98 protein-coding genes, 2 tRNA genes and 6 pseudogenes (2 of these 106 running past the window's edge) are annotated in these 114,067 nt (G+C 67.2%); 56 read left to right on the plus strand and 50 right to left on the minus strand.

The features are described 5' to 3' along the window. Both WT26_RS38440 and WT26_RS39065 read left to right on the plus strand, forming a co-directional pair. Positions 1-4,506: pseudogene (locus tag WT26_RS38440) on the plus strand (DNA translocase FtsK); its annotated part reaches 13 nt to the left of the window's first position; the annotation flags it as partial. A gap of 98 nt (positions 4,507-4,604) precedes the next feature. Next, the gene (locus WT26_RS39065; protein ID WP_420480941.1) at positions 4,605-4,766 is read left to right on the plus strand and encodes a DNA translocase FtsK; all 162 of its coding nucleotides are present in this window, start codon (positions 4,605-4,607) and stop codon (positions 4,764-4,766) included. A 78-nt stretch (positions 4,767-4,844) separates the two neighbouring features. Here WT26_RS39065 and WT26_RS16085 read toward each other — a convergent pair whose 3' ends face one another. Continuing rightward, positions 4,845-6,092 (minus strand): lactonase family protein, encoded by a 1,248-nt coding sequence (locus WT26_RS16085; protein ID WP_155774661.1) that lies wholly within the window; start codon positions 6,090-6,092, stop codon positions 4,845-4,847. A gap of 162 nt (positions 6,093-6,254) precedes the next feature. On the opposite strand from WT26_RS16085, the gene WT26_RS16090 reads away from it, so the two are divergent. Next, complete coding sequence (locus WT26_RS16090) at positions 6,255-8,084, plus strand: glycoside hydrolase family 15 protein (RefSeq protein WP_059732958.1); 1,830 nt, start codon at positions 6,255-6,257, stop codon at positions 8,082-8,084. A 211-nt stretch (positions 8,085-8,295) separates the two neighbouring features. Continuing rightward, positions 8,296-9,756 (plus strand): polyhydroxyalkanoate depolymerase, encoded by a 1,461-nt coding sequence (locus WT26_RS16095; protein WP_069273259.1) that lies wholly within the window; start codon positions 8,296-8,298, stop codon positions 9,754-9,756. 78 nt (positions 9,757-9,834) lie between these two features. On the opposite strand, the gene WT26_RS16100 is transcribed toward WT26_RS16095, so the two are convergent. Then, positions 9,835-10,467, minus strand: coding sequence for a TetR family transcriptional regulator (locus WT26_RS16100; RefSeq protein ID WP_059531008.1), 633 nt, complete (start codon positions 10,465-10,467; stop codon positions 9,835-9,837). A 156-nt stretch (positions 10,468-10,623) separates the two neighbouring features. On the opposite strand from WT26_RS16100, the gene rsxB reads away from it, so the two are divergent. Together rsxB and nth are read left to right on the plus strand one after the other, a co-directional pair. Next, a complete protein-coding gene (rsxB, locus tag WT26_RS16105; protein WP_069273260.1) occupies positions 10,624-11,616 on the plus strand; it encodes an electron transport complex subunit RsxB in 993 nt (330 codons plus the stop codon). Next, positions 11,613-12,257, plus strand: a complete 645-nt coding sequence (gene nth / locus WT26_RS16110; protein ID WP_069273261.1) for an endonuclease III — start codon at positions 11,613-11,615, stop codon at positions 12,255-12,257. Before rsxB ends, nth begins: the two co-directional genes overlap by 4 nt. Positions 12,258-12,303: 46 nt before the next feature. Here the strand turns inward: nth and WT26_RS16115 are convergent, their stop codons facing one another. Next, positions 12,304-13,230, minus strand: a complete 927-nt coding sequence (locus WT26_RS16115) for a DMT family transporter (RefSeq protein ID WP_069273262.1) — start codon at positions 13,228-13,230, stop codon at positions 12,304-12,306. Between the two features lie 198 nt (positions 13,231-13,428). Between WT26_RS16115 and WT26_RS16120 the strand changes: the two genes are divergently transcribed. Further along, positions 13,429-13,863 (plus strand): DUF1841 family protein, encoded by a 435-nt coding sequence (locus tag WT26_RS16120; protein ID WP_059530997.1) that lies wholly within the window; start codon positions 13,429-13,431, stop codon positions 13,861-13,863. A 91-nt stretch (positions 13,864-13,954) separates the two neighbouring features. Here the strand turns inward: WT26_RS16120 and WT26_RS16125 are convergent, their stop codons facing one another. Both WT26_RS16125 and WT26_RS16130 read right to left on the minus strand, forming a co-directional pair. Continuing rightward, positions 13,955-14,314: a c-type cytochrome gene (locus WT26_RS16125; RefSeq protein WP_027786804.1), complete on the minus strand. Its 360-nt coding sequence runs from the start codon at positions 14,312-14,314 to the stop codon at positions 13,955-13,957. Positions 14,315-14,353: 39 nt separating this feature from the next. Beyond that, positions 14,354-14,713 carry a c-type cytochrome gene (locus tag WT26_RS16130; RefSeq protein WP_021158557.1) on the minus strand — a complete coding sequence of 120 codons (360 nt, stop codon included), beginning with the start codon at positions 14,711-14,713 and terminating at the stop codon, positions 14,354-14,356. Positions 14,714-14,959: 246 nt separating this feature from the next. Here WT26_RS16130 and WT26_RS16135 point away from each other — a divergent pair. From WT26_RS16135 to WT26_RS16155, 5 genes and pseudogenes are all read left to right on the plus strand, one after another. Next, a pseudogene (locus WT26_RS16135) lies at positions 14,960-15,801 on the plus strand (AAA family ATPase). 27 nt (positions 15,802-15,828) lie between these two features. Next, positions 15,829-17,004, plus strand: coding sequence for a vWA domain-containing protein (locus WT26_RS16140; RefSeq protein WP_059530991.1), 1,176 nt, complete (start codon positions 15,829-15,831; stop codon positions 17,002-17,004). A gap of 39 nt (positions 17,005-17,043) precedes the next feature. Beyond that, positions 17,044-18,252: a benzoate/H(+) symporter BenE family transporter gene (locus tag WT26_RS16145; RefSeq protein WP_069273263.1), complete on the plus strand. Its 1,209-nt coding sequence runs from the start codon at positions 17,044-17,046 to the stop codon at positions 18,250-18,252. 156 nt (positions 18,253-18,408) lie between these two features. Further along, positions 18,409-19,362 carry a transaldolase gene (tal, locus tag WT26_RS16150; RefSeq protein ID WP_059664674.1) on the plus strand — a complete coding sequence of 318 codons (954 nt, stop codon included), beginning with the start codon at positions 18,409-18,411 and terminating at the stop codon, positions 19,360-19,362. Between the two features lie 185 nt (positions 19,363-19,547). Then, a complete protein-coding gene (locus WT26_RS16155; protein ID WP_069273264.1) occupies positions 19,548-20,003 on the plus strand; it encodes a VOC family protein in 456 nt (151 codons plus the stop codon). A gap of 64 nt (positions 20,004-20,067) precedes the next feature. On the opposite strand, the gene mctP is transcribed toward WT26_RS16155, so the two are convergent. The 3 genes from mctP to WT26_RS16170 all read right to left on the minus strand — a co-directional run bounded on the left by mctP (position 20,068) and on the right by WT26_RS16170 (position 22,971). After that, the gene (gene mctP, locus WT26_RS16160; protein ID WP_069273265.1) at positions 20,068-21,618 is read right to left on the minus strand and encodes a monocarboxylate uptake permease MctP; all 1,551 of its coding nucleotides are present in this window, start codon (positions 21,616-21,618) and stop codon (positions 20,068-20,070) included. Beyond that, positions 21,615-21,857: a DUF3311 domain-containing protein gene (locus WT26_RS16165; protein WP_069273266.1), complete on the minus strand. Its 243-nt coding sequence runs from the start codon at positions 21,855-21,857 to the stop codon at positions 21,615-21,617. The genes mctP and WT26_RS16165 overlap by 4 nt, the downstream gene beginning before the upstream one ends. A 196-nt stretch (positions 21,858-22,053) precedes the next feature. Next, a complete protein-coding gene (locus tag WT26_RS16170; protein ID WP_069273267.1) occupies positions 22,054-22,971 on the minus strand; it encodes a spermidine synthase in 918 nt (305 codons plus the stop codon). A gap of 157 nt (positions 22,972-23,128) precedes the next feature. Here WT26_RS16170 and WT26_RS16175 point away from each other — a divergent pair, with 157 nt between their 5' ends. Then, positions 23,129-23,383, plus strand: coding sequence for a hypothetical protein (locus WT26_RS16175; protein ID WP_060156224.1), 255 nt, complete (start codon positions 23,129-23,131; stop codon positions 23,381-23,383). A gap of 91 nt (positions 23,384-23,474) precedes the next feature. Further along, positions 23,475-23,600, plus strand: a pseudogene (locus WT26_RS16180) (transposase); the annotation flags it as partial. Here WT26_RS16180 and WT26_RS38445 read toward each other — a convergent pair. Next, positions 23,595-23,845: pseudogene (locus tag WT26_RS38445) on the minus strand (DNA-deoxyinosine glycosylase); the annotation flags it as partial. The pseudogenes WT26_RS16180 and WT26_RS38445 sit on opposite strands and share 6 nt — an antisense overlap. 217 nt (positions 23,846-24,062) lie before the next feature. On the opposite strand from WT26_RS38445, the gene WT26_RS16185 reads away from it, so the two are divergent. Continuing rightward, positions 24,063-25,220, plus strand: a complete 1,158-nt coding sequence (locus WT26_RS16185) for a PDDEXK nuclease domain-containing protein (RefSeq protein WP_059593133.1) — start codon at positions 24,063-24,065, stop codon at positions 25,218-25,220. 8 nt (positions 25,221-25,228) lie between these two features. On the opposite strand, the gene WT26_RS16190 is transcribed toward WT26_RS16185, so the two are convergent. From WT26_RS16190 to htpG, 3 genes are read right to left on the minus strand one after another with little or no spacing between them, the layout of a single operon-like run. Beyond that, positions 25,229-25,705 carry a DNA-deoxyinosine glycosylase gene (locus WT26_RS16190; protein WP_069273268.1) on the minus strand — a complete coding sequence of 159 codons (477 nt, stop codon included), beginning with the start codon at positions 25,703-25,705 and terminating at the stop codon, positions 25,229-25,231. Beyond that, a complete protein-coding gene (locus WT26_RS16195; protein ID WP_069273782.1) occupies positions 25,705-26,295 on the minus strand; it encodes a chorismate--pyruvate lyase family protein in 591 nt (196 codons plus the stop codon). Before WT26_RS16195 ends, WT26_RS16190 begins: the two co-directional genes overlap by 1 nt. An 8-nt stretch (positions 26,296-26,303) precedes the next feature. Continuing rightward, the gene (htpG, locus tag WT26_RS16200) at positions 26,304-28,202 is read right to left on the minus strand and encodes a molecular chaperone HtpG (protein ID WP_059530961.1); all 1,899 of its coding nucleotides are present in this window, start codon (positions 28,200-28,202) and stop codon (positions 26,304-26,306) included. A 128-nt stretch (positions 28,203-28,330) separates the two neighbouring features. On the opposite strand from htpG, the gene WT26_RS37355 reads away from it, so the two are divergent. The 3 genes from WT26_RS37355 (at position 28,331) to WT26_RS16210 (ending at position 29,955) form a co-directional block, all read left to right on the plus strand. Beyond that, positions 28,331-28,702, plus strand: a complete 372-nt coding sequence (locus tag WT26_RS37355) for a hypothetical protein (protein WP_143135471.1) — start codon at positions 28,331-28,333, stop codon at positions 28,700-28,702. A gap of 126 nt (positions 28,703-28,828) precedes the next feature. Then, positions 28,829-29,569, plus strand: coding sequence for a LysM peptidoglycan-binding domain-containing protein (locus WT26_RS16205; RefSeq protein WP_059768910.1), 741 nt, complete (start codon positions 28,829-28,831; stop codon positions 29,567-29,569). Then, positions 29,557-29,955, plus strand: a complete 399-nt coding sequence (locus WT26_RS16210; protein WP_141715710.1) for a hypothetical protein — start codon at positions 29,557-29,559, stop codon at positions 29,953-29,955. Before WT26_RS16205 ends, WT26_RS16210 begins: the two co-directional genes overlap by 13 nt. 116 nt (positions 29,956-30,071) lie before the next feature. Here WT26_RS16210 and WT26_RS16215 read toward each other — a convergent pair whose 3' ends face one another. After that, positions 30,072-31,535 carry a PLP-dependent aminotransferase family protein gene (locus tag WT26_RS16215; protein WP_069273269.1) on the minus strand — a complete coding sequence of 488 codons (1,464 nt, stop codon included), beginning with the start codon at positions 31,533-31,535 and terminating at the stop codon, positions 30,072-30,074. Positions 31,536-31,768: 233 nt separating this feature from the next. On the opposite strand from WT26_RS16215, the gene WT26_RS16220 reads away from it, so the two are divergent. From WT26_RS16220 to WT26_RS16250, 7 genes are all read left to right on the plus strand, one after another. Continuing rightward, positions 31,769-32,461 carry a VOC family protein gene (locus WT26_RS16220; protein ID WP_069273270.1) on the plus strand — a complete coding sequence of 231 codons (693 nt, stop codon included), beginning with the start codon at positions 31,769-31,771 and terminating at the stop codon, positions 32,459-32,461. Between the two features lie 55 nt (positions 32,462-32,516). Further along, entirely contained in the window at positions 32,517-33,425 is a 909-nt protein-coding gene (locus tag WT26_RS16225; protein ID WP_059530956.1) for a DMT family transporter, read from the plus strand. A gap of 152 nt (positions 33,426-33,577) precedes the next feature. Then, complete coding sequence (locus tag WT26_RS16230) at positions 33,578-34,759, plus strand: PLP-dependent aminotransferase family protein (protein WP_059530953.1); 1,182 nt, start codon at positions 33,578-33,580, stop codon at positions 34,757-34,759. A gap of 42 nt (positions 34,760-34,801) precedes the next feature. After that, positions 34,802-35,260, plus strand: a complete 459-nt coding sequence (locus WT26_RS16235) for a RidA family protein (protein ID WP_059530950.1) — start codon at positions 34,802-34,804, stop codon at positions 35,258-35,260. Between the two features lie 13 nt (positions 35,261-35,273). Further along, positions 35,274-36,155: a PhzF family phenazine biosynthesis protein gene (locus WT26_RS16240; RefSeq protein ID WP_069273783.1), complete on the plus strand. Its 882-nt coding sequence runs from the start codon at positions 35,274-35,276 to the stop codon at positions 36,153-36,155. A gap of 220 nt (positions 36,156-36,375) precedes the next feature. Beyond that, positions 36,376-38,715, plus strand: a complete 2,340-nt coding sequence (locus WT26_RS16245; RefSeq protein ID WP_069273271.1) for an EAL domain-containing protein — start codon at positions 36,376-36,378, stop codon at positions 38,713-38,715. 183 nt (positions 38,716-38,898) lie between these two features. After that, complete coding sequence (locus WT26_RS16250) at positions 38,899-40,101, plus strand: chromate transporter (RefSeq protein ID WP_069273272.1); 1,203 nt, start codon at positions 38,899-38,901, stop codon at positions 40,099-40,101. 18 nt (positions 40,102-40,119) lie between these two features. On the opposite strand, the gene WT26_RS16255 is transcribed toward WT26_RS16250, so the two are convergent. Further along, entirely contained in the window at positions 40,120-40,557 is a 438-nt protein-coding gene (locus WT26_RS16255) for a multidrug/biocide efflux PACE transporter (protein ID WP_069273273.1), read from the minus strand. A gap of 112 nt (positions 40,558-40,669) precedes the next feature. On the opposite strand from WT26_RS16255, the gene WT26_RS16260 reads away from it, so the two are divergent. Then, positions 40,670-41,554: a LysR family transcriptional regulator gene (locus WT26_RS16260; protein ID WP_069273274.1), complete on the plus strand. Its 885-nt coding sequence runs from the start codon at positions 40,670-40,672 to the stop codon at positions 41,552-41,554. Positions 41,555-41,588: 34 nt separating this feature from the next. Here the strand turns inward: WT26_RS16260 and WT26_RS16265 are convergent, their stop codons facing one another. The 5 genes from WT26_RS16265 to WT26_RS16285 form a co-directional block, all read right to left on the minus strand. Continuing rightward, positions 41,589-42,047: a CopD family protein gene (locus tag WT26_RS16265; RefSeq protein ID WP_021158534.1), complete on the minus strand. Its 459-nt coding sequence runs from the start codon at positions 42,045-42,047 to the stop codon at positions 41,589-41,591. A 265-nt stretch (positions 42,048-42,312) separates the two neighbouring features. Then, positions 42,313-44,634: a DNA topoisomerase IV subunit A gene (gene parC, locus WT26_RS16270; RefSeq protein ID WP_069273275.1), complete on the minus strand. Its 2,322-nt coding sequence runs from the start codon at positions 44,632-44,634 to the stop codon at positions 42,313-42,315. A 69-nt stretch (positions 44,635-44,703) separates the two neighbouring features. Beyond that, positions 44,704-46,686 carry a DNA topoisomerase IV subunit B gene (gene parE, locus WT26_RS16275; RefSeq protein ID WP_059732945.1) on the minus strand — a complete coding sequence of 661 codons (1,983 nt, stop codon included), beginning with the start codon at positions 46,684-46,686 and terminating at the stop codon, positions 44,704-44,706. A gap of 260 nt (positions 46,687-46,946) precedes the next feature. Next, positions 46,947-48,929, minus strand: coding sequence for an ATP-binding cassette domain-containing protein (locus WT26_RS16280; protein WP_196774775.1), 1,983 nt, complete (start codon positions 48,927-48,929; stop codon positions 46,947-46,949). 175 nt (positions 48,930-49,104) lie between these two features. Continuing rightward, the gene (locus WT26_RS16285; RefSeq protein WP_069273784.1) at positions 49,105-49,512 is read right to left on the minus strand and encodes a DUF4399 domain-containing protein; all 408 of its coding nucleotides are present in this window, start codon (positions 49,510-49,512) and stop codon (positions 49,105-49,107) included. Between the two features lie 199 nt (positions 49,513-49,711). Here WT26_RS16285 and WT26_RS16290 point away from each other — a divergent pair, with 199 nt between their 5' ends. Then, positions 49,712-49,894 (plus strand): rubredoxin, encoded by a 183-nt coding sequence (locus tag WT26_RS16290; protein WP_006398668.1) that lies wholly within the window; start codon positions 49,712-49,714, stop codon positions 49,892-49,894. A gap of 126 nt (positions 49,895-50,020) precedes the next feature. Then, positions 50,021-50,095, plus strand: a tRNA-Arg gene (locus tag WT26_RS16295). Positions 50,096-50,206: 111 nt separating this feature from the next. Here the strand turns inward: WT26_RS16295 and WT26_RS16300 are convergent. The 7 genes from WT26_RS16300 to WT26_RS16330 all read right to left on the minus strand — a co-directional run bounded on the left by WT26_RS16300 (position 50,207) and on the right by WT26_RS16330 (position 60,802). Next, entirely contained in the window at positions 50,207-50,407 is a 201-nt protein-coding gene (locus WT26_RS16300; protein ID WP_059908629.1) for a hypothetical protein, read from the minus strand. A gap of 23 nt (positions 50,408-50,430) precedes the next feature. Further along, complete coding sequence (locus tag WT26_RS16305; RefSeq protein WP_230461581.1) at positions 50,431-51,834, minus strand: virulence factor; 1,404 nt, start codon at positions 51,832-51,834, stop codon at positions 50,431-50,433. Between the two features lie 68 nt (positions 51,835-51,902). Further along, positions 51,903-53,762 carry a type VI secretion system baseplate subunit TssF gene (tssF, locus tag WT26_RS16310; RefSeq protein WP_069270442.1) on the minus strand — a complete coding sequence of 620 codons (1,860 nt, stop codon included), beginning with the start codon at positions 53,760-53,762 and terminating at the stop codon, positions 51,903-51,905. Between the two features lie 83 nt (positions 53,763-53,845). Then, positions 53,846-54,109: a PAAR domain-containing protein gene (locus tag WT26_RS16315; protein WP_069270443.1), complete on the minus strand. Its 264-nt coding sequence runs from the start codon at positions 54,107-54,109 to the stop codon at positions 53,846-53,848. Positions 54,110-54,132: 23 nt separating this feature from the next. Further along, the gene (locus tag WT26_RS16320) at positions 54,133-55,617 is read right to left on the minus strand and encodes a virulence factor (protein ID WP_069270444.1); all 1,485 of its coding nucleotides are present in this window, start codon (positions 55,615-55,617) and stop codon (positions 54,133-54,135) included. Further along, positions 55,614-57,992 carry an effector protein Tle3 domain-containing protein gene (locus tag WT26_RS16325; RefSeq protein WP_155123119.1) on the minus strand — a complete coding sequence of 793 codons (2,379 nt, stop codon included), beginning with the start codon at positions 57,990-57,992 and terminating at the stop codon, positions 55,614-55,616. Before WT26_RS16325 ends, WT26_RS16320 begins: the two co-directional genes overlap by 4 nt. 26 nt (positions 57,993-58,018) lie before the next feature. Further along, the gene (locus WT26_RS16330; protein ID WP_069270445.1) at positions 58,019-60,802 is read right to left on the minus strand and encodes a type VI secretion system Vgr family protein; all 2,784 of its coding nucleotides are present in this window, start codon (positions 60,800-60,802) and stop codon (positions 58,019-58,021) included. Positions 60,803-61,436: 634 nt separating this feature from the next. On the opposite strand from WT26_RS16330, the gene WT26_RS16335 reads away from it, so the two are divergent. Both WT26_RS16335 and WT26_RS16340 read left to right on the plus strand, forming a co-directional pair. Then, the gene (locus WT26_RS16335) at positions 61,437-61,985 is read left to right on the plus strand and encodes a hypothetical protein (RefSeq protein ID WP_155123120.1); all 549 of its coding nucleotides are present in this window, start codon (positions 61,437-61,439) and stop codon (positions 61,983-61,985) included. A gap of 279 nt (positions 61,986-62,264) precedes the next feature. Continuing rightward, a tRNA-Met gene (locus WT26_RS16340) sits at positions 62,265-62,341 on the plus strand. Between the two features lie 193 nt (positions 62,342-62,534). Here the strand turns inward: WT26_RS16340 and eco are convergent. After that, a complete protein-coding gene (gene eco / locus WT26_RS16345; protein ID WP_069273277.1) occupies positions 62,535-63,035 on the minus strand; it encodes a serine protease inhibitor ecotin in 501 nt (166 codons plus the stop codon). A 140-nt stretch (positions 63,036-63,175) separates the two neighbouring features. Between eco and WT26_RS16350 the strand changes: the two genes are divergently transcribed. Further along, entirely contained in the window at positions 63,176-63,553 is a 378-nt protein-coding gene (locus tag WT26_RS16350) for a hypothetical protein (RefSeq protein WP_069273278.1), read from the plus strand. Positions 63,554-63,718: 165 nt separating this feature from the next. Here the strand turns inward: WT26_RS16350 and WT26_RS16355 are convergent, their stop codons facing one another. Beyond that, complete coding sequence (locus tag WT26_RS16355) at positions 63,719-64,153, minus strand: hypothetical protein (RefSeq protein WP_069273279.1); 435 nt, start codon at positions 64,151-64,153, stop codon at positions 63,719-63,721. A gap of 116 nt (positions 64,154-64,269) precedes the next feature. Between WT26_RS16355 and WT26_RS16360 the strand changes: the two genes are divergently transcribed. Next, entirely contained in the window at positions 64,270-64,650 is a 381-nt protein-coding gene (locus WT26_RS16360; RefSeq protein WP_069273280.1) for a DUF5594 family protein, read from the plus strand. A gap of 165 nt (positions 64,651-64,815) precedes the next feature. Then, the gene (locus tag WT26_RS16365; RefSeq protein ID WP_069273281.1) at positions 64,816-66,183 is read left to right on the plus strand and encodes an MFS transporter; all 1,368 of its coding nucleotides are present in this window, start codon (positions 64,816-64,818) and stop codon (positions 66,181-66,183) included. 22 nt (positions 66,184-66,205) lie between these two features. Here WT26_RS16365 and WT26_RS16370 read toward each other — a convergent pair whose 3' ends face one another. The 3 genes from WT26_RS16370 to WT26_RS16380 form a co-directional block, all read right to left on the minus strand. After that, positions 66,206-66,799: an AAA family ATPase gene (locus WT26_RS16370; RefSeq protein ID WP_069273785.1), complete on the minus strand. Its 594-nt coding sequence runs from the start codon at positions 66,797-66,799 to the stop codon at positions 66,206-66,208. Then, positions 66,792-68,213, minus strand: a complete 1,422-nt coding sequence (gene otsA, locus WT26_RS16375) for an alpha,alpha-trehalose-phosphate synthase (UDP-forming) (protein ID WP_069273282.1) — start codon at positions 68,211-68,213, stop codon at positions 66,792-66,794. Before otsA ends, WT26_RS16370 begins: the two co-directional genes overlap by 8 nt. Before the next feature lie 173 nt (positions 68,214-68,386). Further along, on the minus strand, positions 68,387-68,584 hold the full coding sequence (locus WT26_RS16380; RefSeq protein WP_069273283.1) for a hypothetical protein: 198 nt from the start codon (positions 68,582-68,584) through the stop codon (positions 68,387-68,389). A gap of 287 nt (positions 68,585-68,871) precedes the next feature. Here WT26_RS16380 and WT26_RS16385 point away from each other — a divergent pair, with 287 nt between their 5' ends. Both WT26_RS16385 and WT26_RS16390 read left to right on the plus strand, forming a co-directional pair. Then, positions 68,872-69,423 (plus strand): hypothetical protein, encoded by a 552-nt coding sequence (locus WT26_RS16385; protein WP_059530755.1) that lies wholly within the window; start codon positions 68,872-68,874, stop codon positions 69,421-69,423. Then, positions 69,420-69,914 (plus strand): hypothetical protein, encoded by a 495-nt coding sequence (locus WT26_RS16390; RefSeq protein ID WP_059649200.1) that lies wholly within the window; start codon positions 69,420-69,422, stop codon positions 69,912-69,914. The genes WT26_RS16385 and WT26_RS16390 overlap by 4 nt, the downstream gene beginning before the upstream one ends. Before the next feature lie 62 nt (positions 69,915-69,976). Here the strand turns inward: WT26_RS16390 and WT26_RS16395 are convergent, their stop codons facing one another. Next, the gene (locus WT26_RS16395; RefSeq protein WP_059900904.1) at positions 69,977-71,314 is read right to left on the minus strand and encodes an AAA-associated domain-containing protein; all 1,338 of its coding nucleotides are present in this window, start codon (positions 71,312-71,314) and stop codon (positions 69,977-69,979) included. Between the two features lie 22 nt (positions 71,315-71,336). Beyond that, on the minus strand, positions 71,337-73,094 hold the full coding sequence (locus WT26_RS16400) for an ABC transporter permease (protein WP_069273284.1): 1,758 nt from the start codon (positions 73,092-73,094) through the stop codon (positions 71,337-71,339). A 51-nt stretch (positions 73,095-73,145) separates the two neighbouring features. Here WT26_RS16400 and WT26_RS37360 point away from each other — a divergent pair, with 51 nt between their 5' ends. Both WT26_RS37360 and WT26_RS16405 read left to right on the plus strand, forming a co-directional pair. Beyond that, positions 73,146-73,436 carry a hypothetical protein gene (locus tag WT26_RS37360; protein ID WP_155774662.1) on the plus strand — a complete coding sequence of 97 codons (291 nt, stop codon included), beginning with the start codon at positions 73,146-73,148 and terminating at the stop codon, positions 73,434-73,436. 135 nt (positions 73,437-73,571) lie between these two features. Further along, complete coding sequence (locus WT26_RS16405) at positions 73,572-73,838, plus strand: hypothetical protein (protein ID WP_027786765.1); 267 nt, start codon at positions 73,572-73,574, stop codon at positions 73,836-73,838. 43 nt (positions 73,839-73,881) lie between these two features. Here the strand turns inward: WT26_RS16405 and WT26_RS16410 are convergent, their stop codons facing one another. Both WT26_RS16410 and WT26_RS16415 read right to left on the minus strand, forming a co-directional pair. After that, positions 73,882-75,198 carry an ATP-binding protein gene (locus WT26_RS16410; protein WP_059531957.1) on the minus strand — a complete coding sequence of 439 codons (1,317 nt, stop codon included), beginning with the start codon at positions 75,196-75,198 and terminating at the stop codon, positions 73,882-73,884. Then, positions 75,182-75,907: a response regulator gene (locus tag WT26_RS16415; protein ID WP_059531955.1), complete on the minus strand. Its 726-nt coding sequence runs from the start codon at positions 75,905-75,907 to the stop codon at positions 75,182-75,184. The genes WT26_RS16410 and WT26_RS16415 overlap by 17 nt, the downstream gene beginning before the upstream one ends. Before the next feature lie 223 nt (positions 75,908-76,130). Here WT26_RS16415 and WT26_RS16420 point away from each other — a divergent pair, with 223 nt between their 5' ends. Next, on the plus strand, positions 76,131-76,685 hold the full coding sequence (locus tag WT26_RS16420; RefSeq protein WP_069273285.1) for a periplasmic heavy metal sensor: 555 nt from the start codon (positions 76,131-76,133) through the stop codon (positions 76,683-76,685). A gap of 94 nt (positions 76,686-76,779) precedes the next feature. Here WT26_RS16420 and WT26_RS16425 read toward each other — a convergent pair whose 3' ends face one another. After that, entirely contained in the window at positions 76,780-77,478 is a 699-nt protein-coding gene (locus WT26_RS16425) for a pirin family protein (RefSeq protein WP_069273286.1), read from the minus strand. 382 nt (positions 77,479-77,860) lie between these two features. Between WT26_RS16425 and WT26_RS16430 the strand changes: the two genes are divergently transcribed. The 4 genes from WT26_RS16430 (at position 77,861) to WT26_RS16445 (ending at position 81,042) form a co-directional block, all read left to right on the plus strand. Next, entirely contained in the window at positions 77,861-78,637 is a 777-nt protein-coding gene (locus WT26_RS16430) for an ABC transporter substrate-binding protein (RefSeq protein WP_069273287.1), read from the plus strand. Positions 78,638-78,844: 207 nt separating this feature from the next. Further along, positions 78,845-79,534, plus strand: a complete 690-nt coding sequence (locus tag WT26_RS16435; RefSeq protein WP_021158491.1) for an ABC transporter permease — start codon at positions 78,845-78,847, stop codon at positions 79,532-79,534. Beyond that, positions 79,531-80,244 (plus strand): ABC transporter permease, encoded by a 714-nt coding sequence (locus tag WT26_RS16440; protein WP_027786760.1) that lies wholly within the window; start codon positions 79,531-79,533, stop codon positions 80,242-80,244. The genes WT26_RS16435 and WT26_RS16440 overlap by 4 nt, the downstream gene beginning before the upstream one ends. A gap of 18 nt (positions 80,245-80,262) precedes the next feature. After that, positions 80,263-81,042 (plus strand): ABC transporter ATP-binding protein, encoded by a 780-nt coding sequence (locus WT26_RS16445; RefSeq protein ID WP_069273288.1) that lies wholly within the window; start codon positions 80,263-80,265, stop codon positions 81,040-81,042. 97 nt (positions 81,043-81,139) lie between these two features. Here the strand turns inward: WT26_RS16445 and WT26_RS16450 are convergent, their stop codons facing one another. Then, positions 81,140-81,652, minus strand: a complete 513-nt coding sequence (locus WT26_RS16450; RefSeq protein ID WP_069273289.1) for a GNAT family N-acetyltransferase — start codon at positions 81,650-81,652, stop codon at positions 81,140-81,142. 130 nt (positions 81,653-81,782) lie between these two features. On the opposite strand from WT26_RS16450, the gene WT26_RS16455 reads away from it, so the two are divergent. Both WT26_RS16455 and WT26_RS16460 read left to right on the plus strand, forming a co-directional pair. Continuing rightward, positions 81,783-82,727, plus strand: coding sequence for a LysR family transcriptional regulator (locus WT26_RS16455; RefSeq protein ID WP_069273786.1), 945 nt, complete (start codon positions 81,783-81,785; stop codon positions 82,725-82,727). A gap of 492 nt (positions 82,728-83,219) precedes the next feature. After that, positions 83,220-84,332 carry a porin gene (locus WT26_RS16460; protein ID WP_069273787.1) on the plus strand — a complete coding sequence of 371 codons (1,113 nt, stop codon included), beginning with the start codon at positions 83,220-83,222 and terminating at the stop codon, positions 84,330-84,332. Positions 84,333-84,458: 126 nt separating this feature from the next. Here the strand turns inward: WT26_RS16460 and WT26_RS16465 are convergent, their stop codons facing one another. Both WT26_RS16465 and WT26_RS16470 read right to left on the minus strand, forming a co-directional pair. Further along, complete coding sequence (locus WT26_RS16465) at positions 84,459-84,797, minus strand: P-II family nitrogen regulator (RefSeq protein WP_006398637.1); 339 nt, start codon at positions 84,795-84,797, stop codon at positions 84,459-84,461. A 65-nt stretch (positions 84,798-84,862) separates the two neighbouring features. Beyond that, positions 84,863-86,584 carry an NAD+ synthase gene (locus WT26_RS16470; protein WP_069273789.1) on the minus strand — a complete coding sequence of 574 codons (1,722 nt, stop codon included), beginning with the start codon at positions 86,582-86,584 and terminating at the stop codon, positions 84,863-84,865. A gap of 110 nt (positions 86,585-86,694) precedes the next feature. Between WT26_RS16470 and WT26_RS16475 the strand changes: the two genes are divergently transcribed. Both WT26_RS16475 and WT26_RS16480 read left to right on the plus strand, forming a co-directional pair. Beyond that, entirely contained in the window at positions 86,695-87,873 is a 1,179-nt protein-coding gene (locus WT26_RS16475; RefSeq protein ID WP_069273788.1) for a GNAT family N-acetyltransferase, read from the plus strand. A gap of 60 nt (positions 87,874-87,933) precedes the next feature. Next, the gene (locus WT26_RS16480; protein WP_069273290.1) at positions 87,934-88,548 is read left to right on the plus strand and encodes a GIY-YIG nuclease family protein; all 615 of its coding nucleotides are present in this window, start codon (positions 87,934-87,936) and stop codon (positions 88,546-88,548) included. A 58-nt stretch (positions 88,549-88,606) separates the two neighbouring features. Here the strand turns inward: WT26_RS16480 and ppa are convergent, their stop codons facing one another. After that, positions 88,607-89,134 carry an inorganic diphosphatase gene (ppa, locus tag WT26_RS16485; RefSeq protein WP_027786751.1) on the minus strand — a complete coding sequence of 176 codons (528 nt, stop codon included), beginning with the start codon at positions 89,132-89,134 and terminating at the stop codon, positions 88,607-88,609. A gap of 194 nt (positions 89,135-89,328) precedes the next feature. Here ppa and WT26_RS16490 point away from each other — a divergent pair, with 194 nt between their 5' ends. The 3 genes from WT26_RS16490 (at position 89,329) to WT26_RS16500 (ending at position 92,975) form a co-directional block, all read left to right on the plus strand. Continuing rightward, positions 89,329-90,768 (plus strand): aldehyde dehydrogenase family protein, encoded by a 1,440-nt coding sequence (locus WT26_RS16490; RefSeq protein WP_069273291.1) that lies wholly within the window; start codon positions 89,329-89,331, stop codon positions 90,766-90,768. 92 nt (positions 90,769-90,860) lie between these two features. Beyond that, on the plus strand, positions 90,861-91,619 hold the full coding sequence (locus WT26_RS16495; RefSeq protein WP_059668119.1) for an SDR family oxidoreductase: 759 nt from the start codon (positions 90,861-90,863) through the stop codon (positions 91,617-91,619). Between the two features lie 51 nt (positions 91,620-91,670). Then, positions 91,671-92,975 carry an MFS transporter gene (locus WT26_RS16500; RefSeq protein WP_069273292.1) on the plus strand — a complete coding sequence of 435 codons (1,305 nt, stop codon included), beginning with the start codon at positions 91,671-91,673 and terminating at the stop codon, positions 92,973-92,975. Between the two features lie 71 nt (positions 92,976-93,046). Here the strand turns inward: WT26_RS16500 and WT26_RS16505 are convergent, their stop codons facing one another. The 3 genes from WT26_RS16505 to hemC are packed head-to-tail and all read right to left on the minus strand — an operon-like array spanning position 93,047 to position 97,199. Continuing rightward, positions 93,047-94,234 carry a heme biosynthesis protein HemY gene (locus WT26_RS16505; RefSeq protein ID WP_011352869.1) on the minus strand — a complete coding sequence of 396 codons (1,188 nt, stop codon included), beginning with the start codon at positions 94,232-94,234 and terminating at the stop codon, positions 93,047-93,049. 2 nt (positions 94,235-94,236) lie between these two features. Next, positions 94,237-96,207 (minus strand): fused uroporphyrinogen-III synthase HemD/membrane protein HemX, encoded by a 1,971-nt coding sequence (gene hemDX / locus WT26_RS16510; protein ID WP_069273293.1) that lies wholly within the window; start codon positions 96,205-96,207, stop codon positions 94,237-94,239. Continuing rightward, positions 96,207-97,199 (minus strand): hydroxymethylbilane synthase, encoded by a 993-nt coding sequence (gene hemC / locus WT26_RS16515; RefSeq protein ID WP_069273294.1) that lies wholly within the window; start codon positions 97,197-97,199, stop codon positions 96,207-96,209. The genes hemDX and hemC overlap by 1 nt, the downstream gene beginning before the upstream one ends. Positions 97,200-97,398: 199 nt before the next feature. Between hemC and ppc the strand changes: the two genes are divergently transcribed. Continuing rightward, the gene (gene ppc / locus WT26_RS16520; protein WP_069273295.1) at positions 97,399-100,410 is read left to right on the plus strand and encodes a phosphoenolpyruvate carboxylase; all 3,012 of its coding nucleotides are present in this window, start codon (positions 97,399-97,401) and stop codon (positions 100,408-100,410) included. A 91-nt stretch (positions 100,411-100,501) separates the two neighbouring features. On the opposite strand, the gene WT26_RS16525 is transcribed toward ppc, so the two are convergent. Then, positions 100,502-101,254, minus strand: a complete 753-nt coding sequence (locus WT26_RS16525) for a class I SAM-dependent methyltransferase (RefSeq protein ID WP_069273296.1) — start codon at positions 101,252-101,254, stop codon at positions 100,502-100,504. 135 nt (positions 101,255-101,389) lie between these two features. Between WT26_RS16525 and WT26_RS16530 the strand changes: the two genes are divergently transcribed. Further along, positions 101,390-102,199, plus strand: coding sequence for a helix-turn-helix transcriptional regulator (locus tag WT26_RS16530; protein ID WP_069273297.1), 810 nt, complete (start codon positions 101,390-101,392; stop codon positions 102,197-102,199). Between the two features lie 7 nt (positions 102,200-102,206). Here the strand turns inward: WT26_RS16530 and WT26_RS16535 are convergent. Then, a pseudogene (locus WT26_RS16535) lies at positions 102,207-102,641 on the minus strand (spore coat U domain-containing protein); the annotation flags it as partial. On the opposite strand from WT26_RS16535, the pseudogene WT26_RS16540 reads away from it, so the two are divergent. The 3 genes and pseudogenes from WT26_RS16540 to WT26_RS16550 form a co-directional block, all read left to right on the plus strand. Next, positions 102,619-102,963: pseudogene (locus WT26_RS16540) on the plus strand (FimD/PapC C-terminal domain-containing protein); the annotation flags it as partial. The pseudogenes WT26_RS16535 and WT26_RS16540 overlap by 23 nt on opposite strands. A gap of 89 nt (positions 102,964-103,052) precedes the next feature. Continuing rightward, positions 103,053-104,462 (plus strand): argininosuccinate lyase, encoded by a 1,410-nt coding sequence (argH, locus tag WT26_RS16545; protein WP_046544646.1) that lies wholly within the window; start codon positions 103,053-103,055, stop codon positions 104,460-104,462. Positions 104,463-104,572: 110 nt separating this feature from the next. Continuing rightward, positions 104,573-105,250, plus strand: coding sequence for an HAD family hydrolase (locus WT26_RS16550; RefSeq protein WP_420480942.1), 678 nt, complete (start codon positions 104,573-104,575; stop codon positions 105,248-105,250). A gap of 75 nt (positions 105,251-105,325) precedes the next feature. On the opposite strand, the gene WT26_RS16555 is transcribed toward WT26_RS16550, so the two are convergent. The 5 genes from WT26_RS16555 to apbC all read right to left on the minus strand — a co-directional run bounded on the left by WT26_RS16555 (position 105,326) and on the right by apbC (position 111,024). Further along, complete coding sequence (locus tag WT26_RS16555; RefSeq protein WP_069273790.1) at positions 105,326-106,111, minus strand: lysozyme inhibitor LprI family protein; 786 nt, start codon at positions 106,109-106,111, stop codon at positions 105,326-105,328. Between the two features lie 26 nt (positions 106,112-106,137). After that, a complete protein-coding gene (locus WT26_RS16560; protein WP_059531889.1) occupies positions 106,138-108,417 on the minus strand; it encodes an arginine/lysine/ornithine decarboxylase in 2,280 nt (759 codons plus the stop codon). Positions 108,418-108,498: 81 nt separating this feature from the next. Next, positions 108,499-109,068, minus strand: a complete 570-nt coding sequence (gene dcd, locus WT26_RS16565; protein ID WP_006398615.1) for a dCTP deaminase — start codon at positions 109,066-109,068, stop codon at positions 108,499-108,501. A gap of 195 nt (positions 109,069-109,263) precedes the next feature. Then, positions 109,264-109,800 carry a superoxide dismutase [Cu-Zn] gene (gene sodC / locus WT26_RS16570; protein ID WP_059531886.1) on the minus strand — a complete coding sequence of 179 codons (537 nt, stop codon included), beginning with the start codon at positions 109,798-109,800 and terminating at the stop codon, positions 109,264-109,266. A 132-nt stretch (positions 109,801-109,932) separates the two neighbouring features. Beyond that, a complete protein-coding gene (apbC, locus tag WT26_RS16575; RefSeq protein ID WP_059730273.1) occupies positions 109,933-111,024 on the minus strand; it encodes an iron-sulfur cluster carrier protein ApbC in 1,092 nt (363 codons plus the stop codon). A gap of 351 nt (positions 111,025-111,375) precedes the next feature. On the opposite strand from apbC, the gene WT26_RS16580 reads away from it, so the two are divergent. Then, positions 111,376-112,017 (plus strand): OmpA family protein, encoded by a 642-nt coding sequence (locus tag WT26_RS16580; protein ID WP_069273299.1) that lies wholly within the window; start codon positions 111,376-111,378, stop codon positions 112,015-112,017. Between the two features lie 375 nt (positions 112,018-112,392). Then, a protein-coding gene (gene metG / locus WT26_RS16585) for a methionine--tRNA ligase (RefSeq protein ID WP_069273300.1) crosses the window boundary here: on the plus strand, positions 112,393-114,067 show its 5' portion. 503 nt of this gene lie beyond the right edge of the window; only the first 1,675 of its 2,178 coding nucleotides appear in the window; the start codon lies at positions 112,393-112,395; its stop codon lies off the right edge, out of view.

The raw sequence follows: 114,067 nt of genomic DNA on the forward strand, positions 1-114,067 counted from the left end.
TCTTCGGCTGGTTCGGCATCTCCGCCGTCTGGTTCCTCCTTCTCTTCTGGCGTCTCGTGCAGGCGATGCTGCCCGGCGGCGGCGGGCTCGCCGGCCGCGGCTCGATCCGTCTGTGGCTCGGCTTCGCCGCGGTGTTCGTGGCCAGCTGCACGCTGACGAGCCCGCTGTCGGGCCCCGACACGAACGCGCTCGGCCATGCGTTCTCGGCAGGCTTCGCCCACGTGCTCGGCCCGATCGGCACGCCGGTCGCGATGGTCGTGCTGTTCTTCGCCGGGCTGCCCTGGCTGACCGGTGTCGGCTGGCAGCGCGTCGCCGCGTGGCTCGACACGTCGTTCGGGCTTCGGCTGTCGCGCAACGGCGACGACGATGCGCGCGGCATTGCCGACCTGCCGCGCAGCGCGCTGCATCGCGACGACGACGTCGTACAGCCGACCACCGCGCATACCGTCAATTCGATGGCGCCGCGCCAGAACGGCCGGTACTCGCGCCCGACGCTGTGGAAACCCGATCCGCAGGCGCGGCCGAAAACGCGCGGCCAGACGGCGCCCCGGCCGCACACCGAGCCGGTTGCGCCCACCGGCTGGCTGAAGCCCGCGCCGACGAGCCGGCCGGCCGCGACGCCCGCGGCAAGCCCGGCGAAGCCCTCTTCGACCTCCGGCACGGTTGGCGCGGCGGCTCCTGCACGCCCCGCAGCAAACATCCAGTCGCTGCGCCCCGCTCCGGCCCCGCTCGAGCTCGAGCCGGCCCGCCCCCGGCCGGCGCCGGCAACGCCTGCGCGCCCTGCCGCGGAGCCCCGGCGGCCGGTCGCGCCGCGCGCAACCGTCGCGCCCCGCCCGACCGGCGCGGCGCCGGCACGGCCGCTGTCGCGCCCGCCTGCCGCGACGACGACCGCCCCCGTGCCGCCCGCCGTACCCCGCCAGCGACCGGCCGTGCCTGCGCGCGCGCCGCTTTACGCATGGACCGAAAAACCCGCGACGCCGATTACCCCCGCGCCGAGCGTGCACGACACGCTGCGTTCGATCGAGGCCAGCACCGCTCAATGGGCGTCGCTGGCCAACGCGACGCCGGCCGAAGCCGCACGCGCGGCTGCGCCGCTGGCCGGCGCAGCCGCGGCGGCAGGCGCCGCTGCGTCGATGTGGCCGGCGGAGTCCGCCGGGCCGGTTTCCGTGCCATCCGCCGTGGAGACGGACGAATCCGTCCGCATTGCCGACGACCTCAAGGCGGACATCGGCCACGACGGTGCAATCGTGCTGCCTGCGTTCGCGCCGGCCGACGCCGCCGTGCCGGAGATCCGCTCCGAAGCGCACGCCATCGTGACAGCCGGCGTCGAAGCATCGGCACCGGAAGCGACGGTCGACGCAGCGCCGGGCACAATCGCCGCAGCGACCGATGCCGTTGCCGACACGCCGATCATTGCGGGCGCCGACAACGCCGCTCAGGAAATCGAAACCGGCTCCGCGACGACGCCCGATACGCAATCCGTGCCGCAAACTGACGCCCCGATCGACCTCGCCCCGTGGGAAGACATCGCCGGGACGGAAACGGCCAACGCAGTGCCTGCCGACGCGCCTGCGGTCGACACGCCGTCGCTTGCGCCGCAAGCCGACGCCGCCACGACGCCGGCCTGGGCAATCGGCGCGCTCCTTCAGCCGGCCGAATCGGCCAAGGCCGCGCAGTCGGCAATCGATGCCGCTCCTGCGGTCTTCGTCGAAACCGCTGCCGTCGCGCGCAACGCCGATGCCCCCGGGGCCGATACGTTCACGCCGGCCGGCATGACGAGCGACGCCCCCGAGATCGCGACGAACGTCGCCGCCACGCAGGCCGCAGACGCGTCCGCGTCGGCCGTCTCGCCGCTCGGAGAAGTGTCGTCGGACGCCGCCCAAACCGCGCCGCCTCCGAAGCCGGCAGCCGTCGAAGCGAGCGCCGTGACGCCTGCGTCGACGGCAAACGTCGTCGCGCCGTCGATTGCCGACGCGTCGCGTGCCGAATCCATCGCCGCCCCGGAGGCCTTCGCATCCGTTGCGACGACGGCCGCGACCGAAACGACTACGCCGCCGCACGCGTCCGGCGCGACGGCGCAACCGGCCGGTACGCTCGCCGCGGCCGCGCCGACGCCTGTCGCAACGGGCGACGCGTCCGCCATCGAACCGGCCGCGCTCGCGGCCGCTGCGGCTGCAATGACCGCGGGCCCGGGCGATACCGATCGCGCAGCGAAGTCCGAGAATGCGGGCGCAGGTCTCCCCTCTTCGGTGGCGGTCGAACCTGCCATGACGCCGTCGTTCGCTTCACCGGCCGCGGAACCGGTGCCCGCACCGGCGGCCGCGCCCGCTTGGTCGACGTTGACGAATTCGCCCGCCGCAGGTGCAGCTGGGCTGCCCGGCGCAACCAAGCAACCGGCAGTCGCAAGTGCGACGGCACAACCGTCGGAGCCGCCCATCGCAAGCGGGTGGACTGTCTTGCCCACCGTCCCGCCGACGTCCGCAGCCCCCTCGCCGGTTGCCCCGGTCGTTTCGACTGCACCCGTGCTTCCGTCCTCGACGCCAGCCACGCCGTCGCTGTACGGCCTGTCCGCGACATCGGGCACGGCTGCGCCCTCAACGCCTGCGGCAACAACTTCCACTCAGGCAACCCCGACGGCGACCGTTGCTGCAATCGCCGCCGCTGCACCCGCTTCTCAAGCTGCGACGATCACCGTTCCGGCGCCCGTCGCGGTACCTGCCGCCGCAATCGTCGACACGTCGGCACGCGTAACGCCCGCTGCAGAACCCGACTCCGCTGCCACGACAACTGCCACGCCCGCGCAGCCGTCGTCGATGGCTGCCGCTCCGGCGTCTGTCGCTGCACCCGCCGCTGTAATCGGCGGTGCGTCGGCACTGACGATGACGACACCCGCGGCGGCGGCGGCCGTTCCGGCGCAGGTCGCAGCACCCGCCGCGGCAATCGCCACTCCCTCGGTGCCGGCGGCAAACACGGCCGCTTCGACAGCCGCTGCTACGCCTGCTGCTACAGTCGTCGGAGCAACGTTGGCGACGCCCGCTACGGCGACGGTCGCTCCGACGCACGTTGCAGTGCCTGCCGCCACGGCATTCGCCGCGCCTGACGCGCCGGCAGCACCCGCAGCCGTTCCGGTCAGCCCGGCTGCGCCCGCCGCCGCAATCGTCGGCACGTCCATGCCCGGAGCGCCCACGGCAACGATCGCCGCCCCGACGCCCGATGCCGCCCCTGCCGCGCCGCCCCCACCCCAGCCGCGCCCGAACGCGTTCGAATTCCACGCGCCCGCGACGTTCAACGTCGAACTGCCGACCCTCGACCTGCTCGAACCCGCGTCCGACGACATCGAAACGATCACCGACGAACACCTCGCGCAAACCGCGCAGGTCATCGAACAGCGGCTGCAGGAATTCAAGGTACCGGTGACGGTGGTCGGCGCGTCGGCCGGCCCCGTGATCACGCGCTTCGAGATCGAACCCGCGCTCGGCGTGCGGGGCAGCCAGATCGTCGGGCTGATGAAGGACCTGTCGCGCGGCCTCGGCCTCACGTCGATCCGCGTCGTCGAGACGATTCCCGGCAAGACCTGCATGGGCCTCGAACTGCCGAATGCGAAGCGCCAGATGATCCGCCTGTCGGAAATCCTCGAGTCGCGCCAGTACCAGCACTCGGCCTCGCAGCTGACGATCGCGATGGGCAAGGACATCACCGGCCATCCGGTCGTCACCGATCTCGCGAAGGCGCCGCACATGCTCGTCGCCGGCACGACCGGCTCGGGCAAGTCGGTCGCGATCAACGCGATGATCCTGTCGCTGCTGTACAAGGCGACACCCGAGGACGTGCGGCTCATCATGATCGACCCGAAGATGCTGGAGCTGTCGGTCTACGAAGGCATCCCGCACCTGCTCGCGCCGGTCGTCACCGACATGAAGCTCGCGGCGAACGCGCTGAACTGGTGCGTCGGCGAGATGGAGAAGCGCTACCGGCTGATGTCGGCCGTCGGCGTGCGCAACCTCGCGGGCTTCAACCAGAAGATCCGCGATGCCGAAGCGAAGGAAAAGAAGATCGGCAACCCGTTCTCGCTGACGCCCGAGGATCCCGAGCCGCTATCGACGCTGCCGCTGATCGTCGTCGTGATCGACGAGCTGGCCGACCTGATGATGGTGGCCGGCAAGAAGATCGAGGAACTGATCGCCCGTCTCGCGCAGAAGGCGCGCGCGGCCGGCATCCACCTGATCCTCGCGACGCAGCGCCCGTCCGTCGACGTGATCACGGGCCTGATCAAGGCGAACATCCCGACGCGCGTCGCGTTCCAGGTGTCGTCGAAGATCGACTCGCGCACGATTCTCGACCAGATGGGCGCGGAATCGCTGCTCGGGATGGGCGACATGCTGTTCCTGCCGCCGGGCACCGGTTATCCGCAGCGCGTGCACGGCGCATTCGTCGCCGACGAGGAAGTGCACCGGATCGTCGAGTACCTGAAACAGTTCGGCGAGCCGCAGTACGAGGAAGGGATTCTCGACGGCCCGGCCGCCGACGGCGCGACGCAGGACCTGTTCGGCGACGCGCCGGACGCGGAGGCCGATCCGCTGTACGACGAAGCCGTCGCGTTCGTCGTGCGCACGCGGCGCGCGTCGATCTCGTCGGTGCAGCGGCAGTTGCGCATCGGCTACAACCGCGCCGCACGCCTCGTCGAGCAGATGGAGGCGGCCGGGCTCGTGTCGCCGATGGGCATCAACGGCAGCCGCGAGGTGCTCGTGCCGGCCGCCTCGGAGTAAGCGACGCGCTCCGCCCCCCACAAGCACGAAGGGCGCTGCATCGGCAGCGCCCTTCGTGCATCTACGGCGTAAAGCGTCTTACAGCGCCGGAACGAGCTTGAAGTCGACCGGTTTGCCGACCGCCACCTTCTGCGGGTTCGCGTCGAGCTTGCCGGTTTCCGCATCGCGCCTGAACACGTAGAACGTATCGCTGTCCTGGTTGCCGACGATCAGCCACTTGCCGGTCGGGTCGATCAGGAACTCGCGCGGCGTCTTGCCGAGGCTCGACTGGCGGCCGACGGGCTTCAACCGGCCGTCGGCCTGGTTCACCGCGTAGATCACCAGGTCGTTCGCATCGCCGCGGTTGCTCACGTACAGGAAGCGGCCGTCCGGCGACAGGTGGATCGCACCGCCGCCGACCTTGCCCTTGAAGCCCGGCGCGGTCATCGATACGGTCTCGACCGGCGTCAGCTTGCCGTCGTGATAGCCGAACACCTCGACCGCCGCGTTGAGCTCGCTCGTCACGTACGCGTACCGGCCGTCGGCGCTGAACACCATGTGGCGCGGGCCCGAGCCCGCCTTGACCGGCGTGTAGCGCGTGTCGGTCGGGCTGATCAGCCCGCGGCTGCCGTCCACCGTGTAGCGATAGCCGTAGAGCTTGTCCGCGCCGAGATCCTGCACGAACAGGTAACGGCCGTCGGGCGAGAACACCGTCGAATGCACGTGCGCGCCGTCCTGGCGCCCCTTCACGGGCCCCGTGCCCTCGTGGTGCACCGTCAGCACGGCCTGGCCGACCGCGCCGTCGTCGCGCAGCGGAAACACGGCGAAGCTGCCGCCCGGATCCTTCGCGACCGAGTAATTGGCCGTCACGAGGTACTTGCCGTCCGGCGACAGCGCGAGATAGCAAGGATCGTTCCCTTCCGACGACACGCGGTCGATGAAGCTCAGCGCGCCCGTCTTCGCGTCGAAGCGGAAGGCGCTGACGCCGCCGCGCTGCGACGCCGGCCCGTCGTCGCCGGGCAGTTCGTTGACCGCGTAGACGGTGCGACCGTCGCGGCTCGGCAACAGGTACGACGGATTGACCGTCTTCGCCGACGACACCGGCGCGACGCTGCCGGTTTTCGTATCGAAGCGGTAAACATAGATCCCGTCGCTGCCGCCGCCCGTGTAGGTGCCGACGAGCAGGTTGTACACGCCGTCCGCGGGCGCCGTCGCGGACTGTTGCGCGAACGCATGGGTCGCGGAAAGGGAGAGCACGATCGCGAAACCTTTCATCCAGTGAGCGAGCCTAAGCGGGAACCCTCGTGTCGAAGCGCGTGCGTCACGCTCGCGTAAACGGTTGGGCATTGAATCCTCCTTGCATCGAGTCGCTTCAAGTGTTGAGATAGGACGAAACGCCGGCCGTATACGCGCTCCGCCGCCCGGCCGAGTATACGGGGCGCGAAGCCGGGACGTGAAGCCCGGCTACCGCCGTCCGGATAGTGAACGCGTAACAAGGATCGCCTGCCCATGCCTGCCCTGATCGAAGACTACGCGCTCGTCGGCGACGGCCATACCGCCGCGCTGGTCGCCAAAGACGGCTCCGTCGACTGGCTGTGCTGGCCCCGCTTCGATTCGGGCGCCTGCTTCGCGGCGCTTCTCGGCACCCCCGAGCACGGCCGCTGGCTGCTCGCGCCGGCCGCCGACGCCGCGATCACGCACACGTCGCGCCGCTATCGCGGCGACACGCTGATTCTCGAAACCGACTACGAAAGCGCCGACGGTGCCGTCACCGTGGTCGACTTCATGCCGCCCGGCAACGGCTGGTCCGAGCTGGTGCGGATCGTCATCGGCCGCCACGGCACGATGAAGATGCGCATGGAGCTCGTGCTGCGCTTCGACTACGGTTTCTCGATTCCGTGGGTCACGCAACTGACCCGCGAGGACGGCATGAAGGCGATCGCGGGCCCCGACACCGTCGTGCTGCGCACGCCGGTGCCGCTCACCGGCAAGAACCTCCATACGCTCGCGGAATTCACCGTGAACGCCGATGAACGCGTGCCGTTCTCGCTCAGCTATGCGGCGTCGCACATGCGGCTGCCGCCCGCACGCGATCCGCTGTCGATGCTCGCGCGCACCGAGAACTACTGGCTCGAATGGTCGGGCCGCTGCCAGGTGCAGGGCCGCTACGCGGCGGCCGTGCGCCGTTCGCTCATCACGCTGAAGGCGCTGGCGTACGAGCCGACCGGCGGGATCGTCGCGGCGCCGACCACGTCGCTGCCCGAGAAGATCGGCGGCAACCGCAACTGGGACTACCGCTACTGCTGGCTGCGCGACGCGACGATCACGCTGCTCGCGCTGATGCGCGGCGGCTACTACGACGAGGCGCGCGCATGGCGCACGTGGCTCGGCCGCGTGATGGCCGGCTCGCCCGAACAGATCCAGATCATGTACGGGATCGCCGGCGAACGCCGGCTGCCGGAAATGGAGCTCGACTGGCTGCCCGGCTACCAGGACTCGAAGCCGGTGCGCGTCGGCAACGGCGCCGCGAACCAGCTCCAGCTCGACGTGTTCGGCGAGGTGATGGCCGCGCTGCACCTCGCGCGCGTGGGCGGCCTGCAGGCCGACGACACGGTGTGGTCGGTGCAGTGCGCGCTGCTCGACCATCTCGAGAAGATCTGGCGGGAACCCGACGAAGGCATCTGGGAAACGCGCGGCGGCCGCCGCCATTTCACGTTCTCGAAGGTGATGGCGTGGGTCGCGTTCGACCGCGCGATCAAGTCGGCGGAGATGTTCCGGCTGCCCGGCTCGCTCGACCGCTGGCGCGCGCTGCGCGAGCAGATCCATGCCGACGTGTGCAACAACGCGTGGCACGAAAGCAAGCAGGCGTTTGCACAGAGCTACGGCAGCGACGAGCTCGACGCAAGCGTGCTGCTGATGCCGCTGCTCGGCTTCCTGCCGCCGGAAGATCCGCGCATCGTCGGCACGGTCGAAGCGATCGAGCGGGAATTGCTGCACGACGGGCTCGTGATGCGCTACCGCACGACCGAATACGACGACGGCCTGCCGCCCGGCGAAGGCACGTTTCTCGCGTGCAGTTTCTGGCTGGTCGACAACTATGCGCTGCTGGGCCGGATCGACGACGCACACCGCCTGTTCAGCCGGCTGCTCGCGCTGTCGAACGATCTCGGGCTGCTCGCGGAGGAGTACGACCCGGTGGCCGGGCGGCTCGTCGGCAACTTCCCGCAGGCGTTCTCGCACGTGGCGCTCGTGCATACCGCGATGAACCTGATGCACCACGAAGACGCGATGGCGCGCGCGGCCGGCCAGCCGGCACCGGCCGTCGCCACGGGGCGCTGAACGGGGCGCGGGCGGCTTGTTCAGAGAACGTCAAATCGCAAAACTTTGATGAAAAATCGGGGAAATGTTGCATTGCACCACCCATCGTTGTCCGATATGATCGACGCGATTGTCCGGCTGCAGTGCAACATGGCCGGTCGCTGACCCACACGGCACGCCGCGACGCCCCACGCCGCCCTTGCGCACCGTCCCCCACGCGGGAGTAGTCTGCATGCTTTACCAACTGCACGAATTCCAGCGAGCCATGCTGAGCCCGCTGACGGCCTGGGCCCAGGCCGCGTCCAAATCGTTCGCCAATCCGTCCAGCCCGTTCTCGCTGATGCCGGGCGCGCCGCGGATGGCCGCCGCGTACGAGCTGATGTACCGGCTCGGCAAGGACTACGAGAAGCCCGAATTCAACCTTCACCAGATCGTCAAGGACGGCCACAACATCCCGATCGTCGAGCAGACGATCATCGAGAAGCCGTTCTGCCGTCTGCTGCGCTTCAAGCGCTATTCGGACGACGCCGATGCCGTCACGCAGCTGAAGGACGAGCCCGTCGTGCTGGTCTGCGCGCCGCTGTCGGGCCACCACTCGACGCTGCTGCGCGACACCGTGCGCACGCTGCTGCAGGATCACAAGGTGTACATCACCGACTGGATCGACGCGCGGATGGTGCCGGTCGAGGTCGGCCCGTTCCACCTGCACGACTACATCGCGTACATCCAGGAATTCATCCGTCACATCGGCGCGCGCAACCTGCACGTGATCTCGGTGTGCCAGCCGACGGTGCCGGTGCTCGCGGCGATCTCGCTGATGGCGAGCCGCGGCGAGGACACGCCGCTCACGATGACGATGATGGGCGGCCCGATCGACGCGCGCCGCAGCCCGACGTCGGTGAATTCGCTCGCCACGCAGCACTCGACCGCGTGGTTCGAGAACAACGTGATCCACACGGTGCCCGCGAACTATCCGGGCGAAGGCCGCCAGGTGTATCCGGGCTTCCTGCAGCACACGGGTTTCGTCGCGATGAACCCGGAGCGGCACGCGCAGTCGCACTGGGATTTCTACCAGAGCCTGCTGCGCGGCGACGAGGAAGACGCCGAAGCGCACCGCCAGTTCTATGACGAATACAACGCGGTACTCGACATGGCCGCCGAGTATTACCTCGAGACGATCCGCGTCGTGTTCCAGGAATTCCGGCTGGCCGAGGGCACGTGGGATGTCGAAGGCGAGCGCGTGCGCCCGCAGGACATCAGGCGCACCGCGCTGATGACGATCGAAGGCGAACTCGACGACATCTCCGGCAGCGGCCAGACGCACGTCGCGCACGAGCTGTGCACGGGCATCCCGCAGGACCAGCGCCGCAGCCTGACCGCCGAGAAGTGCGGTCACTACGGGATTTTCTCGGGCCGCCGCTGGCGCACGATCATCTATCCGCAACTGCGCGACTTCATCCGCGAGCATGCGCCGGAGCCGAAGCACGGCGCGACGAAGGATGTCCCGGATGCGCAACCGGCCGCGCCGCTCGCCGCCGTACCGGCCGCGAATGCGCCGGCCGGGTCCGCGAAGACCGCCGCCGCGAAACGCGCGCGCGCGAAGACGCCCGCTGCGGCCGCCCCGGCGAAGGCCCCCGCCGCGAAGCGCGTCGGCACGCGCGCAAAGCCCGCTCGCACCCGCAAGGCGGCCTGACGCCGGCGCGCCAGACGAAAAACGCCGCCGTGCCAGCGCACGGCGGCGTTTTTGCATCCGGCGGCCGAAAGCCGTTCGTCAGCGACGCAGCAGATACGCGAGCAGCACCTCGGTGTTCATCCGGACCATCTCGGCGCGTTCTTCGGTGTCGGTGAAATCGCGGCCGAGCGTCGCGGCGAGCGTGAAGCGGTTCGACACGATGTAGTAGCCGAGCCCCGACAGCGTCACGTAGAAGCGCAGCGGATCGACGTCGGTGCGGAACAGCCCGGCCTTCTGGCCGCGCGTCAGCACGTTGCCGAGCTTCGCGACGATCGGCGACATCATCTCGCGGATCCGCGTCGACTTGTGCAGGTAGCGCGCTTCGTGCAGGTTCTCGTTGTTGATGAGCCTGAGCAGTTCCGGATGGTCGCGGTAGTAGTCCCAAACGAAATGCGCGAGCCGCGTGACGGCTTCCACCGGCGCGACGCCGTCGAGGTCGAGCACGCGCTCGGCCTCGGTCAGCGCGGAGAACGCGTGTTCGAGCACGGCCGTAAACAGCTGCTCCTTGCTGCCGAAGTAGTAATAGAGCATGCGCTCGTTGGTTTCGGCCCGGCGTGCGATCTGGTCAACGCGCGCGCCGAACAGCCCTCCACTCGCGAACTCTTCGGCTGCCGCCATCAGGATGCGGCGGCGCGTACCTTCAGGATCTCTTTTGATTTTTGGCTGATTCATGGTGGCGTTTTGCTATGTGAGCCGCTTGATCCGGACCGGCACCCCCACCGCCTCGGCGCCGGCCGCCCTGGAACGGGCTCGCCGCAAGCGGCGGCCCTCCTGCTGAGCCCCTGCAAAAAAGCGGTTCGATTATGCGCACAGACGGCGTCCAGCGCAATGCGGGAAATCGGCGATAATCGAGCTTTGGCAAACCTTTCCGGCCGCGCCCGAAGCGGCCGAGAGCCATTCGGCGCCGCTGCGCCCGTTGTCACCGTGACCGACTCGAAAACACTCGCGGATCGCATCGAAGATCTGCTTCCCCAGACGCAATGCACGAAGTGCGGCTATAACGGCTGCCGGCCGTACGCCGAGGCAATCGCCGCCGGCGACGCGAACTACAACCAGTGCCCGCCCGGCGGCGCCGAAGGCATTGCACGCCTCGCGGGCCTGCTCGGCAAGCCCGTGATTCCGCTGAACCCCGTGAACGGCAGCGAGCATCCGCGCGCCGTCGCCTTCATCGACGAAAGCCTGTGCATCGGCTGCACGCTGTGCATGCAGGCATGCCCGGTCGACGCGATCGTCGGTGCGCCGAAGCAGATGCACACGATCGTCGAGTCGCTGTGCACGGGTTGCGACCTGTGCGTGCCGCCCTGCCCGGTCGACTGCATCGCGATGCTGCCGGTGACCGGCGAACGCACCGGCTGGGACGCGTGGTCGCAGGAACAGGCCGATGCCGCACGCGAACGCCACGACCTGCGGCTCGCGCGCCAGCGCCGCGAGCGCGAAGCCGCCGAAGCGCGCGCGGCCGCCCGCCGCGCGGCCAGCGCCGCGAAGCCGGCCGCGGCCCCCTCGGGAACGCCATCCGCCGCACCGGCCACGGACGACGCCGAAGCGAAGAAGCGCGCGATCATCGCCGCCGCGCTCGAGCGTGCGCGCAAGAAGAAGGAAGAACTGTCCGGGCAAGGTGCCGGACCGAAGAACACCGAGGGCGTGAGCGCGGCCGTCCAGGCGCAGATCGACGCGGCCGAGGCGCGCCGCAAGCGGCTCGCGGAACAGCAGGCCCGACGCGACGCCGATGCAGCGGCCGCGAGCGGCAACGACGACAAGAACGACGCAGGCAACGACGGCCCCGGCGGCCCGTCCGCACCGCCCGACCAGAACGCTCCATGAACGCCAGCAAACGACGCGCGATCTACGAAACGCTGCAGAGCCTCAATCCGCACCCGACCACCGAACTCGAATACTCGACGCCGTTCGAGCTGCTGATCGCCGTGATGCTGTCCGCCCAGGCGACCGACGTATCGGTCAACAAGGCGATGCGGAAGATGTTTCCGGTCGCGAACACCCCGCGACAAATCGTCGCACTCGGCGAAGAAGGCGTGACCGAGTACATCAAGACGATCGGCCTGTACCGGACCAAGGCGAAGAACGTGGTCGCGACGTGCCGGATCCTGCTCGACCGCTACGACGGCGAGGTGCCGGCCGATCGCGAGGCGCTGGAAGGCCTGCCGGGCGTCGGCCGCAAGACCGCGAACGTCGTGTTGAACACCGCGTTCGGCCAGCCGACGATCGCGGTGGACACGCACATCTTCCGGGTCGCGAACCGCACGGGGCTCGCGCCGGGCAAGGACGTGCGCGCCGTCGAGACCGCGCTCGAGAAGTTCACGCCGAAGGAGTTCCTCCAGGATGCACATCACTGGCTGATCCTGCACGGGCGCTACGTGTGCAAGGCCCGCAAGCCCGAATGCTGGCATTGCGCGATCGAGCCGCTGTGCGAATTCAGGCCGAAGACGCCACCGCCCACTGAATGACCCGCCGCGCGCAGCCGCGGCCCCGGGTCCACGCGACCCGCCCCGATCAGGCGTTGGAGGTCGCGGTCGCATCGTCGGCCGCCGCGCCGCCCGCGCGCACCAGCGCCAGCACGGCAGCCAGGATCGCGACGCCGCCCGCCCACTGCAGCGGCGACAGCGCTTCGCCGAACAGCAGGGCCGCGAGCGCAACCGTCACGACCGGTTCGAGCGTCGACAGCATCGACGTGCGTGCGGCCCCGAGCCGTTCGAGCCCGGCAAAGAACGCGAGCATCGCCGCGACCGTCGACACGAGCGCGATCGCAAGCATCGACGCCCAGCCGCCGGCCGTCGCGGGCCAGCGCGGCGGCGCGCCGAACGCCGTGCCGCGCACGACAGCGATCGCCACGAGCGTCGCGGTCGCCGACAGGCAGATGATCGCGGTGGTCGCGAGCGGATCGACGCCGCGCGTCGCCTTCGTGCCGCCGACGATGTACAGCGAATAGATCACCGCGGCGGCCAGCGCGAGCGCGATCCCGAGCGGCTCGCCATGCCCGCCGCCGACCATCAGCGCCGAACCCGCGACGCACAGCACGAGCGCGACGGCCTTCGCGCGCGTGAGGCGCTCGCCGAGCCACCACGCGGCCAGCAGCGTGACGAAGGCCGGATACAGGTACAGCAGCAGCGCGACAAGGCTCGCCTGCGCGTGTTGCAGCGCGCTGAAGTAGCAGAACGACTGCCCGACGTAGCCGAGCGCGCCCATTGCGACGAGAGAGCCAAGCGCGCGCCCGCGCGGCCACGTGACGCGGCGATGCCGTGCGATCGCGGCGAGCACCGCGCCGCCGATCGCGAAGCGCACGATCAACAGCCCGAGCACGTCGACACCGGCCGCGTACGCGTAGCGGCCGAAGATCGCCATCGCGCCGAACGCGGCGGCGGACAGCGCGACGTAGAGCGTGCCCTGCAGGGCGGCGGAGGGTGGACGGGCGGAGGACATGACGGCGCGAACGTGGACGAAATACCGAAATCGTAGGAGTGTATCGGCGGCTCGGCGCGCCGCCCAGCCCGCGCTTACCCGCGCGCCCGGCCGCCCCGCTTCCCGTCGCGCCCGCCCCCGCCGCCAGCGCCGCCCGCCGTCCCGGCGTACAATGCGCGACGCGGCATCAAGCCGTCCGAATCACGACGCTTCCCCACCATGTTCAATCCAAGCCGCGACGAAGTGCGTCGCTTTTTCACCGAGACCTGGCGCAAGCAGCGCGCCGGCGAGATCCTGACGCCGCTCGAAGCGATCGCAGCCGACTGGATCGTCGAGCATCCCGAATACCACGCCGAACTCGCCGATGCCGATGGCGCCGCCGCGCGCGAGTACACGCCCGAGGAAGGCCGCACGAACCCGTTCCTGCACCTGTCGATGCATCTCGCGATCAGCGAGCAGTTGTCGATCGACCAGCCGCCCGGCATCCGCGCCGCGCACGACAAGCTCGCGGCCAGGCTCGACTCGACCCACGACGCGCAGCACGTGATCATGGAATGCCTCGGCGAGACGATCTGGGAAGCCCAGCGCACGAACACGCCGCCCGATACCGACGCGTACCTGCAGCGCATCCTGCGCCGCGCATCGCGCGACTGAGCGCCGCCGCGGCGCCCTGCGGGCGCGGACAAAAAAATACCCCGCCGGGGCGGGGTATCCTCGCTGCGCGGGCCCGCCGGGCCCGTCGCGCTTACTTCTTGAACACGAGATCGGTTTCTTTCAGCGACTCGATGTAGGCCGCGATGTCCTTCATGTCGCTGACCGACAGGCTCTGCACCTGTGCCTGCATGATCGCGTTGTTGCGACCGAGCAGCGGGTTCGTCAGGCCCATCTGGTACTGGCGCATCGCCCACACGAGGTAGTCGGCATGCTGGCCGGCGAGGCGCGGATATTCGGCGTTGATCGGCTTGTTCATCTGCGCGCCGTGGCAGGCGGCGCAGTTGTGCGATTCGACCAGTTCCTTGCCCTTCGTGATGTCCGCCGCGTGCGCGGTACCGATCGCGAGGCCGGCCGCCAGTGCAACCGCCGCCGTCTTGAATGCGTTGTTCATGAATGCTCCTGTCCCGCCGGAGAGATCGGCGGCGCGCGCTTACTTGTAGGGGTTGTCCTTCGAGTCGGCCTTCTGGGCGGCGTAGTACGCCGACAGATCCGCGATGTCCTGGTCCGTCAGCGAACCGGCGATCGCATTCATCGACGGGAAGTGACGATCCTTCTTGCGGTAGGCCTTCAGCGCGTTCTCGAGGTATTGCTGGTTCTGGCCGCCGAGGACAGGCACCCGGTAGACCTCCGGGTACGCCGCGCGGTAGTCCTGGATGCCGTGGCAACCGATGCACATGGCGACCTTGCTCGCCCCGTCCTTCGGGTTGCCGACCACACCGGCCGCCTGCGCGCTGCCCGCGAGCGCCACGAGCGCTGCGACAACGACGTGTTTGCCGACGAATTTGTTCATAGCTCTTGTAACCTAGCTTGAGGGGAAACTGGCGCCGAAGCGGCAACGGCCCGCGCCGTTTTGCTTGTCGGTCGCCACGCAGGCCAAAAAAAAACGGCCAGATTGTACCGCGTCGGCAGGGAACGCGTCCATAAGGCGCCCCGGTTCGCCCCGCCACAGCCCCGCAACGATACGCGGGCGCGGCCCAACCGGACAGCCCTTCTGACTTATACTGGGTTTTTTTCCCCGATTGAGAAGAGCGCCGCCATGCGTTTCGAAGGGTCCTCGCACTACGTCGCCACCGACGATCTGAAGCTCGCGGTCAATGCCGCGCTGACGCTGCAACGCCCGCTGCTGATCAAGGGCGAGCCCGGCACCGGCAAGACCATGCTCGCCGAGGAAGTGGCCGCCGCGCTCGACATGCCGCTGCTGCAGTGGCACATCAAGTCGACCACCAAGGCGCAGCAGGGCCTGTACGAATACGACGCCGTGTCGCGGCTGCGCGATTCGCAGCTCGGCGACGAGCGCGTGAAGGACATCTCGAACTACATCGTCAAGGGCGTGCTGTGGCAGGCGTTCGATGCCGGGCACCCGAGCGTGCTGCTGATCGACGAGATCGACAAGGCCGACATCGAATTCCCGAACGACCTGCTGCGCGAGCTCGACCGGATGGAATTCCACGTGTACGAGACGCGCGAAACGGTCCGTGCGAAGCACCGCCCGCTCGTGATCATCACGTCGAACAACGAGAAGGAACTGCCCGACGCGTTCCTGCGCCGCTGCTTCTTCCACTACATCCAGTTCCCCGACCCGTCGACGATGCAGAAGATCGTCGCGGTGCACTTCCCCGACATCCGCGAGGAGCTGCTGCGCGCGGCGCTCGAGAGTTTCTTCGAACTGCGCGGCGTGTCGGGCCTGAAGAAGAAGCCGTCGACGTCCGAGCTGCTCGACTGGCTGAAGCTGCTGCTCGCCGAGAACATCCCGGCCGACGCGCTGCGCGGCGTGGACGCAAGCAGATCGTGCCGCCGCTCGCAGGCGCGCTGCTGAAAAACGAGCAGGACCTGAGCCTGCTCGAACGGCTCGTCTACATGAACCGGCACAACCGGTAATGCCCCCTCACCCGCGAAGGCCCGGCCATGCTGCTCAATTTCTTCTACGCGCTGCGCGCAGCCAAGCTGCCCGTCTCGGTGAAGGAATACCTGACGCTGCTCGAATCGCTGAAGGCCGGGCTGATCTCGCCGTCGATCGACGCGTTCTACTTCCTCGCACGGATGACGCTCGTCAAGGACGAGCAGTTCTTCGACAAGTTCGACCAGGCGTTCGGCGCGTATTTCCACGGCGTGTCCGCGCTGCCGTCCGAAGCATTCGACATTCCGCTCGACTGGCTCGAAAAGCGCCTCGAGCGCGAGCTGTCGCCGGAGGAGAAGGCGCAGATCGAGGCGATGGGCGGGCTCGACAAGCTGATGGAGCGCCTGAAGGCACTGCTCGACGAGCAGAAGGAGCGCCACGAAGGCGGCAACAAGTGGATCGGCACCGGCGGCACGTCGCCGTTCGGGCACGGCGGCTACAACCCGGAAGGCGTGCGCATCGGCGGCCCGTCGAACGGCAACCGCACCGCGGTGAAGGTGTGGGAGGCGCGCGCGTACCGCGACTACGACGATTCCGTCGAGATCGGCACGCGCAACATCAAGGTCGCGCTGCGGCGGCTGCGCCGCTTCGCGCGCGAAGGCGCCGCCGAGGAGCTCGACCTGCCCGGCACGATCCGCAGCACCGCCGCGAACGCGGGCTGGCTCGACCTGCGGATGGTGCCCGAGCGCCACAACAACGTGAAGGTGCTGATGCTGCTCGACGTCGGCGGCTCGATGGACGATCACATCAAGCGTACCGAAGAGCTGTTCTCGGCCGCGAAGGCCGAATTCAAGCACCTGGAGTTCTTCTACTTCCACAACTGCGTGTACGACCACCTGTGGAAGAACAACCGCCGCCGCCACTCGGAGCGCACCGCGACGTGGGACGTGCTGCACAAGTTCACGCCCGACTACAAGCTGATCTTCGTCGGCGACGCGACGATGAGCCCGTACGAAGTGCTGCAGCCCGGCGGTTCGGTCGAATACAACAACCCGGAAGCCGGCGCCGTGTGGCTGCGCCGCCTCGCCGACCAGTTCCCCCATCATGCATGGCTGAACCCGGAGCCCGAGCGGCTATGGGAATACCGGCAGTCGGTCGCGGTGATTCGCGACCTGCTCGGCCATCGCATGTATCCGCTCACGCTCGCGGGCCTCGAAACCGCGATGCGCGCACTCAGCAAGTAACGGCGGCCGCCCGCGCGGCCCGCTTCTCCGGAGTCACCCATGAATCAGTCGTCCACCGCGGACGCGGGCCGCGCGAGCGGTCGCTTCTTCTCTGACACGTCGGTCTCGGCACTCGTCGCCGGCTTCGTCGCGATGATGACCGGCTACACGAGCTCGCTCGTGCTGATGTTCCAGGCCGGCCGCGCCGCCCACCTGTCCGATGCGCAGATCTCGTCGTGGATCTGGGCGCTGTCGATCGGCATGGCGCTGACGACGATCGGCCTGTCGCTGCGTTTTCGCGCGCCCGTCGTCGTCGCATGGTCGACGCCCGGCGCCGCGCTGCTGATCGCGTCGCTGCCCGGCGTGCCCTACCCCGAGGCGATCGGCGCGTTCGTCGTCTGCGCGGTGCTGCTGACGGCCGTCGGCGTGAGCGGGCTGTTCGACACGCTGATGCGCAAGATTCCGGCCGGCATCGCCGCCGCGCTGCTCGCGGGCATCCTGTTCGAGATCGGCATCGAGATCTTCCGCGCCGCGCAGTTCCAGACCGCGCTCGTGCTCGCGATGTTCTTCACGTACCTGATCGTCAAGCGGCTCGCGCCGCGCTATGCGATCGTGACGACGCTGATCGTCGGCACGGCGGTGGCCGGCGGCCTCGGCCTGCTCGACTTCAGCGGCTTTCACATCGCGTTCGCGAAGCCCGTGTTCACGATGCCGGCGTTCTCGATCGCGTCGATCGTCAGCATCGGCGTTCCGCTGTTCGTCGTCGCGATGGCGTCGCAGAACGTGCCGGGCATCGCGGTGCTGCGCGCGGACGGGTATCAGACCCCGTCGTCGCCGCTGATCGCGACCACCGGCCTCGCATCGCTGCTGCTCGCGCCGTTCGGCTCGCACGGCGTGAACCTCGCGGCGATCACGGCCGCGATCTGCACGGGCCCGGAAGCGCACGAGGATCACGCGAAACGCTATACGGCCGCCGTGTGGTGCGGCACGTTCTACCTGGTCGCGGGAATCTTCGGCGCGACGATCGCCGCGCTGTTCGCGGCGCTGCCGAAGGCGCTCGTCGTGTCGGTCGCCGCGCTCGCGCTGTTCGGCTCGATCATGAGCGGCCTCGCGAACGCGATGCAGGACGTGAAGCAGCGCGAGGCCGCGCTCGTCACGTTCATGGTCACCGCGTCGGGCCTCACGCTGCTGTCGATCGGCTCGGCGTTCTGGGGGCTCGTCGCGGGGATCGTCACGCAGGTGATCCTGAACGCGCGCCGCCCCGCGTAATGCGGCACGGCGCTCGCCGGACATGCCGAAACGTGCCCGACGCGAATCGGGCCTAGAATGATGGTTCGGAAGCGGCGCCCGGCGCCGCTTCGCTTCGCCGCCGCGCTCGCGCGGCCCGTGAGAACCCGGCGCCTTGCGCCCTTCTTCCGAATCGCCATGACTACCGCACTCGACCAGCTGAAGCAGTACACGACCGTCGTCGCCGACACGGGCGATTTCCAGCAGCTTGCGCAATACCAGCCGCAGGACGCGACCACGAACCCTTCGCTGATCCTGAAGGCCGTCCAGAAGGACGCGTACAAGCCGATCCTCGAGAAAACCGTCCGCGATCATCGCAACGAAAGCACCGACTTCGTCATCGACCGCCTGCTGATCGCATTCGGCACCGAGATCCTGAAGCTGATCCCGGGCCGCGTGTCGACCGAGGTCGATGCACGCCTGTCGTTCGACACCCGGCGCTCGATCGACAAGGGTCGCGAGCTCATCAAGCTGTACGAAGACGCCGGCATCGGCCGCGAGCGCATCCTGATCAAGCTCGCGTCGACGTGGGAAGGCATCCGCGCGGCCGAGGTGCTGCAGAAGGACGGGATCAAGTGCAACATGACCCTGCTTTTCTCGCTCGTGCAGGCCGCCGCCTGCGCGGAAGCCGGCGCGCAGCTGATCTCGCCGTTCGTCGGCCGCATCTACGACTGGTACAAGAAGCAGGCCGGCGCGGAGTGGAATGAAGAGAAGGACGGTGGCGCGAACGATCCGGGCGTGCAGTCGGTGCGCCGCATCTACACGTACTACAAGACGTTCGGCTACAAGACCGAAGTGATGGGCGCGAGCTTCCGCACGACCAGCCAGATCACCGAACTCGCCGGCTGCGACCTGCTGACGATCAGTCCCGATTTGCTGCAGAAGCTGCAGGACAGCAACGACACGGTCACGCGCAAGCTGTCGCCGGAAGCGCTGCACGACAAGCCCGCCGAGCGCGTCGCGATCGACGAGGCGTCGTTCCGCTTCCAGCTGAACGACGACGCGATGGCAACCGAGAAGCTCGCCGAAGGCATCCGCGTATTCGCCGCCGATGCGGTGAAGCTCGAGAAGCTGATCGACTCGCTGCGCTGAACCCTGCCGAACGTCAGCAGGCGGCAGCCAGTCTGACAACAGCCGTCAGCAGTCTTGCCGGAAACGGCCGCGAACCTTGCGTTCGCGGCCGTTTTTTCATCCCGCTGTCAGACCCACGCACTACAATCCACGTCACGGGTGCGCCGGCCGCCTCCCGGGCGCTCACCCCGGAACAGGAGACAACGATGCAAGTTCAACCGTACCTGACGTTCTACGGTCGTGCCGACGAAGCCCTTCAGTTCTACGAAAAGGCACTCGGTGCGAAGACGATGTTCAAGATGCACTTCAAGGACGCGCCGCCGAATCCCGACTACCCGATGGCGCCGGAGATGGGCGACAAGGTGATGCACGCAAGCTTCACGATCGGCGACTCGATGATCATGTGCTCGGACGGCGACTGCAGCCAGCCGGCCGGCGCCGCGCACGCCGGCTATTCGCTGTCGCTGAACCCGGCGACGGTCGAGGAAGGCCAGAAGCTGTTCAATGCGCTCGCCGACGGCGGCGAAGTGACGATGCCGTTCGGCAAGACGTTCTGGGCGCTCGGCTTCGGGATGGCCAGGGATCGCTTCGGCGTGCACTGGATGGTCAACGTCGAAGACCTGTCGCAGCGCGAGGAGCTCGCGAAACGCGCAGCGGACTGACGAGAAAAAAACGCCCGCCACCTCACGGTGGCGGGCGCTTGCGTTTCCGTGCGTTCGACGCGCGTCAGCTCTCGACGACGTCGAGATAGTCCTCCGGCCGCGTGCGATCCTCCGCATGCGCCATGCCCATCACGCGCACCAGCACGCTCACCGCCACCGCCACCACCAGGTTCACGACCAGCGACCACACGGCCGCGTAGCCGGGAATCGCGAGACCGAACAGGTGGATCGTGAAGATCGAACTGGCGAGCTTCAGCGAAATCGCCATCCACGTACCGCACACGATGCCCGCCGCCCAGCCGGCCAGCAGGCCGCGATGGTCGAGCACGCGCGTATAGAGGCCGAGCACGATCGCGGGAAGCGTCTGGATGATCCAGATCCCGCCGAGCAGCTGCAGCTGGATCGCATAGGTCAGCGGCAGCCCGAGGATGAACGCGACCGCGCCGACCTTCACGATCAGCGACACGAGCTTCGCGACGTGTGTTTCCTGGTCATGCGACATGTTGCGGTTCACGAACTCTCGGTGAATGTTGCGCGTGTACAGGTTCGCGGCCGCGATCGACATGATGGCGGCGGGCACCAGCGCGCCGATGCCGATCGCCGCGAACGCGACGCCGACGAACCACGACGGGAAATACTCGAGGAACAGCGCGGGCACAGCGAAGTTCGGGCCGAACGCCTTGAAGTACGGCGCGTACTGCGGCATGTCCTTCACGCCCGCCGCAAGCGCCATGTAGCCGAGCAGCGCGAGCAGGCCGAGCACGAACGAGTACGCGGGCAGCATCGCCATGTTGCGGCGGATCGAGTTGCCGGACGACGACGACAGGATCGCCGTGACCGAGTGCGGATACAGGAACAACGCGAGCGCCGAGCCGATCGCGAGCGTCGCGTACGCGCTGTAGCCGTTCAGGCTCGCCGCATCGGGCGCCTTCAGCAGCAGCTTCGCCGGCGGCACGCTCGCGAAGATGTGCCCGAAGCCGCCGAGCTTCGCCGGGATCACGATGACGGCCGCCGCAATCGTGATGTAGATCAGGACGTCCTTCACGATCGCGATCATCGCGGGCGCGCGCAGGCCCGACGTGTACGTGTACGCGGCGAGGATCGCGAACGCGATGATCAGCGGCAGGTCGCCGACGAAGCCGGTCGTGTCGAAGCCGAGCGCGCCGATCACCACTTCGATGCCGACGAGCTGCAGCGCGATGTACGGCATCGTCGCGACGATGCCCGTCACCGCGATCGCGAGCGCGAGCATCCGGCTGCCGTAGCGGGCATTGACGAAGTCGGCGGCCGTCACGTAACCGTGCCGCTTCGCGATGCTCCACAGCTTCGGGAACACGACGAACGCGAACGGATAGATCAGGATCGTATAGGGCAGTGCGAAGAAACCCATCGCGCCGGCGCCGAACACGAGCGCGGGCACCGCGACGAACGTATACGCCGTATAGAGGTCGCCGCCGAGCAGGAACCACGTGACGATCGTGCCGAAGCGGCGTCCGCCGAGGCCCCATTCGTCGAGATGGGCGAGATCGCCGCGCCGCCAGTTCGCGGCCAGGAAACCGATGATCGTGACGCCGATGAACAGCAGCACGAAGACGAAGGTCGCGGCAAGGTTCATCGACGGCCTCCTTGCGTGCCGCCCCCCGTCCACGCGTTCTTGGTCTTGAAGTACACGAACGCGGTGATCACCGCGCTGATGAAGACCCACAGCAGCTGGTACCAGTAGAAAAACGGAAAACCGAACAACTGCGGTTCGATCTTGCTGTACGACGGTACCCAGACCATCGCGATCAGCGGCAGCACCAGCAGCCAGAGCCAGCGCTTGGCGGCCCGGTTGGCGTCGGCATCGTGAGCCATGACGTCTCCTCTTCTTTCCCGGTTATCGATCTTGTTGAGCGGGTACGGCGCCGAGAGGAGCGCAAAACGGGTAGGCTGCGGCTCCCCTGGCTTCGCGCCAGTATAGGAGCCGCGAGCACGCGGTCAAGCAGGGGCGAACCCGGACGATCCGTCCCTGTCGCGCGCTCGCGCCGGCATCCGGCCGGCGCATGAGGCATCAGATCGAGAACGACGTCGCGTTCGGCGCGACAGATGCTTTCAAAGCTTTCACCCACTTGCGCGCGGGCAGGTCGACGGCCGCCTCGATCAGCTTCGCACGCGCGTCGAGCCGGGCGAACGACACGTCGAGCGCGGGGCCCGAGAACGCGATCGCGATCCGGTTGCCGTCATGCACTTCCGGCAGCGCGATCACGCGATTTTCGAATGCCGCGTTCAGGTGCTTCATGTTGCGCACGAAGCTCGGATGATCGCCGAACAGGTTGATCGTCGCGATGCCCGCGTCGGCGAGGCAGCCGCGCACCGCACGGTAGAACGCGACGCTGTCGAGCACGGGGCCGCGCGCGGTCGCGTCGTACAGGTCGATCTGGATCGCGCCCGTCGTGCCGCGGTTGGCGGGATCGTTGACGAAATCCCATGCGTCGGCTTCGTGCACGGCGAGACGCGCATCGTCGGGCGGCAGCGCGAACATCGTGCGCGCGGCGACGATCACGGCCGGGTTCAGCTCGACGGCCTCGACTTTCGCTTGCGGGAGGAAGCGGTGCGAGAACTTGGTCAGCGCGCCGGTGCCGAGCCCGAGCTGGACGATCCGCCCGGGCGTTTCGAGGAACAGCAGCCACGCCATCATCTGCTGCGCGTATTCGAGCTCGATGTGCAGCGGCTTCGAGATCCGCATCGCACCCTGTACCCATTCGGTGCCGAAGTGCAGGAAGCGCACGCCGCCCTCTTCCGAGAACGTGACGGGCGCGAAGCGCGGCTTGCGCGGCGCTTCGAGCACGGGCACGTCGTCGTGCTCGTCGATGTCCGGGCGGCGCTTCACGCGCGGCGGCTGGAGTTTTTCGGAGCCGTTGTACGCGGACGGCTTGCCATTCTTGAACGCGCGCGCCTCGGCGGACGCGCGCTTGATCAGTCGGGTCATGATTGAATCTCGCTGGGTGATGCCGGTTTTAGCGGACGAGAGGATAGCATTCGCGGCGGGGGACGACCCTCGACAGCACCGTAGCGAAGCGCTTCGATCGCGCATGACTTCGCCGCCTGTTGGCGCTACGCTGCATCCATTGACGACCGGAGATCGCATGGCATCGAACGGCAAGAAAATCTGGTTCCCGGCCAAACGCTATGGATGGGGATGGGGTTTGCCGGTCACCTGGCAAGGCTGGGTGGCGCTGCTTCTGTACATGCTCGGCGTCGCCGCGAGCGCGTCGCTTCTGCCGCCGCACGACGCGCCATTCGCATTCGGCTCGTGCGTTGCGGTGCTGTCCGCGGCGCTGGTCGTCGTGTGCTGGCTGAGGGGCGAAAAGCCGAAATGGCGTTGGGGCAAGGACGATTGACCACGGCTGGCCGGGCCGCCTTAAACCCCGTGCGAGCCTGTCAGATTTCTTGTGTGTCGAGGTCATGAGACGATAACGGAAATAACGTCCTATGACCGAAGCAACTGTGACCAAGAAGAGCAAGAACCCGAAGGCGCCGAAGCTGTTCCCCGATCAGCTGATCGATCAACTGCTGGCGCAAATTCAGAACAAGGATGCCGAGTCGATCCTGGGCGAACCGCCCCGCCGTCTTCCCGTTGAAGCACACCTTCTTCAGCAGCGGCGCGTGCTCGCGCAGCGCATCGAAATCGTTCGGCTTCGCATTCCGGATCGCCGAATCGAGACTCCCTTCGCGGTGGCACGCGGCGAGCACGTCCCAAATGCCGATGCCGTGCTGCACCGCACGCTCGAGACGCACGCCGTGCGCGAGCTCGTGCGCCGCAGCCCCCCAAGCACCTCGCCGAGCAACCGCCAGAACTGGTTAGCGTTTTGGCAAATTTGACACCTCGTCAGCACCGCCCACCTCGATCATCTCCAAAGTTCCGCGGTGTGGCTCTTGACGAGCACTCTTTCAATTACATTACAATGCAATACATGAATGTGTCTCTAACCTGCTGACGAATGCCAGAACCTGCACACCGTTCGTTTTTTCGAAAGGCAAGACATTCAGTGATGAAGCACATCGAGGAGTGATGGTGTCATGAACGACGTGACAGTGCCCGAGAATGACTATAAGAAAACACTCAGCGATGTGGTCACGATGCTCGAGCAGGGTCGAAAGGCCGCGGCACGCAGCATCAATGCCCTGATGACGGCGACTTACTGGCAAATCGGCCGTCGCATCGTCGAATCCGAGCAAGGCGGCGATGCTCGCGCGGCGTATGGGCACGCGCTCCTGCAGCGCTTGTCTGCGGACCTGACCAGGCGATTCGGCCGTGGTTTCGGGGTCGACAATTTGGAGCTGATGCGACTGTTCTACCAGAGCTATCCGCCGGCCACGATTTCCGAATCATTGATTCGGAAATCTGCGGCAGCAGATCCGGCATCAAAATCCGTATCACCGATTCGGGATTTTTCGCTCCAGGAATTGGCCGAGAGTCTTCCGCTTTCCTGGACGCACTATGTCCACCTGATCCGACGTACGCGTTCGTCCGAAGAGCGCAGCTTTTACGAAGCCGAGGCGTTGCGAGGCGGCTGGAGCGTGCGCCAGCTAGACAGACAGATCGGCAGTCAGTTCTATACTCGGGCGCTGATGTCCAGGAACAAGCGCGCGATACTCGATGAGGGTGGCGTCGCGCAGCGCGGCGATGCAATGACGCCCGAGGAAGCGATCAAGGATCCATACGTTCTCGAATTCCTCGATCTCAAAGACGAATATTCGGAAACGCAGCTCGAGGAGGCGTTGATCCAACGGCTTGAGGATTTCCTGCTCGAACTCGGTGGCGACTTCACGTTCGTGGGCCGACAGCGAAGACTACGCATCGGCGACAGCTGGTTTCGCGTGGACCTGCTCTTCTTTCACCGGCGTTTGCGATGCCTTGTCATCATCGATCTCAAGCTGACCGAACTGAATCATGCTGACGTCGGCCAGATGCATATGTACTGCAACTATGCGAAGGAGCATTGGACGCTTCCGGGCGAGAATCCGCCGGTAGGGCTCATATTATGTGCTCGAACCAATGCCGCGATCGCGCGATACGCCCTTGAGGGACTGCCTAACAAAGTGCTCGCCGCCGAATATCATATGGTCCTTCCGGACGAGGAAATACTCGCGCGGGAACTGGCCAAGACGCGACGCGAATGGGAAGCTCAACACGCTATCCCGACAAGCTCCGTCCGGGCGGAAAGTGGGACGTAATCTGTCGGTCAAAGCCTGATCCGACGCCACAGCACCAGCTTCTGCTCGAACGACAACATCGCATTCGCCGGGCTCGACGAAGGCAGCACGAGCGTCTCGTACCCGGCCTGGCCGATCACGTCGGCGAACCGCCCTGCCGTCTTGCCGTTGAAGCACACCTTCTTCAGCAGCGGCGCGTGCTCGCGCAGCGCATCGAAGTCGTTCGGCTTCGCATTCCGGATCGCCGAGTCGAGACTGCCTTTCCGATGGCACGCATCGAGGACGTCCCAGATGCCGATGCCGTGCTTCAGCACGCGTTCGAGCCGCGCGTCATAAGCGAGCTCATGCAACGCAGGCTCGCCGAGCACCGCCCCCAGCAACCGCCAGAACTGGTTGCGCGGATGCGCGTAATACTGCGCGGCATCGAGCGACGCCTCGCCCGGAAAGCTGCCGAGGATCATCGTGTGCGTATGCGGCCCGACGACCGGCGCAAACCCCTGCAGCATCACCCGGCCCCCGACGGGCGCAGAGCGTCGCCATATGCTTCGACATGCCGCCACAGCGCCGGCAGCATGCATTCGGTGACCATCAACGGCTTGCCGTGACGCTGGAACACCGACCGCCGCGCAGCAAACGCATGCGGCGCGCGCGCGCCCGCGCCCAGCGCATGCGTCGCCAGCGCATACAGCGGATGGCCGGCGATCACGCGCCGGCTGACGAGCGCAGAACGTTCGACCTGCGGATCGCTGTACAGCAGCTCGGCCAGCGGCCGCGTGCGCAGCCGCCGCATCGCCTGCCACACGCCCTTGCTGGCCGCCAGCGGCGCGATGCTGTGCGCGGCAACAAAAGGCGTACCGTCGACCGACAGGATCACCTCGCGCACCCACATCGGCGCGCGCGGCGAACTGGCGAGCGCGTCCGGCTCGTCGAACCACGGGCAGTCGACGGCCTCGCGCGTCACGCGCACGTTCACGCGGCCGAGCCGCGCGAGGTGCGCGGTCAGCGATCCGCCGCGCGTCAGCCAGTCGCGCTGGTCGAGCGTGCAGCCAGGCCGCGGCGTCTCGCGCCAGCCGGCCTGCCCGCCGTCGAATCGCAGGCGCGTGTTCACGCGGCGCGCGACAGCAGCAGCGCGTTGGTCCGCTTCACGAAGCTCGCCGGATCGTCGAGCATGCCGCCTTCGGCCAGCAGCGCCTGATCGAACAACAGGTGGGCCCAGTCGCCGAAATCGGCGCTGTCGGCCTTCAGTTGCTTCACGAGCGCGTGCTCCGGGTTGATCTCGAGGATCGGCTGCATCGCCGGCGCATTCTGGCCGGCCGCCTTCAGCATCCGCTGCAGGTAGCCGCTCATGTCGTTGTCGTCGGCGACGAGGCACGACGGCGAATCGGTCAGGCGGAACGTGACGCGCACTTCCTTCACCTTGTCGCCGAGCGCTTCCTTCATCTTCTCGACGACGGGCTTGATCGCCTCGCCCGCTTCTTCCTGCGCCTTCTTCTCTTCGTCGTTCAGCTCGCCGAGGTCGAGATCGCCGCGTGCCACGCTCGCGAGCGGCTTGCCGTCGAATTCATGCAGGAACGACAGCATCCATTCGTCGACGCGGTCGGTCAGCAGCAGCACCTCGACGCCCTTCTTGCGGAACACTTCCAGGTGCGGGCTGTTCTTCGCGGCCTGCCACGTATCGGCCGTCACGTAGTAGATCTTGCTCTGCTCGGGCTTCATGCGCGACACGTAATCGGCGAGCGACACGTCCTGCGCGTCGGTGTCGCCGTGCGTCGACGCAAAGCGCAGCAGCTTCGCGATGCGCTCGCGGTTCGCGTGATCCTCGCCGAGGCCTTCCTTCAGCACCTGGCCGAACGCGCCCCAGAACGTCTTGTACTTCTCCTTGCCGGCATCCTCTTCCGCGTTCGCGAGCTCTTCGAGCATCGACAGCGCGCGCTTGGTCACGCCTTCGCGGATCGCCTTCACGTCGCGGCTTTCCTGCAGGATTTCGCGCGACACGTTCAGCGGCAGGTCGGCCGAATCGACGACGCCCTTCACGAAACGCAGGTATTGCGGCAGCAGTTGCTCGGCGTCGTCCATGATGAACACGCGCTTCACGTACAGCTTCAGGCCGCCGCGGTAGTCGCGGTTCCACAGGTCGAACGGCGCGTGCGCCGGCACGAACAGCAGTTGCGTGTATTCGCTGCGGCCCTCGACACGGTTATGCGTCCACGTGAGCGGATCCTGGTGGTCGTGCGCGATGTGCTGGTAGAACTGCGTGTACTGCTCGTCGGTGACGTCGCTCTTCGAACGCGTCCACAGCGCGCTCGCCTGGTTGACGGTCTCGTCCTCGTCCTTCAGGACCATCTCGCCCTTTTCCTGATCCCACTCTTCCTTCTGCATCAGGATCGGCAGCGCGATGTGATCGGAATACTTCTGGATGATCGACTTCAGGCGGTGCGACGACAGCAGCTCGTCCTCGCCTTCGCGCAGGTGCAGCGTGATCGTCGTGCCGCGCTGCGCGCGTTCGATCGCGTCGATCGTGAAGTCGCCCTCGCCCGCGCTTTCCCAGCGCACGGCTTCGTTCGCCGGCAGGCCCGCGCGGCGCGTCTCGACGGTGATCCGGTCGGCGACGATGAAGCCCGAGTAGAAGCCGACGCCGAACTGGCCGATCAGCGCCGCGTCCTTCTGCTGGTCGCCGGACAGCTTCGTGAAGAATTCCTTGGTACCCGAACGCGCGATCGTGCCGAGATTCGCGATCGCCTCGTCGCGGCTCATGCCGATGCCGTTGTCCTCGATCGTGATCGTGCGCGCGGCCTTGTCGAAGCCGATGCGGATGCGCAGGTTCGGATCGTTCTCGTACAGCGCGTTGTCCGCGAGCCCTTCGAAACGCAGCTTGTCGGCCGCGTCGGACGCGTTCGACACCAGTTCGCGCAGGAAGATTTCCTTGTTGCTGTAGAGCGAATGGATCATCAGGTGGAGAAGTTGCTTGACCTCTGCCTGAAAACTCATCGTTTCGTGTGCCATGGATGCTGTTTCCTCTTACTTGATAAGGTGCCTCCGGCGCGCGATGCCGGACGGGTCCGCGCGCTCATCTGGGGATGGGCGAGGCAATTTCAAGGGGGCGTCGGACGATCGCAGCGTGCGGATTGCGAATGCGTCACATGCGTGTCGGCCGAACCCCGGCAGCCAAACCGCACAAATTCGAACGAGTCCAATATTTCCACCGCCGGAAATTTGCTTCAATGACGCATGCGCAGCCGGATGGACGACGACATCATTCAGTGCAGCTTCGAACCCAACGGCCAGCCGACGAGCGCTTTCACGTGCGCGGCAATCTCGGCACCCGCCATTTTTCGGGCGCGATTCCCATACGGATCGACGCCTGTCCGCTTGCGTGCGGGATGCTGGCCCCGTTCCACCCCGACGACATTATGCCCTCGATCGAGAATCGGGCGGTCGCGTCGGTTGGCGGCTTGCTAGACGCTGCGCCGGTGATGGCGGAAAACGTCCGCCATTTGACGTAACACACACCGCATCGTCGCCTGCGGGTAGCGCGACAGAAACCCCGGCAGTTCTGGTCCGTCACGGCTCGCGACGTTAAAGCGCGATCCGAATCTGTGCTATGCCACCAATCATGGAGAAAACCGAGTATGGCTACACCCGCACCACCGAAATCCAGCTACGAGAAATGGCAAGACGGTATTAAATCGGCAACCGGAAATCCAAAATGGCAAATCTACGATTGCGAGTTTCGGGCAGCGGTAGGTGAGTACAATCGACACCTTGATGGTGTTGCCGGTTATCGTCCATTGGACTGGCAACTAATCAAGGCGATGGCATGGGTCGAGACCGGCGCCGGCGATCCATTGTGGGCAACCAATCCGATGCAAATCGGCATGTACAACGATCCGGGCCTGGACGCTCTGTTGTCAGGTAAGGAAGGGGGTGATCTTGTCTTGCCGACGTCTGTCAAATCAACGTTGACTCGCGCCAATGTACGCACCTTGCCCGGTTACAACATTCGTGCTGCCATCGGTTATCTGCTCATGCGCATGGCCAATTTCTCAATACAAACCGTACCCGACGCAGATCAACGAACGTACGAAATTACCGTCAAGCCTGGCGATAGTCTAGACAAGATCGCCAAGGAGCAAGGTTCGACTACGGACACGCTACGCAAGCTCAATCCCGGTATCCGCATATTGCGCCCAGGACAAGTTTTGAAGTATCAGAAGGCAACAATACGCAAAGTCATCGTGGGCTGGAAGTTATCGTCAACGGCGAACATCGGCCGGCTTTACAACACGAAAGCGCCCGACACTTACGCCAAAAAGCTCGACTATGCGCTGGCGGCAATTCAGCAGGGCAAGGAGTCGGTATGCACGCCGTGAGAATTCCGCGGGGGCTTGCTCTTCTTGCAGCGATGCTGGCAAGTGTTGCGCATGCCGGTAATCAGCCGCTTACAGGGACTTTCGTCGGCCACGGTCGGCAATGCGACGGCCAGCTTCGCGTGACCGAGAAAACGATCGAATGGCACACGCCTTTTGCCAATTGCGCGAAGCGCCCCTATCAAGTGATTGAAAGCGATCTGACGTCGGCCAAACCGAAAATCGCCTACCTGCTGAAAGGACGGGCTTGCGATTTCGGCGTGATATCGCTGCTTTTCGACCCGGCCTATCCCGATTACTGGATCGCAAAAGGCTACAGGAATCCGGATGGCTACAAGCACGACAGCGCGGATGCGCTAAGTTGTAGCGTGGCGCCTTCGGAAAAGTAACGCGTCCGACCTGCCGCTCGGCAGCGAAGTCATCCGAATCCGCTCGAAGCGAGCGCTCCGATCATGGAGCGCCCCGTTTGAGCGCTTGCCTGCCCCGTCGGCGCGGGGCGCGGACCTCATCCCCCCGCCCCGCGCCTTGACACCGCGCCCAGATATTCACCGAGAAACGGCGCCAGCGCCGGATCGCCGCAGTTCGCGACGTTGAAGCGCATCCACGTCGACGGCGATTGCTGCGGCGAGAACAGGCTGCCCGGCGTCAGCAGAAAGCCGGCCTCGTGCGCGACCGCCGCGAGCGCGTCGGAATCGACGCCCGTGTCGGCCCACAGGAACATCCCGGCCGCCGGCATCGTGAAGAGGCCGAGCCCCGTGCGCTCGAGCATCCGCGCGGTCTTGTCGCGCACGCCGTCGAGCCGCGCGCGCAGCCGCTCGACGTGACGCCGGTAATGCCCTTCGGTCAGGATCTTGTAAAGCACGCGCTCGTTGAGCTCGGGCGTCGTCATCCCGACCAGCATCTTCTGGTCGGTGACCGCCTTCGCGATTTCCGGCGCGCACGCGACATAGCCGACCCGCAGGTTCGCCGCGAGCGTCTTCGAATAGCTGCCGAGGTAGATCACGCGCTTCAGCTGGTCGAGGCTCGCGAGGCGCGTGGCCGGATAGCTCGGCGGGCACAGGTCGCCGTAGATGTCGTCCTCGACGACGAGGAAGTCGTACGCCTCCGCGAGCTTCAGGATCCGGAACGCCTGCGCGGCCGACAGCGACGTGCCGGTCGGGTTCTGCAGCACCGAATTGATCACGAGCATCTTCGGCCGCCACATCTGCACCAGCGTCTCGAGCGCGTCGAGATCGGGGCCGTCCGGCGTGTAAGGCATCCCGACGAGTTGCGCGCCCTGCGCCGCGAAGCGGCCGAACATCTGGAACCAGGCCGGATCGCCGACGATCACCGCATCGCCGGGCTTCACGTAGATCCGCGAGATCAGGTCGATCGCCTGCGTGATCCCCGACACCAGCACGATCTGCTCGGGCTTCACGCCGATCTCCACTTCGGCGAGGCGCGTCTGCAGTTGCTGGCGCAGCGGCAGGAAGCCCTGCGCGGTGCCGAAGCCGAGCATCTGCGCGCCGGACTGGCGCCCGAGCGCGCGCAGCGCGCCGGTAATCAGTTCGCCGTCGAGCCAGCGGCCCGGCAGATAGCCGAGACCCGGCCCCTTTTCCGGGCTGACGGTGTGCAGCATGTTGCGCAGCAGCCAGACGACGTCGATCGTGTTGTGCACCGGCGCGGCCTCGGCGCCGCGCGACGCCGGATCGAGCGGCTGCGGGCCGGCGACCCGCTCGCGCACGTAGAAACCCGAGCCGCGCCGCGAGTCGAGGTAGCCCTGCGCGACGAGCCGCTCATAGGCCTCGACGACGGTGAAGCGCGATACGCTCTTGTCGAGCGCGAGCTTGCGGATCGACGGCATCCGCATGCCGGGCCGGAACACGCGTTCGTCGATGCGCCGCCGCGCCCACTGGACCAGCTGGTCGACAAGCGTGAGCGTGGCCGTATCGTGCGGCACGGGAATCTGATCGAGCGGAACGGTCGACATGGCAAGGCTCCAACTGTACCGAAGGCAATCGCGCCGATTGTACCGTTACTGTGCCGGTAGCGACGATTACAGTTGATCGGACCATGCGGCGCGCGGCCGCCGCTGCCGGCGGCGGCGCCTGCCGGACAGGGCCGCCCGCCGGCGCCGCGCAAGCCCGACGCGCCGGCCGGCAGAGCGCCCTGCCACCGCGACACTTTGACTTTTCCGACTTGCTTTTCCGACCCCCGATCTTCATGGCAGCCCGCTCCCTGACACTCGACCATCTCGTGATCGCCGCGCGCACGCTCGACGAAGGCGTACGCCATGTCGCCGACGCGCTCGGCATCGAACCGGCCGGCGGCGGCCGCCACCCGCTGATGCGAACCCACAATGCGCTGTTCGGCGTGTGGGGCGGGCTGTACCTCGAGGTGATCGCGATCGATCCCGATGCGCCGGCGCCGAACGACGGCGCGGAGCCGCCGCGCGCCCGGCTGTTCGCGCTCGACGATCCGGCCATGCGCGCGCGGCTCGCGCAAGGCCCGTTTCTCGCGCACTGGGTCGCGCGCGTCGACCGTCCGCGCCAGCTCGCACTGTGGCGGAGCCAGTACCCGGCGCGCATCGCACCGGTCGTCGCGATGCGGCGCGGCGACCTGAGCTGGGGCCTCACGGTGCCCGACGACGGCGCGTTCCCCGCGTGGCAAGGCGCGGGCGACGGCCTCGTGCCGTCGCTGATCCAGTGGGACAGCGCACGCCACCCGGCCGAATCGCTGCCGGGCGACGGCGTCGCGCTTAAGGCGCTCAAGGGCGTCCACCCGCGCGCGGACGCGATCCGCGAGCAGCTCGACTGGCTCGGCGCCGCCCACCTGCTCGACCTCGAAGCCGCCGACGGCCCGCCCGCGCTCGTCGCCGAATTCGACACGCCGCAGGGCGCGCGCACGCTGCGCTGAGCGCCCCGCTGCCCCGACCCCACCCCAATACCTGCAACACGGAGACACCCATCCCATGAATTCGCGCGAAACCCGAGGCATGCTGCTCGGCCTCATCGGCGTCATGATCTTCAGCCTGACGCTGCCGATGACGCGTATCGTCGTCTCCGAACTCCATCCGCTGCTCAACGGGCTCGGCCGCGCGCTCGCCGCCGCGGTGCCGGCCGGCCTGCTGCTGTGGTGGCGCCGCGAGCCGCTGCCGACCCGCGCGCAACTGAAAAGCCTCGCGATCACGTCGGCCGGCGTGATCATCGCGTATCCGGTGTTCTCCGCATGGGCGATGAAATCGGTACCGGCGTCGCACGGCGCGGTGGTCAACGGCCTCCAGCCGCTGTTCGTCGCGCTGTACGCGGCATGGCTGTCGCACGAGCGGCCGTCGAAGGCGTTCTGGGCCAGCGCGGTGGCCGGCAGCGCGCTCGTGATCGCGTTCGCGCTGCGCGACGGCGGCGGCACCGTGCAGGCCGGCGACGCGCTGATGCTCGTCGCGGTCGGCATCGGTGCGCTCGGTTATGCGGAAGGCGCGCGCCTCGCGCGCCAGATCGGCGGCTGGCAGGTGATCTGCTGGGCGCTCGTCGTGTCCGCGCCGTTCCTCGTGCTGCCGGTCGGCTGGCTCGCATGGATGCAGCATGCCGCGCATCCGGGCCCGCTCGCGCTGCGCACGTGGCTCGCCTTCGGCTACGTGACCCTCTTTTCGCAGTTCATCGGCTTTTTCGCGTGGTACGCGGGGCTCGCGATGGGCGGCATCGCGCGCGTGGGCCAGGTGCAACTGCTGCAGATTTTCTTCACGATCGCCTTTTCCGCGCTGCTGTTCGGCGAAACGGTCACGTCGTCCACGTGGCTGTTCGCGGCCGCGGTGATCGCCACCGTGGTGCTCGGGCGCCGCTCGGCGGTCGCCACGGCCCCGCAACCGGCTCGCGCCGGCTGAACAGGTGCGCCATAATGGACGTTTTGCCTGATCGGTTTTGCCCACCCGGCCGCGAAGGCTCGATCGCGTTCACGCCTGCCCACCCGGCAGCGTCGAAGCGATTCGCCCGAACGACCTTTCTTGACTGACCACGATATCCGAACGAGGAGACTATGAATCCGAGCGACCTGCACCCGCCGCACTGGCAGCTTTCCGAACGCGCCCGCAAGCTGACGAGCTCTGCGATCCGCGAAATCCTGAAGGTCACGGAACGCCCCGAGGTCATCTCGTTCGCCGGCGGCCTGCCCGCCCCCGCGACGTTCCCGGCCGAACGCATGCGCGCCGCCGCCGATCGCGTGCTGCGCGATGCGCCGGCCGCCGCGCTCCAGTACAGCGCGACCGAAGGCTACCTGCCGCTGCGCGAATGGATCGCCGAGCGCTACCGCGTGCGCGTGTCGCAGGTGCTGGTCACCACCGGCTCGCAGCAGGCGCTCGACCTGCTCGGCAAGGCGCTCGTCGATCCGGGCAGCCCGATCCTCGTCGAAACCCCGACCTACCTCGGCGCGCTGCAGTCGTTCTCGCTGTACGAGCCGCGCTACGTGCAGGTGCCGACCGACGAACAGGGCCTGCTGCCTGAAGGCCTCACGCCTGAACTCACGCAAGGCGCGCGCCTCTTGTACGCGCAGCCGAACTTCCAGAACCCGACCGGCCGCCGCCTGCCCGTCGAGCGCCGCCGCGCGCTCGCCGCGTTCGCGCAGTCGAGCCCGTTCCCGGTGCTGGAAGACGATCCGTACGGCGCGCTGAACTACCGCGGCGAGCCGCTGCCGACGATGCTGTCGATGGCACCCGATCACGTCGTGCACCTCGGCACGTTCTCGAAGGTGCTCGCGCCGGGCCTGCGGATCGGCTACATCATTGCGCCCGAGGAACTCCACTTCAAGCTCGTGCAGGCCAAGCAGGCCACCGACCTGCACACGCCGACGCTCACGCAGCGCATCGCGCACGAAGTGATCAAGGACGGTTTCCTCGACGAGCACATCCCGACGATCCGCGAGCTGTACAGCGCGCAGTGCGATGCGATGCTCGGCGCGCTCGAGCGCCACATGCCGGAGGGCGTCACGTGGAACCGGCCGGAAGGCGGGATGTTCATCTGGGTGAACCTGCCCGCGCAGATCGACAGCATGAAGCTGCTCGCCGCGGCCGTCGACAACCACGTCGCCTTCGTGCCGGGCGCGCCGTTCTTCGCGAACGACCCGCAGCAGAACACGCTGCGCCTGTCGTTCGTGACGGTGCCGCCCGAGAAGATCGAGGAAGGCGTCGCTCGCCTCGGCAAGCTGCTGCGCGAGCGCCTCTGATCCCCTTTTTCCTGTCACGACTCTCTACGAGGAATCGAATCCATGGCTAACGTCTACGACAAGCTGAAGTCGCTCGGCATCGAGCTCCCGACCGCCGGCGCACCGGCCGCCGCCTACGTGATGAGCGCGCAAAGCGGCAATACGGTCTACCTGTCGGGCCACATCGCGAAGAAAGACGGCAAGGTCTGGGCCGGCAAGCTCGGCGCGGATCTGCAGACGGAAGACGGCAAGGCGGCCGCGCGCGCGATCGCGATCGACCTGCTCGCGACGCTGCACGCGCACACCGGCGACCTGAACAAGGTCACGCGCATCGTCAAGCTGATGAGCCTCGTCAACTCGACGCTCGACTTCACCGAACAGCACGTCGTGACGAACGGCGCGTCGGAACTGATCGCCGACGTGTTCGGCGACGCGGGCAAGCACGCACGCTCGGCTTTCGGCGTCGCGCAGATCCCGCTCGGCGCGTGCGTCGAGATCGAGCTGATCGCCGAAGTTGCGTAACGGGCGCAACACGGTGCCCGGCCGTCTCGTCCGCTTCAAGCAGGTCGACGTGTTCACGTCGGTGCCGTTCAAGGGCAACGCGCTCGCCGTGGTGTTCGACGCCGATTCGCTCGGCGACGACGCCATGCTCGAGATCGCCCGCTGGACGAACCTGTCGGAAACGACGTTCGTCTGCACGCCGACCGATCCGGAAGCCGACTACCGCGTGCGGATCTTCACGACGGCCGGTGAACTGCCGTTCGCCGGCCACCCGACGCTCGGCACCGCGCATGCGTTCCTGGAAAGCGGCGCGCGGCCGCGTACGCCGGGGCGGCTGATCCAGCAGTGCGGGGTCGGCCTGGTTGCGCTGCGCGAGCAGGCCGACGGCTGGGCGTTCGCCGCGCCGCCGGCCCGTGTCACGCCGCTCGACCGTTCGGACTACGCGGCGCTGGCTGCCGCGCTGCGCAGCGACGCGATCGACCTGGAAGCCGAGCCGTGCGCGGTCGACAACGGCGCGCCGTGGCTGGTCGTGCGGCTGAAGTCTGCCGACGCGTGCGTCGGCCTGTCGCCCGATCCGGCCGCGCTGGCGGCGCTCACGCACCGTTACGGCATGGACGGCCTCGCCGTCTATGCGCCGCACGCAGAAGGCGGCCCCGCGACGTTCGAAATCCGCTGCCTGATGACGGGCGGCAACTTCGGCTTCGGCGAGGATCCCGTCACCGGCAGCGCAAACGCCGCGCTGGCCGGGCTGCTGACACGGCAGGGGCGCCGCCCCGGCCCGTCGTATACGGCCCGCCAGGGTACGGCGATCGGCCGCGACGGCCGCATTTGCGTCGACTACGACGACGACGGCACGACGTGGATCGGCGGCAGCGCCGTCACGATCGTCGACGGCAGTTTCCGGCTTTCCGTCTGATCATCGGATATTTCGCGGCGCGCCATGCGCACCGCGGCTGCCGGCGCTATGCTTACCCAGCTATCGCAAAAACGTTCCAGCCAGTAATATCGGGCCTAATCCGTCGCTTGAGGGTCTGTCCATAGATGCGTTTTTCCGCAGATGAACAGCCGCTGACGCGACCCCATATTCAGCCATCCTGCGGGATGGCGCATGCGCGCCAGGACGCCGCCCCTTTCCGATGAGCTCCGCCCGGTCCAACCACACGCCGCCGACCCGGCCGCTTCGCGCGCCGCGCAAATCGCGCCGGCGTGCGCTATTTGCGATCCCGCTGCTCGGGATGCTGGCGCTTGCGCTGCTGTGGGCCGTGATCATCGCGCGACTCTCGGTGGAAAAGGACAGCGCATACAAGGAGGCGGCGGCTTCCGCGGCGATCCTGTCCTCCGCGCTCGAGCAGCATACGGTCAAGGCGATCCACCAGGTCGACCAGATCACCCGCTTCGTCAAGTTCGAATTCGAGAAGTCCCCCGCGCGCTTCAACCTCGCGAGTGCCGTCGAGAAAGGCGTCGTGCCGAGCGACACGCTGATCCAGGTGTCGCTCGTCAACGCGAAGGGCATCCTGTTCGCGAACACGGCCGAGCTGCATCCGCAGCCGATCAACCTGTCCGACCGCGAGCACTTCAAGGTTCACCTCGCGCACAACGACGACCGCCTCTTCATCAGCAAGCCCGTGCTCGGCCGCGTATCGAGCCACTGGACGCTGCAGATGACACGCCGCCTGAACAACCCGGACGGCAGCTTCGCGGGCATCGTCGTCGTGTCGGAAGACCCGAGCTACTTCACGAACGACTTCTACAACAACGCGGCGATCGGCAAGGAAGGCGTGATCGCGGTCGTGTCCGATACGGGCGGCGTGCTCGCGCGGCGCACGGGCTCGGTCAGCAACGCGCCGGGTGCGTTTTCGGCGTCGGGTGTCTACCCGATCGCCGAGCGCGTGACGGGCACGATCATCGACCCGATCGACGGCGTGACGCGCATCGTGTCGTACCGCCACCTCGACGGCTACCCGCTCGCGGTGATGGTCGGGCTGTCGCAGACCGAGGAATTCGCGGACTACTACCACACGCGCAACGTCTACCTGCTGATGACAAGCTTCATCACGCTCGCGATGCTCGCGTTCTTCGGCGTCGCGACGGGCCTGATCGGCAAGCTGCTCGGCCGCGAGCGCGAGATGACGCAGCTCGCCGAATACGACCTGCTCACCGGCCTCGCGAACCGCTATGCGACGCTGCGCGGGCTGCGCAACGACGTGTCGATGCCGGCGAGCCTGTCGCGGCTCGGGTTGCTGTTCATCGATCTCGACAACTTCAAGACCGTCAACGACACGCTCGGCCACAACGCCGGCGACATCGTGCTGCAGATGACCGCGTCGCGCCTGGCCGATGCGGTCGGCGACGAAGGCTCGCTCGCGCGGATCGGCGGCGACGAGTTCGTCGTCGTGATGAAGGGCGACGACGTCGAGCGGCGCGCGGTACGGCTCGCGGAAGCGATCATCCGGATGTTCAGCGAACCGTTCGACGTGCGCGGCAGCTCGTTCGTGCTGCACGCGAGCATCGGCATCGCGCTGCACACGGTCGCGAACGAAAGCGAGATCGACCTGCTGAAGAAGGCCGATCTCGCGATGTACAGCGCGAAGGACGCCGGCAAGAACTGCTACCAGTTCTACGCGCCGCACCTGTCGCACCGCGCCGACCACCTGATGCGCTGGGAACAGCAACTCCGCGTCGCGCTCGCCGAGGGGCAGCTGTTCCTCGCGTACCAGCCGAAGATCGACCTCACGCACCGCCACATCACCGGCTTCGAGGCGCTCGCGCGCTGGGATCACCCCGAGCACGGGATCATCTCCGCGAACGAATTCATTTCGATTGCCGAATCGACCGGCCTGATCGTGCCGATCGGCGACTTCGTGATCCGCACCGCGTGCGAGCAGATCGCGCGCTGGCGCGACGAGGGCCACGATACGCTGACGCTCGCGGTCAACATCTCGCCGGTGCAGTTCTGGCGCGGCGACCTGATCGAGACGATCTCGAGCACGCTGCAGGAAACCGGCATCGACGCGAACCGGCTCGAAATCGAGATCACCGAAACCGCGATGATGGAATATCCGGAACTCGTGTCCGAGAAGATCGTCGCACTGAAGAAACTCGGCATCCGGATCGCACTCGACGATTTCGGCACCGGCTATTCGTCGCTGTCGTACCTGCACCGCTTCTCCGTCGACACGCTGAAGGTCGACCGCTCGTTCGTGCAGGCGATCCCGAACGATCGCAGCGTGTGCGTGATGGTGTCGTCGATCGTGCATCTCGCGCGCTCGCTCGGCCTGACCGTCGTCGTCGAAGGCACGGAAACCGAGGAGCAGATCACGTGGCTGTCCGCGCTCGGCGAAATCGAGGCGCAGGGTTTCCTGTTCTCGCGACCGGTGCCGGCCGACGCGATTCCCGCGCTGATCGCACGCTTCGGCGTGCGCGGCGGCCGCGCGAAAATCGTCCCGCATCGCGCGACGGGCAGCACCGGCGCCTGAACAACGCCGCCCGGACGCGCGTTGTTTCGTTGTCCGTCCGGCTTGTTTACCTAGCGTTTTCGCGCATGGCCGCCGCGCGCCATCGGTCAGACAATGCCCAAGGCAGGTACGTCCATGGCCAGACGTCCTATATTCAGGGCCCGTTCGCGCGAGTGACGACGGGTCCGCGTCTCTATACACGCCATGATGAGCGTCGAAGTCGAAGCCGCCCGGCACGTGGAGCAGGAATCCCTGTGGGCCTTTTTCAAGGTCGTCATGGGCATTTCCGCCGTGTCCTGGGGCGGGCTTTCGATGATGGCGCAGCTCGAACGCCACTACGTGGAGCGGCTGCGGCGCATCGAGCCGCCCGCGTTCGGCGACATCGTGTCGCTGGCCTGGCTCGTGCCGGGCCCCGTAGGCTGCAACGTGGCGGTACAGGTCGGCCAGACACTGCATGGCCGCGTCGGCGCGTGGATCGCCGGCGTCGCGAGCGTGCTGCCCTTCTCCATCCTGATGACGCTGTTCGCGATCTTCTATCGCACGCCATTCGTACGCTCGCTGGCTGCGCCGATGCTGATCAATCACTTCGGCATGGTGCTCGCCGCGCTGATCGGCGTCACGTGGGTCAAGCAGGTGCGCGCGCTCGCGCGCACACGGCGCGAACAGCTGATCGCCGCGCTGTCGACGATTCTGCTCGCGTTCGCGCACAGCCCCGCGTCGTTCGTCGTGACCCTGTTCGCCGCATTCGCGGCGGGCTGGCTGACCGGGCCGCCGCAGGAGAACCGGGTCAATTTCACGCTGGCGAAGCGCGACCGCAAGCTGCTCGTCGTGCTCGCGGCGTTCGTCGCGCTGTTCGCGCTGCCGATTCCCGGCAACTATCAGGCGACGCTGCTGTGGCCGCGCCTCGCCGGCGCGGGCATGACGCTGTTCGGCGGCGGCTTTTCGGCGCTGCCCGTGCTCAAGACGCTGTTCGTCACGCCGGCAACGGGCATCTCCGATCACGACTTCACGCTTGCGTTCGCGCTGTCGCCCGTCGCGCCCGGGCCGCTGCTGAACGTCGTGCCGTTCCTCGGCTACCTGACCGACGGCTGGGTCGGCGCGCTGCTCGCGACCGCCGCGCTGTTCATTCCGTCGGGCTGCCTCGTCGTGTTCGCGCAGAACCATCTGTCCCGGCTCAAGCGCCATTCTCGCTTCGAGCACGGGATGCGCCTGCTGCGCGCGGCAACCACGGGTTTTCTCGTCGTCGCCGTCGTGAGGATCCTGCACCGCGAACCGGGCGACCCCGTGTACTGGCTGACGGGCGCCTTCGCGACACTTTGCTTCGCGCGCTTCAAGGTGCCCGTCTACGCCGTGTACGGCACGGTCGCGGTTGCATGCGGCGTGTGGCTGTGGGCGGCCGCGCACTGACCGCCGGCCGCCTGCGGCTCACGCGGCGACGCGTCGCGCGAGCCGGCGCGCCCGCAGGCTGTCGTACGCGAGGTTGAAGGCGAACGTATAAGGCAGGAAGAACAGCACGATGCCGAGGTCGAGCAGCAGCGCCTCGACGAGGCCGATGCCGAGCCACCATGCGGCGAGCGGCACGACCATCGCGACGAGCCCCAGTTCGAACGCGACCGCGTGCACGATCCGCAGGCCCACGTTGCGCACCCAGCCGAAGCGCCGCTCGAGCCGGTCGAACAGCGTATTGAACGCCATGTTCCACGCCATCGCGATCAGCGACACCATCACCGTCAGCACGCCGACGTGCGACACCGGCATGTCGAGCAGCCACGCGCCGAGCGGCGCGCACAGCGCGATCGCGACCAGCTCGAACGTCAGTGCATGCAGCAACCGTTCCGTCATCGTTTTATTCGTATGTTTCATCGCAAACCTCGGGTCCTGTGTCATCCATGCCCGCCATTCTGATCGGCCTGACCGGATGATTCCAATTGGTTATCATCGGTTTTTCCGATAAGACGATGCCAGGAGATCCCGTATGCGCCACGCCCCCGAAGCCCTGCTCGCATTCGCCGAAGCCGCGCTGCTCGGCTCGTTCACGGCCGCCGCGCGCAAGCTCGGCAAGCGCCAGTCGACGGTGTCTGAGGCGATCGCGAACCTCGAGATCGATCTCGGCGTGCAGTTGTTCGACCGCTCGACACGCGCGCCGACGCTGACCGACGCCGGGCGGGCGCTGCTGCCGCAGGTGCAGCGCGCACTCGAGGCCGGCGCGGCAATCGACCGCACGGCCGCGCGGCTCGCGCGCGGCGAGGAAGCACGGCTGACGCTCGTCGTATCCGATACGTACCAGTCGAAGCGCTACGAGGAAACGTTGACGGCGCTCGAGCGGCGCTTTCCCGCGCTCGAGTTCGAATGCCAGATCGCCGAGCACGACGACGTGCTCGACCTGATCCAGCAAGGGCGCGCACAGCTCGGGCTGATGGCCGCGCGCGCGGCCTACCCGGCCGACATCGGCGCGGCGACGATCGCGGAGGAATCGGAGATCGGGCTGTTCGTCGGCCGCACGCACGCGCTCGCCGAATACGGCGACGCCGACGTGCCGCACGCCGCGCTGCGCGACGTGCGCGAACTGCGCCTCAATACCTATGCGATGCCGGACGGGCGCGGCGAAGACGGCCGGATCGTCGCCGGCGCCCACCGCTGGTCGGCGCCGAGCTACCTGATGCTGCTGGAGATGGCCGTGCAGGGGTTCGGCTGGGCCGAGCTGCCGCGCTGGATGGTCGACCACTTCGCGCGCGATCGCCTGTGCGAACTGCGGGCGCGCGGCTGGCCGCGCCGCGTGCGCGTCGATGCGGTCTGGTCGCGCAACCGGCCGCTCGGCCCGGTCGGCTCATGGCTGCTCGATGCGATGCTCGCCGACTGAGCGGCGCGGCCGCGCACGCGGTCGGCCGCTGCCGTCAGAAGCCGCGCGACAACACCGCCGCGCCGATCGTGACGACGCCAAGCACGAGGTTCACGAGGACGAGCAGGCGCACCGTATTCACCGCGCGCGCGCCGTCCGGCCACTTCTGCGCCTGCACCGCACGACGGATGCGCGGGAACAGCGCGAAGCGGATATGCCCGAAGATCAGCATCATCACGACGCCGAGCCCGGCCATCGCATGCAGCGACCACGTTGCGTGCGCGCCACCGAATTCCACGAGCAGGAAGCCGCCGGACAGCAGGATCACGATCACGGCACCCGACACCCAGTTGAAGAAGCGGCCGAACACGCCTTCGATCAGCGGCAACCGAAGCTGCGGCGACAGGTCGGACAGCGCCGGACGCAGGCAGAAGTTGGCGAAGACCATCCCGCCCACCCACACGGCGACGGCCAGCAGATGAAGAAACAGCGCGACGGAGACAGCGTGGGACATGGCGAGCATCCTGTTATGAGTTGAATACGTCGGACCGGCCGGGCATGCGGCGGGCCTGCGCGATGCGCGAACGGGTTGCGCGCCAACCGGCACGCACGCGGCATCGAGCGACGTTCGACAGGCGCAGCCTCGCGCGGTTCAGGCCCGTGGCGGGATTTCACAATATTTTGCAAGTGCCGAGTGACGACCCGGCATGCCGCGCATGAAAAAGGCCGCACGCCCGCCGAAGCGGCCGTGCGGCCCGTGATGCCGCCCGAACGCGCGCTCAGCCGAGCAGCGGACGCAGCTCGTTGACGACCTTGAGCTTCGTCTCCGGCGCGCGGCCCTTGCGTGCGCGCTTGCCGACGTGCGGCGCCAGCCCCGCATACGACAGCGTCTCGTCCTGCGCCTTGCCGCCGCGGCCGGTACCGATCAGCACGACGCCGGCCGGATCGATCGCGAGCGCCTGAACGAGCGTTTCCTTGTCGTCGAGCGCCATCAGGATCACGCCGCGACCGCCGCCGGACAGCGTCTTCATCTCGTCCATCCCGAACACCAGCAGGCGGCCGCCGCTCGACAGGCACGCGACCTGCGTCGCGTTCGGCAGCACCGGCATCGGCGCGAGCGGCACCGCGCCCGCATCGATGGTCATGAACGACTTGCCGGCCTTCACGCGGCTCACCATGTCGCCGACCTTCGCGAGGAAGCCGAAGCCGTTGCTCGACGCGAGCAGCAGTTGCTGGTCAGCCGGCGCCGCGTAGTAGTGCATCAGGTGCGAGCCCGATTCGAGCTCGATCAGCGACGTGACCGGCACGCCGTCACCGCGCCCGCCCGGCAGCACCGACACGTCGACCGAATACACGCGGCCGCTGCTGCCCCACGCGATCAGGCGGTCCGGCGTGCGGCACTGGAACGCCGCGTACAGATGGTCGCCGGCCTTGAACGTGAAGCCGGCCGGGTCGAGCCCGTGGCCCTTCAGCGCCCGCACCCAGCCCTTCTGCGACACGACCACCGTCACCGGTTCGTCGACCACCTTCGCCTCGAACGTCGCGCGCTTTTCCTGCTGGATCAGCGTGCGGCGATCGTCGCCGTACTGCTTCGCGTCGGCCTCGATCTCCTTGATCATCAGCCGCTTCATCGCGCTTTCGTTCGCGAGCAGTTCCTCGAGCTTCGCCTTCTCGTCGCGCAGCGCTTCGAGTTCCTTCTCGATCTTGATCTTCTCGAGCCGCGCGAGCTGGCGCAGCCGGATCTCGAGAATGTCTTCCGCCTGCCGTTCGCTGAGGCCGAACGCGCTCATCAGCGCGGCCTTCGGCTCGTCCGACTCGCGGATGATGCGGATCACCTCGTCGATGTTCAGGAAGACGATCATCCGCCCTTCGAGGATGTGGATGCGATCGTCGACCTTCGCGAGACGATGGCGGCAACGGCGCGTCATCGTCAGCTGGCGGAACTTCACCCATTCGTCGAGGATCGTCAGCAGCCCCTTCTGGCCCGGCCGGCCATCGGCGCCGATCATCACGAGGTTCAGCGTCGCGTTCGATTCGAGGCTCGTGTGCGCGAGCAGCGTGTTCACGAATTCCGTCTGGTCGATCGTGCGCGACTTCGGCTCGAACACGAGCCGCACCGCCGCTTCCTTGCCCGACTCGTCGCGCACCGCTTCGAGCAGGTCGAGCATCGCCTTCTTCGTGTTGAGCTGCTCGGGCGTGAGCGTCTTCTTGCCGAGCTTGAGCTTCGGGTTCGTCAGCTCCTCGATTTCCTCGAGCACCTTCTGGCCCGACGTGTTCGGCGGCAGCTCGGTGACGACCAGTTGCCACTGGCCGCGCGCGAGATCCTCGATCTTCCAGCGCGCGCGCACCTTCAGGCTGCCGCGGCCGGTTTCATAGGCCGTCGCGATTTCGGCGTCGCTCGAGATGATCTGGCCGCCGCCCGGGAAATCCGGGCCGGGGATCAGGTTCATCAGCTCCGCGTGCGAGAGCTTCGGATTGCGGATCAACGCGACCGCCGCCGCCGCGACCTCGCGCAGGTTGTGCGACGGGATTTCGGTGGCGAGACCGACCGCGATGCCCGACGCGCCGTTCAGCAGTACGAACGGCATGCGGCTCGGCAGTGTCTTCGGCTCCTCGAACGAGCCGTCGTAATTCGGCATGAAGTCGACCGTGCCCTGGTCGATCTCGTCGAGCAGCAGCTTCGAGATCGGCGTGAGCCGCGCTTCGGTGTACCGCATCGCCGCCGCGCCGTCGCCGTCGCGCGAGCCGAAGTTGCCCTGCCCGTCGATCAGCGGGTAGCGCAGCGAGAAATCCTGCGCGAGTCGCACGAGTGCGTCGTACGCCGACTGGTCGCCGTGCGGATGGTATTTACCGAGCACGTCGCCGACGACGCGCGCCGACTTCACCGGCTTCGCGTCCGGGCCGAGGCCCATTTCGTTCATCGCGAACAGGATCCGGCGCTGCACCGGCTTCTGGCCGTCGCACACGTCGGGCAGCGCGCGGCTCTTCACGACGCTGACCGCATAGCTGAGATACGCCTGCTCCGCGTAGTTGCCGAGCGTCAGCGCATCGCTCTCTGGCGCGTCGGAGCCGGCAAAGAGATCGGAGGTGTTGTCGTCCATCTGAATTCCGTATTCGTAAGTGGCGTGAGGCCGGGCCGGGCGTCATGCCCGGCCGCGCGGATTCCCGGCTTAAATGTCCGCTTCGACGTCGTTGCCCTTTTCCTCGAGCCAGCCGCGTCGCGCGGCTGCCTCGCCCTTGCCCATCAGCATCGTCATGCGCGCGACGGTCGACTCGTAATCGAGTTCGCCGAGCTTCACCGGCATCAGGCGGCGCGTGTCGGGGTTCATCGTCGTATCCCACAGCTGCTCGGCGCTCATTTCGCCGAGACCCTTGAAGCGGCTGATGCTCCATTGCGTCTCGCGCACGCCGTCCTTGCGCAGCTTGTCGAGAATCGCTTCCAGTTCGCCCTCGTCGAGCGCATAGAGCTTCTGCGCCGCCTTCTTGCCGCGTGCCGGCGCATCGACGCGGAACAGCGGCGGCCGCGCGACGCACACGTGGCCGCGCTCGATCAGTTGCGGGAAATGCTTGAAGAACAGCGTGAGCAGCAGCACCTGGATGTGCGAGCCGTCGACGTCCGCGTCCGACAGGATGCAGATCTTGCCGTAGCGCAGGTTCGACAGGTCGACGCTGTCGTCGGGGCTGTGCGGATCGACGCCGATCGCCACCGAGATGTCGTGCACCTCGTTGTTCGCGAACAGGCGGTCGCGCTCGGTTTCCCAGGTGTTCAGCACCTTGCCGCGTAGCGGCAGGATCGCCTGGTATTCCTTGTCGCGGCCCATCTTCGCGGAACCGCCCGCCGAGTCGCCCTCGACGAGGAACAGTTCGTTGCGCGTAATGTCCTCGGTCTCGCAGTCGGTCAGCTTGCCGGGCAGCACCGCGACGCCCGAGCTCTTGCGCTTCTCGACCTTCTGGCCCGCGCGTGTGCGCGCCTGCGCCTGCTTGATCACGAGTTCGGCGAGCTTCCTGCCGTGCTCGACGTGCTGGTTCAGCCACAGCTCGAGCGCCGGACGCGAGAACGACGACACGAGCTTCACCGCGTCGCGGCTGTTCAGGCGTTCCTTGATCTGCCCCTGGAACTGCGGATCGAGCACCTTCGCGGACAGCACGAACGACACGCGCGCGAAGACGTCTTCCGCGAGCAGCTTCACGCCCTTCGGCTGCAGGTTGTGCAGTTCGACGAAGCTTTTCACCGCCTGGTAGAGACCGTCGCGCAGGCCGGATTCGTGCGTGCCGCCGGCCGGCGTCGGGATCAGGTTCACGTACGACTCGCGCACGAGCGAACCTTCCTCGCTCCACGCGACGACCCACGACGCGCCCTCGCCTTCGGCGAAGGTGTCGTCGCCCGAACGCGAATCGGCGAAACGCTCGCCCTCGAACAGCGGAATCAGCAGCTCGCTGCCGTTCATTTCGTCGAGCAGGTAGCCGCGCAGGCCGTCTTCATATTTCCACGTCTGGCGCTCGCCGCTCTTTTCGTTGACGAGCACGACCTCGACGCCCGGCAGCAGCACGGCCTTCGAGCGCAGCAGGCGCTGCAGCTCGCCGAGCGGCAGGTTCGGCGAATCGAAATACTTCGGGTTCGGCCATACCTGCACGCGCGTGCCGGATTTCTTTTCGCCGCGGCCCGCGCCCTGCGTCGCGAGCGGCTTCACCACGTCGCCTTCGGCGAAGCCGAGTTCCGCGATCTTGCCGTCGCGCCAGACCGTCACGTCGAGGCGTGTCGCGAGCGCGTTCGTCACCGACACGCCGACGCCGTGCAGGCCGCCGGAGAACGTGTAGGCGCCGCCCGCGGCCTTGTCGAACTTGCCGCCCGCGTGCAGGCGCGTGAATACGATCTCGACGACCGGCACGCCTTCTTCGGGGTGCATGCCGAACGGGATGCCGCGGCCGTCGTCCTCGACCGAGACCGACTGATCGGCATGCAGCGTGACCGTGATCTGCTTGCCGTAGCCGCCGAGCGCCTCGTCGGACGCGTTGTCGATGACTTCCTGGATGATGTGCAGCGGATTCTCGGTACGGGTGTACATGCCGGGCCGCTGCTTGACCGGCTCGAGACCCTTGAGCACCTTGATCGATGCTTCGCTATAGGCCGCGCTGGGTTTCTTCGTTGACATAGGCGCTGAATTTCGTCATTCATCGGGACGTTGTCCACACCTCGTGTGGATAACGTCGTGGACAAAACGTTGAGTTCCGTAAAAAAGCGAATCGAAACAACGGTGTGCTTGGACTGCTCCGAAAGCGGGCGCGCGGCGCACGCCGCGAGCGCCCGAAACGGGCCGTATTCTACTGGTTCCGCGCGGCGCGCCATCGGACGAAAAGCGCGGCGGTGCAGCACGGCGGCGCACGCGCGCGCGACGGGCCGCCCCGCCCCGCGTCACGGCTTGCGCTTCGCCTCGAGCGTTTCCCACCGCTCGAGCGCCGCGAGCAATTCGTCGTCGATCGCCGCGAACCGCTCGGTCAGGCGCGTGCCTTCCTGCGGATCCTTCGCGAAGATCGAACCGTCTTCGAGCTGTGCGCCGATCGTCTTCTGTTCTTCCTCGAGCATCGCGATCCGGTCGGGCAGCGAATCGAGCTCGCGCTGCTCGTTGAACGACAGCTTCACCGTGCGCTGCGCGTTGCGGCCCGCAGCGCTTTTTGCCGGCTCGTCCTTGACGGGCGCCGCTTCCTTCACCGCGCGCTTCGCCGCTTCCTGCTGCGCGAGCTGATCCGCGCGCGCGCTCTGGATCTGCCAGTCGGTGAAGCCGCCGACATATTCGCGCCACTTGCCGTCGCCCTCGGACGCGATCACCGACGTCACGACGTTGTCGAGGAACGCACGATCGTGGCTGACGAGCAGCACCGTGCCGTCGTAGTCGGCCAGCAGCTCCTCCAGCAGTTCGAGCGTCGGGATGTCGAGGTCGTTGGTCGGTTCGTCGAGCACCAGCACGTTGGCCGGACGCGCGAACAGGCGCGCGAGCAGCAGCCGGTTGCGCTCGCCGCCCGACAGCGACTTCACCGGCGAACGCGCGCGCTCCGGCGCGAACAGGAAATCGCCGAGATAGCTCATCACGTGCTTGCGCACGCCGCCGATCTCGACCCATTCGCTGCCGGGGCTGATGGTATCCGCGAGGCTCTTTTCCTGGTCGAGCTGCGCGCGCATCTGGTCGAAATACGCGACCTGCAGGTTCGTGCCGGTGCGCACCGTGCCTTCGTCGGGCTTCAGTTCGCCGAGAATCAGCTTCAGCAGCGTCGTCTTGCCGGCGCCGTTCGGGCCGATGAAGCCGATCTTGTCGCCGCGCATCACCGTCGTCGAGAAGCGATCGACGACCGTGCGGCCGCCGTAGCGCTTCGTCACGTCGGTCAGCTCCGCGACGATCTTGCCGGACTTCTCGCCCTGCGCGACGTCGAGCTTCACGTTGCCCTGCGAATTGCGGCGCTCCGCGCGCTCGTTTCGCATCTGCACGAGCCGCGCGATGCGGCCGACGCTGCGCGTGCGGCGCGCTTCGACGCCCTTGCGGATCCACACTTCCTCCTGCGCGAGCAGCTTGTCGAACTTCTCGTTTTCCACGCGCTCGACTTCGAGCTGCTGCGCCTTGCGCGTCTGGTAGGCGGAGAAATTGCCCGGGTACGACAGCAGCCGGCCGCGGTCGAGATCGACGATGCGCGTCGCGACGCGGTCGAGGAACGCGCGATCGTGCGTGATGAACAGCAGGCCCGCGCGCTGCGCGACGAGCAGCTCTTCCAGCCAGCGGATGCCGTCGAAGTCGAGGTGGTTGGTCGGTTCGTCGAGCAGCAGCACGTCGGGCTGCAACACCAGCGCGCGCGCCAGCGCGACCCGCTTCTGCATCCCGCCCGACAGCGCGTCGACGCGCGCGTCGACGTCCGCCAGGCCGATCTGCGCGAGCGTCATCGACACGCGCGTGCGCCAGTTCCATGCGTCGTGCGCGTCGAGCGACGACTGCAGCGCGTTCATCCGCGCGAGCAATGCATCGTGTTCAGCGCCTTCGGGCGTATCCGCGAGGCGGTGCGCGATCGAATCGTATTCTTCGAGCACTTCGCGCGTGTGCGCGAGCCCCGACGCGACCGCATCGAACACCGTCGCGCCCGGCTCGAATTCGGGCTCCTGCGGCACATAGACGGTCACGAGCTCCTGCTGGCGCGTGACCAGCCCGTCGTCGGGCTTCGCGAGCCCGGCGACGATCTTCAGCAGCGACGACTTGCCCGCGCCGTTGCGGCCGATCAGGCCGACGCGCTCGCCGGCTTCCAGCGAGAAATCCGCGTGATCGAGCAACGCGACGTGACCGAACGCGAGCTGCGCGCCGGTAATGGAATAGAGCGACATGGGGAGACGGCGAAGAGAGAAATCGGAAGCGCCCATTGTACCGGTCGCGGGCGCCGGCACCGGTATGGCCGGACGGATGATGCCGCAAGGCCGGCCCGTGCGGGCCGGTTGCCGGGCGGCGGGCGTGGGCGGCGGGTGCGGAACGGCTGGTTGCGGAGGGCCCGTGCGGCCCCTCGCGCGGACCGCCGGGCCACCCGCACGGGTTCGCCGCTTACTGGGCGTTGACGACGATGGTCTGGCTCATTTCGGGGCCGTACGAGCGGTGCGCGCCGTCGCCGAACTGCAGTGTCAGCGTGTGCTGGCCGGGCGGCAGCCTGATCTCGGTTTCGGTCTGCGCCTTGCCGAAGTGCAGCGAACGCTCGCCAGCCGGAATCACGTCGCCCTTCGGAATCGGCCGGCCGTCGATCAGCAGGTGATGATGGCCGGTATCCGGCGTCATGTCGCCGGCCTGCCGGAGCTGCATGTCGCCTTCGAGACCGAACTTCACGTGTACGGGGGTCCGCACTGTCGCGCCTTCCGCCGGCTCGACGAAATATACGCGCGCCTCGGCCCGCGCGACCGTCGACACGGCCATCGCCGCCACGCATACCGCACTCGCGATCCACTTTTTGTTCAGCATCGCATTCTCCTGATGGTTGGACAGCCCGGGAAGCATACACCGCACGTACGGCATGTGTGTTCCGGTTGCGTTGTTCGCGATGCGTACGTTTAAAACGACGTTGCGGAGCCGTTCGGCGAAATTCCGGTACCATTGCGCCTTTCGTCCGCCGGCCAGGCTGCGGACGGCATTACCCTGATTTCAATATCGTGAGCGCCACATGAGCGAAGTGACCGAATACCAGAGCTGGGTCTGCCTGATTTGCGGGTGGGTCTACAACGAAGCGGAGGGGCTGCCCGACGAAGGCATCGCACCCGGCACCCGCTTCGCCGACATTCCCGCCGACTGGCGCTGCCCGCTGTGCGACGTGGGCAAGGAAGATTTTGTCGTCGTCGATTTCTGATCGCGCAATGCATTCGCGCGGGCACGCGTTCCGTGTGCCGGTGCGAACGCACGTTTGCTATACTCTGCGCGCTGTCCACACTGCCGTCCGGTTCGCGCTGCGCGCGACACGCCGGAATCGCAGGCTCTCCCCGTAGTTCAATGGATAGAACAAGCGCCTCCTAAGCGCTAGATACAGGTTCGATTCCTGTCGGGGGGACCAGATATCCTTCAGGGCTTTGCAGCGTTTCACAAGAGAACCCTGCCAGGCTTGGCTTTGCGGGTTTTTGTTGCACCCTTCCGCAATCGACTGCCAGCAGAAACAACCCCTTGCCTAGGGGTGTTCTGGGGGTTGCGACAATCCCGCCGCAGCAACAACCCCAACCTCGGCTGACGATGCGGTCTCGCGAGGCGTGACTGCCTGCGCACGCCCGGACACCAACGCCGTCGCCAGCACGAACACAGCGAACGCCAGCAGGGCTTGCAACATCACCAGGCGTTTCATCACCTCGCCTACCCGGATGATTCCGCGCATTGCGTCCGTCCTTGTTCCGTCGTTTACCAGGAATAGCCCTGCTGCCGGTATTGCTCGTCGTAGCGCCGTCCCCACCACGGCAGGTACGCATTGCTTTCGCCCCGCGCCCGGAACCAGTCTGCGCCTGCGTCGATCGGCACCACCTGCTGCGGCGGCTTCACCACCACCGCCACCGGATGCTCGGCATCCGTCGTGCCCGCCACCAGTACATGCTCGCCCAGATGGTTCGCGCGGCCGATTGCCAGCACCACGTCGGTCAGCGCTGTACCCGCGCCCATCTCGCCGAGCAGCCCCGGCGTGTTGAAGGTCTGCTTCTGGAAGTCGAATTCCGGCAGCGTCTCGGTCAGCGTACGGCCCAGTGTGCCGATCCGCGACGACGAGGTATCGTTGCCCTTGCCTGCGTCGTGGATCACGTAGTTGAGGTCCGTCACCGGTACGTTCGCGTTCTGCGCAGCAGCGGCAATCGTGGCCTTCCATGCCTCGACGGCGCGCGTCGTTCCGGCCTTCGCCTCGAAGTCGTGCACGTTGCCCGTCGCAGCCTTGCCGATCCAGGCGAGCGGGGCGCGCTCGGTTTTCATGTCCGGGCCGGCAAGGATCAGCAGTGCCAGGTTCTCGTTAAGCTGGCTATCCACCGGCGGGAAGCTCGGCGCATCCCAGTTCATCACCCACACGCTCTTCTGCGGGTTCGCCTGCAGGTAGTCGAGCGCCGCGTTCAGCGAGGTAAAGCCCGCGTTGGGGCCGCCGGGCGTCACACGCACATCGGGCGGGGTGTCCTTGCTCCAGAGATTCGGGGACCAGACGTTGCCAATATTGAACTCGCTGACAATCTCGCGGCGCACATATTCCCGGGCTTCGTCGGGATCGAGGCGGCCAGCGGGAATCGCGTATTCGAGGTGGATGCCAGCCAGTTCACGCCACTGTCTTTTGTCCTCCGGTGCGACCGTGTAGAAGTATTTTTTATTCATCACATACCGTTCGCCGAAGATCTTGAAAATCGTTTCGATGTACTTGTGATGGTAGCCCTTGAAGGTTTCCGATCCGCGGCCACCGCTAACCAACCCGATCGACTGGAGCGTCGCGAAGCGCTTGGGGTTAGTGCGCACCATGTCATCGTTACGGTTCGGCTTGACAAGCCCCATCGTCCAGAGGATCTGCCACTCGGTCGGATAATCGCGCCGCTGCAGCGGGTTCAGCCATTCGAGCCCTACCACCTGCACTACGAATGGCTTGCCCGTGGCTGTGGCTGCTGCCGTCGATGCGTTCTCGCGAGGCGTGGCTGCCTGCGCCCGCCCGGACACCAACGCCGTCGCCAGCACGAACACAGCGAACGCCAGCAGGGCCGGCAGCATCACCAGTCGTTTCATTACCTCTCCCATTGTCCACCCGTCGGGCAGCGCCCGGCTTCCGTTTGCTGTCAGCATCCACATCACTTCTGCGCCCAAAATCGCCGACCTTCCAGTTCGTCGCGAACACGCGCTGCGTAAAGATGCCCTGTTCAAAGTGCCGGGATGCCGCCGGGCATCAACCGGCCACGCACCAGCACCGAGCCGTTCTGCGCCGACAGCATCACGAGCTGCGCAAAGCTGTGTGCGGGGGCATAGCGCACGAACACGCTTTCGAGCACGCGCGCGAATGTGTCGATCGACAGGCCTGCCAGCGCCTGTTCGTCGACGGTCAGCTTCACCCTCAGCCCCCGCACCAGCCGCGGCGCGGGAACCGTCATCCACTCCAGCACTTCGTCGCGGCACAGCCCCACGATGCCGTCGATCTGCCGCAGCGCCTGCTGCCGGCCGTCCGGAACATGCTGCCGGAGCAGATCCTTCAGCGCGGGCAGGCCGCTCTGATCCAGACTGAACGGCCCGGCGGACATCATCGACAGCAGCGCCCAGTGCCGGCCCCTCTCCCTGGGTCCGGACGTACTGGCCGTCGGCCGCACCAGCATCGCGATCCGCCCTACCAGCGCCTTGTCGCCATAGACCAGATCTCCCTCCGCTGCGCCGTGCACAAGCGACGCCGGCCGGTTGCCGTTCGTGCATCGCAGGTCGGCATCGATCTGTTCGCCATCGTCCAGCTCGACCGGCAGGCCATCCATACCGACGAAGGACAGCAGCGTGTCCTGCCCGGCCACGAACCGCGACAGCCGCGCGTCGCGCTCCGCGAGCCAGAAGAACGGCACCGGGCCACGTTCATCCCCATACTGCGGTGCGTTGTGATGGGAAAGCGAGTCATACGGCGGGACGGGCGCAACCGTCGTGCCACTGTCCGTCTGTCTCGTCAGGCGCACCGCATCGACCGCATAGACCTGCGCCTGCTCCGGCTTCAGCGTCTGCGGCACAAGCGGATAGACCGGCTGCTTCATTTCCTCGAAGAGCACCGGGGCGGCCGGACAGGGAAACAGGTTGATGACCGGGGTGCACGACAGCAGGAAGTTCGCTGCGGACAGGTCGCTCATGGCGACGGCGGGCGCGGACTCCTGATGCAGGCCGCTGATGGGCACATGCAACGTGAGCCGTCCGCATGGCCCCGCCGCGCGCAGCAGCAGTGCGAGATCGATGTCGAGAAACTCGAACTTCTGCGGGAAGGCGAAGTATTCGAACAGCAGCCGGAACGACGCCTCCAGATCCCGTTGGCTGCCTGTCAGCAGCGCCTCGTCGTCGTGAAAGCCGACGGGCGAGACAGGTACCGCGGGCAGTGCAACCCAACGCCCGTTGCCCTCCGCCTCGACGAACGACACCGACGCGCGCTGCAGCAGCGCGTCGATAAGCGCCGCGACGGTCGACTGTGGCCCGTTGACGAAGACCCGTGCTGTCGCCGGCGCAACACCGCTCAGGTGCATCCCGGCCGTGGCCGTCGCGAACGTCAGCGAGATCACCGCGGTCGTGCCGGACGGCAGCCGCACGCTGGCGGGCGCGGACGAGAATGGGCTGTAGCGTGCGCCTTCTATCCGCAGCGGCGAGAGCGTAACGTCGTATGCCGTCCTGAACGGATATTCACCGGTCCGCGTTTTCACTTCCGTGCCACGGCGGAGCACGGCGGGCTGCGTCAGGCGCTGTGTCGCGCCACTGCCTTCGACGCGAGCGATCGAGCACGACGGGAACGGCCGCAGGTAGTCCGGGTAGGTGATTTCGAGCAGGGATTCCGTGAATTCGGCGTAGTCGTCGTCGAGCTTTGCACCGATACGTGCGTTCTGCAGCGCCGCCTGCTGGATGAGACGCTCGACGTGCGGGTCTTCCGAGTGCTGGCCCGAGATCAACAGGCGCGCCGCCTGCTTCGGATAGCGCCGGGCGAACTCGCTGAGCGAACCGCGCAGCAGCGCCAGTTCGCGCTCATAGTGGGGGAGCAGGTTGTCATCCATGCAGCAGGAACAAGAACGGACGTATCAAATGAATGCGGGCGGTAGAAAACCGCCCGCGGGAAGATCGGGAATACGCCGGCGCGTCAGGTACGCCCGGACGACGACAGGCTCGAAATCAGCGTCGCGCCGCATGACGTCTTGTGACCATCGAACGCGGCCGGCTTGCCTTCGACGATGAAGTCGGAATCGCCCTCTGCGATCACGCAGTTCTGGTGTCCGTCCATCGGACAGACGCACTGGTCGCCGAGCCGCGCGACCGGGCGGTCCATGACCTTGCTCATTGCGCTGCCCGTCGTGACCTTGCCGCCATGACTCGTCGCATCGCCTACCCGGATGATTCCGCGCATTGCGTCCGTCCTTGTTCCGTCGTTTACCAGGAATAGCCCTGCTGCCGGTATTGCTCGTCATAGCGCCGTCCCCACCACGGCAGGTACGCATTGCTTTCGCCCCGCGCCCGGAACCAGTCTGCGCCTGCGTCGATCGGCACCACCTGCTGCGGCGGCTTCACCACCACCGCCACCGGATGCTCGGCATCCGTCGTGCCCGCCACCAGTACATGCTCGCCCAGATGGTTCGCGCGGCCGATTGCCAATACCACGTCGGTCAGCGCTGTACCCGCGCCCATCTCGCCGAGCAGCCCCGGCGTGTTGAAGGTCTGCTTCTGGAAGTCGAATTCCGGCAGCGTCTCGGTCAGCGTGCGGCCCAGTGTGCCAATTCGCGACGACGAGGTATCGTTGCCCTTGCCTGCGTCGTGGATCACGTAGTTGAGGTCCGTCACCGGTACGTTCGCGTTCTGCGCAGCAGCGGCAATCGTGGCCTTCCATGCCTCGACGGCGCGCGTCGTTCCGGCCTTCGCCTCGAAGTCGTGCACGTTGCCCGTCGCAGCCTTGCCGATCCAGGCGAGCGGGGCGCGCTCGGTTTTCATGTCCGGGCCGGCAAGGATCAATAGCACCATGTTTTCATTGAGTTGCCCGTCCTTCGGCGGAAAACTCGGTGCATCCCAGTTCATCACCCACACGCTCTTCTGCGGGTTCGCCTGCAGGTAGTCGAGCGCCGCGTTCAGCGAGGTAAAGCCCGCGTTGGGGCCGCCGGGCGTCACACGCACATCGGGCGGGGTGTCCTTGCTCCAGAGATTCGGGGACCAGACGTTGCCGATATTGAACTCGCTGGCAATTTCATTGCGCAGATAGTCGTGTGCCTTAGCAGGGTCAAGGCGACCAGCCGGGAAGGCAAACTCGACGCGGATACCCGCCAGTTCACGCCACTGCCTTTTGTCCTCCGGTGCGACCGTGTAGAAGTATTTTTTATTCATCACGTACCGTTCGCCGAACAACAGCATAAGCGTATCGACATACTTCTCGTAAAAGCCCTTGAAGGTTTCCGATCCCCGGACGCCGCTAACAAGTGCCCCAATCGATTGGAGCGTCGCAAAGCTCTTCGGATCAGTCCGTACCATATCGTCATTGCGGTTCGGCTTGACGAGCCCCATTGTCCAGAGAATCTGCCACTCCGTCGGATAATCGCGCCGCTGCAGCGGGTTCAGCCATTCGAGCCCCACCACCTGCGCAACGAACGGCTTACCCGTGGTTGTCGCTGCTGCTGCCGTCGATGCGGTCTCGCGAGGCGTGGCTGCCTGCGCACGCCCGGACACCAACGCCGTCGCCAGCACGAACACCACAAACGCCAGCAGGGCCGGCAGCATCACCAGTCGTTTCATTACCTCTCCCATTGTCCAGCCGTCGGGCATCGCCCGGCTTCCGTTTACTGTCAGCATCCACATCACCAGGGCGGCCGCAATCATCGCGCCTACCGCCAGTCCCGCCCGACGCGGCCACGTTTCAAGCAGCGTGCTCATACTAGTGCCCTCGCCGCCAGATAAAGTGAACCCTCACGGTGATCCTCGATGCCATCGGGAATTTTGGCTTCGTCAACACGGTGCGCCCATTCGTAAAGCGACGCTTCGCCTGTCATCCCCTTATCATTCGGCACGTCTTTCATCGTCCCATCCGTGAAATACCTGGTGTATTTCCAGGCTGGATTGTCTTTATCCACGCCCTTCCACATCCGCCAGTCCGCCTCGATGCGTAGCGCCTTCCAGTCGTCCGCCGACAGATGACACACCCCGATCGCCACGTCATAGGCCAGCGCCTTCTGCGCGTGATCCGGGTTGGTCATCGTGGTCGAGTGATTCGTCGGGTTGTTGCGCTGGCCATCGATCAGGATCTTGGATATCCTGCTCTTATGCCAGGCGCTGTAGTCAGCGGATGCATCCGCAGGATTGTCCTCCCCTACCACCTTGCCATCGGCATTCACCCAGTCGGCCGGCGCAGAACTCAAAATCTGCACTTCGCGGCGCGCCTCCTGGCGCAGGACCGCATGATCCTCATACCGCTGCGCCGCCTCGCTCTGCTCCGTGCCCTGTGCGTCCGTGGCCGCTGCGTCTTCCCCGTTGCCCAGTTTCGAAGTATCTACCTTGTACGAATCGTACGGATCGTTCTCACTCCTGTCGGCCGCGCTCTTGCCTGCATTGCGTGCCGCCGACGGCGGGTCATAGCTCTCGTTGAATTGACTTGTAACCTTTGTGCCATCGAGGCCTTCCAGTTCGATCGCCTTCATCGGACGGCCGTACTTGATCGTCTGCGGCGCGAACGGTTCGTCGAGCCGCGGCGCCTCCAGCGGCACTTCCCATGTCTTGTTGGGCCCGATCCTCGGTGGCGGCTCGTTCACCCGCATATCCAACAGCAAGAGTCCAACCTTGAGGAAGGGTGCCGCGACGGCCGCGCCGAACACTCCCGGCAAAGAATGGTCTCCACGCAACTCTCTCACCAGCCCGTATTCCGCTTTCGACGACGCCGGGTAGAAGAAGTCCTTGTCATTCTTCCTTACCGACGCCCGCCAGTCGTGATCCCAGTAGTTGTACATCTTGAGAGACTCTTCGCCGACCACCCAGTTTGTCGCGAACACGCGCTGCGTAAAGATGCCCTGTCCCTTGGCCGCATCGATTTCTTTAGCACTCATCCCGCGCCAGCCAATCCCCTGCACCGGAGTCGCCGAAATCACCTGATCGTGCGGACAGCAGTACAGCGTCACACGCCCGTAGGTCTTGTAATTGTGTTCACCGATTTTCAGCCCGTGGTCTTTGCGGTCGCTCTCGGCCTTGTACGGCTTGCCGCCCTTCGTCGGCGAAGGCTGGTCATTTTCCATCTCCCGATTGATCGCGTCCGGAGCCAGCTCGTTATCCGCCTGCCTGCCGATGATCTGGAAAAAGTTCGCCAGGGTTTGGATGCGCGAGTTGTACGTCTGCCGGCCATGCTCGCCCTTCGGGTCCTTGTTCTTGCGCTGCGACCAGTTGTCAAGCGCGTTCGTTGCAACGACGCTGTACGGCGCACTGGCCAGCACGTAGGTATCCGCCACGCACTTACCCGTCTTGCCGTGGGGGTCCTTCACGGATGTCATCTTGCTGCCGAAGAACGCCGCGGTCATGCCGACCATGTTCCCCTGGCTATGACAGACGACGGTAATCGGCACATCGGCCTGCTTCTCCCGGATCGAGCGGATCAGGTTGGCCAGCCGCAGTGCGGCCAGGACCATGTATGCGCGCGGCGGCGTCGCATAGACGAGGCGATCCGTTGAGTTCATCCCCTGGACGGTCAGGAAGCCAAATACCCGGTCGTCGAGCCCCTTTGCCCATAGGTCGGCAAGGGAGCTGCAGCCGTTCGCAAACGGGCCGCCACCCCAGTAGTTCTGCTCGTTCAGGAAGACGTTGGCGCCGTAAAGCTTCAACTCGTCCTTGCTCGCCTTGTAGCCCCAGCGAAAGTGGATGACGGGCGAGAACGATGGATCATCCTTCACGTAGGTGTCGGGAAGGAGCTTGGGATTGAGATACCCGTCCGGCGTCAGGCTTTCCGTATATTGCACGGGCGACATCTGCCCGCCCTCGACGCCCTTGTACGTCATCTGGTCGTCGAGCCGCCCGAGCCGCCGGTTCAGGCCACGGCACAGGCCTTCCTCGGCAGCCGTAAACCACTCGCCTTCCGAGTTCACGCCGTGGACAAAGATGACGACGCCCGGCAACGGCATCTGTTTGGGGCAAACATAGTCGCTGTTGCTGAAAAGCTTGATGCCCTGCCCGCTGCCGACCTGGATGCGTGGCGACGATCCCGCACCGCCGGCCGCATCGGTCGCGGCGCCTGCCTGCGGCGCCGATGGATCAAGAGAGGAATCGGTCATGTTCCCTGAGTCTTCCCGTATTCAGTTCAACTGGTCTTCTTGAAAAAGTTCACGACGAACGACTCGAACTGGTTGCCGCTGAGCGGCGTCAGCTTGCCGTTGCTGTCGGTGACACCCTTGACGACCTGGCCCGAGGCGGTCCGGACTTCGCCCTCGAAGCCACTGACCGGCTTCCCGTCGGACGCCCTCACCAGTTGGGGCACGCGGCCGAGCGGCGCATTGTCAAAGGTCGGCAGGTCCGCACTCATGCTCGCGGCGCCGCCCCACTGGTGGCCCGCTGCCTTGACGACGAAGTTGCCGGGACAGCCCAGTTCGATATCCCCACCGTGCAGCTTCAGGTACGCACCGCCCGAGGTGACGAACACCACCTGGTCGCTCGCCGTGCCCGCGAGCTTGCCGCCCGCGGCCGTGAGCAGGATGTTCTTCGCCGAGTCGATCTGCGTGTCGCCCGCCTGGCTCTGCAGCCTGACCTTGCCCTGGTTGGCGATGGCGGAAAAATCCTCGGACTGCGCGAATACCGAAACACCGTGCCCCGCATGAAGGTTGATCCGTTGGCCGCCCGTCACCTGGACATGCTGCTGCGCCACCTGATCGATGTTCCCGCCCGCGTAGGTCACGTGCGTCTTCGGCGTGACGTTCACGGAGCCCGACTGCGCACCGAAGGCCATCAATGCCTGCGAACTGCCCGCGCCTGATGTGCCCTCGCTCCCGGAGCCGCCACCCGCCTGCCAACCCTTGAATGCAGTCGCCACCGCGTCCTGCCCGGCCGTGTCGGCCGCCTGCCCGCCGTGCTGGCCTGCGTAGTCGCCGAGCGACTTGAACAGTTCCGTGCACTCGCCCAGCAGTCTCACCAGTTCATCGCGGTCAAGCTGATTGCCGCTCGCCTGCGAGCGCGCATAGGTCGTCAGCAAGATGCCCTGCGCGGCCCGCAGGGCGGCCGCCGCGTCCGTGCGCAGTTCCGCACCCTCACCACGGGCGGTTCCCTGGCCGTTCTCGCGTGGGTGCGTCAGGTACCCCAGATTCAATTGGGTAAAGCCATGCTCACTGGACAATTGAGCACTGATCTGCGAGGGCGTATCGTCAAGACGCAGTTGATTGTGCCGCTGGCCTTTTATTTCCTGCGAACGCATCCCCGACAGGTAGCGGTTACCCGGCAGGTCCCCTGTCCGGCTGAACATCGCCGCCGGCATGTTGCTGCCGTTGCTGAAGACGCCCGCCACATACATCCGGTCAGGATCGCCATTGGCAAAATCAAGCTGCACTTCCATGCCCTTGCGCAGGACGGTCTGGCCGCCGAACGTGTCGCCCGCCCAGCCGCCGAGCACGCGCACCGAGGCGCTGTCGCGCGGCGTGCCGCTCGTGCCGGCGCCGTCCGCGTGGTCTGCCGCATCGAGCCCCTGGATCTGCACGTAGATGTCGCCGCGTTCCGTGCAGTACACCTCCTCGCCATCCGGCACCGTCACCACGCCCGTGATCGGATGCACACGCGGCAGGTGGACGCGCGGGTCGTACTGCGGCGTGAGCGGCGTGCTGCGCGGCACGCCGCTGAAGGTGTTCTCGTAGCGGCTCGGCGCGGTGCCGTCGAATGCGGCCGGACGCACGGGCGTGTCGACCGACACCGGCGGCTCGCCGAACGCCCAGCGGTTCGCATCGAAGAGCGCCTGCGCGCGTTCGTTCAGGTCCTTCGGCAGATTGTTCTCGCCGCGGTGATGCAGCGACGTGATCATGATGCGGCGCTGCGCCTCCGGCAGCCGGTCCAGCTCCGGATGACCCGTCACCGCGACCCAGCAGCACACCCCGAGGTCGCGCACGCCGCTTGCGCCGTTCGCCCGCACCGACGCCGCGCTGTGCGCGGCCACGATACCCCGCCCCTTGCGGTCATAGTCGGCCCACGACTCGGCCATGTGCGGCGGATCGAGCCGCACATCCGACAGCAGCTGCGCAAGGTCATTGCCGGCCGCCCCCTGGTCCACGCGCGTGCTGCCCTGGATCTGGTCCATCCGCGCCTGTTCGGCATTCCAACTGGCCCGCCGGATCGAGCCCGGCACCAGTTGCCGGCCCATGCACAGCAGCGTGAGCGCATCGCGGGCGCCCGTCGTGGCATCGGGTCGGTAGGCTACGGTGCCCGCCTTCGCGCGTTCGAGCTTCATCGTGTTGTCGAACAGCACCAGCGAGTGAAACGGCTTCCGGCTGTTGTCCGCACCGGCCTGACCGCTGCGCACGAACCACGAGATCCCGTCGCGGCGGCACAGGCGGCGGATGAAATCCGCGTCCGACTCCTCGATCTGCAGCGTCTGCTCGCGCACCGGGTACTGCGACCGGTCGAGCAGGGACACGTCGAGATCAAACGTGCCCGCCAGCGTTGAACTCCGGCTGCACCATTCCTGCACGAGTGACTGGACGATGTCCACCACGCTCAGGTTGCGGAAGATGCGGAAATTCATGCGCCGCTCGAGCACCGACAGGCCATCGCGCATGACCAGCCTGTAGGACGCGAGCCCCCCGTCGGATTCGCCCTCGTACGCATCAGTGACGATCCCGCAGACCGGCTGCGCATCGCCACGGTCCGTCATCATCTGAACCATGACGGGCTCGCCGAGGAACGTTTCGAGCGGGATGCCGGCCGTGGTCGAGATGCAGGCAAGCTGCCCCTCGATGCCGCCGCACAGCGACTCCTGGATATCAATGCGCTGGACCAGCAGCAGGCCGTCGAGGTCGTCGCGCCGGCTGCACCAGTAGAGGCGAAAGGGCCGGGCTTCCTGCGACGGCAGGGCGCCGGCAAATACGCGCGGGATGACGGGAGAATTCATGGCATGCCCTGGATCGCGATCACTGATTTTTGTTTGTTGGAAAACGCTTCCCGCTCATTCATGCGAAATGCTCAAACGCATAAATAACTGAAAACGCAATGAATTAAGCTCGCGAAATTATCAAATCGTTAGGCACCCTGTCAAACAAATGACATAGAAGAGTTGCGGTGACGTTAAATAGACAAAGCAGGGAAAATCGGAATCGGAATTTATTGCTTGAAAACCTGTGATTCGGTAATTATTGCGTGATTTTTGAGGCACTCCGGAGACTGGCGCAATCGCGATTTCAGTCACCGCTGCGAGTCTTCCCGCTCCGCTTTATCCGGCGACATTCAAGACGACCCCAGCCACTTATAACTCCTGCAAGCCATGGACAAGACTTGCGGTCTCGCTGGCACGCCCGTGCGCTGGCGTCTTTATCCCTTTGCAGGAGGTTTTTTTATGATCACTTCCCCGTCGAACATCTCGCAGCCTTCACGCCGACGCCGTCCATTTTTTGCGCCGCGTGTATTTCGCGAGCGCGGGCACGAGCCGCAACGTGCCCAGGAAAACCGCGCGTCACGAACCGCTGCCGTAGACATCGGGAAGCCAATCAGGCAGCCTGTCTGTCCAAAGTGACTGGTGCCGAGCGCAAATGAGCAGATCCGACGACGCAGCGAATTCGAAGGTGTCACCAGAGCAGACCACTATGGACGCGGCAGCCAAGGTGCTGCGCGCGGGCATTTGGCTCATCCGGAACGGGTACGGGAAGATGATGCTTCTACCCTACGCCGCCCCTTCGGGCTGCGCATGGCGGTGCGAATTCCACCCTGTCGATCGACCAGGTAAGGCGCTCTACCGGTACTCGACCAGCAGCAAAGCGAAGTACCTCGACAATCACTGCGGCGGCCCTATCCGCTCGGACGTCTCGGCGAAAGCACTGGCGCAAGCGATCATGAAAGGTGTACCCGACGACATCAAAGCGGCGTGCGAGGGAGATGCCTCACCGGAAACGCTCCGCTGGCTCGAGGGACTCGATACGGCACTCGACGCCGGCTTCCTGCCCGAGGCGTTCCGTGAGGACACCGAGGATTACTCACAGTGGGAACTAATCAGCCTGACGCGAGGAAACGGCGAGCCGATTCCGCCTCAACCCGGATATGTCAAACCAGGCGCGCAGCGCAGCGTTGCCGGTCGCGACTGACGCAACGGCGACGGCCTGGGCGGCCTGTTGAAGATTACATCCATTCACCAGCCGGATCTCGCCGAGCAGATCTCGGATAAAAACGAAGGTGGATTTTTGACGGGCGAGGAATTGCTGAACGGACTTGCACGCCAAAAGTTGGAAAAGATGGTCGAACCGGAGCCACAACTCGGTCCAGTATGCGAACGCGTAGCATCACAGCAAACAACGTTGAGTCCGCAACGTTCTCGTCAGGACGATTCGTTTGACGCGGTGCCGGGGTATGAGTACAATTCGCGCCGCGGGGTGGAGCAGTCTGGCAGCTCGTCGGGCTCATAACCCGAAGGTCGTAGGTTCAAATCCTACCCCCGCAACCAACACCGAAGCCCGCCATGCGAACGCAAGCGGGCTTTTTTGTTTTTGTCCGCGGTAACCTGCTGCATGCCCCGTTTCGCGGACATGTAATGACATCGGCCAGAAGCGAGCCCCTGTGCCGGCAACCAAAGTCCTCGTGGAGCCGCGCAGGCATCACCATTCCACGACACCCACGCGGCCCATCACTCCAACGCGTTACTGCACGACCGCGCGCTTCACGTCATCCGACGCCCGCCACACGCGATAGCGCACCTCGAAACCGTCCGGCACATAGACGACGAGCGGCAGGCGGCTGTTGTAGCGCAGCAGCTGGCCATCGCCGCGCACCTGCACGAACCGTTGCTGCGGCGCCTGGCCCGGGCACGCCATCAGCGTCGAGGCCGGCCCCTTCACGTCGGTGAGCTGGTAGTACGTATAACCCCAGCCCTTCACGTCCTCGGCGGTCAGCTCGCCGCCGAACCACTGCTGGTTGCAGTCGGTCTGCAACGTCTTGCCGATCATCAGCTCGACGCGCGCATCGCCTTCGTTCTCGAGCGCGGGCAGCGCGATCACGACGCGCTGCTGGCCGGCCGCCGGCTGCGGAAACATCTTGATCGACTCGGCCGTCACCGCGGCCTCCGGCGCCGGCCCTGCCGCGCATGCGGCGGCGCTCGTCACGCACAAGGCGGCCAGCGCGGCCCGGATCGCGAATTTCATCGAGGTACTCCTGAAAAACAAATGAGCTCCGGATGCTAACACTTTCGCCCGCCGACCTTACTTCGCTGTAATTTTGAGACACAATTGGTGGCAGATGCGCGGCGTTCCGCCTCTTATGATTCGCCCCAAGGGAGAACGCCATGATCAAGCTCATCGCCACCACCGCCGCCGTCGCCACGCTGCTGGCCGGCTGCGTCGTCGCCCCGGACGCCGGATACGGCTACGGACAAACCTATTACTCGGACCCCGGCTACGCGTACGGCCCCGCGTATGCGCCCGTGTACGGCACGGTCAACATCTGGGGCGGCGGTCGAGACTGGGATCGCCACGATTACCGGCGCGACGACCGCGACTGGCGACGCGACCGTGGCTGGGGCGATCGCAACTGGGGTGATCGCGGCAACGGCGGATGGAATCGCGGCAACCGCCCGACCGAAGGCAATCGCGCGAGCGGCGGCGCCCGGGATTGGCGCGGCGGCCAGGGCGACAACGACCGCGGTAACGGCCGCTGGCACTGACGCAATTGCAACCGTTTGTATCCGGTGCTGGCGCCGTGCAGCGGCGCGAATGACCCGGCATGTGCGCCATGACCGCGCAATTGCCACGACACCGGCGCGCCATCAACGAACAAGGCCCTCGCTCGATGCGAGGGCCTTCTGCTTTTCAACGGCACGAAGCCACGCTCACCATCCGCCCGGCTGCACATAGCCGTAACCGCCCGACGCCGGCGCGCCGCCGCACACATACGCGCGCTGGTAGCGGTCGTAGCAATAGCGCGGCTGGCCGCCGTAACCATAGCCGTCATCGTCCTGGTACTGCGCCTGCTGATAACCCGGCGCATAGGCCGGCGGTTGATACGCCGGCGCCTGGTAGTACGTCGGCGGCTGATAGGCCGGTGCCTGGTACACGGGCGCCTGATACGCGACGGGCGGATTCATCGCGGACGTCACGATCGCGCCCAGCACCGCGCCGCCGATCAATGCGCCGATGACGGCGCCGCCGTCGCGGCCATGCGCGGACGCCGGACCCGCCACGGCAAGCGAACCGGCGAGGACACACACTGCGGCAATTTTTTTCATGATGGGCTCCCACGCGAAGTGGTACTGGATGCGATGCATTGTGGCGGCAGGCGGCCGTAATAGATGCAGCAAGTGGTAACGCACGTTTACGCCGGACCGGCGAGCCAAAACGCGCAAGCGCCGTGCTACATTTTCGGGACCAAGGAGACGCCTTCATGCAGCCCGAAACCGCCCACCGTTTCGATACCGAATTCGCCCCGCGCATCGCACGGGCGATCGCCGCCTTCTTCGCCGATCACGTGCTGACCGACGTCGTCCCCTATGGCGGCCACGGGCACCCGTCGCAGGTCCGCGTCCGCAGCACGCCGCACGAGCATGTCAGCGGCTTCGAGCATCCGCTGAATCTCGAACTGACCTGGGACACCGACGAAATCGAGCGGCTGATGGAGCCGGAAGGCGAAGCGCGCTTCGAGCACTACCTGGCTGCCCTCCCGAAAAAGCTGGGCGCATGGGAAGGCGCGCGCGACATCGATCTCCTGTCGCGCACGCAGGCCGACCCGCTCGTGCGGCTCGGCGGCCTCGACTTCGAGGGATGATCGCGCGGGCCCGCCGGCCGGCGTCGACGACGCGTTGCGCGGCCCGGTGATACACTCGGCCGGCTCGCACCCGCAAGGGTCCGCGCCGCCTGCGCCTTCCCGCCGTCGAACCCCACAAGGACGCCCCAGCGCCGCATCCCGGCCCGGGGCCGACACGCTTTAGCCATGAATCCCGATACCGGCCTGCCGCTTCCGCAACGCTACTGGGCGATCGTCTGCGTCGCACTGGGCATCACGCTCGCCGTGCTCGACGGCGCCATCGCGAACGTCGCGCTGCCGACGATCGCACGCGACCTGCACGCGTCCGACGCCGCATCGATCTGGATCGTCAACGCGTACCAGCTCGCGGTCACGATCACGCTGCTGCCGCTCGCCTCGCTCGGCGAGCGCATCGGCTACCGCCGCATCTACATCGCGGGGCTCGCGCTGTTCACCGCGGCGTCGCTCGGCTGCGCGCTCGCCGGTTCGCTGCCGATGCTGGCCGTGATGCGCGTGATCCAGGGTTTCGGCGCGGCCGGCATCATGAGCGTCAACGCGGCGCTCGTGCGGATGATCTACCCGTCGGCGATGCTCGGGCGCGGGCTGTCGATCAACGCGATGGTGGTGGCGCTGTCGTCGGCGATCGGGCCGACGGTCGCGTCCGCGATCCTGTCGTTCGCGTCGTGGCCGTGGCTCTTCGCGGTCAACGTACCGATCGGCATCGCCGCGGTGATCGGCAGCCTGCGCGCGCTGCCGTCCAACCCGCTGCACGATGCGCCGTACGACTTCCCGAGCGCGCTGATGAACGCGTGCGTGTTCGGTCTGCTGATCACAGCGGTCGACGGGCTCGGCCACGGCGAAGGCCACGCGTACGTCGCGGCCGAACTGGCCGTCGCGTTCGTCGTCGGCTACTTCTTCGTGAAGCGCCAGCTGTCGCAGCCCGCGCCGCTGCTGCCGGTCGACCTGATGCGCATCCCGATGTTCGCGCTGTCGATCTATACGTCGATGGCGTCGTTCACGTCGCAGATGCTCGCGTTCGTCGCGCTGCCGTTCTGGCTGCAGCACTCGCTCGGCTTCTCGCAGGTCGAGACGGGCCTCTACATGACGCCGTGGCCGCTCGTGATCGTATTCGCCGCGCCGCTCGCGGGCGTGCTGTCGGATCGCTATTCGGCGGGCATCCTCGGCGGGATCGGGCTCGCCCTGTTCGCGGCCGGGCTGCTGTCGCTCGCGACGATCGGCGCGCACCCGGGCACCGTCGACATCGTGTGGCGGATGGCACTGTGCGGTGCGGGCTTCGGGTTGTTCCAGTCGCCGAACAACCGCGCGATGCTGTCGTCGGCGCCGCACGAGCGCAGCGGGGGCGCGGGTGGCATGCTGAGCACCGCGCGGCTGACCGGGCAGACGCTCGGCGCCGCGCTCGTTGCGCTGATCTTCGGGATCGCGCCCGCGCACGGGCCGACCGTCGCGCTCTATGTCGCCGCGGCATTCGCGGCAGTGGCCGCGTTCGTCAGCATGCTGCGCATCGCGTCGCCGCAGCCGAGCGCATCGGCCTGACCGGGCCGGCGCCCGGCGCGCATCACGTCTCGTCGAGCGCGTCCATCACGAAACGCACGCGCGCCTGCACGCTCTCGCGCGGCAGTTCGATCAGCCGGTAGCCGTACGACGTGTAGCACTCGACCATCGCGTCGTAGGTGCGCACGGCTTCCGCGAAATCCTGCCGGCGCTCGGTGTCCTGCGCATAGATGTCCGGCCAAGGCGGTGCAATGAACACGCGCCGGTGGTAGCGGAAGCGGTTGGCCGCGGCCTCCGCATGCGCGGGCACGGCCAGCCCCGTCAACCGCAGATAGCCGATCACGTCCGGCACGCCGCGATCGAAGAACACGGGCCCGCGCGCATGCCGCGCGAGCTCGTACGAGCGCATCTCCCAGCTCAGCATCAGCTCGGCAAACGCGGCCGGGTCGCGCCACGGCAACGCGGGGCCGTCGATCGCCATCTGGTCGCGAATCACGCCCCGCCCGGCTTCCTGCGAGCGCGCGCAACCGGCGTGCTCGAGCGCATCGAGCAACGTGCTCTTGCCCGAACCCGGGCCACCGGTCACGACGAAGAAGCGCCGGGCGGCCTCGTCTGCCCCGTCGTCCGCGCCGCCGCCCACTCGCGCGCGCTCAGACATGCGCGATCCGCCGGCCCGCGCGCCGCGTGACCGACGCGGCGGCCGCGACACTGCGCAAGTCGGCGACGAAGGTGTCGCGCCAGACCGACAGGTCGTTCCCGCGCAGCCGCGCGAGGTTCTCCTCGTGGCGCGCCTGCCGCTCCGCGAGCGGCATCGACAGCGCGCGCTCGAGCGCCTCGGCCATCTGCGACAGGTCGTACGGATTGACGAGCAGCGCGCCGGTCAGCTCGGCCGCCGCGCCCGCGAACTCCGACAGCACGAGCACGCCCGGGTCGGCCGGATCCTGCGATGCCACGTACTCCTTCGCGACGAGGTTCATCCCGTCGCGCAGCGGCGTCACGTAGCCGACCTGCGACATCCGGAAGAACGCCATCAGCAGGTTGCGCTCGTACTTGCGGTTGAGGTACTGGATCGGCGTCCAGTCGAGCTGCGAGAAGCGGCCGTTGATGCGGCCGGCCTCGCCTTCGAGCGTTTCGCGGATGTGCTGATAGGTCTGCACGTCGGAACGCGTCGGCGGCGCGATCTGCAGGAGCGACACACGCCCCTGCCAGCCCGGCGCATTCGCGAGCATCCGCTCGAACGACTGGAAGCGCTCGACGAGCCCCTTCGAATAATCGAGGCGGTCGACGCTCATCACGAGCTTGCGGCCGTCGAGCGCCTCGCGCAGCATCTTCACCGGCTTGCGTGAGCCGTACTGGACGGCCGCCTGTGCGATCGCGTCGGGATAGACGCCGATCGGATAGGCGGCGACCTTCACGACGCGCCCGTGCGCGTGCAGCATCCCGTCGTCGCTCGCCGCGCCGATGCCGCGCCGTTCGATGTAGTCGGTGAACGCCTGCTTGTCGGCCTCGGTCTGGAAGCCCGCGACGTCGTATGCGCACATGAACTTCACGAGCTCCTCGTGCGGCGGCACGAGACGCAGCATGTCGGGCGACGGGAACGGGATGTGCAGGAAGAAGCCGATCGGGTTTTTCACGCCGAGCTCGCGCAGGCAATGCGCGAACGGCAGCAGATGGTAGTCGTGCACCCAGATCAGGTCGTCGGGGCGCAGCAGCGCGGCGAGCTGCTTCGCCAGCATCGCGTTCACGCGCAGATAGCCCGCGTACTCCTGGCGGTCGAAGCGCGCGAGATCGCCGCGGTAATGGAACACCGGCCACAGCGTCGCGTTCGAGAAGCCGCGGTAGTACTGGTCGTAGTCGCGTCGGGTCAGCCCGACCGTCGCATAGGTCACGTTGCCGTCCCGCTGGATCGCGGGCTCGGCATCCGGCGCACCGACGATCTCGCCGTTCCAGCCGAACCAGACACCGCCCGTTTCCTTCAGCGCGTCCATCACGCCGACGGCAAGGCCGCCCGCGCTCGGGCGCGTGTCCTCGCCGGCGGCGACACGGTTCGATACCACGATCAATCTGCTCATGCGGCTTCCCCCTTCTTGATTCGAATAGCCGGCGCGCAAGGCGCGCGCCGTGACGGGCGCGGCAACCCGAAGGCTGCCGCGCGGCGATTCAGACGTGAGAAATGCGACGAAATGCAACGAAATGCAACGAAATGCGGCAATGGATGCGGCGCAGGAATGCAACGACAAGGACGTCACGCGTCCTGATCGACGCCGAGGTCGCGTTGATAGTCGAGCCCTTCCGGGCGGGCACCGCCCTGGTTGTGATCGCCGTCGGACGGCGTCTCGCCGGGCGCGCCGGCAGGCGGCGCGGATGGCGCATCGGTGCGCGGCCGCGGGCCGCCGGCGCCCGTGTCGGGCGGTTGCTGCGCAGGCCGTCTGGAACGGCGCATGGCTGGGTGTCTCATGGGTTGAACGGCGCACGACCGTCGTCGAAACATTCCATAACAAAACAGTCTAGGCGCGAAGCTTGCACGCCAGAGTAACAATTACCTTCAATTTGTAACGTTTCGACCCCTCGCCCACCATCTGCCAGACAATAGCGCCGCGCGCGTGCGCGAGGCCGGCCGCCGGCGATTTGTCAAAGCTTTGCATTTTTCCTATGACAATTGCGAAACAATGACGCGGCATGAGGGCGCGCACGCGTGGCCGCTCACCCAGACAGGACTTGCACTCAGGGATGAACACTCGTTTCGAATCGCCGCGCCGGGCCATCCCGGCGCGCGTCGTGCTGGCCGCGATCGCCACGGCCGCACTGCTGTCCGGCTGCAACTCGCTGTACAGCGAGGGCGCGACAGCCGGCGCCGGTATCGCGGGTGCCGCGATCGCCTCCAAGGTCACCAACAACGCCGCCGTCGCGACGGGCATCGGCCTCGGCGCCGTCGCCGGCGCGCGTGCGGGCGTCCAGTACACGCAGCGCGTCGCGCACCGTTACACCCAGGAGCAGATCGCGAAGGCGGCCGGCCCGCTCGACGTGGGCGGCGTCGCGCCGTGGTCGACGCACCACTCGTTCCCGATCGAGGACGACGAACAGGGCCGCGTGACGGTCAGCCGGATGATCAGCATCGGCCCGCTCGACTGCAAGGAAATCGTGTTCGCGGTCGATACGCCGGCGAAAGCCGACAAGGCCGCGCAATCGGCGTTCTACGTCGCCACGATCTGCCGCGACGGCCCCGTGTGGAAATGGGCGTCGGCGGAACCGGCGACCGAACGCTGGGGCGCGCTGCAATGAGCGTCGCGATTCGTATCGCGGCGATCGGTGCGCTGTGCGCGGCGGCGGCCACGCTGTCGGGCTGCGGGTCGGTCGGCGCGGCGAGCGGCGCGCTGGCCGGCGCGGCGACGGGCCTCGTCACCGCGAACCCGGCGGTCGGCGTCGGTGTCGGGATCGCCGTGCAGGCCGCGACCGACGAAGCCGTGAACCGCACGATGAAGCAGCTCCATCAGAATCAGCAGGATGCAATCGCGAAGACGGCCGGCAGTCTCGCCGTCGGCGAAGTGAAGCCGTGGAAGGTGAAGAACACGCTGCCGCTCGAAAACGGAGAAGGCGAAGTGCGGGTCACACGCGCGTATTCGTCGGCGCTCGCGCTGTGCAAGGAGTTCGCGTTCTCGGTGAAGGACGGCGACAAGGCCGACTGGTATTTCGCGAATGCGTGCCAGCAAGGCACGCACTGGAAGTGGGCGTCGGCGGAGCCGGCCGTCGACCGCTGGGGCAACCTGCAGTGACGAGCCGTGCCGCGTGACGCGCGGTGCCCGCTGCTGCCGGGCCGGGCGGCCCGGCGCGCCGGTCAGGACTCGACGTCCTCGAGACTGAAGATCTCCGTCTGGTCGTTGTACGAGAAGATCTCGCCGTAACGGCCCCAGTCGATCACCGCGTCGAGCGTTTCCTCGGCGGCTCCGTCGGACAGGAAATCCTCCAGCTCCTGCTCGAAGCGCACGCGCGGCGCGCGATGGCCCGGACGCTCGTTCAGCACCTTCTTGATCCGCGCGGCCAGCGGCACGTGCTTCAGCAGGTGGTCCGCGAACATCAGCTTGCGCTCCTGCGTGCCGAATTCCGCGAACACGCGCCCCGGCGGCGTCAGGAACACGTCCCCTTCCCGCACGTCCGCGAAGCCGAGGTATTGCAGCACTTCGGCGATCGGGAACAGGTCGTCGACCTCGAGGTGCAGCGTACGCGCGATTTCCGGCATGTCCGCGCGGCCGTGGTACGGCGCCATCGCGAGCGTCTCGATCAGGCCGGCCATCAGGTTGGTCGACACCTGCGGCAGCCAGCTGCCGAGCTCCAGCCCCTTCTTCGTCGCTTCGCCGGTCTGGCGTGCGGTCATCTTCGCGTAGATGTCGTCGACGAGCTTGCGGAACGCCGGGTCGAGCCGGTTGCGCGGATGCTTGAACGGCACCTTGATCTCGGCGATCACGCGGCCCGGGTTCGACGACAGCACCAGGATCCGGTCGCACATGAACACCGCTTCCTCGATGTTGTGCGTGACGATCAGCACCGACTTGATCGGCATGCGGCCCTGCGTCCACAGGTCGAGCAGGTCGGTACGCAGCGTCTCCGCGGTCAGCACATCGAGCGCGGAGAACGGCTCGTCCATCAGCAGGATCGTCGGATCGACGACGAGCGCGCGTGCAAAGCCCACACGCTGGCGCATGCCGCCCGACAGCTCGCGCGGGTACGCGTTCTCGAAGCCGTCGAGGCCGATCAGGTCGATCGCGGCGAGCGCACGCTCGCGCCGCTCGCGCGCGCCGACGCCGAGCGCTTCCAGCCCGGCTTCCACGTTCTGCAGCACGGTGAGCCACGGGAACAGCGCGAAGGTCTGGAACACCATCGCGACGCCTTCGGCCGGGCCGCGCAGCGGCTTGCCGAGGTAGGTCACCTCGCCGCCGGTCGGCTCGATCAGCCCGGCGATGATGCGCAGCAGCGTCGACTTGCCCGAGCCGGAGCGGCCGAGCAGGCCGACGATCTCGCCTTCGCGCAGCGACAGGTTCGCGTCGTCGAGCACGAGCAGCTCGCCCTGCGTCTTGTTGAAACCGCGACAGACGTGATCGACGCGCAGGATTTCCTCGCCGAGGCGCGGCGGCTGGTTCGTCTGGACGGGGGCGTTTACAGCATTCGGATTTTGCATCGCGTTTCGCTCTCAATCGGTCTCAGTCGAGCCGCAGCTTCGCTTCGGCGAAGGCATACAGCGGACGCCACAACAGGCGGTTGAACAGGGTAACGAACAGGGACATCACGGCGATGCCCAGGATGATCTTCGGAAAATCGCCGGCGGCGGTGGTCTGCGCGATATAGGCACCGAGGCCGTGCGCCTCGATCCTGGTACTGCCCCACTGCACGGCTTCCGACACGATGCTCGCGTTCCACGCGCCGCCCGATGCGGTGATCGCGCCGGTCACGTAGTACGGGAAGATGCCGGGCAGGATCGCCTGCCGCCACCACTGCCAGCCGCGGATGCGGAAGTTCGTCGCCGCTTCGCGATAGTCGTTCGGGTAGGACGTCGCACCGGCGATCACGTTGAACAGGATATACCACTGCGTGCCGAGCACGATCAGCGGCGACAGCCAGATATCGGCGTTCAGGTGGAAGCGCGCGATCACGATCACGAACGCCGGGAACAGCAGGTTCGCCGGGAACGCCGCGAGGAACTGCGCGAGCGGCTGCATCTTCTCGGCAAGCGCCGGGCGCAGCCCGATCCACACGCCGATCGGCACCCAGATCACCGACGCGATCGCGATCAGCACGAGCACGCGCAGCAGCGTGACGAGCCCGAGCATGACCACGTGGCCGACCTCGGCCATCGTCACGCCGGTCGCCACGAAGCTGACGACGCGCCACACGACGTAGGCCGTGCCGAGCAGCACGAGGAGCGCCCACGCGATGTCGGCGGCGAACGACGCCTTCTTCTCGACTTTCGGCAGCGTGAAACGCATCGCGCCCGACAGCGGCAGGCGCAGCGGAATCCGCGCGGCCTTCGCGAAGAGCCAGCCGGCCGGCACGAGCAGCTGATGGATCAGGCGCGTGCGGCGCACGAGGTCGAGCAGCCACGATTCGGGCGCGTTGCCGGAACTCGTGGTTTCCATCCGGAACTTGTCGGCCCACGCGACGAGCGGGCGGAACAGGAACTGGTCATAGGCGAGGATCACGACGGTCATCGCGAGGATCACCCAGCCGATCGCGCCGAGGTTCTTGTCCGAGATCGCCTGCGCGAGATACGCGCCGATGCCCGGCAGCGTGATCGTCTGGTTGCCGACGGTGATCGCCTCCGACGCGACGACGAAGAACCAGCCGCCCGACATCGACATCATCATGTTCCAGATCAGGCCCGGCATCGAGAACGGCACCTCGAGCTTCCAGAAGCGCTGCCACGACGTCAGGTGGAAGCCGCGCGACACTTCGTCCAGGTCGCGCGGCACCGTGCGCAGCGACTGGTAGAAGCTGAACGTCATGTTCCACGCCTGGCTCGTGAAGATCGCGAAGATCGCGGCCAGCTCGGCGCCGAGCACGCGGCTCGGGAACAGCGCGAGGAAGAACGTGACCGTAAACGAGATGTAGCCGAGCACCGGCACCGACTGCAGGATGTCGAGGATCGGGATCAGCACCATGCCCGCGCGGCGGCTCTTCGCGGCGAGCGTGCCGTAGACGAGGGTGAACGCGAGCGATGCGACCATCGCGGCGAGCATGCGCAGCGTGGTGCGCAACGCGTATTCGGGCAGGTTCGACGGATCGAGCGAGATCTTCTGCGTCTGCAGGGTGGCGATCGGCGCCATCGTTTCATGGAAACCGACGACCGCCATCGCGATCAGGCAGATGATCAGCGGAAACGCGATGAAATCCCACCGGTTCGGCAGAACGCGCCACGCGGACGCGTTGGCGGTCCGGTTCGGATTGACGAATCCGACGTCCATCAGGCGCCCTCCCCGGTAAGGCCGAACGAAGCCGGCAGTCGATGTTGATTCATGGCAAAGCGCACGGGTGCGGTAATTCGTTTTGACTCACGATGCAAGGCAGGCGCAATGCGTCGCATCCGTGCCGACGGCATCAGCTCGCGAATTTCCGGCCGAGTCGATCCGCAAACGGCACGACACTACACCAACCTGTATTTCAGGTACAACCGTCCGGATCGAAACGGTGGAATCCGCCGCAGCGCGGGCGAATCGGCCCGGAACGGGCCGGCGGCTGACGGATCGGCGCGGGACGCAGCGGCGCGCAACGCGCCGGCCGGCACGCAGGCCCGAATTATGCCGTGATCCGGCCCGGCCGGGAACCCGCCCGCCGCGCGCGGCGGGCAAAACCGTGCGTCCCGTCAGGAGCCGGACACGGCGAAGCAGGTATGATCGGGGCTGGCCCCCACGGGGATCGATCGACGAGCGGGAGGAAAGGGAATGGCAGGAAATTTGGTGATCGTCTGCCGCGATCAGGATGCCGACGCGTTCTACGAATTGATGCAGGAGTACGGGTCGTTCCAGACGCGGCTGTCGTCGACGGCATGGTACCTGAACATGAACGTCGTGCCTGAATCGCTGCAGGAGGAAATCCTGGAGCGCCTCGGCCGGTATACGACCGTCTACATCTTCGAGGCCACCAGCGTGACCTACAACACCATCGACAGCAACGCGGCCGAGACGCTCGGCACGCTGTTCGGCGAATGACGCAGCGCGCGGCGTCCGGCCAGGCCGGCGCCGCGCGCTGCGCTCATGCGGCCTGTGCGTGGGGTTCGTCCTTCGGCACGACCTCGAACGGGAACGTCATCGCGACGCGCAGGCCGCCTTCGGGGCGGTTGCCGATGTCGCACGCCCCGCCCAGCCTGAGTACGAGCCGTTCGACGATCGCGAGCCCGAGCCCGCTGTGGCCGTTCCCGCCGCGTGCGGGATCGAGCCGCACGAACGGCCGCGTCGCCGCCGCGAGGTCGCGCGGGGCGATCCCGCCGCCGCTGTCGCTGACCGACAGCACGTAGCCGGCGGGCGTGCGTGCCGTTTCGACGAGCACGGGCGGCGCACCGTACGCATGCGCGTTGTCCAGCAGGTTCGACAGGATCCGGTCGAGCGTCGCCGTCGGCAGGCGGAAGCCCGGATCGGCATCGAGCCGGGTCTGGACCGCCGGAGCGTTCGGCGCGACCGCGCGATAGCTGCGTGCGATCCGCTCGCACGCCTGATCGACCGGCACCGGCTCGCTGCGATCGGACCCGCCGTGCGCAAACACCAGAAACTGGTCGACGATGTGCGACATCGAATCGACGTCGCGCACGACGCCGTCGCGCAGCCGGACGTCGTCCATCATTTCCGCCCGCAGCCGCATCCGCGCAAGCGGCGTGCGCAGGTCGTGCGCCACGCCCGCCAGCATCACCGCCCGGTCGCTCTCGGCCTGCGACACCTGTTCCACCATCTGGTTGAAGCCATGCGTGAGCTGGCGCAGCTCGCGCGGGCCGCGTTCGCGCAACGGCGGCACCGGCTGGCCGCGGCCGAAGCGCGCGACCGCACGCGCAAGCGAACGCAACGGCTGCTGCAGCTGCCAGGCTGCGAACAGCGCGGCAATCACGCCGGCCGAAAAGATCGTGCCGAGCCACAGCAGCATCCGGTCGAGCGAGCGCGGCGGCCGCAGCGGCTGCACCGGCACCACGATCCAGTTGCGGTCGGTCGGCTCCTTTACCCACAGCACGGGCGGATGGCCGGGCGCGCCGACCTCGACGCGCGTGCCGGGCGGCATCCGCTCGCTCACGTCGTCGCGGAACCGCCTGAGCGCCGCCGGCAGGTTCGACGGATCGCCGTTCGGCACGTCGGCGCTGTCCGGCGCCACGAGCCGCACACGCGACGGCAGCGGCTGGTCGGGCGTGCGCTCGACGTGCTGGCGCACCGCGTCGACCAGGAACGCGGCCTCTTCGACCGCATAGCGCGTCTGCATCTGGCTGCGCTCGAGGCGCATCGCGAAAAACCACGCGAAGTGCGACAGGAGCAGGACACCGACGACGAGCAGCGCCAGCCGCCCGAACAGTGAATCAATGGGCTTGCGCATGGGCCTCGCCGTCGGGCACGAACACGTAGCCGCGCCCGCGCACCGTCTGGATGAAGCGCGGCGTCGACGGATCCGTTTCGAGAATGCGGCGCAGGCGCCACACCTGGACGTCGATGCCGCGGTCGGTACCGTCGTACTCGGGCCCGTGCAGCAGCTCGAGCAGCCGCTCGCGCGTGAGCGTGCGCAGCGCATGGTTCACGAAGATCTTAAGCAGCGCGAATTCGCTGCTCGACAGCGTGGCCGGCTTGCCGTCGACCGACAGCGTACGCGCCTGGAAGTCGAGCACGAAGCGGCCGAATCCGAACGGCTCGCGCTGCTCGGGCGCCGCCGCCGACGGCGTCGCGCGGCGGCGGCGCAGCACGGCCTGCACGCGCGCGAGCAGCTCGCGCGGGTTGAACGGCTTGCCGAGGTAATCGTCCGCGCCGAGCTCGAGCCCGACGATGCGATCGACGTCGTCCGCCCGCGCGGTCAGCATGATCACGGGGATGTCGTCGCCGGCCGCGCGCAACTGGCGCAGCGCGGTCAGGCCGTCGACGCCCGGCATCATCAGGTCCAGCACGATCAGGTCGGGCCGCTCGCGCTCGAGGCGCTTCTCGAGCGTCGCCGCGTCGTGCAGCACGGACACTTCCATCCCCTGGCGCACGAGATAGTCGCGCAGCAGGTCTCGGAGTTCTTGGTCGTCGTCGACGATGAGGATCTGGGTAGTCATGGCTCGAAGTTTACCGCGCGAGGGCGGAGTCAAAGAACGAAACAAAGGGACGAAAGGGTTACTGCGGGTTACCGCGCAAGGGAACTGTAATGCGCGGTAACCCGGCCACCGCGCCACGTAACACCGGCGGGGGCCTGCCTCGCTAACCTGCGTCTTACCGGATGCGGCCCCGCGGTTTCGCCCGCCGCCGCGTCGCCGGACCTTTCGAACAGGAGTTTCTGAAATGTATAAGAAGACTTCCCGCGTGGCCATCGCGGCCGCCACCGTGCTCGCTCTCGCATTCGGCACCGCGCACGCCGCGCCGCCGGCCGACGCGCCGCCGCCGGGCGGCCCGGGCATGCACCAGATGCACGGCGGGCACGACGGCGGCCCGTTCGGCGTGATCATGAAACTGCACGACCAGCTGAAGCTCAACGCGTCGCAGGAACAGCAGTGGCAGGCCGCCGTCAACACGATGAAGCAGAACCGTGACGCGATGCGCAAGAGCCACGAGCAGATGCGCGAGCAGTTCAAGGCGCAGCAGAACCAGCCGATCCTCGACCTGAGCGCGATGCACGCCGCGCGCCAGCAGGCCGAGCAGCAGAACGCGCAACTGCGCGAGCAGACGTCCGCCGCGTGGCTCGCGTTCTACAACGGCCTGAACGACCAGCAGAAGACCACGGTCAGCACGGCGCTCAAGCAGCAGTTCGCGAAGATGGAACAGCGCCACGAGAAGATGAAGGAACGCTGGGAACAGCACCGCCAGGCGGGCAAGGCCGCATCGGCACCGGCGCAGTAAGCCGGCCGCGCCGCCCTCCCCGGCGCGGCGGCACATTGGAGACGGGGACGCGGGCGCCCGGCCCGCCCCCCCGTCTCCACCCCGTCCTGCCCGTTCAGGCGACGTCGAACAGCAGCACCTCGGCCGCCCGGCCGCTCGCCAGCGTAACCGACGCCACCCCGCCGATCCGCACGCCGTCGCCGCTCTCCAGCGGCTCGCCATTGACCTCCAGCGCACCGCGCGCGACGTGCACGTATACGCGTCGCCCAGCCGGCACGTCGTACACCACCGCTTCGCCGCCATCGAACAGCCCCGCATGGATGCTCGCATCCGCGCGCATCGACACCGAGCCGTCGCGCCCGTCCGGCGCCGCGACGAGCCGCAGCCGCCCGCGCTTCTCGTCCTCGCCGAAGCGTCGTTCCTCGTAGCCCGGCCGGCCGCCCTGCTCCGTCGGCAGCAACCAGATCTGCAGCAGATGCAGCGGCCGGTCGCGCGACGCGTTGTACTCGCTGTGCACGATCCCCGTGCCGGCGCTCATCCGCTGCACGTCCCCGGGCCGGATGATCGACCCGTTGCCGAGGCTGTCGCGATGCGCGAGCGCGCCGTCGAGCACATAGGTGACGATCTCCATGTCGCGGTGCGGATGCATGCCGAAGCCGCGCGTCGGCGCGATCCGGTCGTCGTTCAGCACGCACAGCGCGCCGAACGGCGGATGTGCGTCGTCGCCAGCGCCACCGATCGGGAAGCTGTGACGGGACACGAGCCAGCCATGGTTGGCATGACCTCGGTCGGCGGCGCGGCGAATCTGGAACATGGGCGGTCCGTGGGGCGGTGTGTCGGGATGCCGCCAATGTAGGGGCTCACCGAGCCCGCAACAATCCATGCACGCGCACCGGATCGTTGCATGCACGAACGCAATTCATGCAATGTTCGATGAGACTGCATCGAATGCCGCAACAGCGGCGCCGATCCGGGCCGCCCGCGTCGCTCGCCGCCAACGGATCCCGCTGGAAGCGTGCTTGTGCGCTGCCCGGGTATCGCGTTCGGGTAAAATACCGCCCTTTTGGCGCCCGCCTGTCCGGCGGTTGCCGCCGCCAGGCCGCCGAACACGAATTTTGGCTATCTAGAATACGGCGCGGCGCACGGCCCGACAGGCCCGGCGCGCCGCCACGGAATCTCAGTATTAAAGGATCGAAATGAAGAAGGCCGCCCTGTGCGCCGCCCTCGCCCTCGTGGCGGGCAGCGCCTTCGCGAAGGAGTGGAAGACCGTGCGGATCGGCGTCGACGCCAGCTACCCGCCGTTCGAGTCGACCGCGCCGAGCGGCGAGATCGTCGGGTTCGACGTCGATCTCACCAAGGAAATCTGCAAGCGGATCAACGTGAAATGCGTGTGGGTGGCGCAGGATCTCGACGGGATCATCCCGGCGCTGAAGGCGAAGAAGTTCGACGTCATCGTGTCGTCGCTAACCGTCACGGACAAGCGCCGCGAGCAGATCGACTTCTCCGACAAGGTATACGACGCGCCGGCGCGGATGATCGCGAAGGCCGGCTCGCCGCTGCTGCCGACGATCGCCTCGCTGAAGGGCAAGCGCGTGGGCGTCGAGCAGGGCTCGACGCAGGAAACCTACGCGAAGGCGTACTGGGAGCCGCAGGGCGTGACGATCATTCCTTACCAGAACCAGGACCAGGTCTACGCCGATCTCGGCTCCGGCCGCCTCGACGCGACGCTGCAGGACGAGCTGCAAGCCGACTACGGCTTCCTGCGCACGCCGCGCGGCAAGGGCTTCGCGTTCGCCGGGCCGGAAGTGAAGGATCCGAAGACGATCGGCGACGGCACCGCGATCGGCCTGCGCAAGGAAGATACGGATCTGAAGCTCAAGATCAACAAGGCGCTGGCCGACATGCACAAGGACGGCACGTACGACCGGCTGTCGCACAAGTATTTCGCGTTCAGCGTCTATTCGGCCCGCTGAGCGCCGGGTATGGATGCGGGGCGCGCCCCGCGTTCGCGCAGTACAGGCAGTCGACCACGCGCCGCCCGCCCCCTCGCCCGCCGCCCACCGCGGCAGGCAGGTCCGGCGCCCTCGCCGGGCGGACGGTCATGATACGCACGGGGCGTTCCGCGCAACATGCGGAGCGCGTCTTTCGCGGCGCACCCGGTGCGCCGTCAAGGACCACATATGTTTCTACAAGGTTACGGCCCGCTGATCCTCGCTGGCACCTGGCAAACCGTCAAGCTGGCGGTGCTTTCGCTTGCGCTGTCGTTCCTGCTGGGGCTGCTCGGCGCGGGCGCGAAGCTGTCGCGCAACCGCTTCACGAACGGCGTCGGCACCGTCTACACCACGCTGATCCGCGGCGTGCCCGACCTCGTGCTGATGCTGCTGCTGTTCTACAGCCTGCAGATCTGGCTGAACATGGCGACCGACGCGCTCGGCTGGGACCAGATCGACATCGATCCGTTCCTCGCCGGCGTGCTCGTGCTCGGCTTCATCTACGGCGCGTACTTCACCGAGACCTTCCGCGGTGCGTTCCTGTCGGTGCCGCGCGGCCAGCTCGAGGCCGGCAGCGCGTACGGGATGACCAACTGGCAGGTGTTCACGCGGATCATGTTCCCGCAGATGATGCGCTTCGCGCTGCCGGGCATCGGCAACAACTGGCAGGTGCTCGTGAAGTCGACCGCGCTCGTGTCGATCATCGGCCTGGCCGATGTCGTGAAGGCATCGCAGGACGCCGGCAAGGGCACGCTGCGGTTCTTCTTCTTCACGCTGATCGCGGGCGCCGTCTACCTCGCGATCACGACGATCTCGAACTTCGTGCTGATGTGGCTCGAAAAGCGCTACTCGACCGGCGTCCGCAAGGCTGACCTATGATCGACCTCATCCAAGAATACTGGCGCAACTACCTCTACACCGACGGCTACCGCATCACCGGCGTCGCGATCACGCTGTGGCTGCTGGTCGTGTCGATCGGCCTCGGCTTCTGCCTGTCGGTGCCGCTCGCGGTCGCGCGCGTGTCGAAGAAGAAGTGGCTGTCGGGCGCCGTGTGGCTCTACACGTACGTGTTCCGCGGCACGCCGCTCTACGTGCAGCTGCTGCTCTGCTACACGGGCCTCTACAGCCTGCAGGCCGTGCGCGGCACGCCGATGCTCGACGCGTTCTTCCGCGACGGCATGCACTGCACGCTGCTCGCGTTCACGCTGAACACCTGCGCGTACACCACCGAGATCTTCGCGGGCGCGATCAAGGCGACGTCGTACGGCGAGATCGAAGCCGCGCGCGCCTACGGGATGTCCACATTCACGATGTATCGCCGGGTGATCCTGCCGTCGGCGCTGCGCCGCGCGCTGCCGCTGTACAGCAACGAGGTGATCCTGATGCTGCACGCGACGACGGTCGCGTTCACGGCGACCGTGCCGGACATCCTGAAGATCGCCCGCGACGTGAACTCGGCGACCTACATGTCGTTCCATGCGTTCGGCATTGCCGCCCTGCTCTACCTCGTGATCTCGTTCACGCTCGTGTGGCTGTTCCGCCAGGCCGAGCGTCGCTGGCTCGCGTATCTGCGCCCGCAAGGCAAGTAAGTTTTCGCAGGACTATTGATGAATTCCCAGACTCAGAAGCTTTTCGTCGACGATCTGCACAAGCGGTACGGCGACAACGAGGTGCTCAAGGGCGTGTCGCTGAAGGCGAACTCGGGCGACGTGATCAGCGTGATCGGCTCGTCCGGCTCCGGCAAGAGCACGATGCTCCGCTGCATCAACTTCCTGGAGCAGCCGAATGCGGGCCGCATCTTCGTCGACGGCGAGGAAGTACGCACCGCGCTCGACAAGACGGGCGCGCTGCGCGCGGCCGATACGAAGCAGCTGCAGCGCGTGCGCACCAAGCTGTCGATGGTGTTCCAGCACTTCAACCTCTGGTCGCACATGAACGTGATCGAGAACGTGATGGAAGCGCCCGTGAACGTGCTGAAGCTCGGCAAGCGCGAAGCCGAGGAGCGCGCGCGCGCGTATCTCGAGAAAGTCGGCCTCGCACCGCGCGTCGAGAAGCAGTATCCGTCGCATCTTTCCGGCGGCCAGCAGCAGCGTGTCGCCATTGCGCGCGCGCTGGCGATGCATCCGGACGTGATGCTGTTCGACGAGCCGACGTCGGCGCTCGACCCGGAACTCGTCGGCGAAGTGCTGAAGGTGATGCAGAAGCTCGCCGAGGAAGGCCGCACGATGATCGTCGTCACGCACGAGATGGGCTTCGCGCGCAACGTGTCGAACCACGTGATGTTCCTGCACCAGGGCCGCGTCGAGGAAGAAGGCGTGCCGTCCGAGGTGTTTGCCAACCCGAAGAGCGAACGCCTGCGCGGGTTCCTGTCGGGCAGCCTCAAGTAAGCCCGAATCCGCTTCGATGCCCCGACGCCGGGCGCCCCGCGGTTCGCCGCGCGGCGCCCGGCTGCGTTTACGTGCGCTTACGTGCGCTTACTTGCGTTTATGCGCAGCCCGACGGCGCGGCGTCCACGGGCGCCGCATCGGCGAACGCGCGCAGTTCGTCGCCCGCGAGCCGGTAACGCACCCATTCGCTCTGCGGCGCCGCGCCGACGCTCTCGTAGAAGCGGATCGCCGGCTCGTTCCAGTCGAGCACGCTCCATTCGAAACGCCCGCAACCCGACTCGACCGCGATCCGCGCGAGCGCCTTCAGCAGCCGCAGCCCGGCGCCCGCGCCGCGAAAACGCGGCGACACGTACAGGTCCTCGAGATACAGCCCCTGCCGGGCGAGCCACGTCGAATACGAGAAGAAATACACGGCGAAGCCGGCCGGCTCGCCGTCGACCTCGCAGATCAGCGCGCGCGCCGGCGATCCGTCGCCGAACAGGCTGCGCTCGAGCGACGCGACGGTCGCGACCACCTGGTCTTCGGCTTTCTCGTAGATCGCCAGCTCGGTAATGAAACGCAGGATCTGCGGCACGTCGGCGACGGTGGCGGAACGAATGTCGATTTGCACGGTAAAGGCCCTCCCCGGCCGGCATGCAGCAAACGGCGGCGCCGCGCACGCGCGCTGGCGCCGATGAAGACGTCATGCTACGTTCGCCGAGCCACTGCAGGAAGTGCAGGTTTTTCATCCCGACCTGAACATGATGCATCCTGACCTGCGCCGTCTCGACCTGAACCTGCTGCTCGTGTTCGACGCGCTGTACCGCCACCGGTCCGTCGCCGCGGCCGCGCACGAGCTCGCATTGAGCCCGTCCGCGCTGAGCCACGCGCTCGCGCGGCTGCGCGACGCGATCGGCGATGCCCTGTTCGTGCGCCTCGGCAACGAGATGCAGCCGACCGTGCGCGCCGACGACATCGCCACCTGGGCCGGCGACGCGCTCGACGCGATGTCGAAGGGGCTCGCCCGCGCGCGCCGCTTCGATCCCGCGCAAAGCGACCGCACGTTCGTGTTCGCGGCGACCGACTACACGGCATTCGCCGTGCTGCCGGCGTTTCTCGCGCGCATCCAGCATGTCGCGCCGCAATTGCGCTTCCGGGTCGTCCACTCGGACCGCAAGATCTCGACCGACAAGCTCGCGGCCGGCCGCATCGATTTCGCGCTCGGCTACCACGAGGAATCGGCGGCCGACGCGCCGGGCATCGAGGACTTCGACTGGTTCTCCGACGACTACGTCGTCATCGCGAGCGAGCGCCATCCGCAGGTCCGGCGCCGCCTCACGCTCGACCGGTACCTGGCGGCACGCCACGTGGTCGTCACGCCGTGGAACGAGTCGCGCGGCGTCGTCGACCACGTGCTCGACCGGCTCGGCCTCGCGCGGCAAGTCGCCGTGCAGTTGCCGACGGTGCTGGCCGCACCGTTCGTGATCGCGGAATCCGCGCTGCTGATGACCGTGCCGAGCCGCGCCGCGCAGGCACTGCGGCACGCGGCGCCGATCCGCATCTTTCCGGCACCGTTCGAGATCCCGCGCTACACCGTGAAGGTCTACTCGCACGCGAAGCATGCGCGCACCGATGCGCATCGCTGGATTCGCGCGCAGTTGCTCGACGCGCGGCCGGACAGCGCGGGCGTCGCAGGCATCGGATAAGCGTGCCGATCATTACGAATTACTTACCAATTTGGCGCATCGCGCGCTTACGTCTCCGTTTCTCCTGCGTCAATAGTGGCAATCCTTGACGCAACTTCCCGAAAACCGTGTCTCCCTTGCCGCACAAGGCGTTGCCGGCGATTCGCCGGCGCGCGCCACGGTGTCGCGCGCCGTGTTGCATGGCAAATTGGCGACAGGTGTTAGTCAAACAACGATTTCCATCGCCACAAAATTGTATTTTTGCTAAATTAGTAACCAAAGTAGCAAAACGAAGTTCGTGAAATGTAGTTTAGCTTCACGACACTACAAGGAGACCCCGCAGGCCGACCCGGCTGCGCGGGACCGCTCAACGGCCACCCGTCTGTTCGCCCGCGTGCTGCGCCCGCCCGGCTTCGCATGAGGTCTCCGTAGTTGCCCGCTTTTGCCCGGCGCTCGCGCTCCGGGCATCTCGTGCAGTCTGGGTTGACTTTTTGACAGGGTATGGAGGAGATGATGAAGAAAGCTTTGGTCGCGGCCGCGCTGATGGCTGCTGGGGTGGTGACGGCGCACGCGCAGAGCAGCGTCACGCTGTATGGTCGCCTGGATGCCGGCCTCGAGTACATCAATGGCATCGGCAACGGAAACGGCGGCACGACAAGCCGCTGGCGCGCGGAAAGCGGCGACTGGGGCACGAGCCTCTGGGGCTTGAAGGGCACCGAGGACATCGGCGGCGGCAACAAGGTGGTCTTCCAGCTGGAAGGCAGCTTCGACACGATGAGCGGCGCGGGCCCGGGCGGCGGCGGCCTCTGGAATCGCTGGGCGACCATCGGTATCGCGAACAATACGTACGGTACGCTGCTGTTGGGTCGTGAACTCGCAATCGCCAACGGCGTGTGGGACTTCGACCCGTTCGGCCAGTCGGCCTGGTCGACGGCATCGCTGGTGCGCGGCCGCAACTGGAACAAGACCAGCAACAACGTGTCGTACCAGTCGCCGCAGTTCTACGGCCTCGACTTCTACGGCCAGTACGCGCTGTCGAACGCGACGAACTGGAACGGCAACGGCACGACCGGCCAGGGCCGCAGCGTCGGCGGCCAGGTGACCTACACCACGTCACTGTTCCAGTTGCGCGGCATCTACGACGAAACGCGCAACCCGCAGAACGGCAAGCTCGACGACGTGTTCAACTACTCGCGTGAATACTTCGCGGGCGTGAACGTGTTCCTCGGCCAGTTCAAGGTTCAGGCCGCTTACCAGGCCTCGCGCGCCGATTCGGACGCTGCCAATCCGTTGAACAACGGGATTACGTCGACCCAGCAGGTCTGGGGCGGCGTGACGTGGCAGGCCACGCCGGCGGCGGCGCTGATCGCGGCCGTGTATCACGTGAACGCGAACCACGGCGGCGGCAATGCGAACATCTACACGGTCGGCGGCTCGTACAACATCTCCAAGCGCACGCTGTTCGACCTGCAGGTCGCGACGGTGCGCAACAGCAAGAACGCCAACTTCGGACTTGAGGCGAACGCGGCCGGCCCCGGCGGCCCGACCAAGACCGGCTATAACGACAACCCGACCCCTGGCCACAGCCAGACCGGCGTCTACGCCGGCATCCAGCACCTGTTCTGATCAGGCGCCGTCAAAGAACGATTCGGCAACACTTTCCACGCTGCTGCGAGAGGCGCGTATCGGTGCGGTACCCAACCGGGTATCCGCACCGTTTTTTATTGGCGCGGGCGATCGACGCCGGCGGCGTCAGACGGCCGCTTCGTTCTCTTCGCCGGTACGGATGCGGATCACGCGCTCGACATCCGACACGAAGATCTTGCCGTCGCCGATCTTGCCGGTGCGCGCCGCGCCGATCACCGCGTCGATCACCTGGTCGACCTGCGCTTCCGCGACGACGACCTCGATCTTCATCTTCGGCAGGAAGTCGACGACGTATTCGGCGCCGCGATACAGCTCGGTATGCCCCTTCTGGCGGCCGAAGCCCTTCACTTCCGTCACGGTCAGGCCCGTGAGACCCACTTCGGCGAGCGCTTCGCGGACTTCGTCCAGCTTGAACGGCTTGATGATGGCTGTGATGCGTTTCATGGTGGTTGTCCCCCAATGCTCGTTTGGATGAAAAGACGTGAGCCCGATTCTACGCCGCGCGCGGCTCAATCGAGGCGCTCGGCGAAGCGCGACGTGATCGGGTAGCGCCAGTCGCGCCCGAATGCGCGATGCGTGACGCGAATGCCGATCGGCGCCTGGCGGCGCTTGTATTCGTTGATCTTGATGAGCCGCGTCACGCGCTCGACGTCCGCCTGCGCATAACCGGCCGCGACGATCCCGGCGAGCGGCCGATCCTCTTCCATGTACATCCGCATGATCGCGTCGAGCACGTCGTACGGCGGCAGGCTGTCCTGGTCGGTCTGGTTCTCGCGCAGCTCCGCCGACGGCGCGCGCGTGAGGATCCGCTCCGGAATGATGTCGCGCGTCGCGTATTCGGCCGCCGCGTTGCGGTAATGGCAGAGCCGGTACACGAGCGTCTTCGCGATGTCCTTGATCACCGCGAAGCCGCCGGCCATGTCGCCGTACAGCGTGCAGTAGCCGACCGCCATCTCGCTCTTGTTGCCGGTCGTCAGCACGATCGAGCCGAACTTGTTCGACAGCGCCATCAGCAGCGTGCCGCGGATGCGCGCCTGGATGTTCTCCTCCGTCGCATCTTCCGCGCGGCCCGCGAATTCGCCCGCGAGCGATGCGCGGAATGCGTCGAACATCGGCGCGATCGCGATCTCGTCATAGCGCACGCCGACGCGCCGCGCCATCTCCGCCGCGTCGGTGGTCGAGATGTCGGCCGTGAAGCGCGACGGCATCATCACCGCGCGCACGCGCTCGGGCCCGAGCGCATCGCACGCGACCGCGAGCACCAGCGCCGAATCGACACCGCCCGACAGCCCGATCAGCGCGCCCGGAAAGCCGTTCTTGCCGATGTAGTCGCGCACGCCGGTCACGAGCGCGCGGTAGACCTGCGCGTCGGTCGACAGCTCGGGCGCGATCGTGCCCGGCAGCGGCCGCGCGCCGTCGAATTCGACGATCGCGTGCCCTTCGTCGAACTGCGGCATCCTCGCGACAAGCGCGCCCTGCGCGTCGAGCACGAACGAACCGCCGTCGAACACGAGTTCGTCCTGCCCGCCGACGAGGTTCACGTACACCATCGGCAGCCCGGTTTCGCGAATCCGCGCACGCAGGATGTCGACGCGCACCGCTTCCTTGTTCATGTGGTACGGCGAGCCGTTCGGGATCAGCAGCACCTGCGCGCCGGCCGCCTTCGCGATCTGCGCGGCCGATGCATGCCACGCATCCTCGCAGATGATCACGCCGTACTTCACGCCGTTCAGCTCGAACACGAGCGGCTCGGCGTCCGTCGCGAAGTAGCGCTTCTCGTCGAACACCTCGGTATTGGGCAGATCCTGCTTGCGGTAGGTACCGACGATCTTGCCGCCGACGATCAGCGATACCGCGTTGTAGGTATCGGTCGGCGGCACGCCGCGCTCGATCGGGCGGTTTGCATTACCATCGACGGCTGGCGCGTGCGGATCGCCGCCCGGCGCGCCTTCGCCTGCAACGCGCACCGGATGGCCGACCAGTACCGCGAGCCCGTCGAACGCCTTCAAGGCGCCGGCGAGCGCTTCGAGCGCAGCGGCGGCGGCCGCATAGAACGCTGGCCGCAGCAGCAGGTCTTCCGGCGGATAGCCGGACAGCGCGAGTTCGGGTGCGACCATCAGCTGCGCACCATCGTTGTGCGCGGCGCGCGCGGCCGCGACGATCCGCGCGACGTTGCCGGCGAAATCGCCGACGGTGACGTTGATCTGGGCGAGAGCGAGTCGGGTTTTCATGGCGGGATCGGCGCAGCCCGGCGGCGCGCCCTGAACGGCTGACGAAATCGTCCCGGTGCGGGCCGCGCAGGCCCATGCATCCGGCGACACAGAACGGTACGGATTCACGCTTGAAACACGAACGCATCGATTATCGCACGGGCATCCTGTCGTCCCCCGCGGAGGTGCCGGCCGACGAATGGAACGCGCTGCTCGCCCGCGACGCGCAGCCGACGCCCTTCCTGCGCCACGAATTTCTAGACGCGCTGCACGTCGCGCGCTGCGCGGTCGACGATACCGGCTGGTCGCCGCATTTCGTCACGCTGACCGACGAGCGCACCGGCCGCCTCGCGGCCGCCGCGCCCGTCTACGCGAAGCAGCATTCGTACGGCGAATACGTGTTCGACTGGGCGTGGGCCGACGCATACCAGCGCAACGACCTGCCCTACTACCCGAAGCTGCTGTGCGCGGTGCCGTTCACGCCCGTGCAGGGCACGCGCCTGCTCGCGGCCGACGACGACGCGCGCCGCCGCCTCGCGGCCACGCTGCTCGCATTCGCCGAGCAGAGCGACGTGTCGTCGCTGCACGTGCTGTTCCCGACCGGCGACGAAGCGGCGCTCCTCGAATCGATGGGCATGATGCTGCGCGAAGGCGTGCAGTTCCACTGGATCAACGACGGCTACCGCCACTTCGACGATTTCCTCGGCACGCTCGAGCAGAAGAAGCGCAAGAACATCCGCGCGGAGCGGCGCAAGGTGCACGATGCGGGCGTGACGTTCCGGCGCCTGACCGGCGATCAAATCACCGACGCCGACTGGCGCTTCTTCTCGCGCTGCTACCGGCAGACCTATCGCGAACACTATTCGAGCCCGTACCTGAACCTCGATTTCTTCCGCACGATCGGGGCGACGATGCCCGAGAACCTGCTGCTCGTGATCGCGGAAGCCGGCGGCCAGCCGATCGCGAGCGCACTCGCCGTCTACCGGCGCGGCGAAAACGGCGGCGGCACGCTGTACGGCCGCTACTGGGGCGCGGTCGAGCACGTGCCGTGCCTGCATTTCGAAACGGCCTACTACCAGCTGCTCGAATTCTGCATCGAGGCCGGGCTCGACACGTTCGAAGGCGGCGCGCAGGGCGAACACAAGCTCGCGCGCGGCTTCCTGCCGACCGTCACGCACTCCGCGCACTGGCTCGCGCACCCGGCGTTCTCGGACGCCGTCGCGCGCTTTCTCGAACGCGAGACCGAGCACATCCACGCGTACGTCGACGAATTGCACGACCACAACCCGTTCAAGCGCGGCGCGGATTAGCGCGCCTTTTCTGAGACACTGGCGGCTTCGCCGAATTTCGCCACCTCCTGCCGCCCTGCCATGTCCTGGTTTCTGTACCTGATCGAATGCGCCGACGGCAGCGTCTACACCGGCATCACGACCGACGTCGCCGCGCGCTTCGACGAGCACGCGGCCGGCAAGGGCGCGCGCTACACGCGCTCGCGCAAGCCGCGCGCGGTGCTCGCGTCGTTCCCGCTGCCCGACCGGTCGATCGCATCGCGCGCCGAGTACTGGGTCAAGCGGCTGAGTCCGAAGCAAAAACGCGAGCTGGCTGCGGGGATGAGGACGCTCGAATCGGCGCTGCCGGTGGTGGCAGCAGTCGCAGATGACGCCGACGGCGATGGCGACGAAAAGGCCGCACCGGCCCGCGCATCGCGCAAGCGCGCACCGAAGGGCGGCGTGACGGCAGCGGACGCCGCCGTCGCAGTCGATACGGCCGCCCCGAACGGCGCCGCGCCGAAACGTGGTCGCGCCGCGGCCAAGCAATCGCCAACCCGCACGGGCCCGGCCGCAAAGGCAGCTACGCCGAAGGCTCGCACGCGCGCTGCCGCGAAGCCCCGGCCCGCGAGCGGCCCTCCCCCCGCGCCCAAGCCCACGCCCGCGCCCGCGCCGAAGAAAACCGCCCGCGCAAAACAAAACCGCGCGGCCTCCTGACGAGACACGCGCGGTTTTTTGCATCGAACGATGCCGGCCGGCGCGGCCGGCGCGCCGCTTACTTCTTGTAGTTCGCTGCGCCGTCGGCGATTTCCTTGTGCGCGGCTTCGATGCCGGCCCAGCCTTCGACCTTCACCCACTTGCCCTTCTCGAGCGCCTTGTATTGCTCGAAGAAGTGCTTGATCTGGTCCTTCAGGTACTCGGGCACGTCGTCGATCGACTTCAGGTTGGCCGTCATCGGGCAGACCTTGTCGTGCGGCACCGCAACCAGCTTCGCGTCGACGCCCGACTCGTCGGTCATCTGCAGCATGCCGAGCACGCGCGAACGCACGATCGAGCCGGCCAGCAGCGGGAACGGCGTGATCACCAGCACGTCGACCGGATCGCCGTCGCCCGACAGCGTCTGCGGGATGTAGCCGTAGTTCACCGGATAGCGCATGCCCGTGCCGATGAAACGGTCGACGACGAGGAGGCCCAGTTCCTTGTCCGCCTCGTACTTCACCGGGTCGCTTTGCGCGGGAATCTCGATGATCACGTTGAAATCTTGCGGCAGGTCCTTGCCGGCCGGAACATGATTGAAGCTCATGAGCACTCTCTGTAGGTCGATGGGAATTCGGGACAGGGCACGCCGCGGTCGAGGCACGCGCCGCCGGCATGTCCGGAAAGAATGCGCCATTATAGCCAATCGACCGGTGGCGTCCGGATGACGATCGGCGCGATAATCGCGCTGATCGTCCGGCCGTCGAACAATATGCAGCGCTGCATGGAATCGGAGCACGCATGGAAGAGGCGAAGCACTTCATCGCAGGCGAATGGACGTTGCCTGCGCAACTGGAAACCATCGCGGTCGTCGATCCGTCCGACGGCCAGCCGTTCGCCGCCATTGCCCGCGGCACGGCGCCCGACATCGAGCGTGCGGTCGCCGCGGCCCGCGATGCGTTCGCGGGCCCCTGGGGCGCCAAAAGCGCCGCCGAGCGCGGCCGCGTGCTGATGCGGCTGTCGATGCTCGTCGCCGCCCATCACGACGAGCTCGCCGCGCTCGAGGCGCGCGACACCGGCAAGCCGCTGAAGCAGGCACGCGCGGATGCCGCCGCGCTCGCGCGCTACTTCGAGTTCTACGCGGGCGCGGCCGACAAGCTGCACGGCGAAACCCTCCCCTACCAGGCAGGCTATACGGTGCTGACGGTGCGCGAACCGCACGGCGTCACGGGCCACATCGTGCCGTGGAACTACCCGATGCAGATCTTCGGGCGCAGCGTCGGCGCGGCGCTCGCGGCCGGCAACGCATGCGTCGTCAAGCCGGCCGAGGATGCATGCCTGTCGTTGCTGCGCGTCGCCGAGCTGGCCGCCGAGGCCGGGCTGCCGGCCGGCGCGCTCAACATCGTCACCGGCTACGGCCATGAGGCCGGCGCCGCGCTCGCGCGCCATCCCGGCATCGATCACATCTCGTTCACGGGCTCCCCGGCCACCGGCAAGCTGGTCACGCAGATGGCGGCCGAGAACCACGTACCCGTCACGCTCGAACTGGGCGGCAAGTCGCCGCAGATCGTGTTCGCCGATGCCGACCTCGAAGCGGCGCTGCCCGTGCTCGTGTCGGCGATCGTGCAGAACGGCGGGCAGACCTGCTCGGCCGGCAGCCGCGTGCTGATCGAACGCGCAGTGTACGAACCGCTCGTCGAGCGGCTCGCCACCGCGTTCAACGGGCTGCGCGTCGGCCCGAGCCGCGCCGACCTCGACTGCGGCCCGCTGATCAACGCGAAGCAGCAGCAACGCGTGTGGGATTTCCTGTCCGACGCGCAGCACGACGGCATTCCGATGGCCGCGCATGGGCAGGTCGTCGCCGACGCACCCGAAAGCGGCTTCTACCAGGCGCCCGCGCTGTTGCGCGACGTGCCGCCGTCGCACCGGCTCGCGCAGGAGGAAGTGTTCGGCCCCGTGCTCGCCGCGATGCGTTTCGTCGACGAAGACGAAGCCGTCGCGCTGGCGAACGGCACGCCGTACGGCCTCGTCGCGGGCATCTGGACGCGCGACGGCGCACGCCAGATGCGTGTCGCGCGGCGCCTGCGGGCGGGCCAGGTGTTCATCAACAACTATGGTGCGGGCGGCGGCGTCGAGCTGCCGTTCGGCGGTGTCGGCCATTCGGGGCATGGCCGCGAGAAGGGCTTCGAGGCACTGTACGGCTTCACCGCACTGAAAACGATCGCGATCCGGCACGGCTGAACACGCGGCAGGCAGGACGCGGCATGCGGCCGGCAGCGCGCGGCCGCATGCCGAAGCACGACGACACTCATATCCAGCACAGGAGACACACCATGCGGTTGAGCGGCAAGACGGCCATCGTCACGGGCGGCGGCTCGGGCTTTGGCGAAGGCATCGCGAAGACGTATGCGCGCGAAGGCGCGAACGTCGTCGTCAACGACCTGAACGGCGCGGCGGCCGAGCGTGTCGCGAGCGAGATCGCGCTCGCGGGCGGCAAGGCGATCGCGGTGGCCGGCGACGTGTCGCGGCAGGACGACTGGCACGCGCTGCTGCAGGCCGCGCTCGACGATTTCCACGCGGTGCAGATCGTCGTGAACAACGCGGGCACCACACACCGCAACAAGCCGGTGCTCGACGTGTCGGAAGCCGAATTCGACCGCGTGTACGCGGTCAACATGAAGAGCCTGTTCTGGTGCGTGCAGACCTTCGTTCCGTACTTCCGCGAGCGGGGCGGCGGCGTGTTCGTGAACGTCGCGTCGACGGCCGGCGTGCGGCCGCGGCCGGGCCTCGTCTGGTACAACAGCACGAAGGGCGCGATGATCACCGCGAGCAAGTCGCTCGCGGCCGAGCTCGGCGCCGACCGCATCCGCGTGAACTGCATCAACCCCGTGCTCGGCGAAACCGCGTTGATGACCGAATTCATGGGCTGCGAGGATACCCCCGAGAACCGCAGCCGCTTTCTCGCGACGATCCCGCTCGGCCGCTTCTCGACGCCGCAGGACATCGCGAACGCGGCGCTGTACCTCGCATCCGACGAGGCCGAGTTCATCACGGGCGTCTGTCTCGAAGTCGACGGCGGGCGCTGCATCTAGCCGCACGGGGCCCACGAGCCCGGCATCATGCAAACAACGACAGGAGACAACATGGCAACATCGACGCAGTCGCTGCCGGGCTCGTCCGGCGCATTCGAGGAAGCAACCTATCGCAAGGTGTCGTGGCGGCTCGTGCCGCTTCTGCTGCTGTGCTACGTAGTCGCGTATCTCGACCGCGTGAACGTCGGGTTCGCGAAGCTGCAGATGGCAAGCGACCTGAACCTCAGCGACACCGTCTACGGGCTCGGCGCCGGGATCTTCTTCTTCGGCTATTTCCTCTTCGAAGTGCCGAGCAACATCATCCTGCACAAGGTCGGCGCGCGCGTGTGGATCGCCCGCATCATGGCGACCTGGGGCGTGATCTCGATCCTGACGATGTTCGTCACGACGCCCGCGATGTTCTACGTGATGCGCTTCCTGCTCGGCGTCGCCGAGGCAGGCTTCTTTCCCGGCGTGATCCTGTACCTGACCTACTGGTATCCCGCGCACCGGCGCGGCCGGATGACGACGTTCTTCATGACGGCGGTCGCGCTGTCCGGCGTGATCGGCGGGCCGATCTCGGGCTTCATCCTGAAGGCGTTCGACGGCGTGAGCGGCTGGCACGGCTGGCAGTGGCTGTTCCTGCTCGAAGGCATCCCGTCGGTGCTGGCCGGCGTGCTCGTGTTCTTCTCGCTCGACGAGCGGATCGCGAAGGCGAAGTGGCTGACCGACGAGGAAAAGGCGCTGCTCACGCGCAACGTCGACGCGGAGGAAGCGACCAAGGAAGACCTGCCGCTCGGCACCGTGATGTCGAGCCCGCGCGTGTGGCTGATGGCGCTGATCTACTTCTCGTTCGTGATGGGGCTCTACGGCGTCGGCTTCTGGCTGCCGACGATCATCAAGGCCACCGGCGTGACCGACACGTTCACGATCGGCCTGCTGTCGGCGATTCCGTATGCGGCCGCGGTGGTTGCGATGATCCTGATCGCGCGCAGCGCGGACCGGCACCGCGAACGCCGCTGGCACGTCGCGATTCCGGCCGCGATCGGCGCGCTCGGGCTCGTGCTGTCGGTGATCTGGGCGCACCAGACCGCGCTCGCGATGTTCGGCCTCACGCTCGCGACGATGGGCATCCTGACCACGCTGCCGCTGTTCTGGAGCCTGCCGACCGCGTTCCTCGGCGGCACGGCGGCCGCGGCCGGCATCGCGATGATCAACTCGATCGGCAACCTCGCCGGCTTCCTGAGCCCGTACATGATGGGCTGGCTCAAGCAGGCGACGGGCGCCAACGATTCGGGCATGTACATGCTCGCCGGTTTCCTCGTGCTCGGCGGGCTGCTCGCGCTGTCGGTGCCGAAGCGGCTGGTCGACAAATGACGCGCCCCGATGAAAAAACCCCGAACGCCGGCCGGTGTTCGGGGTTTTCGTGCGCGCGGCGCGCCGCCGCGTCAGACCACGGTGATCGCGAGCGCGCTTTCGCGGTAATGCTTCGCGGCCTTGTCGGTTTCGCCGAGATGCTCGAACAGGCGCGCAAGCGCACGATGCGCACGCACCTTCAGCGCCTCGTTGTCGGCGAGCTTCAGCGCCGATTCGAGGAACGACTGCGCCTTGCCCCACAGCTGCTGCTGCTGGCACAGGCGGCCGAGCGCGAACAGCAGGTCGGCATCCTCCGGGTGATCCTTCTTCCACCCTTCGGCCTTCTGGATCAGCGGCAGCGCATCGGCGCCGGCCGTATCCGGGTAACGGCGCAGCAGGCGCGCATCCCAGTTGTGGGCCAGCGCGTCCTCGACGATGCGGCGCGCTTCGTTGCGGCGCTCGAGCGGAACGAGGAGATCGGCCGCGAGATCGGCGAGACGCGGCGACTGGCGCTCGACCGGCGACAGCGACTGCCACACCTCGAGCAGCGCGTCCGGATCGTGCCGGCGTTCGCGCAGCAGGTTTTCCGCCGCCTGCTGGCGCAGCCGCACGGCCGCGGCCGGATGCAGCGCCTCGCGCTTCTCGAGCGCTTTCGCGAGCTTCAGCACCTCGGCCCAGTTCTTCAACTGCTGCTGCGCGCGCAGCGCAACCTGCTGCGCATGGATACGCTTGCCGCCCGCCTGGAGGTCGGCGAGCGCGGCGAGCGCACCGTCGGCATCGCGCGCGTCCGCGCGCATGTCGGCCGCGGCGAGCAGCCGTGCGTCCTGCCATTCGGGTGCGTCGACCTTCGACAGCCAGTCGTCGCGACGCGTGTACTCGTGCATCCGGTGCGCGGCAGTCGCCGCGACGAGACTCGCCGCGCCCTGGTTCGCGTCGACCGACAGCGCTTCACGCGCGGCCTTCTCCGCGCGCGAGAAGCGGCCCGCGTACAGGTTCGCGATCGCGTCGCGCAGCGATGCCTGCGCCTTCTCGTTGCGCGAACGCGCGCGATACGCTGCGACCCGCTGCGGCATGCGCCAGATGTTGCGCACGATGCGCAGCAGCGCATACACGACGATGAACAGCACGACGATGGCGATCACGAACAGGTTCAGCGACACGTCGATCCGGTACGGCGGATAGACGAGCAGCACCTGCCCCGCGTCGAAACGGCCGACGGTGGCGAGCGCAGCGGCGATCGCGAACAGGACCGCGAGCCAGACGATTCCTCGAAGCGTCATCGTTACCCCCGGCTCTTGAACTGCTGAACGGCGTTCAGGCTCGTGTTCAGGTTCGGCACCGCAACCGTCAGCGATGCGCCGTCAACCTGCTTGAGCAGATCCTCGACGGTCTGCGTGTCCTTCGATGCCTGGTCGAAATACTTCCCGAGCGACGCCTGCGCGGCGTGCAGGTCGGCCTTCATCGCGCCGTCGTTGCGCGCGAGCAGCGACAGGCGCGCGGTCAGCAGGCGCAGCTTCACGTTCTCGCGCACGAAGTAGCCCTGGTCGGGCGACGCGAGCATCGCGTCCGCGTTGTCGATCCGGCGCACCTGCACGAGCCCCTTCAGCTGCTGGCCGAGGCCGGCCGAGAAGTCGTGCCACCACACCTTCCAGCGCGGCTCGCCGGCCACGGCCGACGATGCGGCGTCGGCCGGCGCGGCCTTCGGCGCTTCGTGCGGGACGATCGCCTCGCCGGACAGCGGCAGCGCGTCGATCTTCGCGATCGCGTCGTCGAGCTTGATCGCGAGGCCCGTGAGGTCGGCCGCCGGTGCGGCCTTCAGCTTCTCGATGTCCAGCGCGAGCGCCTTGCGCACCGTGACGGCCTGCGCGCTCTGCGAGGTGGCGAGGCGCGCGTCGGCATTCTGCAGCGCGATCAGCGCGAGCTGCGTGTTGCCGGTCAGCTGAAGCTGCTGGCTCGCGCTCGACAGCATCTGGTCGACTTCCTCGAGCATCCACGCATCGCGGTTGCGCGACAGGTCCTGGTATTGCTGCTGCAGCGCCTGCTGCGCGCTCTGCGCGTCGGCCAGCTTGCCGTCGAGCTGCGCAAGCTGCGTGTCGACCTGGTGCGTACTCGCCAGCGCCTGCTCGGTCTTCATCCGCGTTTCGGCCGTCTGTGCGTCGAGCGCCTTCTGGCGCGCCGCCAGCGTGGTGTCGAGCCGGTCGATCTTGCGGTTCAGCGCGTAGCCGCCGACGCCCGCCGCGCAGCCGAGCACGACGACGACGAACCACAGCACCGCGCTGCCGCCGCGGCGCGCGGGCGGTTCGGACGCCATATAGGCGGGACGGGACGGCGGTGCGGATGCAGCGGCCGGCTGGGAAGCGACGCTTTTGGAATCGTTGGTATCTGTCATGCGTTTAGTCACCGGTGCGGCTGTCGCCGGTTGGACGGCCTCGTCGGCCATCGTTCGAAACGCGCGGACGATGCGCTCATCGCCCGCGCCGGTCAGCGTAATCCTATCAAAACCCAATGCGCGCGCGGTCTGCTCGATTCGCGGATGCGGCGTGACGAGCGGCGCATGCTTCAGCGCGGCGATCTCGGCATCGTTCAGATGCGCCCGCGCGAGTTCGTGCAGGTTGCGCACGCCTTCCGAGCTCGTGACGAGCCACGCATGCGGTTCGCCGTCGAGCAGCGCATGCACGCGCTCCCACGCGCCGACGCGCGGCTCGGGCACGACGCGCCGGTACGCGGCGACGAGCGTGACGTCCGCGCCGGCCTCGCGCAAGCGCTCGGCGAGCCATTCGCGCCCGCCGTCGCCGCGCACGATCAGCACGCGCTTGCCCGCCAGCGCGGGCGCGCCGCCGAACGCCGCCTCGATGCACGCGAACAGGCTTTCCGAATCGTAATGGGGTACGCCGCCGTCGGCCGGCACTTGCGGCGCGATCACGCGATGCGCGGGCGCCGCGATGCCGTGACGCTCGAGCGCCGCGACGCTGCCGGGCCCGACCACGCCGACCGGCAGCGCGTTCGGCCAGATCGCGCCGTACTGCGCGAGCGCGCGGTCGATCGCGTTCGGCGACACGAAAATCACCAGCGCGTAGTCGGCGAGCGCCGCGAACGCGGCATCGAGCGGCGCCGGATCGTCGACGGGCGCAATATCGATCAACGGGAATTCGAGCACGTCGCAACCGGCCTCGGCCAGTTGCGACGCGAGCGCGCCGGACTGGCCGTCCGGGCGCGTCAGGACAGCGGTGAACGCGCGCGCGCCGCCCGCCATCAGGCGTCGCCCTTGCCGGCGGCGGCCTGCGAGCCGGCGAGCAGCGCCTGGACGATCTCGAGCGCGCCTTGCGCCTCGAGTTCGTCGGACACGGCGCGGCCGAGCGCGAGCGCATCGGCGACGGTCATGACGGCGCCGCACGCCTCGGCGGTCAGCACGCGCTTGCCGTCGGTCGTCGACACGCGGCCCGTCAGGTACAGTTCGCCCGCGCGCCACACCGCATGCGCGGCGAGCGGCACCTCGCAACTGCCGCCGAGCGCGCGCGACACCATCCGCTCGGCCTCGACCGCGAGCGCGGTCTGCGGGTCGTGCAGCGGCGCGAGCCACGCGGCGACGGCGTCGCGGTGCGAGGCGATCTCGATGCCGAGCGCGCCCTGGCCCGCGGCGGGCGGGCTCGCGTCGACGTCGAGCAGCGTGCGGATCCGCGCCTCGAGGCCGAGGCGCTTCAGGCCGGCGGCGGCGAGGATGATCGCCGCGTAATCGCCGCGATCGAGCTTCGACAGGCGCGTGTCGAGGTTGCCGCGCAGCGGCAGCACGTCCAGGTGCGGATAGCGCGAGCGCAGCATCGCCTCGCGGCGCAGGCTCGACGTGCCGACCACGGCACCGGCCGGCAGCGCGTCGAGCGACGCGTAGTCGTTCGACACGAAGGCATCGCGCGGGTCCTCGCGCTCCATGATCGCGGCAAGCGAGAAGCCTTCCGGCAGCGCCATCGGCACGTCCTTCAGCGAATGCACGGCGAGATCGGCGCGGCCGTCGGCCAGCGCGGCCTCCAGTTCCTTCACGAACAGGCCCTTGCCGCCGACCTTCGACAGCGTGCGATCGAGAATCTGGTCGCCGCGCGTCGTCATTCCGAGGATTTTCACGTCACAAGCTGGATATAATTTGCGCAGCGCATCACGCACATGTTCGGCTTGCCACATCGCCAGGCGGCTCTCGCGCGAAGCAATCGTCAACGTCGCGGGCGGCTGTGCCGACAGAGTCTCGGAATTCATTGCTGGAACATCGAAGGACGGGATTGAAGATCGAACAATGGTAGCACGCACGCCCCCGCCCGCCCGGGCCCGGAGCCGGCCCCGGCGCCGCCTGGCGCGGGCCGCGGCGCGGATGCGCGGAAGTGCCGCAGAAGTCGCAGTCGCTGGATCGCAGTGCCCGCAGTTCCTTTTGACTCGAGCTTTCCCAAGGAAACCCATCGTGAAGTCTTCCGGATCGGCGCGTACGGCGCGCCGCAATGCTGCCCTGTCCTCCTCCGACGCCTCGACGGACACCGTCGCCACCGCCGCGAACGGCCGTGCGAAAACGGCAACGAAACCGAAAGACCCGATACGTCAGACAAAACGCGCGGCCAAGGCCGTCGCGAACGGCGCGGCCGCCGTCGCAACGAAGCCGGGCGCCCGCACGCGCGACGACAAGGACGGCCCGCTGTTCGACGACATCCGCTTTCTCGGCCGCCTGCTCGGCGACGTCGTGCGCGAGCAGGAAGGCGACACCGTATTCGACGTCGTCGAGACGATTCGCCAGACCGCCGTCAAGTTCCGCCGCGAGGACGACAGCGAAGCCGCGCAGACGCTCGAGAAGAAGCTGCGCAAGCTGACGCCGGAGCAGACGGTGAGCGTCGTGCGCGCGTTCAGCTATTTCTCGCACCTCGCGAACATCGCGGAAGACCGCCACCACAACCGCCGCCGCCGCATCCATGCGCTGGCCGGCTCCGCGTCGCAGCCCGGCACGGTCGCGTACGCACTCGAACAACTGAAAACGACCGGCAATGCGTCGAAGCGACTGCTGCAGCGCTTCTTCGACGATGCGCTGATCGTGCCGGTGCTGACCGCGCACCCGACCGAAGTGCAGCGCAAGAGCATCCTCGACGCGCAGCACGACATCGCACGCCTGCTCGCCGAGCGCGACCAGGAGCTGACCGGCCGCGAGCGCCAGTACAACGAATCGATGCTGCGCGCCCGCGTCACCACGCTGTGGCAGACGCGCATGCTGCGCGACTCACGGCTGACGGTCGGCGACGAAATCGAGAACGCGCTGTCGTACTACCGCGCGACGTTCCTCGACGAACTGCCCGCGCTGTACGGCGACATCGAGGCCGCGCTCGCCGAGCACGGCCTGTCCGCGCGCGTCCCCGCGTTCTTCCAGATGGGCAGCTGGATCGGCGGCGACCGCGACGGCAACCCGAACGTGACCGCGTCGACGCTCGACGAAGCGATCAACCGCCAGGCCGCGGTGATCCTCGAGCACTATCTGGAACAGGTGCACAAGCTCGGCGCCGAACTGTCGGTGTCGAACCTGCTCGTCGGCGCGAACGATGCCGTGAAGGCGCTCGCGGCAGCTTCCCCCGACCAGTCGCCGCACCGCGTCGACGAGCCGTATCGTCGCGCGCTGATCGGCATCTACACGCGGCTCGCCGCGAGCGCGCGCGTGCGTCTCGGCGAAGGCACGGTGCCCGTGCGCAGCGCGGGCCGCGGCGCGCCGCCCGTGCGCGCGGTCCCGTATGCGGATTCCGAAGCGTTCGTCGCCGACCTGAAGGTGCTGACCGCGTCGCTCGACGAACACCACGGCACGTCGCTCGCCGCGCCGCGCCTCGCGCCGCTCGTGCGCGCGGCCGAAGTGTTCGGCTTCCATCTCGCGAGCATCGACCTGCGCCAGAGCTCCGACATCCACGAAGCCGTGGTCGCCGAGCTGTTCGCGCGCGCGGGCGTCGAGGCCGACTACGCGGCGCTCGCCGAGGAAGACAAGCTGCGCGTGCTGCTCGCCGCGCTCGCCGATCCGCGTCCGCTGCGCTCGCCGTACCTCGAATACTCCGCGCTCGCCCGGAGCGAACTCGGCGTGTTCGAGAAGGCGCGCGACGTGCGCGCCCAATTCGGCGCGCGCGCGGTGCGCAACTACATCATTTCGCATACGGAAACCGTCAGCGACCTCGTTGAGGTGCTGCTGCTCCAGAAGGAAACGGGCCTGCTCGAAGGCGCGCTCGGTGTGCCCGGCGGCAATGCGCGCAACAGCCTGATGGTGATCCCGCTGTTCGAGACGATTCCCGACCTGCGCGACGCCGCGCGCATCATGCGCGAATACTTCGCGCTGCCGGGCATCGACGCACTGATCGCGCACCAGGGCGCCGAGCAGGAAGTGATGCTCGGCTATTCGGACAGCAACAAGGACGGCGGCTTCCTCACGTCGAACTGGGAGCTGTATCGCGCGGAACTCGCGCTCGTCGACCTGTTCCGCGACCGCAAGATCACGCTGCGGCTGTTCCACGGCCGCGGCGGCACGGTCGGCCGCGGCGGCGGCCCGACCTACCAGGCGATCCTGTCGCAGCCGCCGGGCACCGTAAACGGCCAGATCCGCCTGACCGAACAGGGCGAGGTGATCGCGAGCAAGTTCGCGAACCCGGAGATCGGCCGCCGGAACCTCGAGACGGTCGTCGCCGCGACGCTCGAGGCGACGCTCCTGCCGCAGAACAACGCGCCCGCGCAGCTGCCGGCGTTCGAGGCCGCGATGCAGACGCTGTCCGATTCCGCGATGGCCGCATACCGCGCGCTCGTCTACGAAACCCCGGGCTTCACCGACTATTTCTTCTCGTCGACGCCGATCACCGAGATCGCCGAGCTGAACATCGGCAGCCGCCCGGCCTCGCGCAAGCTGCAGGATCCGAAGCAGCGCAGGATCGAGGACCTGCGCGCGATTCCGTGGGGCTTCTCGTGGGGCCAGTGCCGGCTGCTGCTGACGGGCTGGTACGGCTTCGGCAGCGCGGTGAGTGCGTATCTCGACGGCGCGCAGGACGACGCCGAACGCACGAAGCGCGTCGCGCTGCTGAAGAAGATGAACAAGACCTGGCCGTTCTTCTCGAACCTGCTGTCGAACATGGACATGGTGCTCGCGAAGACCGATCTCGCGGTCGCGTCGCGCTACGCGCAACTGGTCGCCGACCGCAAGCTGCGCAAGCACGTGTTCGAGCGGATCGTCGCGGAATGGGAGCGCACGTCGCAGGCGCTGGCGGAAATCACCGGGCACGAAGGCCGCCTCGCGACCAACCCGCTGCTCGCGCGCTCGATCAAGAACCGCTTCCCGTATCTCGATCCGCTGAACCACCTGCAGGTCGAGCTGATCAAGCGCCACCGCGCGGGCGACACGAACGCGCGGCTGCGCCGCGGGATTCACCTGACGATCAACGGGATCGCGGCCGGCCTGCGCAACACGGGCTGACCCGCGCGAGCGCGTGCGCGTGCGACGCACGCGCTACGCAACCCGCACAGCGGCCGCGACGCGCGTTGCCGGGCGTCGCGGCCGTTTCGTTTCAGCGCGCGTCGATCAGCAGCGCGTCGTGCTCGAACGATCCGTCGGGCTGCACCGCGTAGTAGCCGCGCACCTCGTCGGGCGCATGCGCCCACAGCGCGCGAATGCCGGTGACGCTGTCGGCCGGCGTGCGGATGCGCGCGACCCACGTCTCGAAATCGATCGGCAGCCGCCAGCGGCTGTGCACGTGCGCGTCGAAGCCGGCATCGCGGAACATCGCGAGCCATTCGTCCGCACGGTAGTCGCGCACGTGCGACGCGTCGCGCAGCACTTCCGCGGCCTGCAGGTACGTATCGAGGAGCGGGTGGTCGTTGCCGGCGATGTCGATCATCAGCACGCGGCCGCCCGGCTTCAGCACGCGGCGCACTTCGGCGAGCGCCGCGCGCATGTCGTGCCAGTGGTGCGCGCTCATCCGGCTCACGACCCAGTCGAACGTCGCCGTCCCGAACGGCAGTTGCTCGGCCGGCCCCTGCTGCGTACGGATGTTCGCGAGCCCGCGCTCGCGCGCCGCGGCGTCGACGGTCGCGAGCATCTGCGCGGCGAGATCGTAGGCGACCACGTCGCGCACGTGCGGCGCGACCGCGAAGCTCGCGTGGCCGGCGCCGCAGCCGAGATCGAGCACCGCGGCATCGGGCGTCGCGCGCACCGCGTCGGCGAGCGTCTGCAGGTCGGCGCCCGTCGCGTGGACCGTGCTCGTCAGGTAGGCGGCGGCCGTCGTGCCGAATGCGTCGGCGACCTGGTCGTGGTGTTTCATCGCATTCTTCTCCTTGGTGGGGACCGTCCGCGCCGATGCGGCCAGACGCGTGAGCCGCTACAATAGGCCTGCTCTTGTACCAGTACAAGTTAAGCAGTTATTCTGGTATTCGATCCACCCGCCTGACGATTTCGCATGAACCTTCCGCCCGCCGCCCCCACCCCGCCGCTCGACGCCACGCCCGCCCGTGCGCTCGGCGAATTCATCCGCGCCCACCGCGAGCGGCTGTCGCCGCAGGCCGTCGGCCTGCCGCCCGGCCCGCGGCGGCGCACGCCCGGGCTGCGGCGCGAGGAAGTCGCGCAGCTCTGCGGCGTCAGCCCCACCTGGTACACGTGGATCGAACAGGGCCGCCCCGTGTCCGCGTCGGCCGACGCACTCGCACGGATCGCCGTCGCGCTGCAACTGTCGAAGGCCGAGCGCGCGTACCTGTTCGAGCTGGCCGCGCAGCGCGACCCGGCCGAGCCCGACGTCGCGGGCGGCGACCTGCCGCCGACGCTCGCCGCGACCGTCGCGGCCATCGCGACGCCCGCCTACGTGCTCGACCGGCAATGGAACGCGCTCGCGTGGAACGCACCGGCCGCCGCGCTCTTTTCCGGCTGGCTCGACGGCGAGCACGACCGCAACCTGCTGCGCTTCACCTTCATGTCGCCGGCCGCGCGTACGCTGATCGTCGACTGGGAAACCCGCGCGCGGCGGCTCGCGGCCGAATTTCGCGCCGATTCGATCCGGCACCTGACCGACGCGCCCACGCGTGCGCTGATCGACGCACTGACCGCCGGCAGCGATGCCTTCGCACAGTACTGGGCCTCGCAGGACGTGTTCGAACGCGAAGGCGGCCTGCGCGAATTCGACCATCCGGCCGACGGCCGCCTCGTGTACCAGCAGATCACGCTGAAGCCCGCGCACCGCGAAGACCTGAAGCTGGTCGTGCTCGTGCGCGAGTGACGCCGCATCAGAAGCTGATCGTCGCGGTGATCGTGTCGCTGTAGTCACCCGGCGCGGGTGTGGTCTGCGCGGGCACGCGCCCGTAGACCGTGACCGACTGCGAGAGCCCGCTGCCGGTGCCCGTCGCCATCGACGTGCCGCCGGTGCCGTCGCCCCACGGCGTCGTGTGACCGGCGTCCTGGTAGAGCTGATAGCCGACCGCGCCCCCGCCGCCCGAGCGCTGCATCGTGCGCGCGGCAACGTTGCCGCTGCCGCCGGCGTTCAGCGCGATCTGGTACGCATCGCCGTTCGTGCACTGCGCGCTGATCGAGCCGGTCGCCGTCAGCGGCGCCGCGAGCACGCCCGCGGCGGGAAACGCAACATTCGTCGCGCTGATGAAGCAATCGTTCACGACGGTCGCGTTCGCCGCATACGAGAACGTGCCGGCCGATGCGCGCATCGCGGACACGTCGCTCGACGTGGTGCCGCAGGCCCGCTCCGGCGTGCTCGCGCGGTTTCCGGTCACGCGCTACCACGCCGCGACGATCGCGCTGCGCACGCCCGACGGCGCGCCGCTGCCGCCCGGCCTCGAAGTCGTCCACGTCGAGAGCGGGCAGCGCACGATCGTCGGCTACGACGGCCTCACGTTCGTCGACGGCCTCGTCGCCGACAATCATCTGGAGATTGCCGGCGACGGACGCCGCTGCAGCGTCGAGTTCGCGTACCAGCGCCCGGACGACGGCACGCTGCCGCGCATCGTCCCGCTGACCTGCGCGCTGCGCTGACGCCCGCCCGGTCGCGCGGCCGCGAATGCTAAAATCCTGCGATTCCCTCGGCGGCGCACGCCGCCCAACATCCCCTTCGAAGAATCGCCATGACGTCCCAACTGCACAAAAAGGGCGAGGCCTGGTCGGCCCGCTTCTCGGAACCGATGTCGGAGCTGGTCAAGCGCTACACGTCGTCGGTGTTTTTCGACAAGCGTCTCGCGCTCGTCGACATCGCCGGCTCGCTCGCGCACGCGAACATGCTCGCCGCGCAGAAGATCATCAGCGCCGACGACCTGGCCGCGATCGAACGCGGGATGGCGCAGATCAAGGGTGAGATCGAGCGCGGCGAATTCGAATGGCAGCTCGACCTGGAAGACGTCCACCTGAACATCGAGGCGCGCCTGACCGCGCTGATCGGCGATGCCGGCAAGCGCCTGCATACGGGCCGCTCGCGCAACGACCAGGTCGCGACCGACATCCGCCTGTGGCTGCGCGGCGAGATCGACCGCATCGGCGGCCTGCTGAACGACCTGCGCGGCGCGCTGCTCGACCTCGCGGAACAGAACGCCGACACGATCATGCCGGGCTTCACGCACCTGCAGGTCGCACAGCCGGTCACGTTCGGCCACCACCTGCTCGCGTACGTCGAGATGTTCTCGCGCGACGCGGAGCGCATGCGCGACTGCCGCACGCGCGTGAACCGCCTGCCGCTCGGCGCGGCCGCGCTCGCCGGCACGAGCTACCCGATCGACCGCCATGCAGTGGCGAAGACGCTCGGCTTCGACGGCATCTGCGCGAACTCGCTCGACGCGGTGTCGGATCGCGACTTCGCGATCGAATTCACGGCGGCTTCCGCGCTCGTGATGACGCACGTGTCGCGCTTCTCCGAAGAACTCGTGCTGTGGATGAGCCCGCGCGTCGGCTTCATCGACATCGCCGACCGCTTCTGCACCGGCAGCTCGATCATGCCGCAGAAGAAGAACCCGGACGTGCCCGAGCTCGCGCGCGGCAAGACGGGCCGCGTGAACGGCCACCTGATGGCGCTGCTGACGCTGATGAAAGGCCAGCCGCTCGCGTACAACAAGGACAACCAGGAAGACAAGGAACCGCTGTTCGACACGGTCGACACCGTCGCCGACACGCTGCGGATCTTCGCCGAGATGGTGGCCGGCATCACCGTGAAGCCGGACGCGATGCGCGCGGCCGCGCTGCAGGGCTTCTCGACCGCCACCGACCTCGCCGACTACCTGGTGAAGCGCGGCCTGCCGTTCCGCGATGCGCACGAAGCCGTCGCGCACGCCGTGAAGATCTGCGACGACCGCGGCATCGACCTGGCCGACCTGACGCTCGACGAGATGAAGCAGGAGCTGCCGAACGTCGCGCACCTGATCGGCGAAGACGTGTTCGGCTACCTGACGCTCGAAGGGTCGGTCGCCAGCCGCAATCACCCGGGCGGCACCGCGCCCGACCAGGTGCGCGCGGCGGTCAAGGCCGCCCGCGCCGCGCTCGGCCAGTAAGCGTCGCCGCGAACGGACGCCCCCGCGGCGTCCGTTTCTTGTTGGTGCGGGCCGCGCACGTTGCGTGCGTCGCCCGCCCTCTCCCCCCCGACTTCCGGACCTCAGCAATGATGTTTTCCGCCGCGCTCTTCGACATGGACGGCCTGCTCGTCGATTCCGAGCGGACCATCATGAACACGTGGATCGACGTGTCGAACGCGCACGGCGTCGCGCTGACCACCGCCGATTACCTGCAGATCGTCGGCCGCTCGTTCGCCGAAGGCCAGACGATTCTCTCGGGCATCATCGGCGACGCCGGCACGTTCGACGCGGTGCGCACCCGCGTGCGCGAGCAGCTCGCGGCGCCCGAGCCGCATCCGAAGTTTCCGCTGAAGCCCGGCGCGCACGCGCTCCTGAGCGCGCTCGCGCAAGCCGGCATTCCGTGCGCGGTCGCGTCGTCGTCCGCGGGTGACGTGATCCGCGCGCGGCTCGACGCGGTCGGCGTGCTGCCGTTCTTTCGCGCGATCGCGGGCGGCGACGAAGTCGCACGCGGCAAGCCCGACCCGGCCGTCTACCGGCTCGCGGCCGAACGCCTCGGCGTGCCGGCACACGCATGCGTCGCGTTCGAGGACAGCGATTTCGGTGCGCAATCGGCCGCCGGCGCGGGCGCCGCGGTCGTCACCGTGCCCGACCTGAAGGCGCCGACGCCCGAAATCGTCGCGCTGAGCCTGCACGTGCTCGCTTCGCTCGACGATGCGCTTGCGCTCGTGCCGTCGTGGTTCGGGCTGCACGACGCGCCGCGCGCGTAGCCAACCCGCCTCCCCAAATGCAGACGGGCACCTTCCGGTGCCCGCCTTTGGTTGCCGCAACGCGTCGCCTGGCCGTCAATTGTTGCCCGCCGTCTCCGACAGCCGCTTCATCGTCGCGATGCGCGCGCCGATCAGGTCGACGCGGCCGTCCTCGCCGACGAGCGGCGCCGTCGCATCGCGGAACCCGACCCACGCGCGCTGCGCGCGCACCAGCGTCGCGGCCGAATGCGCAGGCATCTTGCGGCGCAGCTTCTGGTAATAGCGGTTCAGGTCGAACAGCGCGTGCTCGCACGCGGCATCCTGTTCGCACGGCCGGATGCGGCGCAACGGATCGCGCGCGTCGCTCCTGGGCGCGTTCGCCGGGCCGCCCGCCGCCGCATTCGCCGCGCCGTTGTCCGCCGCCTTCGCCGCCCCCCCGCCCGGCCCGCCGGCCGGCGGCGCATAGCGATCGGCCGCGCCGCGCAGCGCCAGCGCGCGATCGCGCACGGGCTGCAACTGCAGGTCGGCACTCGACATCGCGTACGACGTGCCGCGCGTGGTGTCGTATACGGCCTTCAGCAGATGCACTTCGTCCTTGCGCCACGTGAGCCAACGGCGCTGGCTGTCCTGCCAGCCGCGCTTCGCGTCGGCCGGCGCATCCTTCAACAGGCGCTGGTACGCGCCGTCCATCACGGCCTGCCACTGCTGCTGCGCTTCACCCATGCACTGGATCTGGCCGGCCGGCGAAGACCGGTCGCGCCGCGCGAGGCATTGCCGCATCGCGACGTCGATCGGGTCGGCCGCCGCGACTTCCGCGTGCGCCGCGCCCAATCCCGCCGACCAGGCCGCCCAGACGACGAGCGCGGCCACCGCCGCACGCATCGTCCCGATTCGATTCCGTTCCATCGTCAATCGCGCACGCAGTCGACGAAGTATTCGACGCGGCCGTTCACCTCTTCCGCGACGAGGCCGTGGATGTCGGTGTGGAAGCCCGGGAAGCGCTCGTTGAAGTCGCGCGCGAACCGCAGGTAGTTCACGATCGTCTTGTTGAAGCGCTCGCCCGGGATCAGCAGCGGGATGCCCGGCGGGTACGGCGTCAGCAGGATGCTCGTCACGCGGCCTTCGAGCTCGTCGAGCGGCACGCGGTCGATCTTGCGGTGCGCGAGCTTCGCGAACGCGTCCGACGGCTTCATCGCCGGCTCCATGTCCGACAGGTACATCTCCGTCGTCAGGCGGGCGATGTCGTTCGCGCGGTACACGTCGTGGATCTGCGTGCACAGGTCGCGCAGGCCGACACGCTCGTAGCGCGGATGCTGCGCGACGAATTCCGGCAGCACGCGCCACAGCGGCTGGTTGTTGTCGTAGTCGTCCTTGAACTGCTGCAGCTCGGTCACCATCGAGTTCCAGCGGCCCTTCGTGATGCCGATCGTGAACATGATGAAGAACGAGTACAGGCCGGTCTTCTCGACGATGATCCCGTGCTCGGCCAGGTACTTCGTGACGATCGCGGCGGGGATGCCCGTCTCGCCGAACTCGCCGTCGACGTCGAGCCCCGGCGTGATGATCGTCGCCTTGATCGGGTCGAGCATGTTGAAGCCTTCCGCCAGCGGGCCGAAGCCGTGCCAGTGGTCGTTCGGCTTCAGCATCCAGTCGTCGCGCGAACCGATGCCTTCCTCCGACAGCTCGTCCGGACCCCACACGCTGAAGAACCAGTCGTCGCCGTATTCGGCGTCGACCTTGCGCATCGCGCGGCGGAAATCGATCGCCTCGGCGATCGATTCCTCGACGAGCGCGGTGCCGCCCGGCGGCTCCATCATCGCGGCCGCGACGTCGCACGACGCGATGATCGCGTACTGCGGGCTCGTCGACGTGTGCATCAGGTACGCCTCGTTGAAGCGGTGCTTGTCGAACGTGCGGTTCTCCGAATCCTGCACGACGATCTGCGATGCCTGCGAGATGCCCGCGAGCAGCTTGTGCGTCGAGTGCGTCGCGAACACGAGCGCGCCCGTGCGCGGACGGCCGTCGCCGATCGCGTGCATGTCGCGGTAGAAATCGTGGAACGTCGCGTGCGGCAGCCACGCTTCGTCGAAGTGCAGCGTGTCGAGCAGGTCGCCGAGGAGATCCTTGATCATCTCGACGTTGTAGACGACGCCGTCGTACGTGCTCTGCGTGATCGTCAGGATGCGCGGCTTCATGTCCGGGTTCTGGCGCATCGCCTCGCGCGCGAACGGGTTCGCCTCGATCTTCTTGCGGATGTTCTCCGGCTTGAACTCGTCGCGCGGGATCGGCCCGATGATGCCGAAGTGGTTGCGCGTCGGCGTCAGGAACACCGGAATCGCGCCCGTCATCGTGATCGCGTGCAGGATCGACTTGTGGCAGTTGCGGTCGACCAGCACGATGTCGCCGGGCGCGACCGTCGCGTGCCAGACGATCTTGTTCGACGTCGACGTGCCGTTGGTCACGAAGAACAGGTGGTCCGCGCTGAAGATGCGCGCCGCGTTGCGCTCGGACGCGGCCACCGGGCCCGTGTGATCGAGCAGCTGGCCGAGCTCGTCCACCGCGTTGCAGACGTCGGCGCGCAGCATGTTCTCGCCGAAGAACTGGTGGAACATCTGGCCGAGCGGGTTCTTCAGGAACGCGACGCCGCCCGAGTGACCGGGGCAGTGCCACGAGTACGAGCCTTCGTCCGCGTACTTCACCAGCTCCTTGAAGAACGGCGGCGCGAGCGAGTCGAGATAGACCTTCGCCTCGCGGATGATGTGGCGCGCGACGAACTCCGGCGTGTCCTCGAACATGTGGATGAAGCCGTGCAGCTCGCGCAGGATGTCGTTCGGCAGGTGGCGCGACGTGCGCGTCTCGCCGTACAGGAAGATCGGGATGTCCGCGTTGCGGCGGCGCACTTCGGTGACGAACGCGCGCAGCTCGATGATCGCGGTCGCGAGCTCGGGCAGCTCGCCGTCCGGGCCGGTTTCGCCGAGCATGAGTTCGTCGTCGTCGATCGACAGGATGAAGCACGACGCGCGGCTCGACTGCTGCGCGAACGACGTCAGATCGCCGTAGCTCGTGAGGCCGAGGACTTCGACGCCCTCCTTCTCGATCGCTTCGGCCAACGCCCGGATGCCGGAGCCCGAGATGTTCTCGGAGCGGAAATCTTCGTCGATGATGACGACGGGGAAACGAAACTTCATGGGCGATTCTCCAAAAAGAACGACCGCGGCGCGTCACGCGCAGCGGTCACCCGGAAACTGGTGAGACGTTATGCAACCAGATCAGGTTTTCGGCAGCGTGACACCGCGCTGCCCCTGATACTTGCCGCCGCGATCCGCGTACGACACGTCGCACACTTCGTCGCTTTCGAAGAAGAGCACCTGCGCGACGCCTTCGTTCGCGTAGATCTTCGCGGGCAACGGCGTGGTGTTCGAGAATTCCAGCGTGACGTAGCCTTCCCACTCGGGTTCGAACGGCGTCACGTTGACGATGATCCCGCAGCGCGCGTAGGTCGACTTGCCGAGGCAGACCGTCAGCACGGTGCGCGGGATGCGGAAATATTCGACGGTGCGGGCCAGCGCGAACGAGTTCGGCGGGATGATGCACACGTCGCCCTTGAAATCGACAAACGAACCCTCGTCGAAGTTCTTCGGATCGACGATCGTCGAGTTGATGTTCGTGAAGATCTTGAATTCGTCCGCGCAGCGGATGTCGTAGCCGTAGCTCGACGTGCCGTAGCTGACGATCCGGCGGCCATCCTCGGACGCACGAACCTGATCGGGCACGAACGGCTCGATCATCTTGTGCTCTTCGGCCATGCGCCGAATCCATTTGTCGGACTTGATACTCATGTCAGCCTCCGCCGGGCCGTCCCAAGGAGGCTGACCGCCCCCTCGGGGGGCAGCGAACAAAGAGAGCGTGGGGGTCGATTCATATCGGGGCGCCAGGAAACGCTGCGTGACGGAAAACGAAAGCCGCCGATACAAAGCGGCGACCGGGAAAGGCGGACATTTTACGCGATCATCGGCCGGCGCACGCGGCGGCCGTCAACGGATCACGCCGCAGGCAAGCGCGGGCCCCGCGCCATGCTGCGGAAACGCGGGATCGCTCGGGTCGCGGTGCACCAGCGCCGCGCGGTTCATCGCCGAGCGCACGCCATCGAGGGCCAGATCGGGAGCGACGATGAAGCCGGCGGCGACGCCGTTCGCGTCCGCATGGATGTTGCCCAGATCGCCGGCGACGCGCGCGCCCGCGCGCAACCGGTCGGCGGCCGGCGCGAACACCTGGCCGGCGCTCGAGCCGTCGCCCGCGTTGCAGTCGCCGCGTTCGTGCACCTGTAGCGCATGATCGCTGTTGGGCGGAAGGCCGGCCAGGTTGTAGGTGACCTGAACGCCGTCCGGACGCTCGACGAACGTCACCGCACCGCGCGCCTGCCAGCCGACCGTCGGCTGCAGTTGTGCGTCGGCCCGTTTTTCGTGCGACGAGGAAAAGGAGGTGCAGCCGGCCAGCAGGCCCAGCGCGGCGGCGGCCAGCAGCGCGTACCGCACGCGGCCGGCGCGCACGCCGTGATGTCGTTGTTTCATTCGATCCTCATGCCGGCGGGCGCCGCGTGTGACGCGGCGCCCGCCGGGCGGGTAAAGGGACCCGGGAAAAGTCGCCATGATACCGCGCCTCGCGGCGCCGTAAACAGCGTGAGGCCCCGCCCCGCAAGGGTTTTACGTATTTTGAACAACGATCGACGGGAACTTCGAGGTCATGTCGCGCGATCGCTCGGCAATCGCCAGCGCGACGCCGCGCGCGATGTCGCGGTAACGACGCGCCAGCGCGCCTTCGGGATCGGCCGCGACCGTCGGCGCGCCGCTGTCGGCCCGCTCGCGGATCGCGATGTCGAGCGGCAGGCTGCCGAGCACGTTCACGTCGTAATCCTTCGCCATCCGCTCGGCCCCGCCGGCGCCGAAGATGTGCTCTTCGTGGCCGCAGTTCGAACAGATGTGGATGCTCATGTTCTCGACGATGCCGAGAATCGGAATCCCGACCTTCTCGAACATCTTCAGGCCCTTCTTCGCATCGAGCAACGCGATGTCCTGCGGCGTCGTGACGATCACCGCGCCCGTGACGGGTACGCGCTGCGCGAGCGTGAGCTGGATGTCGCCGGTGCCGGGCGGCATGTCGACGATCAGGTAGTCGAGCTCGCGCCAGTTGGTCTGGCGCAGCAGCTGCTCGAGCGCGGAGGTCGCCATCGGGCCGCGCCACACCATCGGGTTGTCTTCCTCGATCAGGAAGCCGATCGAGTTCGCCTGCAGCCCGTGGCCGACGAGCGGGTTCATCGACTGGTTGTCGGGCGACTCGGGGCGCTGGCCGTGGATGCCGAGCATCGTCGGCAGCGACGGGCCGTAGATGTCGGCGTCGAGGATGCCGACCGACGCGCCTTCGGCGGCAAGCGCGAGTGCGAGGTTGACGGCCGTCGTGCTCTTACCGACACCGCCCTTGCCCGACGCGACCGCCACGATGTTCTTCACGTTCGGCAGCAGTTTCACGCCACGCTGCACCGTGTGCGCGACGATCTCCTGCGACACGGCGATGCGCGCGTCGCGCACGCCGGGCACGGCCTGGAGCGCGGCGGTGACGCGTGCGCGCACGTCGTCGTGCTGGCTGCGCGCGGGATAACCGAGCACCACGTCGAGCGCCACGACGTCGCCGTCGATCGCGACGTTGCGCACGCCCTTGTTCGCCGCATACGGACGGCCGGTATTGGGGTCGACGACAGCCGCCAAAGCGGCGTCGACTTGTGCCCGGTCAATGCTCATCGAAACTCCGTGAAAACGTTTTTCTCGCGCGCAAACGTCAAAAAATATCAAATTACGCTGCGAAAATCGGGAAAAGTGAAAGAATCTGTTGCACGCCATTGCGCGAACGCGCGACCCGGCGCACTCTTCGCCTGCGGCATGCTATGGGGCCAAATCGGCCACCAACCGCCTATATTGTAGAGGCTGACGCGTCGCACTGCCCGAACAGCCACGCTGACGGACAGGGCATGCGGCCACCTCGGCGGCTGCCGCTGGCGCAGGCCTGCCCTCCTTTTTCGGGCGGCCCGCGCGTGGAGCCGTAACTGTTGTTGTCGTCGTTGTCGACTCGTTCAACCAAGAGAGGAATCCAAGATGAACATGAAAATCGCGACCCGTCTGTCCGTCTTCGCATTGGCCGGCGCACTGCTGGCAGGCTGCGCCACGCAGCAAGGCAACAACACGGCCGTCGGTACCGGCACGGGTGCGGCGCTGGGCGCAGGCATCGGCGCGCTGGCGGGCGGCGGCAAGGGCGCGGCGATCGGCGCGGGCGTCGGCGCACTGGTCGGCGGCGTGACGGGTTACAACTGGCAGGCGATCAAGAACAAGCTCGCGCCGTCGGCAGCCAAGACGGGTACGCAGGTGACCGAGCAGCCGGACGGCTCGCTGAAGCTGAACGTGCCGAGCTCGGTGACGTTCGCGACGAACCAGTACGCGATCACGCCGGCGTTCACGCCGCTGCTGAACGACCTGGCGACGACGCTGAACCAGAACCCGCAAGTGACGGCATCGATCGTCGGCTACACGGACAGCACGGGTTCGCAGCAGCTGAACCAGACGCTGTCGCAGAACCGTGCGCAGAGCGTCGTGAACGCGCTCGAGCAGCGCGGCGTCGCCGGCGCCCGCCTGTCGGCACAGGGCATGGGCCCGTCGAACCCGATCGCGGACAACGCGACGGAAGCCGGCCGCGCACAGAACCGCCGCGTCGAAATCTACCTGCGCGCTGCGCAGCACTAAGCGCGCAGGCGGGGAATGCACGGCTCGCGTCGCCCGCACTGCCCCGCCGGACAAGGCTTCCGGCGGAGCCGGTAACAAATCGAAAAAATTTTCGAACTTCTGTCGCGGGCCGTGGTCAGTATTTACGGTACGCGGCTGGTGTTGCCGGCGCGTCACCATTCTCCTCTTGTCGTTGTTGCTCCGGGGCCGTATCCGCCCCGGTTTTTTTTGCCTGCGCAATTTGTGCTGCATCGCAACATCCGACGCCCGGGCACGCCGCTTGCGGCCCGCTGCGTCCCGCCCGCGCGGCCTGCGCCGGCCACCCGCCTGTCCGGCGCGCGCCCCTGCTAGAATCGCAGTTTCCCGTCGTTTTCCCGCCGTTCCTCTACAGACCCTATGTCCGCATCCGACCTCACTTCCGTGCAGGCTGCGGCGCCGCAAGGTGGCCGCCAGATCCTCGTTACGTCCGCACTGCCCTATGCCAACGGGCAGATCCACATCGGCCACCTGGTCGAGTACATCCAGACCGACATCTGGGTGCGGACGCTGCGAATGCATGGCCATGAGGTCTACTACATCGGCGCCGACGACACGCACGGCACGCCGGTCATGCTGCGCGCGGAGAAGGAAGGCCTGACCCCGAAGCAGCTGATCGACCGCGTGTGGACCGAGCACAAGCGCGATTTCGACAGCTTCGGCGTGTCGTTCGACAACTTCTACTCGACCGATTCGGACGAGAACCGCGTGCTGAGCGAGAAGATCTACGTCGCGCTGCAGGAAGCCGGCTTCATCGCCGAGCGCGAGATCGAGCAGGCATACGATCCCGTCAAGGAAATGTTCCTGCCGGATCGCTTCATCAAGGGCGAGTGCCCGAAGTGCCACGCGAAGGACCAGTACGGCGACAGTTGCGAAGTGTGCGGCTCGACCTACCTGCCGACCGAACTGCTGAACCCGTATTCGGTCGTGTCGGGCGCGACGCCGGTGCGCAAGACCTCGAAGCACTACTTCTTCCGCCTGTCCGATCCGCGCTGCGAAACGTTCCTGCGCGAATGGGTGAGCGGCCTCGCGCAGCCCGAAGCGACCAACAAGATGCGCGAATGGCTCGGCGACGCCGGCGAGGCCAAGCTCGCCGACTGGGACATCTCGCGCGACGCGCCGTACTTCGGCTTCGAGATCCCGGGCGCGCCCGGCAAGTATTTCTACGTGTGGCTCGACGCGCCGGTCGGCTATTACGCGAGCTTCAAGAACCTGTGCGACCGCAACGGCGTCGACTTCGACGCGTGGATCCGCCCGGGCTCGACCACCGAGCAATATCACTTCATCGGCAAGGACATCCTGTACTTCCACACGCTGTTCTGGCCCGCGATGCTCGAGTTCTCGGGCCACCGCACGCCGACCAACGTGTTCGCGCACGGCTTCCTGACGGTCGACGGCGCGAAGATGTCGAAGTCGCGCGGCACGTTCATCACCGCGCAGAGCTACATCGACACGGGCCTGAACCCCGAATGGCTGCGCTACTACTTCGCCGCGAAGCTGAACGCGACGATGGAAGACATCGACCTGAACCTCGACGATTTCCAGGCGCGCGTGAACAGCGACCTCGTCGGCAAGTACGTGAACATCGCGAGCCGCGCGGCAGGCTTCCTGATCAAGCGCTTCGACGGCCGCGTGCAGGACAGCGCGATGAACCATCCGCTCGTCGCGAAGCTGCGCGATGCGATTCCCGGGATCGCCGCGCACTACGAAGCACGCGAGTACGGCCGCGCGCTGCGCCACACGATGGAGCTCGCGGACGAAGTGAACGCGTACGTCGACGGCGCCAAGCCGTGGGATCTCGCGAAGGACCCGGCCAACGCGGTCGCGCTGCACGAAACCTGCAGCGTGAGCCTCGAATCCTTCCGCCTGCTGTCGCTCGCGCTGAAGCCGGTGATGCCGCGCGTGGCCGAGGCCGTCGAGTCGTTCTTCGGGATCGCGCCGCTCGCCTGGGCCGATGCCGCGAAGCCGCTGTCGTCGGAACAGCCGATCAAGGCGTACCAGCACCTGATGACGCGCGTCGACCCGAAGCAGATCG

Source organism: Burkholderia cepacia (assembly GCF_001718835.1).
Taxonomy (GTDB): Bacteria; Pseudomonadota; Gammaproteobacteria; order Burkholderiales; family Burkholderiaceae; genus Burkholderia; species Burkholderia cepacia_F.

Bases quoted from the DNA above. Each gene is read 5' to 3' on its own strand.
- sodC (WP_059531886.1), bottom strand. From the start codon at position 109,800: ATGAAACAACGACATCACGGCGTGCGCGCCGGCCGCGTGCGGTACGCG.
- WT26_RS16505 (WP_011352869.1), bottom strand. From the start codon at position 94,234: ATGACGCTTCGAGGAATCGTCTGGCTCGCGGTCCTGTTCGCGATCGCC.
- WT26_RS16360 (WP_069273280.1), top strand. From the start codon at position 64,270: ATGCAGCCCGAAACCGCCCACCGTTTCGATACCGAATTCGCCCCGCGC.
- WT26_RS16425 (WP_069273286.1), bottom strand. From the start codon at position 77,478: ATGTTCCAGATTCGCCGCGCCGCCGACCGAGGTCATGCCAACCATGGC.
- WT26_RS16260 (WP_069273274.1), top strand. From the start codon at position 40,670: ATGCGCCACGCCCCCGAAGCCCTGCTCGCATTCGCCGAAGCCGCGCTG.
- WT26_RS16125 (WP_027786804.1), bottom strand. From the start codon at position 14,314: ATGAACAACGCATTCAAGACGGCGGCGGTTGCACTGGCGGCCGGCCTC.
- WT26_RS16550 (WP_420480942.1), top strand. From the start codon at position 104,573: ATGTTTTCCGCCGCGCTCTTCGACATGGACGGCCTGCTCGTCGATTCC.
- WT26_RS16480 (WP_069273290.1), top strand. From the start codon at position 87,934: ATGTCCTGGTTTCTGTACCTGATCGAATGCGCCGACGGCAGCGTCTAC.
- WT26_RS16095 (WP_069273259.1), top strand. From the start codon at position 8,296: ATGCTTTACCAACTGCACGAATTCCAGCGAGCCATGCTGAGCCCGCTG.
- WT26_RS16175 (WP_060156224.1), top strand. From the start codon at position 23,129: ATGGCATCGAACGGCAAGAAAATCTGGTTCCCGGCCAAACGCTATGGA.
- WT26_RS16455 (WP_069273786.1), top strand. From the start codon at position 81,783: ATGATGCATCCTGACCTGCGCCGTCTCGACCTGAACCTGCTGCTCGTG.
- WT26_RS16415 (WP_059531955.1), bottom strand. From the start codon at position 75,907: ATGACTACCCAGATCCTCATCGTCGACGACGACCAAGAACTCCGAGAC.
- WT26_RS16230 (WP_059530953.1), top strand. From the start codon at position 33,578: ATGAATCCGAGCGACCTGCACCCGCCGCACTGGCAGCTTTCCGAACGC.
- otsA (WP_069273282.1), bottom strand. From the start codon at position 68,213: ATGAGCAGATTGATCGTGGTATCGAACCGTGTCGCCGCCGGCGAGGAC.
- WT26_RS16465 (WP_006398637.1), bottom strand. From the start codon at position 84,797: ATGAAACGCATCACAGCCATCATCAAGCCGTTCAAGCTGGACGAAGTC.
- WT26_RS16405 (WP_027786765.1), top strand. From the start codon at position 73,572: ATGGCAGGAAATTTGGTGATCGTCTGCCGCGATCAGGATGCCGACGCG.
- WT26_RS16085 (WP_155774661.1), bottom strand. From the start codon at position 6,092: ATGCCCAACCGTTTACGCGAGCGTGACGCACGCGCTTCGACACGAGGG.
- WT26_RS16560 (WP_059531889.1), bottom strand. From the start codon at position 108,417: ATGAAGTTTCGTTTCCCCGTCGTCATCATCGACGAAGATTTCCGCTCC.
- WT26_RS16235 (WP_059530950.1), top strand. From the start codon at position 34,802: ATGGCTAACGTCTACGACAAGCTGAAGTCGCTCGGCATCGAGCTCCCG.
- WT26_RS16300 (WP_059908629.1), bottom strand. From the start codon at position 50,407: ATGCGCGGAATCATCCGGGTAGGCGAGGTGATGAAACGCCTGGTGATG.
- WT26_RS16130 (WP_021158557.1), bottom strand. From the start codon at position 14,713: ATGAACAAATTCGTCGGCAAACACGTCGTTGTCGCAGCGCTCGTGGCG.
- WT26_RS16335 (WP_155123120.1), top strand. From the start codon at position 61,437: ATGAGCAGATCCGACGACGCAGCGAATTCGAAGGTGTCACCAGAGCAG.
- WT26_RS16170 (WP_069273267.1), bottom strand. From the start codon at position 22,971: ATGACCCGACTGATCAAGCGCGCGTCCGCCGAGGCGCGCGCGTTCAAG.
- WT26_RS37360 (WP_155774662.1), top strand. From the start codon at position 73,146: ATGGCAAAGCGCACGGGTGCGGTAATTCGTTTTGACTCACGATGCAAG.
- WT26_RS37355 (WP_143135471.1), top strand. From the start codon at position 28,331: ATGCGTCACATGCGTGTCGGCCGAACCCCGGCAGCCAAACCGCACAAA.
- eco (WP_069273277.1), bottom strand. From the start codon at position 63,035: ATGAAATTCGCGATCCGGGCCGCGCTGGCCGCCTTGTGCGTGACGAGC.
- hemC (WP_069273294.1), bottom strand. From the start codon at position 97,199: ATGAATTCCGAGACTCTGTCGGCACAGCCGCCCGCGACGTTGACGATT.
- WT26_RS16380 (WP_069273283.1), bottom strand. From the start codon at position 68,584: ATGCGCCGTTCCAGACGGCCTGCGCAGCAACCGCCCGACACGGGCGCC.
- WT26_RS16555 (WP_069273790.1), bottom strand. From the start codon at position 106,111: ATGCGTGCGGCGGTGGCCGCGCTCGTCGTCTGGGCGGCCTGGTCGGCG.
- WT26_RS16490 (WP_069273291.1), top strand. From the start codon at position 89,329: ATGGAAGAGGCGAAGCACTTCATCGCAGGCGAATGGACGTTGCCTGCG.
- WT26_RS16410 (WP_059531957.1), bottom strand. From the start codon at position 75,198: ATGCGCAAGCCCATTGATTCACTGTTCGGGCGGCTGGCGCTGCTCGTC.
- WT26_RS16400 (WP_069273284.1), bottom strand. From the start codon at position 73,094: ATGGACGTCGGATTCGTCAATCCGAACCGGACCGCCAACGCGTCCGCG.
- WT26_RS16390 (WP_059649200.1), top strand. From the start codon at position 69,420: ATGAGCGTCGCGATTCGTATCGCGGCGATCGGTGCGCTGTGCGCGGCG.
- WT26_RS16525 (WP_069273296.1), bottom strand. From the start codon at position 101,254: ATGAAACACCACGACCAGGTCGCCGACGCATTCGGCACGACGGCCGCC.
- WT26_RS16435 (WP_021158491.1), top strand. From the start codon at position 78,845: ATGTTTCTACAAGGTTACGGCCCGCTGATCCTCGCTGGCACCTGGCAA.
- WT26_RS16225 (WP_059530956.1), top strand. From the start codon at position 32,517: ATGAATTCGCGCGAAACCCGAGGCATGCTGCTCGGCCTCATCGGCGTC.
- nth (WP_069273261.1), top strand. From the start codon at position 11,613: ATGAACGCCAGCAAACGACGCGCGATCTACGAAACGCTGCAGAGCCTC.
- WT26_RS16290 (WP_006398668.1), top strand. From the start codon at position 49,712: ATGAGCGAAGTGACCGAATACCAGAGCTGGGTCTGCCTGATTTGCGGG.
- WT26_RS16385 (WP_059530755.1), top strand. From the start codon at position 68,872: ATGAACACTCGTTTCGAATCGCCGCGCCGGGCCATCCCGGCGCGCGTC.
- WT26_RS16120 (WP_059530997.1), top strand. From the start codon at position 13,429: ATGTTCAATCCAAGCCGCGACGAAGTGCGTCGCTTTTTCACCGAGACC.
- WT26_RS16250 (WP_069273272.1), top strand. From the start codon at position 38,899: ATGATGAGCGTCGAAGTCGAAGCCGCCCGGCACGTGGAGCAGGAATCC.
- WT26_RS16285 (WP_069273784.1), bottom strand. From the start codon at position 49,512: ATGCTGAACAAAAAGTGGATCGCGAGTGCGGTATGCGTGGCGGCGATG.
- WT26_RS16395 (WP_059900904.1), bottom strand. From the start codon at position 71,314: ATGCAAAATCCGAATGCTGTAAACGCCCCCGTCCAGACGAACCAGCCG.
- WT26_RS16210 (WP_141715710.1), top strand. From the start codon at position 29,557: ATGCACGCCGTGAGAATTCCGCGGGGGCTTGCTCTTCTTGCAGCGATG.
- WT26_RS16155 (WP_069273264.1), top strand. From the start codon at position 19,548: ATGCAAGTTCAACCGTACCTGACGTTCTACGGTCGTGCCGACGAAGCC.
- WT26_RS16500 (WP_069273292.1), top strand. From the start codon at position 91,671: ATGGCAACATCGACGCAGTCGCTGCCGGGCTCGTCCGGCGCATTCGAG.
- WT26_RS16420 (WP_069273285.1), top strand. From the start codon at position 76,131: ATGTATAAGAAGACTTCCCGCGTGGCCATCGCGGCCGCCACCGTGCTC.
- WT26_RS16350 (WP_069273278.1), top strand. From the start codon at position 63,176: ATGATCAAGCTCATCGCCACCACCGCCGCCGTCGCCACGCTGCTGGCC.
- WT26_RS16445 (WP_069273288.1), top strand. From the start codon at position 80,263: ATGAATTCCCAGACTCAGAAGCTTTTCGTCGACGATCTGCACAAGCGG.
- WT26_RS16140 (WP_059530991.1), top strand. From the start codon at position 15,829: ATGCTGCTCAATTTCTTCTACGCGCTGCGCGCAGCCAAGCTGCCCGTC.
- WT26_RS16430 (WP_069273287.1), top strand. From the start codon at position 77,861: ATGAAGAAGGCCGCCCTGTGCGCCGCCCTCGCCCTCGTGGCGGGCAGC.
- WT26_RS16245 (WP_069273271.1), top strand. From the start codon at position 36,376: ATGAGCTCCGCCCGGTCCAACCACACGCCGCCGACCCGGCCGCTTCGC.
- WT26_RS16205 (WP_059768910.1), top strand. From the start codon at position 28,829: ATGGCTACACCCGCACCACCGAAATCCAGCTACGAGAAATGGCAAGAC.
- htpG (WP_059530961.1), bottom strand. From the start codon at position 28,202: ATGGCACACGAAACGATGAGTTTTCAGGCAGAGGTCAAGCAACTTCTC.
- WT26_RS16255 (WP_069273273.1), bottom strand. From the start codon at position 40,557: ATGAAACATACGAATAAAACGATGACGGAACGGTTGCTGCATGCACTG.
- WT26_RS16305 (WP_230461581.1), bottom strand. From the start codon at position 51,834: ATGTGGATGCTGACAGCAAACGGAAGCCGGGCGCTGCCCGACGGGTGG.
- WT26_RS16470 (WP_069273789.1), bottom strand. From the start codon at position 86,584: ATGAAAACCCGACTCGCTCTCGCCCAGATCAACGTCACCGTCGGCGAT.
- WT26_RS16330 (WP_069270445.1), bottom strand. From the start codon at position 60,802: ATGAATTCTCCCGTCATCCCGCGCGTATTTGCCGGCGCCCTGCCGTCG.
- tal (WP_059664674.1), top strand. From the start codon at position 18,409: ATGACTACCGCACTCGACCAGCTGAAGCAGTACACGACCGTCGTCGCC.
- WT26_RS16325 (WP_155123119.1), bottom strand. From the start codon at position 57,992: ATGACCGATTCCTCTCTTGATCCATCGGCGCCGCAGGCAGGCGCCGCG.
- WT26_RS16190 (WP_069273268.1), bottom strand. From the start codon at position 25,705: ATGCTGCAGGGGTTTGCGCCGGTCGTCGGGCCGCATACGCACACGATG.
- WT26_RS16495 (WP_059668119.1), top strand. From the start codon at position 90,861: ATGCGGTTGAGCGGCAAGACGGCCATCGTCACGGGCGGCGGCTCGGGC.
- dcd (WP_006398615.1), bottom strand. From the start codon at position 109,068: ATGAGTATCAAGTCCGACAAATGGATTCGGCGCATGGCCGAAGAGCAC.
- tssF (WP_069270442.1), bottom strand. From the start codon at position 53,762: ATGGATGACAACCTGCTCCCCCACTATGAGCGCGAACTGGCGCTGCTG.
- mctP (WP_069273265.1), bottom strand. From the start codon at position 21,618: ATGAACCTTGCCGCGACCTTCGTCTTCGTGCTGCTGTTCATCGGCGTC.
- WT26_RS16315 (WP_069270443.1), bottom strand. From the start codon at position 54,109: ATGCGCGGAATCATCCGGGTAGGCGATGCGACGAGTCATGGCGGCAAG.
- WT26_RS16100 (WP_059531008.1), bottom strand. From the start codon at position 10,467: ATGAATCAGCCAAAAATCAAAAGAGATCCTGAAGGTACGCGCCGCCGC.
- parE (WP_059732945.1), bottom strand. From the start codon at position 46,686: ATGTCAACGAAGAAACCCAGCGCGGCCTATAGCGAAGCATCGATCAAG.
- rsxB (WP_069273260.1), top strand. From the start codon at position 10,624: ATGCGGGAAATCGGCGATAATCGAGCTTTGGCAAACCTTTCCGGCCGC.
- WT26_RS16530 (WP_069273297.1), top strand. From the start codon at position 101,390: ATGAACCTTCCGCCCGCCGCCCCCACCCCGCCGCTCGACGCCACGCCC.
- WT26_RS16145 (WP_069273263.1), top strand. From the start codon at position 17,044: ATGAATCAGTCGTCCACCGCGGACGCGGGCCGCGCGAGCGGTCGCTTC.
- WT26_RS16440 (WP_027786760.1), top strand. From the start codon at position 79,531: ATGATCGACCTCATCCAAGAATACTGGCGCAACTACCTCTACACCGAC.
- hemDX (WP_069273293.1), bottom strand. From the start codon at position 96,207: ATGGCGGGCGGCGCGCGCGCGTTCACCGCTGTCCTGACGCGCCCGGAC.
- WT26_RS16265 (WP_021158534.1), bottom strand. From the start codon at position 42,047: ATGTCCCACGCTGTCTCCGTCGCGCTGTTTCTTCATCTGCTGGCCGTC.
- apbC (WP_059730273.1), bottom strand. From the start codon at position 111,024: ATGAGCATTGACCGGGCACAAGTCGACGCCGCTTTGGCGGCTGTCGTC.
- WT26_RS16580 (WP_069273299.1), top strand. From the start codon at position 111,376: ATGAACATGAAAATCGCGACCCGTCTGTCCGTCTTCGCATTGGCCGGC.
- WT26_RS16165 (WP_069273266.1), bottom strand. From the start codon at position 21,857: ATGGCTCACGATGCCGACGCCAACCGGGCCGCCAAGCGCTGGCTCTGG.
- WT26_RS16370 (WP_069273785.1), bottom strand. From the start codon at position 66,799: ATGTCTGAGCGCGCGCGAGTGGGCGGCGGCGCGGACGACGGGGCAGAC.
- WT26_RS16460 (WP_069273787.1), top strand. From the start codon at position 83,220: ATGAAGAAAGCTTTGGTCGCGGCCGCGCTGATGGCTGCTGGGGTGGTG.
- WT26_RS16280 (WP_196774775.1), bottom strand. From the start codon at position 48,929: ATGGGCGCTTCCGATTTCTCTCTTCGCCGTCTCCCCATGTCGCTCTAT.
- WT26_RS16320 (WP_069270444.1), bottom strand. From the start codon at position 55,617: ATGAGCACGCTGCTTGAAACGTGGCCGCGTCGGGCGGGACTGGCGGTA.
- WT26_RS16355 (WP_069273279.1), bottom strand. From the start codon at position 64,153: ATGCATCGCATCCAGTACCACTTCGCGTGGGAGCCCATCATGAAAAAA.
- WT26_RS16215 (WP_069273269.1), bottom strand. From the start codon at position 31,535: ATGTCGACCGTTCCGCTCGATCAGATTCCCGTGCCGCACGATACGGCC.
- WT26_RS16220 (WP_069273270.1), top strand. From the start codon at position 31,769: ATGGCAGCCCGCTCCCTGACACTCGACCATCTCGTGATCGCCGCGCGC.
- WT26_RS16090 (WP_059732958.1), top strand. From the start codon at position 6,255: ATGCCTGCCCTGATCGAAGACTACGCGCTCGTCGGCGACGGCCATACC.
- argH (WP_046544646.1), top strand. From the start codon at position 103,053: ATGACGTCCCAACTGCACAAAAAGGGCGAGGCCTGGTCGGCCCGCTTC.
- parC (WP_069273275.1), bottom strand. From the start codon at position 44,634: ATGGACGACAACACCTCCGATCTCTTTGCCGGCTCCGACGCGCCAGAG.
- WT26_RS16365 (WP_069273281.1), top strand. From the start codon at position 64,816: ATGAATCCCGATACCGGCCTGCCGCTTCCGCAACGCTACTGGGCGATC.
- WT26_RS16185 (WP_059593133.1), top strand. From the start codon at position 24,063: ATGAACGACGTGACAGTGCCCGAGAATGACTATAAGAAAACACTCAGC.
- WT26_RS16115 (WP_069273262.1), bottom strand. From the start codon at position 13,230: ATGTCCTCCGCCCGTCCACCCTCCGCCGCCCTGCAGGGCACGCTCTAC.
- ppa (WP_027786751.1), bottom strand. From the start codon at position 89,134: ATGAGCTTCAATCATGTTCCGGCCGGCAAGGACCTGCCGCAAGATTTC.